The organism is Saccharothrix deserti (genome assembly GCF_009769385.1).
In the GTDB taxonomy this organism is placed as follows: Bacteria; Actinomycetota; Actinomycetes; order Mycobacteriales; family Pseudonocardiaceae; genus Actinosynnema; species Actinosynnema deserti.
This window is the reverse complement of the sequence record NZ_ML775961.1, coordinates 1-113443: the sequence shown is the minus strand read 5'-3', so window position 1 is coordinate 113443 and position 113443 is coordinate 1. Positions and strand designations below refer to the sequence as shown.

Here is a 113443-nt window from a genome sequence, read left to right as displayed (position 1 = left end):
CCAGCCGGTGGCGTTGTGCCTGGACCGCGGCGCGCCGATGGTCGTCGGCATCCTCGCCGCGTGGCGCGCGGGCGCGGGCTACCTGCCGCTGGACCCGTCGTGGCCCGCCGCACGGCTCACCGCCATGGCCACCGGCTCCGACGTGCCGGTGCTCGTCACCGACGGCGCGTCGCGCGCGGTCACCGGACCGTTGACCGGCCCGTGGACAGAGGTCGACCTGGACACCGCCGACCTCGACGCCCGACCGGACACGCCGCCACCGGCGGTGAAGCAGCACCCCGACATGCTGGCCTACGTCATCCACACCTCGGGGTCCACCGGCAAACCCAAGGGCGTGCGGTGCACCCAGGGCGGTCTCGCCGCGTTGCTGCGCGCGATGGGCGAGATGACGGAGCTGACGCCCGAGGACCGGCTCGCCTCCATCACCACACCGGCGTTCGACGTGTCCACGGTGGAGATGCTCGCCCCTCTCATCAGCGGCGCGACGCTCGTGGTGATCCCGGCGGACGACGTGGCGGACGGCGCGCTGCTGCGGGCACGCATCGCCGAGACGAGAGCGACGGTCGTGCAGGGCGGTCCGGCGAGCTGGCGGATGGTCGTCGCGGCGGGTGGTGTCCCGTCGGGTGTGCGGCTGCGGATCAGCGGCGGCGAGGCGATGACCCGCGACCTGGCCGACGACCTCCAGACCGACGGCGCGACGCTGATCGACGGCTACGGCCCCACCGAGACCACGGTGTACTCGGCGGCCGGTGTCGTGTCGCGCGCGCCGGACCCGGTGCGGCTCGGACCGGCGCTCAAGGGCACCTCGCTGTACGTGCTGGACCCGCTCATGCGCCCGGTGCCGCCGGGGGTGATCGGTGAGTTGCACATCGGCGGCGCGGGCGTGGCCCGCGGCTACCACGGGCTGCCCGGCATGACCGCGGACCGGTTCCGCCCCGACCCGTTCGGCGGCACGCCCGGCGGTCGGCTCTACGCGTCCGGCGACCTGGTCCGCCGGCACGCCGACGGGAAGCTGGAGTTCCTGGGCCGTGCCGACCGGCAGCTCAAGGTGCGCGGCTACCGGATCGAGCCGGGCGAGATCGAAGCCGTGCTCCGCGCTCACCCGGACGTGGCGCACGCCGTCGTGATCGCCTGGTCCGCGCACGCCGCCGACGTGCGTCTGGTCGCGTACGCGGTGCCCGCCGACCCGGGCGTCCACGAGGAGGAGTTGCGCCGGCGGGTGCGCCCGCACCTGGCCGCCGGCCTGCCCGACTACATGCTCCCGGCGGCGGTCGTCGTGCTGCCCGAACTGCCGCGCACCGGCACCGGCAAGATCGACCGGGACGCGTTGCCCGATCCGGTGTGGACGACAGACGACGTCGAGCGGGTCGAGCCGCGTGACGACGACGAACGGCGGCTGGCGCAGATCTGGCGCGAGGTGCTGAGCATGCCCGCGGACGCGCCGCTGGGCGTGCACGAAAACTTCTTCGCCCTGGGCGGCCACTCGTTGACCGCGACCCAGATGCTGGCAAGGGTCCGCGTCGCGCTGGACGTGGACCTGCCGTTGGCGACGCTGTTCGCCGCGCCCACCATCGCCGAGCTGTGCGCGAACCTGGGCGGTGGCACGGGTGCGGACCGCGGGCCGGTGCCGCTGCTGGACCAGTTGGACGAGCTGTCCGACGCGGAGATCGACCGCCTGCTCGGCGCCTTGGTCGACGAGGACGAGGCATGAACCGCGGAACGCTGGTCGTGGGCGCGGGCCTCGCCGGGTCGTTGACGGCCGTCTACCTGGCCCGGCGCGGGTTCCGCGTGCGGGTGCTGGAACGGCGTGGCGATCCGCGGGCACCGGGCGTGAAGGAAGAAGGCCGTTCGATCAACCTGGGTCTCTCGCAACGCGGCATCGTCGCGTTGCGGGAGGTCGGCTTGCTGGAGCGGTTGGCGCCGCTGACCGTGCCGATGCGCGGCCGGGCCGTGCACCTGCCGGACGGCACGCTGCGCTTCCAGCCCTACGGCCTGGCGGAAGACCAGATCCTGCACTCCGTGCTGCGGCACGACCTGAACGTGGCGCTGGTGGACGAGGCCGAACGGCTCGGCGTCGGGTTCTCCTGGGGACAGCGGGTCACCGCCGTGGACCGCACCAAACCCGCGGTCACCACAGACGACCAGACCGTGCACACCGCCGACCTCGTCGTCGGTGCGGACGGCGCGTTCTCCGCCGTGCGCACGCACCTGGGGCGCGGTCTGCGAATGGACCTGCACCAGGAGTTCCTGGAGTGGGGTTACAAGGAGCTGCTGATCCCGGTCGGCGACGACGGGAAGCCGCGCACCGAACTGCGGGCGCTGCACGTGTGGCCCGGTGACGAGGGCCTGATCGTGGCGCACCCCAACGCGGACGGCTCGCTCACCGCGACCGTGTTCCTGCCGTTCGAGGGCGGGCACGGGTTCGCCGGGCTCACCGAGCCACAGCGGGTGCGGGAGTTCTTCGCCCGCCGGTTCCCCGACACGCTCACCCTGATCCCGGACGTCGTCGAGCAGTTCCTGGCGCACCCGCCGGCAAGCCTGGTCACCGTGCGCACCGCCCCGTGGCACGCCACCACGGAGGACGGACGCGGTGTGGTGCTGATCGGGGACGCCGCGCACGCCGTGTACCCGTTCTTCGGACAGGGCATGAACGCCGCGTTCGAGGACTGCTCGGTGCTCGACCGGTGCCTGGCCGCGCACCCGCACGACCTGCCGATGGCGTTGGCCGAGTTCGAGAACTCCCGCCGCCCGCACACGAACGTGCTCGCGGAGCTGTCCAAGCGCAACTTCGTGGAACTGCGGGACAAGCTGCGCTCACCGCTGTTCACCGTCCGCAAGAAGGTGGACCTGGCGCTGAACCGCCTGTTCCCGAACGCGTGGGTGCCGCTCTACACCCTGATCGCGCACACCACGGTCCCCTACGGCGAGGCGTTGGCGCGGGCCCGGCGCCAGGACCGCCTGCTCGGTGGCGTCACGGCCGCGTTGACCGGCGCGGCACTGGCGGGGTTGACCCACCGATCCCGAGCAAGAGGCAGTTGACTTCCTCACCGCCCTAAGTAAGGACGGTGAGCCCCACGCGCCATACGGCGCGTAGCGCTTACGCGCTGCACCTCGCGGTGCGGGCTTCCTGTTTCGTCGCCGATCGCGGAAGGGAGGGCCCTTGCCGTCTGACATCAGCTCCGCAGGCATCACCCGAGTCGCCTCGGGCTACGGCTCGACCAGCCGCAAGGATGTTCCTGGCCGCGTTGAGGTCCCGATCGTGTCGGGTGCGGCAGTCCGGGCACGTCCAGTGCCGGACGGAGAGCTTCAATTCGGTCAACACGTGTCCGCACGCGGAGCACGTCTTGCTGGACGGGTACCAGCGGTCGATCACCACGAGCGTGCGTCGGGCGTGGGCGGCCTTGTACTCGAGTTGGCGGCGGAATTCGCCCCAACCGGCGTCGGAGATCGCGCGGGCGAGCCGACGGTTGCGAACCATGCTCTTGACCGCCAGGTCCTCGATGGCGATCAGATCCGCCGAGCGGACCAGGTTCGTGGTGGTGCGGTGCAGGAAGTCCTGCCGGGCGTTGCGGACCTTGCGGTGGGCACGGGCGACCTTGGTCTTGGCCTTGCGCCGGTTGTTCGACCCGCGCTGGCAGCGGGCCAGCCGGCGCTGGTGGCGAGCCAGGTTCCGGGCCTTGCGTTCCAGATGGCGTGGGTTGGCGACCCGGTCACCGTCGCTGGTCACGAGGAAGTCCTTCAGACCGAGATCCACGCCGGCCTCGTGCCCTGTGGCGGCAGGCGGTTCCGGGTCGTCGGTGTCCACGGCGAACGTTGCGTACCAGCGGCCGTCCGGCTCCCGGGACACCACGACCATCGTGGGGTCCAGGGTCGCGAGGTTCACTTGGTCGAAGGACCACACGAGCTCCAGCGGCATGCTGGTTCTGGCGAGGATCAGCTTTCCGTCGCGCATCCGGAACGCCGAACGTGTGTAGTGGGCGGACTGACGGCCGCTGCGGGACTTGAAGCGCGGGTAGCGGGTGCGCCCGGCGAAGAAGTTCTGGAACGCCGTGTGCTGATGGCGCAGCGTCTGCTGCAACGGCACCGACGACACCTCGGACAGGAACGCCAAGTCCTCGGTGCGCTTCCACCCCGTCAGCGCGGCGTCGGTCTCTCTGTACGTAGTCCGCTTGCCCTCGGACTGGTAGCGGTGACGGCGTTCGGCGAGGGCTTTGTTCCGCACCAAGCGAACACACCCGAACGTGCGGTTGAACACCGCAGCCTGTTCAGCGTCCGGATAGGCCCGGACCCGGTACGCCGTTCGCACGAAGATCAGTCTACCGGAGGGGGCTCGATGGATAAGGCGGCCGCTTGTCGGCCTACGCGCCATGCACCTGGATCGCACGGGCTCCGCCGGGATGCTCCCGATCGAACCCGGATTCATCCCCAGCCCGAACACCGGAACAGTCTCCGGAGGTCGGGACTGTGCTGATCCATCCGACCCGCCAAGCCCATCCCCTGGTCGAGCCGGCGGACTTCGCCGCGCCTCGGCTTCCCGACGCGGTCTCGGCACACGAACTGCCGCTGCGCACCGTGTTCGAGTGGGCTGGCGAGTACCTGTGCGGTCCGCACCCGGACCTGGGACGGCGCGGTGCGGTGTGCCCGTTCACCGACACGTCCCTGCAACGCGGCCTGTTCTACATGTCCGTGCACTCGGGCGAGCCGCAGGAGCCCGACGAGCTGGCGGCGCTGCTGCTGCACTACCGCGACTGGTTCACCGAACTCGAGCCGACGAAAGGGCCGGGCGCGCAGTTCAAGACCATCCTGATCCTGTTCCCGGACCTCACCGAGTTCGGTGTGGTCGACCGGGTGCAGGAGCTGCTGAAGCCGCAGTACACCCGGGACGGGTTGATGCTGGGCGAGTTCCACCCCGGCCCGCCGCGGAAGGCGGGCCTGTGGAACCCCGGTTTCCGGCCGCTGCACAGCCCGGTGCCGCTGCTCGCGATCCGGCACATGGTGCCGACCGACTTCCCGTTCCTGCGGGACGACGACACCACCGTGGCCGCCTACCTCGAACGGTTCGGCGACCGCGTGCCCACGCACCTGCGGGAGCACGTGCGCGCCGCCGCCGACCGACTCACCAGATCGGGGAGCACACCATGACCGATCTCCCGGCTTCCGACCGGACGACGGCGTCCGCGCGGAAGCGGGAACTGCTGGCGCAGCGGCTGCGCGCCCGTGCCGCCGCGCCCACCGCGTACCCGCTGTCGTTCGGGCAGCAACGGCTGTGGTTCCTGGACAAGTTCTCGCCCGGCAGCGCCGTCTACAACGTGCCCGTCGCGCTCCGGCTGCACGGCCCGCTGGACCCGGTCGCGTTGCAGCGCGCGCTGAACGTGCTGGTGAACCGGCACGCGTCGCTGCGCACCACGTTCCCCGACTCGGGCGGCGAACCGGTGCAGCTCGTCGCGCCCACCGGCACCGTCACCCTGACCGCACACGAACTCCCCGATGGCGACCGGAACGCGCAGGCGCAGCGGTTCGCCGACGAGCGCGGGGGCATCGGGTTCGACCTGCACCGGGGACCGCTGTTCGCGGCGAGCCTGGGCCGGTTCGCCGACGACGACCACGTGCTGGTGCTCAACATGCACCACATCACCGCCGACGCGTGGTCGCTGTCCGTGCTGCTGGGCGAGCTGGGCCAGGCGTACGACGCGGCGCTGGAGGGCCGTGACCCGGACCTGCCCGCGCTGCGGTTGCAGTACCCGGACTTCGCGGTGTGGCAGCGGGGCCGGATGGCCGACGACGTCGCCGCCGGGCACCTGGAGTACTGGGCACGGCACCTCGCGGGCGCGCCGGAGCTGCTGACCCTGCCGACCGACCGGCCACGGCCGCCGGTGGTCACCTACCGGGGTGCGCTGCGGTACGGCCACGTCCCGATCGGCCCGTTGGAGGAGTTGGCCCGAGCGCACGGCGTCACGCTGTTCATGGTGCTGCTGGCCGGTTTCGCGGCCAGGCTCGGCCGGTTGGCCGGTCAGGACGACGTGGTGGTCGGCGCGCCGGTCGCGGGACGTTCGCACGCGGACCTGGAGGGTCTGATCGGGTTCTTCGTCAACACGCTCGCGCTGCGCGCCGACGTGGGCGGCGACCCGACGTTCACCGAACTGCTGGGTCGTATCCGGCAGGTCGCCGCGGACGGCCTCGCGCACGCCGACCTGCCGTTCGAGCGGCTGGTGGAGCACCTGAGCCCGCAGCGCAGCATCGGGCACGCGCCGATCTACCAGGCGCAGCTGATCTTCACCAACACCCCGCCGATGGTGGTCGAGATGGCCGGGCTCGAAGTGGAGTCGCTGGTGCCCGACCCGAAGGTGGCGAAGTTCGACCTCACGCTGGCCGCCGACCAGCAGGGCGACACGCTGGCGCTGGGCGTGGAGTACAACTCCGACCTGTTCGACTCCTCGACCGTCGCCGAGTTCACCGACCGGCTGATCGCGCTGCTCACCGCCGCCGCCGAGCACCCCGAACGGCGGATCAGCGAGTTGGACGGGCTGACCGGTGTGCGGCGGTGGGAGGTGTTGGAGGGCTACAACGCGACCGACCTGGAACTGCCGCCCGCGCGCACCGCGTTGGACCTGATCACCGGGCACGGCACGGCGGTGTCCGGTGTGGATTCCCGGCTGGGCTGCGCGGAGTTGGACGCGCGGGCCGAGCAGGTCGCCGCGCTGCTGCGGGCGCACGGCGTGGGGCTGGGTTCGGCGGTGGCGTTGTGCCTGTCACGCACGCCGGACCTGGTGGCCGCGGTGTTGGGCGTGTGGAAGGCGGGCGCGGCGTACGTGCCGCTGGATCCGGGCTGGCCGGGTGACCGGCTGGCGTTGATGCTGGCCGACTCGGGGGCGGTGGTGCTGGTCAGCGACCGGGAGCTGCCGTTCGGCGGGACGGTGTTGAGGCTTGCCGACGCGGACCGGTTCGAGCCGGTGCCCGTGCCGTGTCCGGCGTCCGGTGAGGACCTGGCGTACGTGATCTACACGTCCGGCTCGACGGGTACGCCCAAGGGTGTGGAGGTGCCGCACCGGGCGGTGGTGAACCTGCTGGTGTCGTTCCAGCGGCTGTTCGACCTCACGGCGGAGGACCGGCTGGCGGCGGTGACCACGCTGTCGTTCGACATCTCGGTGCTGGAGTTGCTGCTGCCGTTGGTCGTCGGCGCGGAAGTGCTGGTCGTGCCCGCGGACATCGCGGCCGACGGTGCGGCGTTGCGGCGACTGCTGGTCGAACGCGAGGTGACCGCGCTGCAGGCCACTCCGGCGACGTGGCGGCTGCTGCACGCGGCCGGTGGTGTGCCCGCCGGGGTGGTGACGCGGATCTGCGGCGGTGAAGCGCTGCCACGCGACCTGGCTGACGACCTGCTGACCGACAACGCGCTGCTGTGGAACGCGTACGGGCCGACCGAGACCACGGTGTGGTCGTCCGCCGGTCTGGTCGAGCCCTCCCCCGCGCCGGTGGTGCTCGGGCCGCCGATCGGCAACACCCGGCTGTACGTGCTCGGTCCGGGGCTGGAGCCGGTGCCGCCGGGTGTGGTCGGCGAGTTGCACATCGGCGGCGCGGGCGTGGCGCGCGGCTACCACGGCCAACCGGCGTTGACCGCGAGCCGGTTCGTGCCCGACCCGTTCTCCCGGGAGCCCGGCCGACTTTATGCGACCGGTGACCTGGTGCGGCACCGGTCGGACGGCACGCTGGAGTTCCTGGGTCGCGCCGATCACCAGGTGAAGGTGCGCGGGTTCCGGATCGAGCTCGGCGAGATCGAGGCCGCGTTGCTGGCGTCCGGCGAGGTGCGTGAGGCGGTCGTGCTGGCGTCCGACGAACGCCTGGTCGCGTACCTGGTGCCGGGTCCGGAGGTGGTGCGGGACGGGTTGTGGGCGCGGTTGCGGGCCGGGTTGGCCGAACGGCTGCCGGACTACATGCTGCCCGCCGCGGCGGTGGTGCTGGACGCGTTCCCGCTGACGCCCAACGGCAAGACGGACCGCAAGGCGCTGCCCGCGCCGGTGTGGGCGGTCGAGGGTGAACGGGTGCCGCCGCGTGACGCGGTGGAGGAGGTGCTGGCGGGCATCTGGGGCGAGGTGTTGGGCGTGCCCGAGGTGGGTGTGCGCGACGACTTCTTCGCTCTGGGCGGTCATTCGCTGCTCGCGGCGAAGGTGCTGGCCAGGGTGCAGGCCGCGTTCTCGGTGACGGTGCCGATCGGCCGGATGTTCGCCGCGCCGACCGTCGCCGGGATCGCCGCCGCGCTGGTCTCCCTGGACGACCCGGAACGGGTGGCCGCGATCGCCGAACTGCGCGTGCAACTGGCCGGCATGTCGGCCGAGGAGGTCGAGTCGATGCTCGGGGAGGCTCGATGAGCGCGCAGAGCAATCCGACACAGAGCAATCCGACACAGGCCGGGTTGCGCCGGTTCGCGGTGGTGTGGGCCGGTCAGCTGGTGTCGGTGATCGGTTCCGCGTTGACCGCGTTCGTGCTCGGCGTGTGGGTGTACCTGGGCACGGGGTCGGTGACGACGTTCGTGCTGATCCAGTTCTGCGCGGTGGTGCCGGGCATCCTGCTCGCGCCGTACGCGGGCGTGGTGGCCGACCGGTACGACCGCAAGCGGATCATGCTGGTCGCGGACTCCGGCGCGGGTGTGGTGACGGCGCTGCTGCTGGTCGCGGTGTCGACGGACGCGTTGGTGGTGTGGCAGGTCTACGTGGCCACCGCGTTGACCGCGACGCTGAACTCGTTCCACATCATCGCCTACACGGCCCTGGTGCCGGCGTTGGTGCCCAAGGAGCACCTGGGTCGGATCAACGGGTTGATGCAGATCACCCAGGGCGTGCAGATCGCCGCGCCGCTGGTGGCGGGTGCGTTGCTGGGTCTGGTGGGGCTGCGGGGCGTGCTGCTGATCGACCTGGTGTCGATGGTGTTCGCGGTCGGGGCGTTGCTGCTGGCACGGTTGCCTGACGACGCCGTGCGGCCCGCGGGGGCTTCGGACGAGACACGTGAAGGCATCGGCGCGGGGTTGGCGTGGTTGCGCGGCGCGCCGGGGTTGTTCGCGTTGTGCGCGGTGTTCGGTGTGTGGAACTTCCTGTTCGCCATCGCGGGCGGGTTGGTGCAGCCGCTGATCCTGTCGTTCTCCGGTCCCGCGACGCTCGGTGTGCTGATGGCGGCGGGCGGCAGCGGGTTGTTCGTCGGCGGCCTGGTGATGGGTGTGTGGGGCGGGCCGAAACGCCGGGTGCACGGCATCTACCTGGGCGTGGTCCTGGGCGGGGTGTTCCTGGTGCTGCACTCGGCGGCGCCGTCGCCGTGGTTGATCGGCATCGCCGCGCCCGCGTTCCTGTTCACCCTGCCGTTGATCAACACGTGTTGCGTGACGTTGTTGCAGACCAAGGTCGACCCGGCGGTGCTCGGTCGGGTGCTGGCCGTGGTGCGGATGCTGAGCACCGCCGCGATGCCCGTCGCGTTCCTGATGATCGGCCCGCTGACCGACGGCGTGGCCGAGCCGCTGATGGCCGACGACGGTCCGCTGGCAGGCAGTGTCGGCGCGCTGATCGGCACCGGCGAGGGGCGTGGCATCGCCCTGATCTTCCTGGTCGTCGGCGTGCTGATGCTGGCGCTGGCGGCCTACGCCTGGTCGCGGCCCCGGCTGCGCGCCGTGGACGACCTGCCCGACGCGGTGGCCGAGGCGCCATCGCCGGAAAGACTCAATTCTGATTAGGAGGGCAGCGATGACAGAACTGTCCGACCACCGCGAACGCCTGCTGGCGAAGCTGCTCGCCGAACGCGGACTGGCCACCGCGCCCCGACAGGCGGTGCCGCGGCGGCCCGAGGGCGCGGTCGTGCCGCTGTCGGGCAACCAGCGCGGCCTGTGGCTGACCGGGCGGCTCGGCCTGGACGCGGGCGCGTACGTCATGTTCGCCGCGCTGCGGGTGGCGGGCGAGGTCGACGAGGACCGGTTGCGTGCCGCCGTGCGGACCGTGATGGGGCGGCACGAGGCGTTGCGCACCCGGATCGTGGACACCGACGGGGTGCCCGAGCAGCAGGTCCTGGGCGATGTGCCGGCCGACGTGACCGTGCACGAGGTGTCCGGCGAGGACGAGCTGAACGCGTTCCTCGTGTCCGAAGTGGACACGCCGTTCGACCTGGCCGTGGCGCCGTTGCTGCGGGTCCGGGTGGTGCGGGTCGGGCCGGCCGACACGGCGCTGGTGTTCAGCGCGCACCACATCGTGTGCGACGACCTGTCGCTGGGTGTGGTGGCGGGCGAGGTCGGCGAGGTCTACGCGGGTGTGAGGCCGCAACCGGTCGGCGCGCAGTTCCCGGACTACGTGCACTGGCAGGCCGACCGGCTCGCCGACGGCGAACGGCAGCGGCAGCTGGACCACTGGCACGACCGGCTGTCCGGGGCGCCGGACGTGCTGGACCTGGCCCTGGACCGGCCGCGGACCCCGAACCGCACCACCGCCGGCGGCAGTCACCGGTTCACCGTGCCCGCCGCGTTGGCCGGGAAGCTGGCCGAGGTGACCCGCGCGCACGGCTGCACCACGTTCGCCGGTCTGCTGGCCGCGTTCGGTGTGCTGCTGGCCCGCCGGTCGGGCGTGGACGACCTGGTGATCGGCTCGCCGACCACGCACCGGCCGTTCCCCGAGTTGGAGCGCTCGGTCGGCATGTTCGTCACCACGACCGCGCTGCGGCTGGACCTGTCCGGCGACCCGACCGTGGCCGACCTGCTCGGCCGGGCCCGGTCGACCGCGATCGACGCGCTGGACCACGCCGAGGTGAGCTTCGACGAGGTCGCCGCACGGGTCGCGCCGCGCCGCGATCTCGCGCACCACCCGTTGTTCCAGGTGATGCTGGTGCTCAACCGGGGCGGTGGGTCCGGCCGGTGGGCCGGGATGGACGCGGCGCAACTGCCGGTGGACAAGGCGACCAGCCGGTTCGACCTGACCCTGCACGTGCGGGAGACCGACGGCGACTGGCCCGCGAACCTCGACTTCAGCACGGACTTGTTCGACCCGGACACCGTGGCGCGGCTGGCCGACCACCTGCTGGCCGTGCTCACCGCCCTGGTGGTCGACCCGACGGCTCGATTGTCCGAAGTGGACACGACGACGGAGGCCGACCGCCTGGCCGCCGCACGGCTGAACGGCGAACCGCAGGACGGCCTGGACGCGGAGCTGTCGATCCGCCGCCCCGGCGTGCTCGCGAGGATCGCCGAGCAGGTCGCCGCGCACCCCGACACGACCGCCGTGCTGGACCTGGCCGACGGGACGGAGCTGACGTTCGCGCAGCTCGACCGGCGGGCGAACCGGGTGGCGCACCTGCTGGCCGGGTGGGGTGTCGGGCGGGAGACGCCGGTGGGCCTGGCGTTGACGGCCGGGCCGGACGCGCTGGTGGCGCTGCTGGCCGTGCTCAAGGCGGGTGGCGCGTACGTGCCGCTCGACCCCGGGCACCCGCCCGCGCGGCTGGCCGGGCTGCTGGCCGACTGCGGTGCGCCCGTGGTGATCACCGCGCCGGCCAACCGGGACCGGTTCGGTGAGTTCCACGGCGCGCTGCTCGACACGACGGACGACGCGTTCACCGGCGAGGCCGACACGCCGCCGCCGGTGATCGTCCCGGCCGACGGGTTGGCGTACATCGTCTACACCTCCGGCTCGACCGGTGTGCCCAAGGGCGTGCAGGTGCAGCACGACACGCTCACCAACCTGACCAGCGCGTTCATCGACCTGCACGGGTTCGGGCCGGGGCAGCGGATCCTGATGATCCCGCCGTTGAGCTTCGACGCGTCGGTGGGTGACGTGTTCCCGGCGTGGTGCGCGGGTGCGGCGGTCGTCGTGCACCCGGAACCGGCGGCGGTCGGCGGCGTGGAGCTGCTCAAGCTGTGCGCCGACCACGCCATCACCGCGGTCGACTCCCCCGCCGCGCTGTTCAAGCGGTGGGTGGCGGACCTGGGCGGCCTCGCCGTCGACCCCGGCCCGCTGTCGGTGATGATGATCGGCGGCGAGGCGGTGCCGACGTCCACGGTCGCGGAGTGGGCCGCGTTGACCGGCGGGAAGGTCGCGCTGGTCAACCACTACGGCCCGACCGAGACCACGGTCTGCGCCACCGCCTACCGCACGGTCGACGCCACCGAGGTCGACCCGCGCGCCGCCACGTTGCCGATCGGCCGTCCGCTGCCCGGTGTGCGGGCGTACGTGCTGGACGCCAACCTGCGCACGGCGCCCGTCGGCGTGCCCGGCCAACTGCACATCGGCGGCGTCGCGCCCGCGCGCGGCTACCGGGGCGACCCGGCGCGCACCGCGTCGGCGTACCTGCCGGACCCGACCGTCACGGGTGGGCGGATGTACGCCACCGGTGACCTGGTGCGGCTGCTGCCCGACGGCACGCTGGAGTTCCTGGGCCGGGTGGACGACCAGGTCAAGCTGCGCGGCCACCGGATCGAGCCGGGCGAGGTGCGGGCGGCGCTGCTGGCGCACCCGGCGATCGCCGAGGCGGCTGTGGCGGTGCGCGGCGACACCCTCGTCGCCTACGTCGTGCCGCGCGCCGAGGCGACCGCGCCCGAGTTGGACGAGCTGCGGGTGTTCTGCGCCGGACGGCTGCCGGACGCGATGCTGCCCGGCGCGGTCGTGGTGCTGGACGAACTGCCGCTCACCCGGCACGGCAAGGTCGACGTCGCGGCGTTGCCCGAGCCGGACCCGACGGCCCGGTCGACGCCGTACGAGCCGCCGCGCACACCGGTGGAGCGGACGTTGGCCGAGATCTGGTCGGAGGTGCTGGACGCGCCGCTGGTCGGCCGCCGGGACAGCTTCTTCGGGTTGGGCGGGCACTCGCTGATCGCCGCCACCGTGCTGGCCAAGGTGCGTGCCCTGCTGGGCGTGACCGTGCCGCTGCGCGCCCTGTTCGCCACCGCCGACCTCGCCGAACTGGCCGAGGTGGTGGAGCAGGCCGCCGCGTCGGACCACACGTTCGCCAAGCGCTACAAGTCCGGTCTGCCGTCCGTACCGGAGATGCGGCTGGACGCGATCCCGCCGGACGACATCATTCCCCGGCACCCGTTGCGGACCGGCCCGGCCGAACGCGTGCTGCTGACCGGCGCGACCGGGTTCCTCGGCGCGCACCTGCTCGGCGAACTGCTGGCCCGCACCAACGCCGAGGTGCACTGCCTGGTCCGGGCGGAGACACCGGCGGTGGCCGGCGCGCGCATCCGCGCCAACCTGCGGCGCGCGCACCTGGACGTGCCGGAGGAGCAGCTGGCCCGGGTGGTGCCGGTGATCGGCGACATGTCCCAGCCCCGGCTCGGGTTGTCGGAGATCGACTTCGCCGCGTTGGCCGAGAGCATGGACGCGATCTACCACAACGGCGCGGTGATGAACTTCGTGCTCACCTACCAGTGGATGATGCCGCCGCACGTGGGCAGCACGATCGACGTGCTGCGGTTGGCGACCCGGTACGCGACCAAGCCGTTGCACCTGATGTCGACGCTCGGCGTGTTCCTCGGCGTGAACTACGACAAGCAGCGGATCACCGAGGCCGACCGGCCGGAGGACCCGACCGGCCTGGACACCGGCTACCACACCACCAAGTGGGTGGCCGACATGATGGGCGTGCTCGCGCGGGACCGGGGCGTGCCGGTGTCCATCCACCGGATCGCCGCGATCGTGGGCGACGTGCGCACCGGCACCGCGAAGACCGAGTCGTACCTGAGCAGGCAGATCGCGACCTGTGCGCACGCCGGGGCGGTGCCGCGCACACCGGACGTGATCGACATGCTGCCGGTGGACCGGCTGGCCGGTGCGATCGCGGGCATCTCGGTGCGGCCGGAGCTGCGCGGTGCGAACTCCCTCGGCAGGGACTTCCACTACTACCGGGCCGACGGGTTCAGCTACGCCGACCTGGGCGACGTGCTCACCGCCAAGGGCTACCCGACCCGCCTGTCGGAGTACTCGGACTGGCGGTCGTTGATGCTGGAGAGCCCGGACAGCGCGTTCGGTCCGCTGGCGTTCGGCCTGACCACCACGCATCGGGCGCACCCGGTGTTCGACTGCTCGGCCACGTGGGCCGCCGCTTCGGAGTGCGGGGTTTCGTTCCCGCCCGCCGACGCGGAGATGATCGCCCGCCACGTGGACTTCCTCGCCGCCGCGGGCGTGCTGCCGGAAAGGGTCTGACCATGCCACTGCACCTGGGACCGGACGACGGGCCGCCGTCGATGCACGACCTGCTCGCCACCGCCGGCTACCGGGCCGTCGCGGCGGGCCTGCGGCTGGGGGTGTTCGACGCGCTGGCCGACGGTCCGCTTTCGGTCGGTGATCTGGCCGCGGCGTTGGGCGCCGACCCGCGCGGGACCGGGCTGTTGGCCGAGGCACTGGTGTCGTTCGGCTACCTGACCGGTGGGCCGGGCGGTTATGCCAACACCGAGGAGACCACGAAGTGGTTGGCCGGTGACGGGTACTCCACTGTGGACAAGTTCTGGTCGGTGGTGCTGTTCGAGTCGTGGGAGGGCTTGGAGGAGTCGGTGCGCACCGGCAAGCCCGCGATCGACTTCTACGCGTGGCTGGCCGAACGGCCGGACGTGCTGCGCCGGTTCCAGGGCATGCTGTCCGGGCACGCCGACGCGATCGCGCCGGAGGTGGCGTCGGTCGTGCCCGTCGGTGCCCGGCTCCTCGACGTCGGCGGCGGACACGCCAAGCACGCGATCCGCCTGTGCACGGCGCACCCGTCGCTGCACGCCACCGTCGTCGACCTGCCCGACGCGCTGGCCGTCGGCGCGGCGGCCGTGACGGACGCGGGCCTGTGCCGGCGGATCAGCCTGCTCCCCGGCGACTACGACACGCTCGACCTGGGCGAGGACTACGACACGGTGCTGCTGTTCAACGTCGTCCACGGCCGCCCGGCCGCGGCCAACGAGGTGCTGCTGAAGCGCGTGGCGTCGGCTCTCCGACCAGGGGGTGCGGTGGTCCTCCTGGAACACGACGAGCATCCCGCCGACCGGGCGTCCGACGCCTTCGCCCGGGTCTTCAGCCTCAACCTGTTCCACGGCCAAGGCGGGCAGGTGTACGGGGCGGCTGAGATCGGCGGGTGGCTGGCGTCGGCGGGTTTCGGCGAGCCGGTCACGCACCCGCTGACCACGTCACCGGGCCAGTCGCTGGTGGTGGCGCGTAAAGCGTAGGTCCCTCAGCTGTCGCGCAGGCGGTCGCGGAAGGCGTCGATGTCGGACTTCACGTCCGGCCCGGCGGCCAGGATCCGCTCGACGAGAGCCAGCTCTGTCGGGTGCGCCCGCCAGTACGACGCCGGCACCCTGAGCACGGACACCAGCACGTCGCCGGCGTAGAAGTCGCCTTCGAGCATCGGTTCCCGTTCCAGCAGTGCCAGCGTGCGCGGGATCAGCACCGGCAGGCCCACCTGCTGGCCGACCAGCAACCGGAGGTCTTCGGGGGTCAGCGCCCGCAGTGGCTTCCGGCGAAGCGCGTGGACGGTCGCGATCAACCTCGTCGCGTCCTTCGGCGCGGGCCCCCACCGGTCGTTCTCGACCTGCTCAAGGGAAAGTTCGTCGTCGACCTGCTTCGGCGGCCTGCGCGGGGTCACCTTGATCACGATAGCCGTGGTCAAGGTGACCCCGGAGACGACCACCTGCAACCCGGCGGCGGTCGACGCGATCAGACACGCACCCGTCGCAGGTGTAGATGCCGGGTCCGCTGATGATCTTGCGCACGTCGGCGGCGGCCTTGCCGCAGAACGAACAGCCGGGCGGGTAGGTCATCGGCACTCCGGAGTTGTCCGGCATTCCCTGACACGGTAGCGCGTGATCACCAAATGCCATCGAACCGGTGTCGGATCTCCCGATTCGCCCGGTTCTGGGGGAGGATGCGCTCCTCCGATCCCCGGTTCGACGAAGAAACGCAGGTGATCGCGGTGGACTCCGCGCTGACGAGCGTCGGCCTCCCGGTCGCGCTGGCCGTGGTCATGTTCGGGCTCGGGCTGTCGTTGACGGTCGCCGACTTCGCCCGGATCGCCCGCGAGCCGCGTGCGGTGGCGGTCGCGTTGGCCACCCAACTGGTCCTGTTGCCGCTGGTGTGCTTCGGGCTTGTGGTGGCGTTGGACCTGGACCCGGTGCTGGCGGTCGGCATGATGCTGCTCGCCGCGTCACCCGGTGGCACCACGGCGAACCTGTTCAGCCACCTGTTCCGCGGTGACGTCGCGCTGAACATCACCCTGACCGCGGTGAACTCGGTGCTCGCCGTGGCCACGCTGCCGCTGGTGGTCAACTTCGCGCTGAACCACTTCGAGCCGGCGGCCGAGGGCGCGGTGGGGCTGGAGTTCGGCAAGGTCGCGCAGGTGTTCGCGATCGTGCTGGTGCCGGTGGTGCTGGGCATGCTGGTGCGCCGCTGGTCGGCCGATTTCGCCGACCGCGCGGACAAGCCGGTGCGGATCTTCTCGGCGGTGGTGCTGGTGGCCGTGATCGCGGGCGCGATCATCGCCGAACGGGAGAACATCGGCGGCTACCTCGCCGACATCGGCCTGGTGACGGTGCTGTTCTGCGCGTGCAGCCTGACCGCCGGCTACCTGCTGCCCCGGCTGGCGAAGGTCGGGAAGCGGCAGGCGGTGGCGTCGGCGTTCGAGGTCGGCATCCACAACAGCACGCTGGCGATCACGGTCGCGGTGACCGTGCTGGGCAGCGAGCAGTTGGCCGTGCCCGCCGCCGTGTACGGGGTGGTGATGTTCCCGCTCGCCGCCGCGGCCGGGTACCTGCTGACCCGGGCGAACGTCGAACGCGACACCGTGGCGGGCTGAACGCGCCACGCGCGTTCCCCTGAAAGGCCCATCGCCTGGACCGATTTTTCGGGGTAATCACTAGTCCGCTCGGATGAGACCGCGCGGCAGCCCGGCACTCCCCCGTCGATGCGGCGCGTTTCGGCAACCTGCATGTAACCCTTCCGTGCTCACACGAAAGTGTCACGAAGGGAACAAAACGGACCATGCGATTACTCCGCCGCCGACAACTTCCGCCCCGTTCGAGACGCGTGACCGCCGTGGCCGCCGCTGCCCTCGTGGTCGCGGCCTCCACGGCGGCGCTCCCGCCGACCGCCACCGCCGCCGTGCCGACCGGATTCACCGACACCCTCGCCATCGGCGGCCTCACCAGCCCCACCGCCGTCTCGTTCGCGCCGGACGGACGCGTGTTCATCGCCGAGAAGAGCGGCCTGATCAAGGTCTTCGACTCGCTCGCCGACACCACCGCCACCGTGTTCGCCGACCTCCGCCCGCGGACGCAGGACTTCTGGGACCGCGGACTGCTCGGCCTGGCCGTGGACCCGCGGTTCCCGGCCCGCCCGTTCGTCTACGCCGTATACACCCACGACGCCGTGCCCGGCGGCGCCGCGCCGCGTTGGGGCGACACCTGCCCGACCCCGCCCGGCCCGACCGACCAGGGCTGTGTGGTCACCGGCCGGGTCTCCAAGCTGACCATGGGACCGGGCGGCACGGCCACCGCCGAGCAGCCGTTGATCACCGACTGGTGCCAGCAGTACCCGAGCCACTCCATCGGCACCGTCGCGTTCGGCCCGGACGGCGCGCTGTACGTCGGCGGCGGTGACGGCGCGAGCTTCGGGTTCACCGACTACGGCCAGGTCGGCAACCCGTGCGCGGACCCGCCCTCCCCCGCCGGCACGAACCTCACCCCGCCCACCGCACGCGGCGGCGCGCTGCGGTCCCAGTCGATCCGCCGACCGGCGGGCGAGCCGGTCTCCCTCGACGGCACGATCGTGCGCGTCGACCCGGACACCGGCGCGGGCCTGCCGGGCAACCCGTTCGCGGGCAGCGCCGACGCCAACGCCCGGCGGGTCGTCGCCTACGGCATGCGCAACCAGTTCCGGTTCGCGTTCCGGCCGGGCACCGAGGAGTTGTGGGCCGGTGACGTCGGCTGGGGCACCTGGGAAGAGGTCAACCGGATCGTCGACGTCAACGACGCGACCGCGGAGAACTTCGGCTGGCCCTGCTTCGAGGGCGCGGCCCGGCAGGGCGGCTACGACGACGCGGGCCTGAACCTGTGCGAATCGCTGTACTCCGGCGGCGGCGGCCAGACCCCGCCGTACTACGCGTACAACCACTCGGCGAAGGTCGTGGCGACCGACCCGTGCCCGACCGGCGGGTCGTCCATCTCCGGTATCGCGTTCGAGTCGGACAGCAACTACCCGGCCGCCTACGACGGCGCGCTGTTCTTCGCCGACAGCTCACGGGGCTGCATCTGGGCGATGCAGACCACCGCGGGCCAACCCGACCCGGCCAAGCTGGTGCCGTTCGTGACCGGCGTGAACGTCCCGGTGCAGGTGACCACCGGCCCCGGCGGCGACCTGTTCTACATCGCTTTGGGCGCGGGCCAGCTGCGCCGGGTGAGCTACCCCGACGGCGCCAACCGCGTGCCGACCGCCGTCGCCACGGCCACCCCGTCGTCCGGCCCCGTGCCGTTGACGGTCCAGTTCAGCGGCACGGGCTCGACCGACCCGGACGTGGGCGACACGCTGACCTACGCGTGGGACCTCGACGGCGACGGCGCGTACGACGACTCGACCTCCCCCACCCCGGCCCGCACCTACACCGAGGAGGCGCTGGTCGCGGCCGGCCTGCTGGTGACCGACCAGTCGGGCGCGTCCGGCGCCACCGCGGTCACCGTCACGGTCGGCACACCGGTCCTGCGGGACCCGGTGCCGGTGATCGACGACCCGACCGCCGCGCTGCGCTGGGCCGTGGGTGACCGGGTGCCGTTCGCCGGGCACGCCACCGACCCGCAGGACGGCGCGATGCCCGCGTCCGCGTTGAGCTGGCGGCTGAGCATCCAGCACTGCGCGACCGGCGGCTCGTGCCACGAACACGTGGTGCAGGACTTCCCGGGCGCGGCGTCGGGCTCGTTCGTCGCGCCCGACCACGAGTACCCGTCGTACCTGGAGCTGACGTTGACCGCCACGGACTCGTCCGGGCGCGCCGCGAGCAGGAAGGTGCGGCTCGACCCGCGCACGGTGGACCTGGGCTTCACGTCCAGCCCGAGCGGGTTGCGGCTCAGCGTCGGCGGCACGGCGTCGACCACGCCGTTCAGCCGCACGGTGATCGTCGGGTCGACCAACTCGATCAGCGCTCCCAGCGCGCAGACCGGTCCGCTCGGCCTGCGGTACTGGTACCGGAGTTGGTCGGACGGCGGCGCGCAGACGCACAACGTCGTCGCGCCGGCGAGCCCGACGACGTACCGGGCGACCTACTCGTGGTGCGCGTACTGCTGATCCACCCGACCCGATCCACCCGACGCGATCCACGCCTGCCGGCCGCGGGCGGTGTCCTGCGGCCGGTCAGCCGGCGCACACCGGGCACCGGTGCGGTCCGACAGGTCTGCCCCGGCCTCCCCACCCCGCGGCGGTGGCGGCCCGCCACAGCCGTGCCCACTCGGGGCTCGCCTCCGGGTAGGTGCGACCGCAGTGGTCGCAGATCAGAACGAGGGTCGACGTGTCGCGGTCACCGGGAATGGCGGTCACTATCGGCTTTCTCGGCAGAGGGCTTCGGACGGGCGCCGGCCGCGTCCCCACCGCCGACACCTGGTCGTGCACCTCCGGGATTCTGGTGCCGGCACACCCCGTGATGATCCATTTCGACCCTCGCGAACCTTGCGATCACCTTGCGATCACGGACCCGGTGCCGGGCGGGGCGACGGCCGGTTGCGAGGATCTCCGGTGTCATGGACTTCTCTGTTCTGCTGGTCGAGGACGACGAACACATCAGGCAGGCACTCGGCCTGGCCCTCGGCGACGAGGGTTTCGGGGTCACCGACGCCGTGTCCGGTGAGGACGCGCTCGAGCTGCTGTCCGCCGACGAGTTCGACGTGGTGCTGCTGGACCTGATGCTGCCCGGCGTCGACGGCCTGGAGGTCTGCCGCACCCTGAGAGCGCGCGGCGACCTGCCCATCATCATCGTGACCGCGCGCACCGACGCCGCCGACGTCATCGCCGGGCTGGAGGCGGGCGCGGACGACTACGTGACCAAACCGTTGGTGGCCAGCGTGTTGGCCGCACGCATCCGGGCGCTGCTGAGACGAACCGGCACCGGCCGCAACGACGAGGTCCTGCGCTGCGGCGACCTCGACATCCGCCCGGACGTCGGCACCGTGCACCGCGACGGCGTCCAGGTCCACCTGACCAGCACCGAGTTCCGGCTCCTGCTCGAACTCGCCGCCGCGGCGGGCAGGATCGTCACCCGCGAACAACTCCTGCAACGCGTCTGGGGCTACGACTACTTCGGCGACACCCGCCTGCTCGACGTCCACATCCGCCGCCTGCGCCGCAAGGTCGAGCGCAACCCCGACGACCCGACGCTGATCGTCACCGTCCGCGGCTCCGGCTACCGATTGGACCGGTGATGGCGCGGCTGTCCCTGCGCTGGCGGGTGGCCGTGGCGCTGGGGGTGGGTTCGCTGCTGGTGACGAGCGCGTTGGCGCTGGTGGTGTGGAACCCGACGACCGGGTACATGCAGCGGCAGCGCGAGCAGAGCGCGGTGCGGCAGGCCGAGGTCAACGCGCGTTTGGTGGACGAGTCGCTGCACACCGGCTCCCACGGGCTGCGCGAACTGCTGACCGGGCTCACCACGGGCCCCGACTCGACCATCGTGCTGCTGCGGCCGGGAGAGGTGCTGACCAGCGGCCGTCGGGTCGACGTGGACGCGCTGCCGCCCGCGGTGCTGGACGTGGGCGGCGCGCCGTCCCAGCAGCGGCTGGTGGTGGACGGTGTGCCGGTGCTGGCGGTGACGTTGCCGATCGCCTCGGCCCAGGACGCGTACGTGGAGCTGGCGCCGTTGGTGCAGTTGGAGCGGACGTTCGGGTTCCTCGGCGCGGCACTGGTGACGGGTGTGCTGTGCAGCGGGTTGCTGGGCGTGGTGCTCGGGTCGTGGGCGGGCCGGCGGGCGTTGCGGCCGTTGAGCGAGCTGACCACGGCGGCGTCCCGGATCGCGGGCGGTGACCTGCGGGCGAGGCTGCCGAGCAGACCGATCCCGATCTGGCGCACCTGGCGACGACGTTCAACGCGATCGCGGCGGCGCTGCAACGGCGCGTGCTGAAGGACGCGCGGTTCGCCGGTGACGTGAGCCACGAGCTGCGGTCGCCGTTGACGACGATGGTCAACGCCGCCGAGGTGCTCAACCGCAGGCGGGCGGAGGTGCCGGGCACGGCGGGCAAGGCGTTGGAGCTGCTGACGTCGGAGGTGGACCGGTTCGCGCGGATGGTGGTGGACCTGCTGGAGATCTCCCGCGACCAGCAGGTGGACGACGCGCCGCCGGAGCCGATCGACCTGGTCGCGTTGGTGCGCAACGTGGTCTCGGCCAGGCCCGGTCCGTCGGTGCCGGTGGAGGCGGCGGCGTCACCGCAGGTGCTGGGCGACCGGCGTCGGCTGGACCGGGTGGTGAGCAACCTGCTGGACAACGCCGAACGCCACGCGGGCGGCGCGGCGCGGGTGGCGGTGCTCGCCCGGACGGGGTCGGCAGGGGAAGGGTTGGCGCGGCTGGAGGTGGACGACGCCGGACCGGGCGTGCCGGCGGACCTGCGCGACCGGATCTTCGACCGGTTCGACCGGGGCGCGCGGGCGGGCAGTCGTGGCGCGGACACCGGCAGCGGTCTGGGTCTGGCGTTGGTGGCGCAGCACGTGCAGCGGCACCGCGGCGCGGCGTGGGTGGAGGAACGGCCGGGCGGTGGGGCGCGGTTCGTGGTGGAGATCCCGGAGGCGGCGCCGTGACGCCCGGCCGCTCGTCGGGTCAGGCGACGGTCGCGGGGAACCTGTCCCACACGCGGTGGGTGCCGAGGAGTTCCAGGACCTGCTCGAACACGTCCGCCGGGGTGTCGCCGACGACGACGCCGAGGTCGTCGGCCGCGCACCCGGCCTCCAGCAGCGCGGTCGGGCCCCGTCCCCAGGCGCCGATCACCTTGGCGTGCCGGTAGCACTCCTCGACCATCAGCACCACGCGCGGGTCGACGGCGGTGCCGGGGGCTCCGGCCTTGGCGTCACGGCTCGGCAGCGCGTCCGGGCCGGGTGGTGGTGCGGCGGCCAGCAGCAGGGCGTCGAACTCGACCGAGCGGGCGGTGAGGAACGTCCGCTGCGCCGTCAGCCCGTCCTCCAACTGCCCACCCCGTGCGGCGATGAGCAACGGCGTGATTCCGGCCGCGTTGATCGTCTTGCGCAGCTCGTGCAGCCCGTCCAGGGTGTCCGGGTCGTCGGCGTCCACGACGATGCCGACGATCCGGCCGTCCGCCGGCCACACCTGCCCGATCTGCGACAGCGCCGGGCTCGGCGCGACCTCCTCGGCCGGTTCGCCGGCTTCCGGCGCGGGCAGGCCGAGCCCGGCGGCGACCTGCGCGCACAGCCCGGCGTCGACGTTGGCCAGCACCCTCAGTTCGCGTTCCTTGATCGCCTGCTCGTAGCACTTGCCCAGCTCGAACGTGAACGCCCGCACCAGGTGTTCCCGCTCCACCGGGCTCAGGCTGCGGTAGAACATGCGGGGCTGGCTGTAGTGGTCGGCGAACGACGCGGGCGATTCGCGCCGCTTGACCGACTCGGCCACCTGTTGCGGCACCTCCACGTACGCGCCGACGTCGGCGCCGGCCATGAACGGGCAGCCGCCGTCCAGCGTGTTCGGCTTGTACGGCGCCACACCGCTCTGCACGGCGTGCTGGTGGAACCCGTCGCGCAGCATGTCGTTGACCGGCGCGTGCGGCCGGTTGATCGGGATCTGGGAGAAGTTCGGGCCGCCCAGCCGGGTGATCTGGGTGTCGAGGTACGAGAACAGGCGCGCGTGCAGCAGCGGGTCGTCGGTGACGTCGATGCCCGGCGGCAGGTGCCCGACGTGGAACGCCACCTGCTCGGTCTCGGCGAAGTAGTTGGTGGGATTGCGGTTGAGCGTGAGCATCCCGATCGGCTGCACCGGGGCCAGCTCCTCGGGCACGATCTTGGTCGGGTCGAGCAGGTCGATGCCCTCGAAGGTCTGCTCCGGGGTGTCCGGGAAGACCTGGATGCCCAGCTCCCACTGCGGGAACGCGCCGGACTCGATCGCGTCGGCCAGGTCGCGGCGGTGGAAGTCCGGGTCGATGCCGTTGATGAGCTGGGCCTCCTCCCACAGCAGGGAGTGCACGCCCAGCTTCGGCTTCCAGTGGAACTTGGCCGGCGTCGTCGCGCCCTCGGCGTCGACCAGGCGGAACGTGTGGACGCCGAACCCCTCCATCATCCGGTAGGAGCGCGGCACGCCCCGGTCGGACAGGTGCCACATGACGTGGTGGGTGGCCTCGGTGTGCAGGGACACGAAGTCCCAGAACGTGTCGTGCGCGCTCTGCGCCTGCGGGATCTCCCGGTCCGGGTGCGGTTTGGCGGCGTGGATGATGTCCGGGAACTTGATGCCGTCCTGGATGAAGAACACCGGGATGTTGTTGCCCACCAGGTCGAACGTGCCCTCGGCGGTGTAGAACTTCGTGGCGAAGCCGCGGGTGTCGCGCACGGTGTCGGCGGACCCGCGTGAGCCCACGACGGTGGAGAACCGGGTGAACACCGGGGTGGTCACGCCTTCCGCGAGGAAACCGGCCTTGCACACGTTCGCGGCCGTGCCGTAGCCGACGAACACGCCGTGTGCCGCCGCGCCCCGTGCGTGCACCACCCGTTCCGGGATGCGTTCGTGGTCGAAGTGCGTGATCTTCTCGCGCAGGTGGTGGTCCTGGAGCAGCGTCGGGCCGCGTTCGCCCGCCTTGAGCGAGTGGTCGGTGTCGTACAGGCGCGCGCCTTGCGCCGTGGTGAGGTATTCGGCCTGCTGCGCACGGGTGTCGGCGGCCGCACCGGTTTCCGCGCCGGTGGCGGTCCGCGTCGCCGGGGACGCCTGGTCGGGCTTGCACGGCAACGGGCCCTGCGGCTCGTTCGGCGGGTCCACCGTCGGCGGTGCGCTGCCCGGCGTGCCGGGAACGGGCGGCGTGACCAGGTCGGCGACCTTCTCGACAGCCTTCTCCAGGGCGTCCTTGACGACTTTCGCGGGCTTGATCGGGTCCACGTGCTCCTCCTCGTCGGCAGTCCTCACGCCGACTACCCGTGTCGGAGCGACCTACACGGTGCTTCCGGCCGGTTTTCGGAGCGCGATCCCTCAGAGCGCGATGAGGCCGGCGTTGGTGGGTTGGAATCCGCAGCTGTCGAAGTAGAACGGCTTGAGGTGGTCGTCGAAGTCGACGTGCAGCCACTCGCACCCGGCGGCCCGCGCGCCGTCCACGGCGGTGGCGACGAGTTCGCGCCCGACGCCCTGCCGCCGCACCGCTTTGGTGACGAGGGTGTCGAGGATGAACGCGTGGATCCCGCCGTCCCAGGCCACGTTGACGAACCCGACCAGGTCGCCGTCGCGGCGTGCGGTCACCCAGCCGAGGCTGTGCCGGGTTACCTGGCCCCACCAGTCGTCGTCCAACGGCCGGTGGTCGAAGCCTTCCGCGTGCAGCGCGTCGACCTCCCCGTTCTCGAACCGCCCGCGCCACTCGTAGCTGATCACGGTCGGCAGCCTACGGAGGCGGGCAGCGCGGACGCCGCCACATTTCACCCAGTTCACCGAGGGCGGGTGATCGGTCGACGGCTCGGCCCGATCACCCGCCGACCGGCCGTTGCCGCGGTCGCATCGGACCGTGGTCTGATCGTCCATTTCGGACCGGGGACCGATCCGCGACGGCGGCCGCGGGTGGAGAGTTCTCGCCATGACAAGCGACTACACGTTCCCCGGCCGCTGGATCGGCGCGACCGCGATGGCCCTCGGCCCGGCCCTGCTGCTCGTCGCGACGCTGTTGCGGTGGCCGTTCCACTACTTCTTCCCTCAGCAGTTGGCGGCCGTCGCCGAGCACCCGGCGCTGATGACGGCCGCGCACACCGCGTTCGTCGCCGGGAACGTGCTGCTCGCGCCGGCGGTGGTCGCGTTGGCGCACCGGATCGGGCGGACCCGGCCGGTCCTGGCCACGTGGGGCGCGGCGCTGGTGCTGGTGGGTCTGTTCGAACGCACGTTCCACGCCGGGATCGACCAGGCCGCGCACGGTCTGGTGCGGAGGGGCGGTGCGGAGTCGGCGACCGACCTGGTCGGGCAGTCGTACCAGGACGTGCACCTGTTCAGCTTCCTGTCGTTCACCATCCTGTTCGGCTGGCTCGTGCTGGCGTTCGCGGCCTACCGCAGCGGCGTGTTCGGCCCGATCCGCGCGGTCGCCCTGGCCGCGATGTGCCTGCTGCCGTTGGGTGTGCTGAAGGGCACCGAGATCACGTCGGTGATCGCGGCCGTGGGCCTGTGCGTGGCGTTCGTGCCGGGCGGGGTGCGGCTGGCGGCGGAGGGGCCGAGACCGAGCCGCCGGTCGGTGCTGCTGACGCTGGTCGCCGCTCCCACGCTGGGCGCGCTGGCCTATGTCAGCACGCTGGGTTAGCGCACATCACTACAGGTCACCGATCACGAAGGCGGGGTTACGACGGCAGGGTTACGACGGCAGGGCGAAATGCCGGATACCCCTCGATGTGCGCACGGCGAGCGCTTCCTCCAGGGTCGGGCACGGCTGGAGTTCGTGGTCCAGTCCGCTGACCTCGAACGGTCGCAACACGTGCCGGTGCCGGGCCACCACGCGCAACGACACGCCCGCCGCCTTGGCCGCGAGGTGGCCCCGGTGCAGTTCGTTCAGACCGGCGGCGGCGAAGAACTCGACCTGGCTGAGGTCCACCACGACCGGCGCCGGTGGGGTGGCGAGCGCCAGCCCGATCGCGATCTCCTGTTTCAGCTCGCGGACGTTCGACGCGTCGACTTCGCCGGCGACGCGCACCACGACGGCGTAGCCGTGCACCTGCCGCTCTACCCGGAACGGGTGGAGCGGGGTCTCGAAGCGCTCTGCTTTCACGTGCCGCAGCCTCCTCGGAGGTCGAAGAAGGCAGTGGCTGCTGGCTCAACCCGCTGCGTGTACGACGGTACCTGTCCGAGCGGGAATCCGCAGTTCATGGCCGTGCCGGTTGCCGACCGGCACGGCTGGCACTTCTATGGGGTGGGGTGGGAATCACATCTGCCCCGGTGGTCTCGCCGGTTAAAAAGCAGCCGGCGGGACCATCGTCATACCACCGGTCCCCGTGCCCGGTCCTGCGCCTGTCGGCGCTCCCGTCAGGGTGCCGAGGCGGCCGGCCGGGAGAACAACGCCACCGGCCACCACGCCGGCCGCACGGGCACGCGCCGGACGTCGAGGAATCCCGAGAACAGCTCACGTTCGACCCGTGCGAAGCGGAAGTCCTGCACCACCAGGACGCCGCCGGGCCGCAGCACGCGCCCCAGCTCGGCGACGGCGCGACGTCGGTCCGGCCACTCGTGCATGCTCGACGTCGAGACGACCAGGTCGACGCCGCCCAGGACCAGGTCCGCGCGGCGGGGCCGCGACCTCGTGCAGCAGCCGTCCGGGGCCGGTGCCGACGTCCAGCACCACGGCGTCCGCCGGCGCGAGGGCGGCGACCCGGCCGACCGGTTCGGGCTGGCCGCGCACGTGCTGCGGCACTGGCAGGACGCGCGGGGCTGCTCGCACCGCGACGTCAGGCGAACGGCCGGCGCCGCTATGGGCGGGCGGGCCAGGCGCGGAACGCGACGATCCTGGATCCTGGACGTAGGACACACGTGGTCATGGGGTGAGAGGCAGGGATTCGAAGTGGGGTTTCAGGGACGGGTAGTAGTCGTCGAAGTCGGGCAGCGGGGCGCCGGTGCGGGAGGCGGTCAGCATGTCGAGGTAGTACTCCCAGCCGGGGCCGACTTCGCCGATGCCCTCCTCGGTCGCGAGGTGGTGCACCAGGCGCAGCTCGGTCAGACCGTCCACTTCGGACAGCAGTAATTCCATCCGCCACGTGCCCGCCTCGTCCACCATGGACAGCGCCAGTCGCCGGGGCGGGTCGCACGCGTCGATGCGGACCTCCACCCACGGCTCCTGCTCCTCGAACACCATCCGCACCTTCACCGTGCGCCCCGGTCCGCCCTCGCCCTCCCACGGGCCGAACCACCGGGCGGTGCGCTCGGGTTCGGTCAGGCTCGCCCACACGTCGTCGGCGAGCGCGCGGAACGTCCGGGTGAGCACCAGGTCGCTGCCGGTGTCGGTGCGGAACAGCCGACCGGTCGGGATGGGGGTCATGCGGTGTTCTCCTTCGGTTCGTCGGCGCGGCGTTCCCGCCGGGTGCGGTAGACCTCGGTCTCCAGGGCGTCGAGGCGGTGTTCCCAGCCGGAGGGCCGACCGGAGTCCGCGACCCGGTCGCGGTCCGAGGCCTGGTCGAAGTCGGCTAGCCACCGCGCCAGGGGCGCCAGCCGGGAGGCGTCGAGCACGTAGAAGCGCTGCCTGCCCACGACCTCGTCGCGCACCAGCCCGCTCTCCCGCAGCACCCGCAGGTGCCTGCTCACGGCGGGCCGGCTGATCGCGAACCGCTCGGCGATCTGCCCGGCCGACAGCCGCGCGTCGTCGCGCAGCATCTCCAGGATCTCCCGCCGCACGGGGTCGGCGATCGCGCCCGCCACCTCGTCCACACCCGGAAGCGTAACCACTGGGTTACACGTCAGGCAAGGCTCTCCAGGAACCCGGTCAACGCCCGCCGGTACGGTTCGACCGTGTTGAGGTCGGCGTACTCGTCCGGCCCGTGCTGGCCGTCCCCGCCGACGCCGAAGATCACCGCGTCGATGCCGCGCTGGAAGTAGAACCGCGAGTCGGCCGCGCCGTGCTTGCGCAGCAGGTCGCCCGAGTAGCCCTGGGCACGGGCGGCGCGCTGCAACGCCAGCAGGTCGGCGCCGTCCGGATCGGCCCGGTGCGGCGGCTCGACGTGGTCGACCGCGGCCGTGACACCGGGCGGGCACAGGGCGGTGAAGTGGGCGGCGATCTCCTCCCGCGTGCGGCCGGTGAAGTCGGTGTCCTCGGGCGGGAACCGGACGTCCAGCCACGCGGTCGCGTCCGCGGGCACCTGGTTGAGCGCCTGGTTCCCGGACGAGAGGCGGGCGACGTTCACCGTGGTCCGCCACTCCTCCTCGGCGGCCACCGGGTACTCGGCGAGCACCGCGTCCACCGCCCGCATCACCTTGAGCAACGCGTTGTCGCCCAGCCACTGGTACGCGCTGTGCGCGGCCCGGCCGACCGCGTGCAGCCGCACGTTGACCAGCCCTTTCGATTCGGCCACGACGCGCAGCGCGCTGTGCTCGCCGATCACCACGAACGACCCGGTCACGCCCTGCTCCAACTGGTGCAGGGTGCCGTCGCGCCCGCCGACCTCCTCGTCGGTGACGAGTTGGAGCCCGATCGGGTAGGGCAACCGGGCGGCCGTGTCGCGGAACACCGAGGCCAGCACGAGCGCGGACAGCTTCATGTCCTGTGCGCCGCGGGCGATGAGCCGGTCGCCGTCACGGCGTGGCCGGAACTGCTCGTCCGTGCCCGGCACGACGTCCAGGTGGGCGTTGAAGATCACCCGGAAGTGCGGACGAGCCCCTCCGAGGTAGACCAGCGCGCTGGGTTTCCCGCCCGCCTCGAACCGCTCCACGGTGAAGCCGGGTCCGACGACGTCGAGCACGAAGTCCAACGCCCGGCGTAACTCGTCGGGCCGGTCGGCGGTCGAACGGATGCCGAGCAGCCGCTCGGTCGGGGGCAGCAGGTCCATCCCGCCATCGTGCCCGGTCCGCGCCGGTTCCGGGTCGGGTCAGGGCATGTCGGGTATCGCGTGTCCGGCACCGTCCACAGGGGACGGACAACGGGGTCGGGCACGCAGTTCGGCGATGCCCACCACCAGGGCGGTGGCCACGGCCACGGTCGCGCTGCCGACGGCGACCGACACCGCCACCGGGAAGTTCCGCTCGGACGCCGTCAGCACCGTGTAGAACACGCCGGTCAACGCGGCCGTGCCGATCGCCGCGCCGACGCGCTGCCCGGTCTGCAACGCGCCACCCGCCGCACCCGCCATCGACACCGGCACGTGCCGCAACGTCAGCGTGGTGTTCGGCGAGATCACCCACCCGCCGCCGATGCCCGCCACCAGCAACGCCGGCGCGACCGCCCACCCCGCCACGTGCGGCGGGGCCAGCCGCAGCACGACGGCGGTCACCGCGAGACCGGCGACGACCATGCTCAACCCGGTGACGGTCAGCTTGCGGCCCCACGCCTCGACCAGCCGTCCGCCGACCACCGCGGACGCCGCCGACCCGACCGCGAACGGCGTCACGGCCAGTCCCGACTCCAGCGGCGTGTAGCCGAGCCCGGTCTGGAAGTACAGCGCGAACACCAGCCAGATGCCGCTGAAGCCGATGAAGTACAGCATCCCGAGCAACGCGCCGGTGCCGTAGCCGGGCGTGCCGGTGAACAGGGCGATGTTCAGCATCGGGCTCCCGCCGCGCGCGGCGAACTGCCGTTCCCACCGCACGAACAGCACCAGCAGCGCGGTGCCGAGCCCGAACAGCCACCACAGCTCCGCCAACCCGCCCGCCTCGGCCAGCACCAGCGGCAGCATCACCGCCAGCACACCCGTGCCGAGCAGTGCCGCGCCGACGAGGTCGAGGTGTCCACGGGGGCCACCGCGGCCGCGGGGCAGCAAACGGGCCGCCAGCACCAGCGCGACCAGGCCGATGGGCACGTTGACGTAAAAAATCCACCGCCAGCCCTCGTCCTCGCCGGCCACGGCCAGGATCACGCCGCCGACCACCGGTCCGACGGCGGTGGAGATGCCGACCGTGGAACCGAAGAACCCGAACGCCCGGCCACGTTCCGCACCGCGGAAGAGCTGTTGGATCAACGCCGAGTTCTGCGGTGCCAGCGCGCCCGCCGAGATGCCCTGGGCGAGCCGCGCGATGATCAGCACCCCGGTCGTCGGCGCCAGCCCGGCCAGGGCGCTGAACAGCACGAACCCACCCAAAGCGGACAGGAACATGGTCCGTCGCCCGATCGCGTCACCGAGCCGTCCGGCGGGTACGAGGGCGAGGCCGAACGCCAGCGCGTAACCCGACACGACCCACTGCACACCGGCGGGTGTGGTGCCGAGTCCGTGCTGGATGGACGGCAGGGCGACGGACACGATGCTGACGTCGAGCAGGCTCATGAACCCGGCGACCAGCGTGACCGTGAGCGCCTTCCACCGGCGTGGATCCGGCTCGTACACGTCGACCATCACCCCTTCCTACCCCGCCGCGCGTGCCGCGGCACGACAGCGGCACGTGTGGCCGGTGTGGTTTTGGATACCCCTCGGCCATGGACGTGGAGCCGAACCGAGTACCGGACGAGGACCTGCGCCGGTTCGTCCTGGACCGGCTGGCCGAGGACGAGGAGCGGCTGGCGCGGGAGCAGCTGCCGTTGCTGGACGAGGCCGAACGCCGGGGACGGCTGGCCATCCTGCGGTCCGACGACGGCCGTGAGCTGGTGCTCGTGCCTGGTCCGGCGGAGGCTCAGGACGAGCGCGTGCCGGTGCCGTTCGAGGAGAAGGCGCGGTGGCTGCGGGCCGAGGTCGAGGGCACGTCGGACCGGTCGGTGCTGGAACTGGTCGCCGCCGCCTACGACACGCACCACGGCTGGCAGGAGGAGTGGCGGGGGTGACCGCGTCCCGCCGCCCGGACGACGACCTGCCGCCTCCCGCGCCGCCGCGCAGCGCGTTGACCCTGCGGTTGTGGCTGGCCGGGTTCGGCGTCGTCTTCAACGGCGTGGCCGCGGTGCTGTGCGTGCGGGCGGGGCTGACGTGGCTGGCGGTGCTGTTGGCCGTGATCGTGGTGGGTCTGATCGTCGACTTCGGCTGGGTGGTGCACCGCAAACGGCGCGGCGACCCGGGCTGAGCCGGCCGGCGGGAGCCAGGTCCGGTCGGCGGCTCGGCGGGTTCAGCGGGTGAAGGCCGGTCGGGACGCGCGCGGTGCGGGCACGTCGTGGTGGCGGCTGATGTTGCGCTCCAGCAGGTCCTGGGACTCGGCGACGCCGATCGAGTCGTCGGGCAGCACGCCGTCACGGTCCTTCAGCTCCACCAGGGCGTGGTCCATGGCCGCGTGGGCGGCGAACAGGCACGGCGTGCTGTAGATCGCCACGTCGACACCCAGCTCGGCCAGCGCGCCGAGCGACAGCTTCGGCGACCGGCCGCCCGCGATCTGGTTGAAGACCAGCGGCTTGCCGCGCACCACCCGCCGGACCCGGCGGATCACCTCCACCGAGGGCACACCGTCGACCAGCACGGCGTCGGCGTCCGTCGCGGCGAACGCGGCGGCCCGGCGCACCATCTCGTCCTCGTCGGTGGCGTCGGTCCGCGCCACGACCACCAGCTCGTCCCTGGTCCGCAGCACGAGGTCCAGCTTCTCCAGGTACTGGTCCAGCGGCAGCACCCGCTTGCCCGCGAGGTGCCCGCAGCGCCGTGGCCGCTGCTGGTCCTCCAGGACCACGCCGGACCCGCCGACCTGCTCCAGGCCGCGCACGACCTGGCACGCCACCTCGGGGTCCACGTACCCGTCGTCGATGTCCACCAGCAGGTGCTGCCGGGGGAACGCGAGCCGCAGCCGCTGCACGAACCCGACCACGTCCGGCCAGGCGATGAACCCGATGTCCGGCAGCCCGTAGTGGGAGGCGGAGAAACCGAAGCCGGAGACGAACAGCCCGTCGTAGTGCCGGGCCGCGATCGACGCCGACAGCATGTCGAAGACACCGATCAGCGGTGTCGTCCCCGGTGCCGCGACGGCCTCGCGCAGTGCCTTGCCGTAAGCCATGCGACGAACGTAGGCGGCGTCACCGAACCGGGTCGAGGTATCGGAAGGATGAGATCCACTCCCCGCGCCGCCACCAGAGCCGTCACCCCATCGACCTGCGCGCGGTCAGGCGCGGGATGGACGAGCTCGCCGCCGTCGCCGAAGGCCGTTGACCGCCGGGTCAGGACAGGGCCGCGATCACGTCGTCTGCCGTGACCGGCACCGAGAACATGGGGAAGTCGAAGCGCAACGCGTTGTCGTGCTCCTCCTGCGAGGCGGCGGCGGCGCAGTCGGTCAGCGTGATGACCTTGTACCCGTTCTCGTAGCCGGTGCGCATGGTCGACTCCACGCAGCAGTTGGTCAGGAACCCGCCGAGCACGATGGTGGTGATGCCCTTGCTGCGGAGGATGAAGTCGAGGTTCGTGCTGGCGAACGTGTCCAGCCCGCGCTTGCCCTCGATGACGATGTCCCCGTCGCGCGGGGCGAGGTCGTCGACGATCGCCGCACCCCAGCTGCCCTTGACGAACGCCTTGCCGTCCACGACGCCCTTGAGGATGCCGTACGGGTGCGCGGAGATCTCGTTGTAGCCCTCGACGAACGAGATGGGCGCGTGCATGACCGTCACCCCGGCCGCCCGTGCCGCATCGACCAGTGCGACGGTTTTCGGCAGCATGCCGGTGCTGTCCATCACCCCGCTGACGGCGCCGTGCAGCACGCCGCCCTCGCTGGTGAAGTCGTTCTGGTACTCGATCAGCACCAGGGCGGTCGTCTTCGGGTCCAACGTCAGCTCGGTCATCGGTGACTCCCACTGTCGGCGGCGGTTGCGGCGGCGGTCGCGGGACCGATTCAACGGCCCCGCGACCGCGCCCGCAATGCGGCGTCCGGGTCACTCCCCGGTGGTGAACACCCCCAGTGCCGCCTCACGCACGTCCGGATCGTCGTGCCGCCGCAGCCCGCGCAGCAGGTCGCGCCACGCCGCCGGCCACCCGGCGTCACGACCGGCCGGGATGGTGATCGCCAACGCCAGTTCCCCCGCGCCCTCGGCGGCCAACGCGGAGGCGACGTCGAGCAGGCGTGGCCGGGACAGCCGCTGCAGCACCTCCGTGAGCGCGCCCGTCAGCTCGTCGGCGGCCTGCCGCGCCAACGTCGGCCGCACCGCCAGGCGTGCCACCTCGCGCAGCGCGTCCAGCTCCGCGCCCTCCTCCTCCCACGGGACGGCGACGACCGCCAGGCTCACCGACCACGACCGGTAGCCGGCCGTGACGAGGTCCGGGATCAACGCCCGCGCCGCCGCACGGGACTCGGTCGAACTCCGGGTCCCGGACAGCCGGCGCACGATCGCCGCGATCCGCTGCCGTGCGGGCAGGTCGCGGTCCTCCGCCGCGTCGAACTCGCCGTCCACGGCGAGCAGCGCGGTGACCGCGGCACGCAGCGGCGTGATGTCCGACGTCGTGGCGGACAGCCGTTCCAACGCCGTCAGCGCGTGCTGCCAGGTCGCGGTGTCGGCGAGGTCGACCACCCGGCCGACGAGCAGGTCCGCGGTGCCGTCCGCCCAGCGGATCCAGCCGGGCAGCGCGGTCAGCCCGAGCCTGGCGGTGTCGGGGTCCGCCGAGTCCGCGACCACCCGCACCAGTTCGGCGTAACGGGCGCGGTGCCGGCGGGGCACCACGTCCGGCCCCTGGTCGAGCACGGCGGCCGCCACCGCCTGTTCGTCGGCTACGGCCCGCGCCAGCAGCTCCCACGCGGCCTCGTCGTCCGGGAACCAGCGGGTCGCGGACACCAGCGCGCGCCGCACGTCCCGGTGGGCGTTCTCCCACGCCCGCGCCAACACCGCGGTCGCGCCCGGCGTGCGGTGTTGCGCGATCAGCCGCACGGCCTCCTTGCGCGCGGTGACCTTCGGCCCGTCCAGCACGGGCGCGAGCAGGGCGCCGAGCCGTTCGGGCGCGGTGAAGCGGGCGCACCGGCCCAGCGCGTAGACGGCGATCCGCGCGCGGTCGGTGTCGACGTGCGCGAGGAGGTCCGGCAGCACGTCGGCGGGCTCGTCGGTCCACGCCAGCGCGGCCAGCGCCGCCTCCACCACCTGCACCTCGCCGTCGGTGAGGAACCCGCGCAGCACGTCGGCCGTTCCGGGCACCCATCCGAGGGCGCGCACGGCGTGGGTACGTCTGACGGCAGTCGCCGCGCGGGACGAGGCGAGCGCCGTCAACGCGGCGGCGAACGCGGTGACCTGGCGTGGCAGCCACCGGTCGAAGCACTGCCGGAACGGCGGCAGGAACCACTCGCCGCGCTTGAGGAACCGGCCGTGCAGGGGCCGGCCGATCACCTGGTCCAGCAGGTCGGTCCGGCGCCGCGAGACAGCCCCCTGCACCGCCGGGAACGTGATGGTGGACGGGTCGTCGCCCAACACGCGCGCCACCCGCTCGTCACGCTGGCCGCGCGGTTCCAGCCACAGCTGCACCGCCTGCCGCACCACACCGTCGTTCTTGGCCGACCGCGCCCGGTCCAGCAGGTCCTGCACCGGCGCCATGTCCCACGCCCGCCGACCGAGGCCGGAGGCGAGCCCGAGCAGCACCTCGTACCGGCCGCGCTCGGCGTCGGCGGTGATCCTCGGCCGCAACGCCTCGAACACCAGGTGCTCCGCGCCGCGCGGCAGCGACCGGTCCAGGCCGGACAGGTCGATCCACCGCACGTGCAGGCCCAGCCGCGCCAACCCGGCCAACCCGGCGTCGACCAACCGCGGCCGACGGGACACCGCGCCCTCGCGGATCAACGCACCCGCCAGCGCGCGCACCGCGTTCTGGGTCTGCCACGAGCAGTCGCGGGCCAGGGTCGCGTCGACCATCAGCTTGGTGAGCGCGTCGGCCTCGTCCGGTCGGAACAGCCAGGCCGGTATCGCGCCGAGCGCGGTGATCGCGGTGGCGCGCACCGGGTCCTGCTCGTTGGCGAGCCTGGTCAGGCCCGCGACCACACCGCCGACCACTTCGGGGTCGCGGGTCGCGGCGGCGGCCGACAGGTACAGCGGGTAGGCCTCGGCGCGCTCGTCCGCGGTGGCGCGGCGGGTCGCGGCGAGCAGGGTGTCGCGCGCGTCGGCCCAGTCCAGGCGGGCGGTGACGGCCAGCCGGCGGGCCGGGTCGTCCGCGACCTGGCGCAGGGCCAGCAGCCGGCGTGCGACGGCGGCCCGTGCGGCGGAGGGCAGTTCGTCCACGGCGGCCAAGGGGGCGTCCGGGCGGTCGCCGACCGCGCCGGTGAACACCGCCGTCCGCCGTGAGGGGGCGATCGCGTGCAGGAACCGCGCCAGGCGCGGGCCGTCGAGTTGGCGGGCGAGCGCGATCAGGTGCTCGTCACCGGTCACGGCGAGGGCGCGCCACAGGGACCGCCGGTCTGGCAGCGGGCCGGTGCGGTGCGGGTCGGCCAGCACGTGCGCCACCCGTTCGGGATCGTGCCGGGCCAGGCTGCCGATCACGCGGCCGAGTTGGCGCGGCAGCGGGACGTGCGGCAGGACGCGGGCCAGCAGGTCGAGCACCCGGTCCGGCTCGGTCGGTGCGGCGCCGACCACGGCCTTGCCGACGCGCCGCCACACGATCGGCCACCACACCGGCGCTGTGGCGGACAGTTCGGCGTCGATGAAGTCGAGCACCACCGTCGGGTGGCGGCGGCCCAGCGCGGTCCAGTTGGTCACGGCGTGCTCCAGGTCGGGCAACGCCTCGGCGACCACCGCCGGCGAACACACCGGGAGCAGCCCGGCGGCCTCGTGGTCGCCGAACAGGTCGCGCACCAACGGGAGCAACCGCTCGGCCAACGCGCTGCGCTGCCGACGGCGCACGGCGTTGTAGAGGGTCTGGCGCAGGGCGGCCGGCAGGTGCGGCAAGCGGGCCAGGAACACCTCGGCGGGCAGGTCCAGCCGGATCGCCGCGGTGATCGCCCGGCGGACCACCGGGGTCTGGTCCACGGACAGGCACTGCTCGACGTACGCGCGGTGGCCCGCCACGTACGCGATCTGCAACGCCACCCGCCGTTCGAACTCGCCCCGGCCGTCGAGGTCGCGCAGCAGGACGTCCAGGTCGGCGGAGGCGGCCAGTTCGCGCGCGGTGCGGGCGAGGAGGCGCTGTCGGTCGCCGTAGGGCAGCCGGTCCATGGCCTTGAGCAGACGTCTCGCGGTGGTCACGCCGGGATTCTGTCCAACCGGTGGGACACGTGCCACCGGATTCGGAAAAGGCGCCGGAAATAGTTTGACGGTGACCGCGGGCAGTGGGCATCATGGGAACACACCGAGCCGAGGAGCGGACATGACGAACACGCGTCGATGCTGTTCGCGCAGCCAGGGCTCCCCGCCGTGACCTGTTGAAAGGTCCGGTCCAGGGAGCCGCCCGTCGGGGAACCGACCAGGGCGGCTTTCTCTTTTCGTGCACGGCAGAAAAGGCGATTGACACACCGTGCGGGCAATTTCACGACCGCCCGACGGGAATTGCCCGCAGCACCACGCCCCCATAGCTCAGCAGGACAGAGCGCGCCGCTACGAACGGCGAGGTCCCAGGTTCGAGTCCTGGTGAGGGCACCGCTGGAACCAGCACCACCGCGGCTCGGCGGGACGAGCCGGCCGGGCCGCGGTCGGGGTTCCAGACCAGCAACGCCCCCTCGGGGGCGCCCGACCCACGTCACGACGGTCGTGAGGCGGCCTGCAAAGCCGTCGATTCCGGGTTCGACTCCCGGGTGGGTCTCCAAGTCGGCGAGAATGCCGCGCGGCGAATTCCCGGTCACCCGGAATGGGCCTTCGAGCGATCTTCGGCGACACATATGTGAACCGGTTCGAGGAATATCTCGCGGCCACATATGTGAACATCGAAGCCGCTCCGCCACGGCCCGTTGACACACCGGAAACATGCGCTACGGTGCGAACAGAAGGCGCTTTCCCGATAACCCCTGCACTCACCCCTCATACGGGAGAGGAAATACCCATGTCCACACCTGTCGGGAACAGGCGCGCCCTGCTGGAGGTCGTCGCGGTCGCCGCCACGCTCGCCACGACCCTGGTCGTCTCACCCGGCGCCGCACCGGCGCTGGCCGCGACCACCGCGGACGGGTTCGCCTCGGTCGACGCACTCGGTCAGAACGGCACCACCGGTGGTGCCGGCGGCGCCGTGGTCACCGCCGCCACCACCGCCCAGTTCCTGGACTACATAGCCCGCCCGGAACCGCTGGTCCTGCAGGTCCGGGGCACGATCACGCTGCCGACCGGCACCACCGACGGCATGCACAACGTGGCCTCGGACAAGACCATCGTCGGCCTGGGCACCGACGCCCGACTGGTCGGCGGCGGCCTCAACATCGGCGTGCCGGTGAACGACAAGGTCACCACTCCCCCGGCCGACGCCGTGCACAACGTGATCATCCGGAACCTGGCGCTGTCCGGCGCCACGGACGACCTGATCAACGTGCAGATGTTCAGCCACCACATCTGGATCGACCACAACGACTTCTCCAACGGCGACGACGGCGCAGTCGACATCAAACGCGGCTCCGATTTCGTCACCGTCTCCTGGAACAGGTTCCACGACCACGACAAGACGCTGCTGCTCGGCCACGACGACGACAACGGCGCGCAGGACATCGGCCGGTTGCGGGTCACCTACCACCACAACTACTTCGACGCCTCCGACCAGCGCAACCCGCGGGTCCGGTTCGCGGAGACGGTGCACGTCTACAACAACTACTACCGCGACAACAGCTACGGCGTCGCCTCGACGATGAACTCGGGCGTGGTGCTGGAGGGCAACTACTTCTTCAGCGTGAACAACCCCGGCCGGGTCGACTTCAGCGGCGCCCTGGGCCGGATGGTCGCCCGCGACAACATCCTCGTCGACTGCAACCACGAGATCGAAGTCCGCGGCTCGGTGGTCGAGCCGCGCACGTACTACCCGTACTCCCTCGACCGGGCCGCCGACGTCCCCGCGATCGTGCCCGCCGGTGCGGGCACCGGTCGCATCTAGAGGAGAAACCCACCATGAGCGACATCAGCAGGCGCACCCTCTTCGCGGGCGCCGCCGCGACCGCACTGACCGCCGTCACCGCACGTGCCGCTGCCGCGAGCCCGGCCAGGACCGAACCGGTGTGGGCCGCGCCGTTCGCGACCGCCGACGGCTTCGCCGGCACCAACACCCTGGGCCAGAACGGCACCACCGGCGGTGTGGCCGGCCCCGTGGTCACCGTGCGGGACACCGAGACGTTCCTGGACTACTGCGACCGCAACGAGCCCTACGTCATCCAGGTCGACGGGATCATGACGTTCAGCAGCAAGCAGGGCCTGCGCTCCAACAAGACCGTGATCGGCCTGCCCGGCGCGGAGATCCGCGGCGGCGGACTGGACATGTACCGCAGGCAGAACGTGATCATCCGCAACCTGAAGTTCAGCGGCGCGGACGACGACGCGATCAGCATCCAGCAGTCGTCGCACCACATCTGGATCGACCACTGCGACTTCAGCGGCGGCGCGGACGGGCTGATCGACATCGTCCGGGGCGCGGACTTCATCACCGTCTCGTGGAACAACTTCCACGACCACAGCAAGACCGCGCTGCTGGGCCACTCCGACTCCAACGCGAGCCAGGACACCGGCAAGCTGCGCACCACGTTCCACCACAACTACTTCAACGGCACCGAGCAGCGGCACCCGCGGGTCCGCTTCGGCGAGCCGATCCACGTCTACAACAACTACTTCCGCAACAACCGCCTCTACGCGGTCGCGTCGACGATGAGCGCGGGTGTGCTGGTCGAGTCGAACTACTTCGAGAACGTCCCGCACCCGATCTACTCCGGTTACGACGCGAGCGGGCCGGGCCGGGTGGTGCAGCGCAACAACGTCTTCGTCAACTCGGGCACCCCGCAGACCCTCGGGACGGTCGTGGAGCCCCGCACGTACTACGCCTACACCCCCGACAACCCCTCGACGCTGCCGAGCACGGTTCCCGCCGGTGTCGGCGTCGGCCGGATCTGAGCGGGGGGGACACGAATGAGCGCCATCAACCGTCGTCGCCTGCTCGCCGGCACGGCACTCGCCGCGGTCGCCGCCGCCGTGCCGCGTCACGCATCGGCGAGCGTCGACGCGCTGAACGTCGCCGACGGCTTCGCCGGGGTGAACGCCCTGGGCCAGAACGGCACCACCGGCGGCGCCGGCGGCCAGGCCGTCACCGTCACGACCGCCGCCGCCCTCGCCGACTACGTGGGCCGCAAGGAGCCGTACGTCATCTCGGTGTCCGGTCGCATCTCGGTCGGCAGCATGGTGACCGTGGTCGCGAACAAGACCATCATCGGGGTCGGCTCCACCGCCGAGATCACCGGCGGCGGCCTGCAACTGGGCTCGACCACCCGCCCCGGCAACAACGTGATCATCCGCAACCTGCGGTTCACCAACGCCTCGGACGACTCGATCAGCGTCACCAACTCGGCCCACCACGTGTGGATCGACCACTGCGACCTGTCGCGCGGCTACGACGGCCTGCTCGACATCAAGCGCAACTCCGACTACGTCACGGTGTCCTGGAACCACTTCCACGACCACAGCAAGTCGGCCCTGCTCGGCCACTCGGACACCTACACCACCGACAAGGGCAAGCTGCGCGTCACCTACCACCACAACTTCTTCGACGGCACCGACCAGCGCCACCCGCGCGTCCGGTTCGCCGAGCCCGTGCACATCTACAACAACTACTACCGGGGCAACGCGCTCTACGGCGTCGCGTCCACCATGGACGCCGGTGTCCTGGTCGAGGGCAACTACTTCGAGAACGTCGCGCACCCGATCTACTCCGGCTACGACAAGAGCGGACCGGGCCGCGTGGTCGAGCGCAACAACGTCTACGTCAACTCCGGCACCCCGGAGACCCTCGGGACCGTCGTGGAACCGCGCACGTACTACGGCTACACCCTGGACGACCCCGCCTCCGTGCCGAGGATCGTCACCGCGGGCGCGGGCGTCGGCCGCGTTCAGGGGGTGACGTCGTGAGGAGGACGGCCGCGGTCGCGTTCGCCGCGACACTGCTCGGGAGCCTGGCCGTGTCGGTCACCGCACCCGTCACGGCGGCACCCGGAACCACCGCATCCGGAACCGCTGCATCCGGAACCGCTGCACCCGGAACCGCTGCGGAAAGCTCGCCGATCGGCTTCGCCGCCGTCAACGCCCTGGGCCAGAACGGCACCACCGGCGGCGCGGGCGGCCCCGAGGTCACCGTGTCCAACGCCGCCGACTTCATCGCCGCGATCAAAGCCGACGGACCGCGCGTGGTGCGCGTGCAGGGGATGATCACCCTGCCCGCCGGCATGTACGACGTCAGCTCGGACAAGACGGTCGTCGGCGTCGGCGCGGCGTCGGGCATCACCGGCGGCGGTCTGAACATCGGCCTGCCGGTGAGCGAGGTGACAACTCCCCCGGCCAACGCCGTGCACAACGTGATCATCCGCAACCTGGTGTTCCGCAACGCCAACGACGACTCGATCAACGTGCAGATGTTCAGCCACCACGTCTGGATCGACCACAACGACCTGTCACGCGGCTACGACGGCCTGATCGACATCAAACGCGGCTCCAGCTACGTGACGGTGTCGTGGAACCACGTCCACGACCACGCCAAGAACATGCTGCTCGGGCACTCCGACAGCAACGGCGCGCAGGACACCGGCCACCTGAAGGTGACCTACCACCACAACTTCTACAACAAGACGTCCCAGCGCAACCCGCGCACCCGGTTCGGCAACCCGGTGCACATCTTCAACAACTACTTCCTGAACAACAGCGACACCGGCCCGGCCTGCCAGGCCCAGTCCGGCTGCTGGATCGAGGGCAACTACTTCGACAACGTCGAGGAGCCCATGACCAACAGCTACTCCGGACCGAAGGGCAACATCGTCGAGCGCGACAACGTGTACGTCAACAGCGGCAAGCCGGTCGTCGGCGGCACCGTCACCGACCCGCGCACCTACTACCAGTACACCCTCGACACCCCGGCCAACGTGAAGACGCTGGTCACCCAAGGCGCCGGCACCGGCAAGATCTGACGGCCCCGGAACAGCGTGGTCCCGGCTCCCGAAGATCCGGGAGCCGGGACCACGTGTCACAGGCCTACTGGAAGATCACGTCGCTGCAGAAGTAGAACGACTGGTCCAGGTGGCTGGCCTGCCAGATCACGTAGACCACGTGACGGCCGGTGCGGCTGCCCGCGTTCACCGCGACCTGGTAGTGCTCCGCCGGCGCGTAACGGCCGGTGGTCGCGACCAGGTCCAGGTGGTTCCAGCCCAACGGCGTGGTCGTCGCGTCGTAGCCCTGCTTCGACACGTACACCCGGAGGTAGTCCGCGCCGTGCCGGGCCTGGTCCCAGACGTCGAGGGTGAACTGCCGTGCCTTGGTCGCGGCCTTCCACTGGCCGGGGTTGTCCAGCGCCGCGTACCGCGTGCCGCCGGTCCGCCCGCCGCTGCACAGCTGGCCGTTGGGGATCACACCTTGGTGGTTGCCCGCGACACCCTCGCGGTACAGGCCGTTCCAGTTCCACATCGCCGTGGTGTCGGCCTGCCAGGCCTGCCAGCACATGGGGTCCTGCTGGGCCATCGCCGGGTTCTGGAAATCGTTGCCCCACCGCTGCCAGCAGCCGTAGTTGCGCGAGGGCGGGTCGACGGTGGACCCGTGCGCGTCCGCGACGCCGGTCAGCACGCTCGCCATGAGCCCGCCGACGACGGCAAGCGTCGCGACGACCTTGGCGAGCAGGCTCTTGTTCGCAGGGATCGATATGAGCGCCACTCTCTCCTCCTCGTTGAGGATGACCATGTTGAAGATGACCATGGGTGGGTTGGGAGCGCTCCCAAATCGCACTGTAACCATCCGTGTACGGAATTGTGAAGTCTCGACGGACAACGACTTCCCGTTCGACACGCGTTCGACCGCAGTTCGACGAAATTCGCCGCCGACCCTCACCGCAGCGGAAAGCCGCCTTGACGATCGCACGGCGGCGTCTTAAGGTCGCGAAAATTGCTAGATCATTATCGAAACTTTCGAGCGTCGCCGTCGTAGTCGTCCCAGAAAGCGAAGATCCCCATGAAGCCGATCCGCCTCGTCACCGCCGCGCTCGCCGCGATGGCGCTGTCCTCGCCATTGGCACTGGCGGCCGCCGCCTCCCCCGCCCCCACGGGTGACCTGACGCCCGGCCACGCCAAGAAGGACACCCTCCGCTGGGTCGCGCCCAAGGGCTTCTACATCGGCACCGCCGCAGCCGGCGGCGGACACCACGAAGAGCAGCCCTACCCCGACCCGTTCACCAAGGACCTCGAGTACCGCGGAGTGCTGGCCGCGGAGTTCGGCTCGGTGTCCGCCGAGAACCAGATGAAGTGGGAGTACATCCACCCCGAGCAGGGCCGCTACAACTTCGGCATGGCCGACGCCATCGTGAAGTTCGCCCAGCACAACCGCCAAGCCGTCCGCGGGCACACCCTGCTGTGGCACAGCCAGAACCCGGAGTGGCTGGAACAGGGCGACTTCACCGCCGACGAACTCCGCGCGATCCTGCGCGACCACATCACCACCGTCGTGGGCCGCTACAAGGGCCGGATCCAACAGTGGGACGTCGCCAACGAGATCTTCGACGACTCCGGCAACCTGCGCACCACCGACAACATCTGGATCCGCGAACTCGGCCCCGGCATCATCGCCGACGCCTTCCGCTGGGCACACCAGGCCGACCCCAGGGCGAAGCTGTTCTTCAACGACTACAACGTGGAGAGCGTCAACGCCAAGAGCAACGCCTACTACACCCTGATCAAGGACCTGCGCGCGCAGGGCGTGCCGGTGCACGGGTTCTCCGCCCAGGCGCACCTCAGCACCCGGTACGGCTTCCCCGGCGACCTGGAGACGAACCTGAAGCGGTTCGCCGACCTCGGCCTCGGCACCGCCATCACCGAACTCGACGTGCGGATGGACCTGCCGGCCGACGGCGTGCCGACCGCCGAGATGCTCGCCAAGCAGGCCGACTACTACCGCCAGACCCTCACCGCCTGCCTGAACGTCAAGGGCTGCAACTCCTTCACGATCTGGGGCTTCACCGACAAGTACTCCTGGGTGCCGGTGTTCTTCACCGGACAGGGCGCCGCGACCGTGATGTGGGAGGACTTCACCCGCAAGCCCGCCTACCACGCCCTCCAGTGCACGCTCGCCAAGGCTTCCGCAGACCGCGGCCAGCACCACCCGCACCTCCCCGCCTGCGCGAAGTAACCCCACCGCAAGCCATCGGTCCCCGCCCGAACCACCGGGCGGGGACCGATCACCATTCGGGATCATGGGCCGATGGCGACCATCGTGGCTCTCCACGCCCACCCCGACCACGCCCACCCCGACGACGAAGTGCTGCTGACCGGCGGCACCCTCGCCCGCGCCGCCGCCGACTTCCACCACCGGTGTTCGGTTTGCTCCTCGGTCGCGAGTGGTTCATCGACGGCTCGTCCGGTGACGAAGTTTAGTCAACACTGAAGCAATAGTGAGCTCAAATTTCACCCGAACGCGATCACCGCGCAGCAGACCGCCAACGTCAGGCACAGCGGCGAGTAGTAGCGCAGGTCCAGCCGGGCGAACTCGGTCGACCTCCGCGACGACACGACCAACCCGCCCGCCCCACGCAGCAGGAGCACCGCCGCCACGCCCGCCGTCCCCACGACCGGCAACCACGACGGGCCGGGCACGCCGACCAGGTCCGCCCGCCCCACCACCAGGTAAGCGGCCAGTGCGAGGAGAACCGCCACCGCGAGCGTCATGCCGGGCGACGGCAGCTTATCGGGCGGCACATCGACCACTCGCCGAGAGGCGACCGCCGCGCCGACCCCCAACCCGGTCACACCGGCGTTGGAGCCCGTGTTTCAGTCGATGCCCGGATGGTCGACGAGTTCGAGGCTGCGTTGCCAGAGTTCGCGACGCGCCCCGGCGTCGTATGCCTGGGCGTGGGCCTTGGTCTCGCGAGTTCGGTCGAAGAACCGACCGGTGGTTCCGGCGAGGGCATCGTCGGCGACGAGGCGGCATGTCGCGGCAACGCCTTCGTCGAGGCTGTCGATGTGGTGGCCGACCTCGTCCAGGACGATCTTGGTGGGCATGAAGGTCGCCGGGTGCAGGCTGTTGACCGTGACTTCGGTGGCGGGCAGGCGGCCGGCGAGTTCGAAGCCGGACATGATCTGGGCCAGTTTGCTCTGACCGTAGGCACGGGTGCCGCTGTAGCCGTGCTCGATCATCAGGTCGGTGAAGTCGAGCGGGTGCTGACCGAGGGACGCGACGTTGACGATCCGGGCCGGTGCCGACTTCCGCAACAGCGCGAGCAGTTCCAGCGTGAGCAGGAATCCGGCCAGGTAGTTCACCGCGAACCGCAGCTCGTAGCCGTCGGCACTCGTCTGCCGGGTGCGTCGGTCGGGGTGGCCGGTGCCGATGCCGGCGTTGCTGACGAAGACGTCGAGCCGGTCGGTCATGCCGCGCACGTCCGCCGCGAGCCGGCGGACCTGCGCCAGGTCGCTCAGGTCCGCGAGGACGGTGTGCGGGCGGCGTCCGCCCTGAGTCTGCTGGATGGCGTTCGCGGTGTCCTCGAGCTTGTCGGGGTCGCGCCCGTGCAGGATCAGGGTGGCGCCGTCCGCCGCGAGTCGGTGTGCGAGAGCGCGGCCGAGGCCGTCGGTGGCTCCGGTGACGAAGACGGTCCGTTGTCGGTTCATGCGCGTGCCTTCCGGGTCGGGGCCGGAAAATCCGTCAGCGGGTCAGTGGGGCGAAGACTGCGTGACGGGAGCCGACTACGCGGTCAGAGCGCCCATCGTGCGGTCGATCAGCACGCTGTAGGGCGTCTTGCCATCGCAGGCTTTCCAGGCGTCCGTGGCGACTTCCGCGCAGGCGAGCGCGGAGGCGACGAGCGCGCGGGCACGGGTGTCCTCGGCGTCGGCCGGGTCGGCGCCGAGCCGGCGGGAGACCTCCGGCACGAGCAGGTCCCGCCAGGCCTGCTGCTTCTCCCAGTGGCGGGCCTTGAGGGACGGGGTGTCGCTCAGCATCCGCACGAACGCCAGGGACCTGTCGGGATCGTCGGCATTGACCTGGGCGAGCACGTCAAAGGCACGGAGCAGAGAATCCCAGGGCCGTTCGTCCGCGGGGCGTGCGGCGAACGCCGCGGCGATCTCGCGGCCGAGGTCTTCGAGATTGCCGAGGACGACGTCCTCCTTCGTGCCGAAGTACCGGAAGAAGGTGGCCCGCGACAGCCCCGCCTCGGCGGCGATCTGGTCGACGGTCGTCTTGTCGAAGCCCTGTTCGGCGAAGAGGCGGAACGCCACGGCGCTGACCTCGGCCCGCATCGCCTGTCTTGTCCGGTCGCGCAGGGTCGACGGCGTCGTGCCGGGTCCGTGGGGTCTCGGTGCGTCAGCCATGCCCAGGAGTCTACCGCTGGGCTCATATTGAGACTTGGTCGCAGCATGATGTAGCGTCGCTCTCGTAGACCTCGTAACACCAACGGGAGCACCGCATGAGCAAGATCTGGTTCGTCACCGGTTCGTCCCGCGGCTTCGGCCGTCACTTCGTCGAGGCGGCGCTGTCCCGCGGCGACAAGGTCGCGGCGACCGCCCGCAACACCGATTCCCTGGCCGATCTGGTCGCCGCCCACGGCGACGCGGTCCTGCCGCTGGCCCTGGACGTGACGGACAAGGCCGCCGTGACCGCGTCCGTCAAGCAGGCCCATGAGCACTTCGGGCGGCTGGACGTCGTCGTCAACAACGCGGGCTACGGCCTGTTCGGCGCCGTCGAGGAGCTCAGCGAGTCCGACGTCCGCGCCCAGTTCGAGACCAACCTGTTCGGCGCCCTCTGGGTGACCCAGGCGGTCCTGCCGTACCTGCGCGCCCAGGGCAGCGGCCACATCGTCCAGATCTCCACCATCGGCGGGGTCACCGCGTTCCCCAACCTGGGCGGCTACAACGCCTCGAAGTGGGCGCTGGAAGGTCTGTCCGAGGCCTTGGCGCAAGAGGTCGCGGCGTTCGGCATCAAGGTCACCCTCGTCGAGCCCGGCGGTTACGCCACCGACTGGGCGGGCGCCTCCGCGGCCCAGGCCCAGCCGCTGGCCGCCTACGACGGTGTGCGCGAGGCCGTGGCCGCCGCGTTCGCCAACGTCACGATGGGCGACCCCGCCGCCGCGGGCCCGGCGCTGCTGAAGATCGTCGACGCCGAGAACCCGCCGCTGCGGGTCTTCTTCGGCACCTTCCCCCTCCAGATCATCCACGACGTCTACGCCGGGCGGCTCAAGACCTGGGAGGAGTGGGCCGAGGTGTCCGCCGAGGCCGAGGGCGTCCCCGCCTGAGCCACCCCCGGAGCACGGTCAGGCCGACTCGCCCGCGTCCCGTTCCCGCAGGTACCGGGTGTGGTCGGCCTGCTGGTTCACGTCCGCCGCGTACACGCGTTCGGCCAGGCGGTGCGCCTCGGCCTCCAGCAGCCCCAGCTGCGTCACCAGCTCGTCCCCCGGACTCGGCTCACCGCCCGCACGCTGCTTCGCCGCGAACCACCACGGCAGGTTCAGGTACGTCTGCACGGACAGCGGCAGGTCGGTGCGCGCCAGGCGGACCACGGTGTGCCGCAGGTCCGGGTTCGCGGCCAGGGCGGCGGGTCGGGCGAGGAGGTCGCCGAGCACCGCCGCGATCCGGCCCACGGCCGCCACGGCGGGTTCGGGCACGCGGGACGCCTGCGCGCCCACCTCGCGCACCAGGCCGTCGAGGTCCGCGCGGAGCTGTCCGGCCTCGGTGACCGCGTCCACCGGCACCAGCCGGATCTTCTCCGGCGGCGCGAGCAGCGCGCCCACCGCGTACAGCCCGGCCACCACCACCGGCCAGATCCCGCCGACCACTCCGGTCAGGTACAGCAGCACGCCGACGAGACCGCCGACGCAGCCGACGAGGTTCTTGGTCGAGCCCAGGTAACGGATCATTGGTAGCCGCGGATCTCCTGGAACACCTCGCCCAGCTGCGCGTTGCGCGCGTCGAACACCTTGCCGCCGGTCATGGTGGCCACCTGGCCCAGTTCCGCGCTGCTGCCCTCGCCGAACAGCACGGTGAACACCGGGATCTGGCGCAACGACGCGGGCACCGAGCCGAACGACGCCTGGAACTCCTCCAGGCCAGAGCCGTTCGCGTTCTCGCCGTCGGTCATCAGCACGATGGACGTGAACCGGTCCGGGTCGGCCGCGACCAACGGCTCCATCACCTCGTAGGCGCGGGACAGGCTGTCGTAGATGGCCGTGCCGCCGCCTTCCCGCAGCCCTTCCGCGTACGCCTTGATCTCCGCCAACCCGGCCTGCGGATCACCCTCGGGCAGGGTGAACGTGCGAGGTGTGCCGGGAGTCGTGTTGAACGGCAGCATGGTCACCTCTTCCCGGCTGCGGAACTGGCGGAAGCGGCCGGTGAGCGAGCCGTCCGCACCGGTCAGGCCGGCCAGCGCGGACCGCAGCGACGCGATCCGGTCACCCGCCATCGAACCGGACGTGTCGAGCACGTACAACGTCCGCGACGGCCGCCGGATCTCGTTGAAGTAGGCCGAGAGCAGGGCGTCGACCGAGTCCCGCGCGGCCGGGAACGGCAGCTCGACCAGGTCCCGCACGGTGAACCGGGAGTCCAGCTCGACACCGGGCACGACCGGCCGCCGGTGCGTGGTCTCCATGATCTTGCGCTGCACGTCCGGCGTGCGCAGGTGGTCGGTGAGCCGTTGGTGGGCGTCACGCGCGTCGTTACCGGCGTCGGTGAGCAGGGTCAACGGGTAGTCCGCGGTGACCACGCCGTCGCTGGGGTAGACCACGGTGAGCGGTTCGGGCAGGTTCCCGGCCGCGTTCATGGACAGCAACACCGACTCGTAGTTGATCAGCCCGTCGACCTGCGCGCCGGGGTCCTGGCCGGATGCCCGGCGCTGGTAGGCCTCCGACAGCCAGCCCGACGACCCGGCGGACAACGCCTGTGCACTGAAGAAGCTCTTGAGCTGCGGCGTCACCGCGGCGATCTGGCCCGCGTCCACGGCGTTGCCCGCACCGGCCAACGCGGACGCGACACCCACCAGCGCGGAGAAGCCGGAGTTGGACGACGACGGGTCGGTCATGCCGTAGCTGAACGCCTTGCGCCCGGCCTGGTCGGCGATCTCGCCCCAGCCGACCCGCTTGTCCGCCCACCCCAACCGCTTCGCCGACGCCCCGGACAGGCCGAGCACCACCGGCGAACTCATGATCTTGACCTGGTTGCCGAGTCGTTTCGCGGCGTCCGGGATGCCCGCCGGGTAGCGGTTGGAGGAGAACCAGACGGCGTCGTACTTGCCGTCCACCTCGCCGTTCGCCAGCGCCTCCGCGCCCTCCAGGGTGCCGGTGAAGGTGAACTTCACCTCGATCCCGGTGGCTTTGGCGGCCTCGTCCAGCACCGGCTGCATGTCGGTCAACTCGCTGCCCGCGAGCACCCGCAGCACGCCTGGTTCCGCCGGGCCGACCGGCGCGGCCGGGTCCGGGTACGGGTCGTCGGTGCACCCGGCCAGCAGCGCGGCGAGCACGAGCCCCGTCCCCACGAGCGCAGTCCTCATCTGTCCCCCTCGACCGCCGCCGCGTCGTGCGAGCGGCGCAAGTGCTCTTCGGCGCGGCGGATCTCGTCCGACAGCGACTCGACGGTCACCGCCATCGTGCGCACCGCGTCCGCCCGGTAGCCGTCGACCGCGTCGATCGCCGCGTAGATCCGGTCGAACGACGCGCGGATCGTCTCCACCGCGACCGCCGGGTCGCTGCTCGCCCGGCGGATCTCGGCGCTCTGCAGGTCCAGCAACTCGGTGTTGGCCCGGATGAGGCCGTCCGTGGTGGCCTGCAACGCGGCGACCTCGTCCAGTACTTCGCGTTGGCTCGCCAGGGCGCCGCTGACCAGCAGCGCGGTGCGCAACGCGGCCACGGTCGTGGACACCGCGCGTTCCACGCCCCGGATCAGCTCGTCGTTGTTGCGGCGCACCAGGTCCAGCGCCAGGTAGCCCTGCGCGCTGACCGCGAGCTGGGTCAGCAGGTCCTGGTGGCGTTGCCGGATCGGGTGCTGCACGTCGGCGCGCAATGCGCGTGCTCTTGCCGGGTCGGTCAGGTCGAACACGTCGGCCTGCCGGTCGATCGCCGCGTCCACCGCCTCGGCGAACGCGGCGGCCTCGGACAGCTTGCCCATGGCCCGCCACAGCCGCTCCCGCTCGCCCTTGATGGCGGCGTTGTCGCGGCGCAGCTGGTCCTGCCGGTTGCGCAGGTCCACGACCAGCGCGTTCACCGGCTCACCCGCGGCGCGGTAGCGGTCGAGGGCCTTCTTCGCGGCGTTGGCGGCGGGGAAGACCTTCAGCAGCTTGCGGCCGGTGATCGGCAGCTTGCTCGGGTCCAGTTCGGCGACCGTGCGGCGCAGCCCGGACAGCGAGGTGGTGACCTGCACCTGCGGCGAGTTGTCGCGCAACGCGCGGGCCGAGCGGTCCAGCATCGCGCCCGCCACGCCCGCCGCGGCACGCATGTCCGCCTCGCCCACCGCGAGCACGTCGTCCAGCACGGTGGTGAACTCCGGTGACCGGACGTCCAGCGCCTGCAGGCGTTCGGCGAACCGCTCGGCCCGGCGGTCGATGTCCTCGCGCACGTCGTCGCCGAGCGCGACCAGCCCGGCCGCGCGTTCGACCGGGATCGGGGCCACCGGTTCCGGCGGGGTGAGGGTGAAGTCGTCCATCACTTCGCGACCGCGTCGAGCAGGCGTTCCAGCGTCTCGAACGACGGCGGCTCGACCGCGTCCACCAGGTCGGTGGGCGCCTTGTCCCCGACCACCTCGGCGAACACGCGCGGGTCGCTGGTGCGGAAGCCGAACGTGGCGGCGAGCTTGGCCAGCTCGGGGTCGGTGCTCAGCAGCCGTCCCACCTGGTCGCCCTTGTCGGACAACGGGACCAGCGTGTGCTTGGAGTAGACCGTCGGCGCGAGGTAGAGCAGGCGCATGTCCTGGCGGATCGAGCCGTCGGCGCGCAGCACGCGGTCGAGGTACTGGGACTCGTAGATCAGCGCCAGCGGCGTCTTGCCCATGCCGGCCGCGAGGTAGTCCTCGAACGGGCCCTCGGTGCTGTTCTGCGTGTAGCCCTGGTCGCGGAAGAGCCTGGCGACGTCGGGCAGGACGGTCGCCTCCTGTTCCGGCGTGCCGACCACGGTGTTGCCGTTGGCCACGAACGACACGATCGACAGGTACATCGCGGCGGAGTTCGACTCGCCCGGGTTGGTCGTGGTGATGAGGACGTTCTTCCGCGCCGGGTAGGCGGTGTTGCCGGGCAGCTGGTCCCAGCGGGTGCCCGCCTTGGTCAGCTCCAGGTACTTGGCCACGTCGAGCACCTGGTAGTCGCCCGCGCCCTTGGTCACCACGCCGGCCGCTTGCAGCAGCTGCACGATCGGCTCGAACGTGGCCACGGCCATCGGCGACTGGAACGGCGTGTAGGCGGCGGTCGTCTTGCGGTCGCGCTGGATCCGCTGCGCGGCGGGCGAGGACGCCGGGAACGCGAACTCGTACTTGCCGAGGTCGAGGGAGGTGGCGATCTGCCGGGAGCCGGCCGTGTCCACCTCGACCTTCAGGCCGTGCCTGGCGAACGCGTCGACCACGCGCTGATCGCTGAAGAAGGCCAGCTTCTCGGACCCGGTGACGCCGCGCACGGTGGTCAACTCACCTTGCGCGCCGCCCTGTGCGTCGTCCGAAGGGCTCCACACGACCACCGCGACGACGGCGGCCAACAACACCACGGCCAAGCCGATGGACAACCGGCGCTTCACTGGACCCGCTCACCCCCGTGTTCACCCTGATCATCTCGCCCGCTCGACTCGTTTGACGCGCGAAGCGGCGATCAGCGGGCGAAGGATTGGTGAACGGAAGGTGTCGATCTCGCATACACCGCGGCGATCAGCGTAACCGCGCACGCGACGTGAGCGGCCGTGCGCGGTGAGGTGATCTCGGCGAGCGCCGGGCCGGTCAGCGCGCCGACGAACGTCGCCACCGCTTCCCCGGTGAACAGCACCGCGCTGACCCGCCCCAGCACTTCGGTGGGCGTCACGCGTTGGACGGCCGTCTGCGTGACCGTCAGGACCGCGGAACCGGACAGGCCGATGAGCACGGCGGTCGGCAGGGCGTAGGTCAGCTCTCCGGAGCTGAAGAGCAGCACGGAACCCGCGGAGGTGGCGACGAGCGCGCCGGCCAGGAGGGGGCCGGTGGGCAGTCGGTCGACCAGGGAGCGGCTCAGGGGCGCGCCGAGCAGGAATCCGACACCCAGTCCGGACAGCACGAGCCCGACCGCCGCGCTGCCGCCGAGGGTGGTGATGCCGAACGGGACCAGCAGTGCGCTGAGCGAGGCGTTCGCGGTCAGGAAGACGGTGCTGACGACGAGGAGCGATGAAGCTGTTCGTTCCGACCGGAGGAACGCGAGCCCTTCGGCCAGTTCCCTGCCCACGCCGCCCGTCTTGTTGCCGCGTGGGCGCTTGGACATCAACGCGATCAGGCCGGCCGAGACCAGGTAGCTGACGACGTCCGCCAGCACCAGCGCGTGGAAGCCCACCAGGATCATCAGGGCGCCGCCCAGTGGTGCGCCGACGAGCCGGGCCACGCCGTCGCTGAGGGAGTTCAGGGCGTTCGCGCCGCTCAACGCCGTGCCGGTGCCGACGACGACCGGTGTGTGCGCTTGGGCGGCCGGTCGGAACACCACCGTGCCGGTGCTCTCGATCACCAGCGCGACGTAGACGAGCCAGAGGTCGCCGGGATCCCGTGCGAGCAGCAGCAAGGCGACGGCGGCTGCGCGCAGCACGTCGGCCGCCAGCATCACCCGCCGCCGGTCCCACCGGTCGACCAGCACTCCCGCGACCGGCCCGAGCAGCACCGGCGGCAGGAACTCCGCCGCCAGCGCCACACCCGTCGCCATCAGCGAGCCGGTGAGCCGGAAGACGTGCGCGGGCACGGCCACCACGAGCAGCCAGGTGCCGAACACGCTGACCGTCCGTGCCGCCCAGAGCAGCCGGAAATCCCCCACGCGCAACGCCGTCAGCACACGACCCACCCCCGGTGTGACTATCTCTACAAGATAGTCACACCGGCTAGTGTTCTGACAAGATTGGTCGTGTGGGACACGAACTGGGTCAACGGCTCCGAGCCCTGCGTGCCGCGAGCGGACGCACGGTGGCCGCCGTCGCCGCCGACGCGGGCCTCTCGGTGCCGTACGTGGCCAACCTGGAGAACGGCCGGGGCAACCCGACCACCGACGCGCTCACCCGGCTCGCCGAGGCGCTGGGCACCCGCCTGACCATCGGCTTCACCGACACCGACACGGCGCCCACCGAACTACCCGCCGCGCTGGTCCGCCTGGGCCGCACGTCGAGGTTCCGCCGCGACGTGCGCGTGCTGGCGGAGGCCACCGGTCAGGACACGACCGAGCTGGCCGGCCGACTGCTGGACGTCCTGGCCCGCCTGTCCGGCCTCACCGACCGCGACCTCACCGAACCCGACTGGCTGCGGCTGCTCGACGCCCTGCTGCTCATCAGCCTGCACCCGAACACCGGCAAGGCCGGGCCGTAGGCGTGCCGGGCCGTAGACGTTCAGTAGGCCATGAAGAGGATCTCGTCACGGGAGTAGTCGTGCCCCGGGTGGTTCTCCTTCAGGTGCTGCTGGGTCTTCACCACCAGGTCGTCCTCGTCCTGGCCGGTGATCTGCGCTCCACAGGGGCAGGTGATGTTGCGCTTCATCGCATCCTCCGCTGGTGATCTACACGTCGACTCTACTGACGACGGCGTGGATGTCGACCGGTTCCCCGCAGGTGCCGTCAGCCCGCCGCGCGCAACACTGCCGCCACCAGCCGGTGGTTCTCCGGCGCACCACCGCCACCGCCCGCGACGAACCGGCGTCGGGTGTAGCTGTAGGCGATCCCGCTGCGTGGATCGGCGAACGCCTGCGCGCCGACCGCACCGCTGTGCCCGAACGCGTCCGCGCCCAGCACCGGGTACCGCACGCCCTGCGCCTCGAAGCCGAGCAGGAAGTGGTCCCGCTCCCCCGTCACCAGATCGACGCCGGCGCAGTGGCGTCGGGTGAACTCCGCGAGCACGTCCGGCTTGAGCAACGGCCCCCGCCCGTCCACGGAGCTGATCACCGCCGCGTACATCCCGGCCAACCCGCGCGTTGCCGACACCGGCCGCCGACGCCTGCCCCAAAGCACGCACCTCCCGCCTGTTGGCGAACTCGACCAGGTCCAACGGCGTGTTGAACGCGAGAGCCGTGAGTCCCTTCGGCACCTCCGACGGCGGGGAGACCATCGGCTGCACCGGCGCGTAACGGGGCTCCAGCTCCTCCGGCAGCCCGAGGTAGAAGTCCAGGCCGTACGGCGACCGCACGCGCTCCTCGTACACCTCCTGCAACGTCCGCCCGGTCACCCGACGCACCACCTCACCCGTCAGCGCGCCGATCACGAAGGCGTGGTAGCCGTACCCGTCCGTCCACAACGGACGTTCACCGGCCAACCGCTCGGCGAGCAGCCGGTCGTCCGCCGACTCCGCCGCGCCGAACCCGCCCGGCACGCCGACGAGCCCGGCACGGTGCGCGAGCAGGTCCCGCAACGTCAGCCGTTCCTTGCCACCGGCCGCGAACTCGGGCCAGTACGACGCCACCGCGCGGTCCAGGTCCAGCACGCCGTCCTGCACCAGCAGCGCGACCACGAGGTACGCCGCGCCCTTGCCGGACGAGTACAGCGCGAGCAACGCGTCCTCTTCCAGCCCCGCCCACAGGTCGACCACCCGACGTCCGTGGTGGTGCACGGCGAGCTGGGCGCCGAGACCCGGCTCGGCGGCGACCACCGCCGCGAACTCGTCGCGCACAGCCTCGAAACCGGGCGCGACCGCACCTTCGACGGCCATCACGCGGCCGCGACCGCGCGGGCGAACCGGACCACACGCTCGGCCTGCACACGGGCCGCGGCGCGCACGGTGTCGTCCACGGGCGCGGTGCCTCCCGCGTCGTGGTGCGAGGTGCCGTACGGGTTGCCGTCGGCGAACTTGTCCGGGTGCGTGTAGCCGGGTGCCACCACGATGCCGCCGAAGTGGTGGAACGTGTTCGTCAGCGCCGGCAACGTCGACTCGTGACCGCCGTGCAGCGTGCCGGTCGAGGTGAAGCCGCTGTAGACCTTGTCCGCCAGCAGCCCCTGCTGCCACACGCCGCCGAGCGTGTCGAGGAACTGCTTGAGCTGCGAGGCGACGTTGCCGAACCGGGTCGGCGTGCCGGCGGGCGAAGCTCGTCGTGCCGACCGAGCGCGGGCGCGCCCAGATGGACCGGTCCGACGCGATCGTGGCCGCCATCGAGCAGCGCCTCGCCGAACGCGTCGGCGAGGACGCGTTCGGCGAGTTCAAGCGGCTGTTCCGCCAGGTCGCCGAGGACCAGCGGTCCTGGAGGGCCTGAGCTACCGCCGGCGCAGGACGCGCGGGTCGGCGTCGAGGTCGTCGCCCAGGCGCAGGGTGATGAACTCGTTGTTGTCCGGTTTGCCCGGTGTGCGGCCCGACGAGGACGGGAAGTTGTTGTCGTTGAGCACGCCGATGGTGCGGTCGTCCAGGATCACCACGTCCTCGATCGTGGTGAACGGGAAGGTGAAGGTCTCGCCGAAGCCGCCGACCTTGCGGGGGTTGGCGATGTCGAGCAGGTCGGCCACGAGGGTCTTGTCCAGCTTGCCGTCGTGGTCGCGGTCCCGCTTGTCGGCCAGGTAGACGCGCTTGACGCGGGCGTCCACGCCCTGCGCGCCGTCCCGTTCGATCACCAGCAGCCGGTTGCGGTCCACGGTGATCGCGTCGCCGATCGCGTGCTCCGGCTTGTCCAGCTGGTAGGTCCAGTGGGCGCCGGTGTACCGGCCGCGCTCCAGGTCGAACTCGTTGAGCCGCAGGGTGCCGGGCTGGTCACCGGCGACCGTGCCCTCCAGCAGGGCGTCCAGCGTGCGGCCGTCGACGGACAGCGCCAGGCCCTCGTACCCCTTGCTGCCGCCGAGGTTCGGCGTGCCCGCCGGGTTCTCCGGGGCGAAGACGCCGGGCAGCGGCACGGGCGGGGCGAGCAGTCGACCCGCGCGGTCGAAGTGCAGCAGGTACGGGCCGAACTCGTCGCCCATCCAGTAGCTGCCGTCGTTGGCGCGCACGATCGACTCCACGTCGAAGTCCGCGCCGGTCAGCACCCGGTCGGGTCGGGTCAGCGGGAACGGCACGTGCCCGTTCGGGTCGGTCAGCGTGACGCCGCCGACCACGTCCACCGCGCCGGTGGTGAAGTCCGGGCCGATCCGGTGCACGCGCAGGGTGAAGTCGGCGCTGTTGGCCTTGGTGCCGAAGCCGTTGTCGGACAACACGTCGAACGTGCCGTCGGCGTTGCGCAGCACACCGCTGAAACCCTGCACCGGCTGGTCGGCGAACGGCGGCACGATCCCGTTGACCGGGGCCGTGCCGAGCGCCGCGCCGGACGGCTCGCTGGCCGGCACGAACGTCGCGGCGGGCAGCGCGGCGAACCCGGTCAGCGTGGCGCGCCCGAAGTCGTGGCGGCCGGTGGGCTCGGCCGACCCCGGCACCGCCACCGATGCCAGGACGAGCGCGGACAGTCCGATGACCAGCGGTCTCCTCATAGCGTTCCGTTCTGCCGTGGCGCGCCCTCTCGGGGCACGCGGTGCGCGGAACGCTAGGAGCGGCCGGTGAACATCCGGTGTCTTGCGAGGTCACGTCCGGTGGACCGCAGTGATCCGTGCAGATCGGTTCGCACACGCCTCGACTCGGCCGGTCGGGCGTCAGGACAGGCGGCTGCTCTCGCGCGACACGGGCGAACCGGGACCGGCCGTCAGGTCGCCGACGGCCCGCTTGTCCAGCAACGTCAGGAACGCGTCCACCAGAGCGGGGTCGAACCGGGCGCCGCGTCCGGACCGCAGTTCGCGCACCGCCTGCTCGTGCGTCAACGCCCGCCGGTGCGGGCGGTCGGCGCGCATCGCCGCCCACGCGTCGCACACGGACAGGATCCGCGCCTCGATCCGGATGTTCTCCCTGGTGAGGCCGGCCGGGTAGCCGGCGCCGTCCCAGCGCTCGTGGTGCTGGCGGATCACTTCCGCCACCTCGCCGTGGTCGGGCAGCACGCGGACCATCCGAGCGCCGCTGTCCGGGTGCTCCTGCAGGAGGTGCCACTGCTGGTCGGTGAGCGGACCGGATTCGGTGAGCAGGTCGTCCGGCAGCACGATCATGCCGACGTCCAGCAGCCGTCCCGCGCGGTGCGCGGTGCGGATCTCGCCCGGGTCGCGCTTCAGGTGCTCGGCGACGGTCCGCGCCCACTCGGCGATGGCCAGGCTGCGCCCGGGACTCGCCACGCGCAGGTCGACCAGGTCCGCGACCTGGTTCAGGTAGTCCACCGCGACGTCCTCCCGGTGTTCGGTGAGCGATGTGCCACCGGCGACCGCGCGGTCACGGCCAAGGTCCTTGGCCAGGTACAGCGCGCGGTCAGCCGCCGACACCAACGCGGACGCGGTGCCGTAGTGCGGCGCGAACGCGGCGGTGCCGGCCGAGAGCGTAACCGTCATCGAACGCCGACCACTCACGGCGATCGGATGGTGTGCGACACCGTGCCTCAGCCGTTCGGCCAACCGGTGCAGGTTTTCGGCGTCCACACCGGTCGCGATCAGCGCGAACTCCTCCCCGCCGTACCGCGCGAGCACGCGGTCCGGCCCGGCGACGGCGCGCAGCCGGTTCGCCACCTCGACCAGCACCCGGTCGCCCGCCGGGTGCCCGAACCTGTCGTTGATCGACTTGAAGCGGTCGACGTCGAGGATCACCACGCCCAACGGCCTGCCGGCGCGCCGGGCCCGCGCCACCTCGTCCGCCAACCGCGCCTCGAAGTACCGGCGGCTGCGCAGCCCGGTGAGGCTGTCGGTGATGGCGAGGCTGCGCTGGTCCACGATCAGGCCCGCGAGCCGGGTCGCGGTCAACGCGAACAGCACCGCGCACCCCGCCGCGATCACCGGCACGTCCCGGCGCACGCCGTGCGCGTGCTGCACCACCAGCATCACCGGTCCGATCAGCGCACCCGCCGACAGGAACCCCAGCCGTGGCCAGCTCAGCCGCAGCGCGGGCACGTCGACCGCCTGCGCGATCCGCCCCATCGACGGGTGCAGGGCGCACGCGCCCAGCGCCAGGTTGCCGGTCAGCCAGACCGCGTCCAGGAAGTTGCCCGCCGCGTAGCTGACGCTGAGGCGTTGCAGCACGTACACCGTGTCGGCGGCGAGGGTCGCGGCCAGCCAGAAGGTGAGCAGCATGAACGACACGTCACGCCGGCCGCCGCCGAACAGCAGCCGCAGCGAGACCAGCAGCAGCACCAGGTCCATCGACGGGTACGCCAGCGACGTCATCTCGACCAGCATCGGCGTGCCCAGGCGCGTCTGCGGGCCGATCACGAACACCCACGACAGCAGGCCCGCGACCACGGTGAGCGAGGCCGCGTCGAGCAGGCTCGGCAGGTCGCGGGCCGCGCGGCGTTGCCGGATCAGCATGAGCAGCCCGACCACGACGAGCGGGTAGTGGCCGAGGTAGAAGACGTCCGCGAGCGACGGGTAGTTCGTCTCGTTCAGCACGTAGTGCGAGGCGTAGAACGTGGTGTCGGCCAGGGCGGCGATCAGTTGGCCCACCCCGAGCACGGTCCACGGCGCGCGGGGGTCGGGCTTGTTGCGGCGGACACCCCACCACACGGCGAGGGCCGCGGACGTGCTCACCGCGCAGTAGACGACCACGCGCAGCGGGACCGTGCCGACGAAGATCGGCAGGGCGTAGTAGACGACGATCGACAACAAGCCGAAAACCAGGTAACCGATCCACAGGTGGTGCTGCTTTTCGATCGGGATTCCGCGGTTTTCGACCGACGTGACTCCGGCGACGCGCAATCCCCGCTCTCCCTACTGCGACCCACGACGACGACACTGGCGACAACACTGGTGTTCGGCAAGGCGGAGCCATGAGACCGGCACCGGGGAGTCCGCGTCAATCCCTGTTGCCGAGTCTTCATCCGCGAAACCGTGCCGCACGCGCATCCGCACGCGCTCGGACGCGTCGATAGGGTGCATATTTGTCATGCCTGTCGACGATGACGGGACGGCCCGGATGAGGGGTGGCGATGGCGGAGAACGCGGCAGGCCTGCTGGAGCGGGTCCGGGACGAGCTGAGGGGCGACGGGGGTGCGAACCGGCTGGTGCCGTCGATCGCCCGCGGCGAGGCGCCACCGGCCACGTTGAAGGTGTTGGCGGCCGAGGAGCACCGCATCGTCCGGAGCGATTGGCGAGCGTTCCTCACGTTGGCCGCCCAGTCGACCGAACCGGCGCAGCGCGAGTTCTTCGCGGCGGTCGCGGGAGGCGAAGGACTGGCGTTGGGCAAGTTGTCCGATTTCGCCGCCGCGTGCGGTCTGACCCCGGATGACGTGGCCGCGCACCGGCCGTTGCCGGGGTGCCAGGCATATCCGTCGTACGTGGCCAGGCTGGCGTTGGACGGAAATCCGCATGACGCGCTCCTCGCGATTCTGGCGAACTTCGCGGAATGGGGCGGCTATTGCGCGGCGATCGCCGCCGCGCTGCGTGAGCACTACGATTTCGACGACGCCGGCTGTGCGTTCTTCGACTTCTTCGCCGAGCCCGCGCCGGAGTTGGACGCCCTCGGGCTGCGTGCGCTTGACCAGGTACTCGCGACCGGCTGGGAGCCGTCCGGGGCGCTGCCCGCCGCGCTCCTCCTGCACTCCTACGAACTGATGTTCTGGAACACACTCGCCGACCTCCCCTAACCCGAGAGTCGAACCTCCAGGTCTCGTGAGTCGAACCTTCGGGTCGCGAGAGTCGAACCTCCAGGACCACTGAGTTCTACGTTCAGGTACCCCTGATCGTTCACCTCACGCATCCTGAGCGTTGAACTCGGGGTACGTGAGCGTTCGACACACCGGACCTGGAGGTTCGACTCTCGCGCTAGTGGGGGACGGAGGGGTGGGCGTTCCAGTTCTCGGGCAGGTCGGGGCGGCCGAACAGGTAGCCCTGGGCGTAGGCGCAGCCGGCGTTGCGCAGCCAGTCGGCCTGGGCCTGCGTCTCGATGCCCTCGGCCACGGCGTGCGCGCCCAGCACCTCCGCCAGGTCGATGATGCAGCGCACGACGCCCGCCGTGCGGCCGGTCTCGGAGAGGGCGCCGGTGAACGACTTGTCGATCTTCACCACGTCGAACGGGTACCGCTGCAGGTAGCTCAACGACGAGTACCCGGTGCCGAAATCGTCCAACGCGACCCGCACCCCGGTCTCCCGCACCTCCATCAGCCCGCGCATCGCCGCGCCGTCGGCCCACACCGACTCGGTCACCTCGATCGTCAACCGCTCCGGCGGCAGCCCGGTCGTCTTCAACACCCGGTCCAACGACGGCAGGAACGCGGGCGCGGACAGCTGCCGCGTCGACACGTTCACCGTCACCCCGAGCGCACGCCCCTGCTCACGCCACCGCATGGCCTGTTCGCACGCACCGGCCAGCACCTTGTTGCCCAGCGGCACGATCAGCCCGGTCTCCTCGGCCAGCCCGATGAACTCACCGGGTCCGAGCAGCCCGTGCCCCGGACGCTGCCACCGCACCAACGCCTCCGCGCCCGCCACCTCCGACGTCGCGAGGTCCACGATCGGCTGGTAGTGCAGCACCAGCTGCCCGTCGGACACGGCCGTGCGCAGGTCGGCCTTGTCCCGCTGCCGGGCCAGCACCTGCTCCCCCATCTCCGGCCGGAACAGCCGGATGCGCCCGCCGCCCTCCCGCTTCGCCACGTACATCGCGGTGTCCGCGTCACGCAGCAGGTCCGCCGTACCGGCACCGGGTGACGACACCGCGATGCCGATGCTGGCCCGGATCACCGTCTCGTGCCCCAGCCCGGTCAACGGCCGCGCCAGCTCGGACAGGATGCGGGTGGCCAGCCGCGCCGCTTCGCGCACGTCGTGACCGGGCGCGAGGACGGCGAACTCGTCGCCGCCGAGCCGCGCGGCGGTGGCCACGGGTCCGACGGCCCGGCTGATCCGCTCGGCCGCCGACACCAGGTACCAGTCGCCTGCCTCGTGCCCCTCGGCGTCGTTGACCTCCTTGAACCCGTCGAGGTCCATCACCAGCAGGCCGACCGCCTCACCGGCCGGCAGCGCCTGGTCCACCAGGTGCAGGAAGTGGGTGCGCCCGGCGAGCCCGGTCAGCTCGTCCCGCTCGGCGCGGGTGCGCAACGCGTCCTCCCACTCCCGGCGTTTGCTCACGTCCAGCGCGGTGACGACGGTGTGCTGTTCGGAGACGTGCTCGACCGGCACGGCGTGCACCGCCAGCACGCCGGTCGAGCCGTCCGCGCGGGTGACGCCGACCTCCACCGCGTCGTCGGCGGAACGGCAGCCGTGGTCGCAGCGCGAGATGTCCGGGCCGTGCGGGCACGGCACCCGCCCCGGCTCGCCCGCCGGCCACGCCAACAGCTCCCGCGCCCGGTCGTTGTGCAGTCGGGGCGCGCCGTCGGCGTCGAGCAGCACGAGGCCGATCGGGCTGGCCCGCACCACCGCCTCGACGGTGCGGTGCGCGTCCTCCACGAGCCGCGCCGAGCGCACGGTCTCGTGCAACGCCATCGCGCCGACCACGAGCCCCACCAACGGCATCAGGACGGACGCGACGAGCGGACCGGTCACCGCGACGGGCTCGACCGTGATCCACACTCCGAACCCGAGCAGGTACCCCAGCAGCGCGGGCACCGACTTGAGCGGGAACCGTTCGGAGTCGCCGCGCAACGCGCGCCGCACGGTCACCGCGAACAGGAAGCTGATGACGGGCTGCGGGGACGGCAGCACGAACACCGCGCCGTGGGCGATCACGCCTTCCACCAACGCGACCAGCCAGGTGTCCCGCTTCGGGCGCAGCCACCACGACGCCAGCACGACCGGCACCAGGAGGGCAGGCAGGAAGCGGGCGTGCCCGGTGCCGACGAAGAGCAGCTGCAACGCGAACGCGACACCGCTGAGCCAGGCGAAGGCCTCGGTCAACCGTCTGATCCGGCACAGCCCGGCGTGACCGGGCGCCGACAGCGCGTCGTCCACCACGGCGCGGGTTGGACGAGCCACGCCCGGTTACCCCCAAGTCAAGTGGCGGTCGACTGAACATCCCTCGCGGAAGATCGAACTATCCATACCGACGTTCACAGTCGGCAACCGCCATTCGGGTGAGTCCACTGTGGACCGCGCTACTCGGGGGCAGAGGGGTCAGGAGCTCGGCGTCGGCTCGTGCGGCGGTTCGGCGTCGGGCAGCGGATCGGGCGTGGTCTTGGCGAGGTCGGCCGCGATCACCTTGGCTTCGTCGATCCTGCGCTGCGACTCGGCCAGCCGCTCGTCCTCCTCGGGCGTCTCCACCCGGTACGCGTCGACATCGCGTTCGTCGTCGGCCATGCGACCAGGGTTTCCGCACACTCCACCGCCAAACTTGGACACCGGCTCCGCGGCGGGTTACCGTCGATAAGAGCCCGCTGGTTCGTAAAGCCGCCGAGGAGATCCGATGTCGAGCACGACGACCGCGCCACCCCGCCCGTCCGCGCGGCGGCGGGTCAGCTTCACGGCGGTGCTGCTGACGGTGACCGCACTGCTGTTCTGGGTGCCGTGGACGGGGTTGCTCGCGCCGGGCGCGGACTGGCCGTGGCCGGTGCAGGTCGTCGGCACGGCGTTCTTCGTGGTGACGTCGGTGGCGTTCCCGCTGCTGCTGGTCCGCGCGCACGGCCGCCGGCACTCCGACCGGGCCGCCCGGATCGCGCACCTGATGCTGGGCGTGGCGTGGGTGTTCTTCGCCTGGACGCTCATCACGCACGTGCTGCGGCTCGTGCTGGCGGTCGCGGGCGTGGACAACCCGTTCCGGGCCCGGTTCGTCGCGGTGGTGCTGCTGGTCGTCGGCCTGGCCCTGGTCGGGTACGGCATCCGCGAGGCGCGCCGGGTGCCCCGGATCAGGCGGACCGACGTGGTGCTCCCCCGGCTGGACGAGGCGTTCGACGGCCTCACCGTCGCGGTGCTCGCGGACACCCACTACGGCGCGATCGACCGCACCCGGTGGAACGAGGGCACGGTGGCGGCGGTCAACGAGCTGAACGCCGACGTCGTCGTCCACGTCGGCGACATCGCGGACGGCACGGTGGCGCAGCGCCGGGGCCAGGCCGCCGCGCTGGGCGACGTGCGGGCGCGGCACCGGTTCTACGTGTCCGGCAACCACGAGTACCTCAGCAACGCGCAGGCGTGGCTGGAGCACATGACCGAGTTGGGCTGGACGAGCCTGCACAACCAGCACCGGGTGCTGGAACGCGGTGACGCTCGGCTGGTGTTCGCGGGCGTGGACGACATCACCGCCGCGCACTCCGGCGAACCGGGCCACCGCGCGGACCTCGACGCCGCGCTGGCCGGCACCCGCGCCGACGACCCGGTGGTGCTGCTGGCCCACCAGCCGAGCGAGATCGGCAAGGCGGTGGCCGCCGGCGTCGACCTCCAGCTGTCCGGCCACACGCACGGCGGCCAGATCTGGCCGTTCCACCTGCTGGTGCGGCTCCAGCAGCCGGTGCTGTCCGGGCTGAGCCGCCACGGCGAGCGCACCCGGCTCTACACGAGCCGTGGCGCCGGTTTCTGGGGTCCGCCGCTGCGGGTCTTCGCGCCGAGCGAGATCTCCCTCCTCACGCTGCGGGCGGCCGGCTGAGTGGTCCGTTTCGGGAGTTCTCGGAAGTTCGTCGTGGGTTGATCACGCGGCAGTGGGGAGCTTGGCGGTGGTCGCCTGCTGTTCGTGCCGGCTGCCGCGCCGGCGGAGGGTGTTGCGGCGGCGTTGCTGCAGGCGTCGGCCGGCCGCGCCGGTGACCCGGTCGAGGTAGATGGCGAGGATGACGACGGCGAGGCCGCCTTCGAAGCCGGTGCCGATGTCGAGTTGGGTCACGCCGCGGACGACGACCCCGCCGAGCCCGGCCGCGCCCACCATGCCCGCGACGACGACCATGGAGAGAGCGAGACGGCGGAGGACTCCGGACGTGGCGGCGGCACTACGGCGTGCGGTTCGACTACCCGCCCCCAGAACCAGCGGATATCTTCAAGCAGAGCTGGAACGGCTAGGGCTCGGCACTTCATGACGGCCCCCACGGGTAGCCCGCCATGACCGACACGACGAACAAGCCGTTGTTCTACACGGTGTCCGAGGCGGCGAAGGTCTTACGGGTGGACGCCAACACGATCTACAGGGCGATCCGTGAGGACGCGTCCCCCGCGGTGAAGATCCGCACCCGGTACATCGTCCCAGCCAAGGCGATCGAGGCCTTGGCCTCCGGCGCGACGGAGACGGGCGGGGTGCTCGACGTGGCCGCGATGGTGCAGCAGCGGCGCATGGAGCGAGAGCCGGCGCAGCGGTGGCGGTGAAGCCGCTCCTGGGTTCAGCGACACCGCCCGCCCGGCTATCCGGTCAGCACGTCCCACCGGCCCTCCCACCGCACCACGTGGGAGTCCTTTACCGCGTGGTGACGTGTGTCGGGGTTCCGAGGCCGCGCCTTCACGACCGCCATGTACTCGGCGTACCGCTTCTCCACGTTGTCGCGGAACCAGTCGCCCGGCACCGGGTAGTACGCCGGCTCCTCGCCCTCCAGGTCCACGAAGACCACGGCGTTGGTGTCCGGGGACAGCGGCTTGTACGCGTCGGTGATCTGCCAGTCGCCGGACCGGCGACCGAACACCTGCACCAGCAGGCCGCCGACCTTCAGCCGGTAGCGGCGCGGTTCCTTCCGCAACTCGATCGTCAAGCCCGTCTTCACCATCGCCTCGGCGGCGGTGCGGTACACGGCGTAGGCGTGGACCTGGTCGTTGGTCAGTTCGGCGAGGCTCACGCGCGGTTCCCCCTGCGGTCGGTGGCGACGGTCCGCCGATGATCGTCCGGCGGCCGGTGGCGGTCAACGCAACGTGCGGAGTTGGCTCGACGAACCGGGGCACCGGCCCGCCCCGTCGCGGGGTCGGGCCGCTGCCGTGTCGTCAGCCTCGCGAGGTCGCCGCGCGGCACGCGGCGCACCAGTCGAACCACACGCCGATCGAGCGGAAGCCGTCCATCACCACGACCTCGTGGCCAGCCTCTAGGTCGTGCACGACCTCCTCGTTGGCCTGCACGGCGTGTACGCCCCCGAAGATCGTGCGGCCGTCTGCCGGTGCTTCTCGCGGCCCCCGCGCACAAGTCCGGAACGTCGCCTGCGCGGTGGTGGGGGTGGATGTCGTCGGTCATCACTTGCTCCGACTGGTCGGAATCGGGGCCGGGTTCGGCCTTCACTGCTTCCGCAGCTCCCAGGTCGCAAGCAACAGGACCGCCGCGCGCGGCCTACGCAGGCGTGGACACTTGGTCGTCACCGAGCACGCGGTACAACAGCATGTGAACACCCGGAAAGGGTTGATCCCAGCGGGGATCGGCTCCTCCCCACGGTTAAAGCCGGGGGTATCCGCCGATTGGAGTTTCGATGACCGCGTGGTCAGGCGAGCATCAGTCCGGCGCCGACGGCGATCACCACGGCCACGACCACCACTGTCGCGCCGGGCACCATCCTGTGGGACAGCGGGGTGCGTCCGTCCCGCACCGCGTGCAGAACCCTGGTGTAGCGCCGCGGCCCGAGTACCAGGACGGTGCAACCGGCGATCGCCATGAGCAGCAGGCCGAGCCATGGCGGCAATGAACGCCCGTGCGTCATCAGGGCGCCGACCACCATGGTCCCGAGCCCCGTGCGCTGCCACGCGAGGAAGGTGCGCTCGGCCTGCGCACCCTCGTCCATCAGCCGCTCGTGCACTACTTTCCGACCTCGACGAGGATCACCAGCAGCCCGACTCCCGCGACGACGACCCCCAGACCGATGACCACGAGCCGGGGCATCTGCCCGGCCGGCAGCGAGCGGTTCTCCCGCAACGCGCGCTCGGCGCGATCCCATCGCACGTACGCGCCGATCGTCACCGTCATGGCGAGCAGCAGAAGTACCCCCGTGACCGCGATCCTGACCGGTCTGGGCCCGAAGTCGGGTACGAGACCGGACAACGCGACCGCCCCGGCCAGCAGCGCCAGCCCCGTGCGCAGCCAGGCGAGGAACGTCCGTTCGTTGGCGAGGGTGAACCGGTAGTCCGGGTCGCTCCCGACAGCTCGGATCGGGGGCCTGCGCCGTACCATCCGCACCTCCTGGCCGTTCGTGTGGCCGAGACGTTCCCCAGGAGCCGGCGGCGGCTAGTACGAACGGCGGCCGGGCGGCGGGGGCTCGTAGTCGTAGTCCTCGTCGTCGGGCACGTCGAACGGCAGTGGCCGGTTCGTCCACGAGTCGATGAGCACCACGATCCCGGCGCACACGATGACGACGATGCCGACCCAGGCCAGTCCACCCCAGACCATGACGCCCGCGATCAACACCAACGGCAGGACCATGAACAAGCAGAACGGGTCCACTTTCCCGAAATGCCGCCGTCCTCCGGAACTCGCCATCTACGCCCTCCCAGGTCAAGCGCCTCCCTGGGTGAACTTACGCGACGCGTTCCGCCGACCGATCAGCCGGTCGTCACCGACCGCGCTGTTCTCGGCCCGGGTACTGGCCGCGGGCGCCTTCGAAGGCCGTGCCGAGCACGGCCAGCAGGACCATGCCCGCGCCGAGCCCGAGGTGCAGGAGGTTGTCGGCGGGGTTGAACGGGGCGAAGTTCGCCGTGCCGCCGTCGTGGTCCATCGAGTGCACGACCGACCCGTAGACCCACAGCAGCACGTAGAGGAATCCGCCGGCGCCCAGGAACAGGCGGGAGGCGCCGCGCGTCCAGGCCGCCGCGATCCCGGCCACGCCGAACGCGAGGTGCAGCACGTTGTGCAGCACGGACACCTGGTACAGCCCGAACAGCATGGCCTCGGAGTGCGGTCCGGCGAACCCGATCCGATCGAGGCCCTCGGTCGCGCCCGGCACGAACCCCAGCACTCCGACCAGCAGGAACACCACCCCGACGAGCAGTGCGAGTGCCTGGACGGGACGACGGCGGGTGCCGACGCGTTCCGCTGAGGTCGTCATGGCTCTCCTCCGATCGGCCGCTGGAATCCCGCGTACCCGCGGTTCGCGGGGTCAAACGGATGGCATGCGAACTCACCCGGACGGGCCATCACCGCAGATGCGGACCTATACTGCCGCCTATGCCGAATCTGCGGATCAGCGAAGCCGCTGCCCTGTTGGGGGTGAGCGACGACACGGTGCGCCGGTGGATCGAGCAGGGTCGCCTGGCCGAGGTGCAGCTCGACAGCGGGCGCAAGGGTGTGGACGGCCGGGAGCTGGCGAAGTTCGCCCAACGCCTGACGGAGGCGCCCGAGCCCGGCGTGACGGTGGCCGCGTCGGCGCGCAACCGGATGCGCGGGATCGTCACCAGGGTCCTCAAGGACGGGGTGATGGCGCAGGTCGAGATGCAGGCCGGGCCGTTCCGGGTGGTGTCGCTGATGAGCCGTGAGTCGGCCGACGAGTTGGGCCTGGAGGTCGGCAGCGTGGCGGTCGCCTCGATCAAGTCCACGCACGTCGTCGTCGAGATCCCGGAGGCCTGATGCGCGCGCTCGTCCTGGTGGCGCTGCTCGCCGTGACAGGTTGCGGTGCCGACTCCGGTGGTGCCGACTCCGGTGGTGCGGAAGCCGGTGGGGCGGTGGCCGGGAAGGTCACCGTGTTCGCGGCGGCGTCGTTGACGGAGACGTTCACCCGGCTCGGCGAGGACTTCGAGGCCGCGCACCCCGGTGTGGAGGTCGTCTTCAACTTCGGCGGCAGCTCCGCGTTGGCCCAGCAGATCGCCCAGGGCGCGCCGGCGGACGTGTTCGCCTCCGCCGCGCCCGCCAACATGACGCAGGTCGGCGACGCGGGTGGGATCTCCGGCGAGGCCGTCACGTTCGCGCGCAACCGGCTGGAGATCGCGGTGCCCCGGGGCAACCCGGCGGGGATCACCGGGTTGGCGGACTTCGGCGACGCGGACGCCAAGATCGCGTTGTGCGCGGAGCAGGTGCCGTGCGGTGCGGCGGCGAAGCGGGCGTTCGAGGCGGCCGGGGTCACGGCGCGGCCGGACACGTTGGAGCAGGACGTGAAGGCCGTGCTGACCAAGGTGCGGCTCGGTGAGGTGGACGCCGCGTTGGTGTACCGGACGGACGTGCGGGCGGCGGGCGGCGAAGTGGTCGGCATCGAGTTCCCCGAGGCCGAGCGGACGGTCAACGACTACCCGATCGCGCCGTTGGCCAAGGCGCGCAACGCGGCCGGCGCGCGGGCGTTCATCGACCACGTCCGGTCCGACCGGGGCCGTGCCGTGCTCGCCGAGGCGGGGTTCGACGCGCCGTGACGTCGACCCGCCGTCGGGCCCGGGGCCGGCTGCCGGTGGTGCTGGTGCTGCCGGCCGTCGTCGGGCTCGCGTTCCTGCTGGTGCCGTTGGTGGGGCTGCTGGTCCGCGCGCCCTGGGACACGTTGCCGGAGCAGCTGTTCAGCTCGTCGGTCGGTGAGGCGCTGCGGCTGTCGCTGGTGTGCGCGAGCCTGGCGACGGTGGTGTGCCTGGTGCTCGGGGTGCCGCTGGCGTGGCTGCTGGCGCGCGGTGACGTGCCGGGGCGCGGGGTGCTGCGGGCGTTGGTGACGGTGCCACTGGTGCTGCCGCCGGTGGTGGGCGGGGTGGCGTTGCTGTTCGTGTTGGGCAGGCGCGGGCTGGTCGGGCAGTACCTCGACGCGTGGTTCGGCATCTCGTTGCCGTTCACCACCGCCGGGGTGGTGCTGGCGGAGGCGTTCGTGGCGATGCCGTTCCTGGTGATCTCGGTGGAGGGCGCGTTGCGGGCCGCCGACCCGCGTTACGAGGAGGCCGCCGCGACTCTCGGCGCGTCGCGGTGGTTGGCGTTCCGGCGGGTCACGTTGCCGTCGATCCTGCCGGGGGTGGTGGCGGGCACGGTGCTGTGCTGGGCGCGGGCGTTGGGCGAGTTCGGCGCGACCATCACGTTCGCGGGCAACTTCCCCGGTGAGACGACCACCATGCCGCTGGCCGTGTACCTGGCGCTGGAGACCGATCCGGACGCGGCGATCGTGCTGAGTGTCGTGCTGCTGCTGGTGTCCGTCGGTGTGCTGGCCGCGCTGCGCGACCGGTGGATCAGTGGTCCGTCGTGACGTTGCAGGCCGATCTGCGGGTCGCCCGTGGCGGGTTCCGCCTGGGTGCGGAGTTGGCGGTCCAGCCGGGTGAGGTGGTCGCCCTGCTCGGCCCGAACGGCGCGGGCAAGACCACGGCGCTGCGCGCGTTGGCCGGGCTGTTGCCGTTGACCGGTGGGCACATCCGACTCGGCGGGCGGACGTGGGACGCGCCGCCGGACGTGCTCGTGCCCGCCGAACGGCGTCCGATCGGTGTGGTGTTCCAGGACTACCTGCTGTTCGCGCACCTGTCGGCGTTGGAGAACGTCGCGTTCGGGTTGCGTGCGCGCGGTGCCGGACGTGCGACGGCGCGCGCCGAAGCGGCCCGGTGGCTCGACCGGGTCGGGTTGGCGGCGCACGCCAAGGCCAAGCCGCGCACGTTGTCCGGCGGACAGGCGCAACGGGTCGCCCTGGCACGCGCGCTCGCGACCAGCCCGGAACTGTTGCTGCTGGACGAACCCCTGGCCGCTCTGGACGCCGCCACCCGGTTGCACGTGCGCGCGGAACTCGGGCACCACCTGCGTGACTACCCCGGCCACACGCTGCTCGTCACGCACGACCCGTTGGACGCGATGGTGCTGGCCGACCGACTGGTCGTGCTGGAGCACGGCGAGGTCGTGCAGGAGGGCACGCCGACCGAGGTGGCACGTCGTCCGCGCACCTCCTACGTCGCCGATCTGGTCGGCCTCAACCTCTACCGCGGCACGGCGCACGGCACGACGGTCTCGCTGGACGACGGTGGCACGTTGACGATCGCCACCCCGGCTTCCGGGCCGGTGCACGTCGTGTTCCCGCCCACCGCGGTGAGCCTGCACCCCGAGCACCCGACCGGCAGCCCGCGCAACGCGTGGCGCGTCACCGTGGCCGGGATCGAGCGGCACGCGCACACCACGCGGGTGCGGCTGGACGGCGTGCCGCCCGTGCTGGCCGACATCACCACCGCGACCGTCGCCGACCTGCGGTTGCAGCCCGGTGACGAGCTGTGGGCCGCGGTCAAGGCCACCGAGACCCACGTCTACCCCTCCTAAACACCCGACTGTGACTGTCTAACCACTCCGCCCAGACCTCTGACGTGCGTGGCTTGACAGCGCCACCCAGCGGGTGTTCACTTCGCCAAGTACTGAGTGACTGACCACTCACATACTGGAGGAAGAGATGAGCGAGCCGTCCACCGAGCAGGTCCTGGAGGTCGTGCTGCCGGGTGCGGTCGAGCCCGACGGTCTGGAACTGCGCCGCCGAGAGCGTCCCGTCCCCGGTCCGGGGCAGGCGTTGGTGCGGGTCGAGGCGTCCGGGGTGTCGTTCGCCGAGCAGCAGATGCGCCGGGCCAAGTACTACGACCAGCCCGCGTTCCCGTTCGTGCCCGGCTACGACCTGGTCGGCACGGTCGCCGAGGTCGGTCCCGACGTGGACCGGGCGCTGGTGGGCAGGCGGTTCGCGGCGCTGACCAAGATCGGCGGCTGGGCGAGCCACGTGCTGGTGGAGGCGGCCGACCTGGTGCCGGTGCCCGAGGGCGTGGACCCCGCCGAGGCCGAGACGGTCGTGGTCAACGGCATCACGGCGTGGCAGATGCTGCACGGCATCGCGAAGGTCACCGCCGGCCAGACCGTGCTGGTGCACGGCGCGAACGGCGGCGTCGGCTCGACCCTGGTGCAGCTCGCCCGCCTGGCCGGGGCACGCGTCATCGGTACCGCCTCGCCCCGGCACCACGACGCGGTCCGCGCCCTGGGCGCCACCCCGATCGACTACCGCGACGCCGACCTGCCCGCCAAGGTGCGCGAGCTGGCCCCGGACGGCGTGGACGCGGTGTTCGACCACGTCGGCGGGCCCGGCATCGTCGACTCCTACCGGTTGCTCACGCCGCGCGGCGCGCTCGTCGCGTACGGCACCGCGTCCACACGGGACCAGGCGGGCTCGTCACGGCTGCCGGTGCTGAAGCTGCTCGCCCGCCTGCTGTGGTGGGACGCGCTGCCCGACGGCCGCACGGCCCGGTTCTTCGACATCTGGGCGGGCAAGCGCGACGCGGCGAAGTTCCGCGCCCGCCTGACCCACGACCTGGGCGCGGTGTTCGCGCTGCTGGCCGAGGGCAGCCTGCGTCCCCAGGTCGCCGCCCGCGTGCCGCTGGAGCAGGTCGCCGATGCCGTGCGGCTGGCCGAGTCCGGCACGGTCACCGGCAAAGTCGTGCTCGTCCCCTGATCTCCTCGTCCGCCGAGGGAAACCGACGATCGGTGCGGTCAGAGCTGGTCCGGGGCCTCGATGCCGAGCAGCGCCAGGCCGAGGACCAGCACGCGGGACGTGAGCTGCGCCAGCACCAGCCGGGACATGCGGGTGCGCTCGTCGGGGGCCTTCGCGATCGGGCAGTTCTCCCAGAACGCGGAAAACGCGACCGCCGTCTCGTACAGGTGGGTGCAGAGCTTGTGCGGCGCGTACTCCTCGGTCGCGGTGGTCAGGGCGGCGGGCAGTTGGAGGATCTTCACGGCCAGCGCGCGTTCGGCGGCCTCGGCCAGCGCCACCGGCGTGCCGGGCTCGGCCTCCCGCCCGACCCGGGCGACCACCGACAGCGCACGCGCGTTGGCGTACTGGAGGTAGACGGAGGTGTTGCCCTCCATGGCCAGCATCCGGTCCCAGGCGAAGACGTAGTCCTTCTCCCGGTCGTTGGACAGGTCCGCGTACTTGACCGCGCCGATGCCGACCGCGCGGGACACCGCCTCCTGCCGCGCGGAGTCCAGTTTGGACCGTTCGGCCATCACGGCGGTGGACCGGTCCACCGCCTCGCGCAGCAGGTCGACCAGCTTGACCGACCCGCCCGCGCGGGTGCGCAGGACCTTGCCGTCCTCGCCGAGGATCGAGCCGAACCCGATGTGCACGGCCCGGTGCTCGTCGCCGAGCCAGCCGGCCGCGTGGGCGGTGGCGAACACCATCCGGAAGTGCTGCGCCTGCGGCGTGCCGACCACGTACAGCAGGTCGGTGGCGCCGCGCTCGCGGGTCCAGTAGCGGACGGTGGCGAGGTCGGTGCTGGCGTAGCCGTACCCGCCGTCGCTCTTGCGCACGATCAGCGGCAGCGGTTCGCCCTCGCGGTTGGTGAAGCCGGGTGGGAACACGCACACCGCGCCGTCGCTGACCGATGTGAGGCCCTTGGCCTCCAGTTCCTGCACGACGTCGGCGAGGAACGGGTTGTAGAAGCTCTCGCCGTAGTAGTCGTCGGCGGTCAGCTTCACGCCCAGCAGCTCGTACACGGCGGCGAAGTGCCGTTCGGACTCCTCCACCAGTCCCCGCCACAGCGCCAGGGTGGTCTCGTCGCCGCTCTGCAACGCCACCACGCGGCGGCGGGCCCGGTCGGCGAACTCGGGGTCGGCGTCGAACTTCTTGCGCGCCTGCTGGTAGAAGCCGTTGAGGTCGCTGATCGTGTGGTCGGCCGCGGTCCACCCCTGGTCGACCATGTGCTCGATGAGCATGCCGAAGGGCGTGCCCCAGTCGCCGAGGTGGTTGTGCCGGATCACCTCGTGGCCCGCGAACTCCAGCAGCCGCACCACCGCGTCACCGATGATCGAGGACCGCAGGTGGCCGACGTGCATCTCCTTGGCCACGTTGGGGCTGCCGTAGTCGATGGCGTACCGCTTGGGCCGGGTCCGGTCGGCTGGGGCGGTCGGCACGCCCAGCCGCTCGTCGCCGAGCAGTCGGGCGGTCTGCTCCTGCAGCCACTCCCGGCGCAGGGTGAAGTTGACGAATCCCGGCCCGGCGACCTCGGGCGGTTCGACCACGTCGGCGGCGTCGAGGTGGTCGACGATCGCCGTGGCGACGTCGCGGGGCGGGCGGCCGAGCCTCTTGGCCAGGCTCATGGCCACGTTGCACTGGTAGTCCGCACCTCGGCCGGGCGCGGAGGGTCGGATCAGCGCCTCGACCGGTGTGATCTCCACGTCGAGCGCCGCTTTCAGCGCGTTGGCCACCCGCAGGCCGAGCTCCAGCCCGACATCCCCACCCAGCACCGATCACCCTCCGTTTGCGTCTCGCGATGATCGGGTGATTGTGCGGCAGAACACCGGTTACCGCGAAACGAGATTCCCGCGAGCCGCGCTGGTGCGCGACTCGCGGGGAGGCGGGTCGGGTGAGGTCACACGCTGAGGGTGGGGCGGGCCGGCAGGCCCAGCGGGCGTTCGGCGAACGCCTGCTCGGTGGCGACCGGGTAGCAGAGGTTGTCGCTCGCGTCGCCGAGCGTCGTGTCGACCCAGTCCTGGACCGACTGGACGGTGTCGGCCTCCCAGAGGCAGACGACGTGGGCCAAGTCCTGGCTGGGGTAGAACTGGAGGACCTTGATCGTCTCGGGGGCGCCCTCGCCGGAGATGAGGCGCTTTCCGCGCTCGAACGCGGTCTGGGGGTTGATGATCCGGTGGTGGACCACGACGTACATGGCACGTACCTCGTTCTTCCGTGTTGTCGTTCTTCCGTGTTGTCGTTCTTCCGTGTTGTCGTTCTTCCGTGTTGTCGTTCTTCCGTGTTGTCGTTCTTCCGTGTTGTCGTTCTTCCGTGTTGTCGTTCTTCCGTGTTGTCGTTCTTCCGGGGTACTTCCGGGTTGTCGGTGTCCACGACGCTAGGCGGCGTGCGCGTGGCCCCGCGTCCCCGAGGTTCACCAACTCCGAGCGGGTGCGGTGTGGTTGGTATTGACCACGGCGTCAGACGAGGTCGTGCTCGTAGGCGAAGGCGCTCGCGGCGGTCCGCGACGAGACGCCGAGCTTGGCGAAGATGTTCTGCAGGTGCCGCGCGACGGTGTGCTCGCTGAGGACCAGTTCGGCGGCGATCTGCCGGTTGCTCCGCCCGGTCGCGACCAGCCGCAGGACCTCCTGCTCGCGCGGGCTGAGGCCGTGCGAGCGGTCGGAGTCCTCCGACAGCTCCAGCACGTCGGGCTGCGCGCCGAGTTCGGCGAAGACCTCCCGTGCGGCCCGGAGTTCGAGGGCGGCGGAGTCCTCGTCGCCCAGCAGGCGACAGGCCCGTCCGAGCAGGGCACGGCTGCGGGCCGCCTCGTAGGGCGCCTCCAGTTCCCGCCACGCCGCGCAGGCGTGACGTGCCGCGGTGAGGGAGGCCCGTGCGTCGCCCTCGGCGAGCGACACGGCTGCCCGCGCGTGACACGCCATCGCCTCGACGGCCTCGCTGCCCTGCTGCGCGGCGATCTCCTCGAGTTCGCGGCAGGCGACGGCGGCGGCTTCGACGTCGCCTGCCGCCAGCATGATCCGGACGTACGCCGGCAGCAGTTCCACCCGTGCCGGTCCACGAGTCGACTCGGCCACCGCGCGGCGGATGGTGGCGGCCGCCGAGTCCAGCCTGCCCTGTGCCAGGCGGGTGAGGGCGAGGCCGGGTTGCGGCTCCCGGCCGAGGTCGCTCGCCCTGCGGTAGGCGGCCTCGGCGAGGTCGAACCGGCCTTGCAGGCGGCGCACCTCGCCGTCGCGGTAGGCGGCCTCGCCGCACGCCAGCCGGTTCAGCACGCCCAGGGTGAACCGCTCGCGGACACGGCGCAGCTCGTCGAGCGCGTCCGCCCAGGCGCCGCCGAGGGTCATGATCTCGGCCCGGTGCACCAGGCAGAGGCCGTTGTGGGCCACCATCCCGGGCTGGCGCTCGCACCACCGCGTCAGGGCCGCGGTCCACTCCCGGACGCGGCGCAGCTGGTAGGCGTCGCGGCAGAACGAGATCGTGTTGCAGTACACGATCCCGGCGACGACCGACGACAGCTCACCGGACGTGACGGCCACCATGGTCTCGTCGACCAGCCGCAGGCCGTCCTCGGCGTGGCCCGTCCGGATCAGGGCGTGTCCCTGTTCCATCATGCCCATGGCGACCAGGTCTGGGTCGCCGAACCGCTCTCCGATGGCGGTGATCTCGGCGGCGGTGGCGAGGGCGCTCGTGGCGTCACCCCTGACGAGGTGGCCGAGCAACTCGCCCAGCAGCACGTATCCGCGTTCGGCGACATCGTTCCGCTCGCGGTCGAGCAACCGTTCCGCCCGCGCGAACCACCCGGAGGCCGGCGAGGCCTGCCCGCGGAACAGCCAGTCGTGGCCGATCCAGAAGGCGCAGCGGACGGCGGGCATGGGCGCGCCGTCGTCCAGATGGGCGCGGTAGGCGCGTTCCAGGGCGTTCACGTAGTCGTCGTCACGGCCGAGCATGTACGCCGCCCGTGCGAGCAGTTCGAGGTCGCCCGCCCGCAACGGGGTCACGAGGTCCGCCGCGGCCAGCACGTCGTAGGCCTCCGGCCAGTCCGCCTGCGCGAACAGCCGACGGCCACGTTCGAGATCAAGGACCACGTCCACGTCCCACTCCCGTCCGACCAGATCCCCAGTGTCCGCTCGGGGTGGGGAACGCGCCTTCCCGACGGGGGTCTGTCGGCTGTCCACGCGTCCCGACCGCACCGGTGGGGGGATCGTGGACGAACTGCTGGTCGAAGGGATGCCGTGCGGTCGGGTTCCGGCAACGTCCGCGGCGGCACCGGCGGCATCGGGGACGGCCGGTCCGTTCCCCGGTCAGGCCGGTTCAGGGCCGTGACCGGGGAGCGGGTGGGTGGCTCACACGCCGCGTCGGGTCCACTGCTGGTTGGTGCCGCTGTTGCAGGTGTACTGCTTGATCACCGCGCCGTCGGCGCTGGACCCGCTGGTCACGTCCAGGCACTTCCCGCTGTGCCGGGCGACCAGTCGGTGGTGGCCGCCGGTGGCCTGGGCCTGCCACTGCTGGTTCTGACCGCCGTTGCAGGTGTACTGGGCCACGGCGGCGCCGTCCGCCGTGGACGAGTCGACCACGTCCAGGCACTTGCCGCTGTGCCGGGCGATCAGCCGGTGGTAGCCGCCGCCCGCGTCCTCCAGCTGCCACTGCTGGTTCTGGCCGCCGTTGCACGGGTACTGCTTGAGCGCGGTCCCGTCGGTGCGCGACGAGCTGGGGATGTCGGCGCACTTGCCGCTGTGCCGCGCCACGAACGTCTCGTACGGCGTGCCGCTGCCGACCGGGTCGACCACGCCGGTGGCGGTGTCGATGCTCACCTGCGGCGACCAGCTCATCGACATGCTGGTGTCCGAACCGAACCGCAGCGGCAGCCACACGTACCGGGACTCGTTCACCCGGCCGCCCCACGCGCCCGCCCACCGGTCGCCCAGGTACAGGTACGACGTGGTCTGCGTGCCCTGCACCGGCACGACGTGCGCGGTCTGCGTGCCGTAGCTGGTGCCGTCGCCGATGTTGCTCAGCGCGCTCCACGACCCGGCGACGCTGCTCGCGGTGGCGTACTTCTGCTGGTTCGGGTTCCACCCGGTGGCGCCGGAGGTGAGCAGGAAGTACACGCCGTTGCGCTTGAACATCGCGGGCGCCTCGCGCCACGAGCCGGGCCACAGCGTGTGCACCAGGCTGCTCACGCCCAGGTAGTCCGAGGTCAGCCGGTAGACGTGCAGGTCGGCGTTCTCGCGGGCCGCCGAGATCATGTACCCGGTGCCGTCGTCGTCGCGGAACAGCGTGATGTCGCGCGACATGTGGCCCAACGGCCGGAAGCTGCCCCGGTAGGTGTAGTTGCCGTCGACCGTGGCCGATGTCGCCACGGCCGCCCGCGCCTCGCCGTAGTCGGTGCCGTTCTCCTTGTGCATCCACATGACGAACTGCCCGGTGGAGCTGTTGTAGACCACCTTGGGCCGCTCGATGTTGGCGGAACCCAGTTCGGCGGCGGACGACTGGGTCAGCACGTTGTTGCGGAACTCCCACGTGCGCAGGTCGGTCGACCGGTACACCGACACCGCGCGGAACGTGTTGTCGGTGTTGCGGTTCTCGCCGAACCAGTAGTAGTACGAGCCGACCTTGAGCATGCCGCCGCCGTGGGCGTGCACGACGGCGCCCGTGGTGTCGGTGAACTGGATGCCGTTGGTCACGGTCACCGGCGCGGCCTGGGCGGCGGGCGCGGCGGCGACGACGAGGCCGAGCAAGAGTGCGGGCACGATTCCGAGCGCGAAGCGTCGACGCGACATGTGCGACGCTCTCCTTCCACGGTGAAAGAGATCGCCTCGGCGGAAGGCTCGCTGCCGACCGTACTTACTTGACCGGTTCCGCGAAAGGCCGCGCACCGGTGTGGCCGCACCGGTGTGGCCACAGCCGGAGCACCAACGCCTGCCACGGCCCGAGGTCGGCGCGACCGGTCGAGACGCGCACGTCCTCGGTGTTCGCGAGGATCACGTCGGCGGCCGACCACTCGGGGTCCAGTTCGGCGGTCTGCGGGGTGCCGCCGAGGTTCGCCACGACGAGCAGGCGGGTGTCGTCCAGGGTGCGTTCGTAGGCGTAGATGTGCGGGTGGTCGGCCAACAGCATGCGGAAGTCGCCCAGGGCCACCACCGGCAGTCGGTGGCGCAGTTCGATGAGCCGCCGGTAGTGGTTGAAGACCGACCGGGGGTCGTCGTACTGGGCCTGCGCGTTGAGCCAGGTGTGGTTGGGGTTGACCGCGATCCACGGCTCGCCGGTCGTGAACCCGGCGTTGGGGCTCGCGTCCCACTGCACGGGTGTGCGGGCGTTGTCGCGGCCCATGGCGCGCAGGCCGCGCAGCACCGCCTCCGGTTCACCGCCCGCCGCGACGGTCTCCCGGTAGTGGTTGAGGGATTCGAGGTCGCGCATCTCGTCCACGCCGCCGAACGGCGCGTTCGTCATGCCCAGCTCTTCGCCCTGGTAGACGTACGGTGTGCCGCGGTGCAGGTGCAGCACGGTCGCCAGCGCGGTCGCGGACTCGCGCCAGTGCTCGCCGTCGTCGCCGAAGCGGGACACGGCCCTGGGCTGGTCGTGGTTGTTCCAGTAGAGGCTGTTCCAGCCGACCTCGCCCAGCTCGGTCTGCCACCGCCCGAGCGACGCCTTGAGGTCGCGCAGGTCCAGCGGCCTGGGGTCGAACTTGCCGCCCGGCCCCTGGTCGAGCCAGACGTGCTCGAACTGGAACACCATGTCCAGCTCGCGCCGCGCCGGGTCGGTGAACAGCCGCGCCTGCTCCCACGTCACGCCGGGCATCTCCCCCACGGTCAGGAATTCGCCCGGCCGGCCCCCGAACACCTCGCGGTTCATCTCGCGCAGGAAGTCGTGCACGCCGGGGCGGGTGGCGAAGTGCGGGAACCCGTCGCCCAGTCCTCCGGCGCCGGTGGTCGCGCCGTCGGGCAGGTCGGGGTCCTTGGAGATGAGGTTGATGACGTCCATCCGGAACCCGTCCACGCCCCGGTCCAGCCACCAGCGCATCATCGCGTAGACCGCCTGCCGGACGTCGGGGTTCTCCCAGTTCAGGTCCGGTTGTTTGCGGTCGAACAGGTGCAGGTAGTACTCCCCCGTCGCCTCGTCCAGCGTCCACGCCGGACCGGAGAAGAACGAACCCCAGTTGGTCGGCTCGGCGCCGGGTTGCCCCGCCTCGAAACCCTCGCGCGGCGGACGCCACCAGTACCAGTCCCGCTTCGGGTTGTCCTTGGACGAACGGGATTCCACGAACCACGGGTGCTCGTCGGACGAGTGGTTGACCACCAGGTCCATCACCAGCTTCATGCCGCGCGCGTGCACGGCGGCCAGCAGCCGGTCGAAGTCCTCCAGCGTGCCGAACACCGGGTCGATGGCCTGGTAGTCGGAGATGTCGTAGCCGTTGTCGGCGTGCGGCGAGGCGTACACCGGCGACAGCCAGATCACGTCCACGCCGAGCCGTTCCAGGTGGTCCAGCCGCGCGGTCAGCCCGGCCAGGTCGCCCACGCCGTCACCGTCGGAGTCGGCGAAGCTGCGCGGGTACACCTGGTAGACGACGGCCGAGGTCCACCACGGGGCCGTGCCGGCGCGGGTCTGGTCGGTCGTGGTCGCGCGGGTCTGGTCGGGAGTCATCTGCCATCCTCACCCGGTTCGTCGGACGTCGCCCCAAGTTCACCACTCCGCGCGCGGGGGTGCACGGACTGTGTCCACGTGGTGGCTTCGGGGTCTCGCTGTCCCCCGACAGGGGTGTACCCGCGTGGGGCGGCGGATCACCGGAAGATCGTGTCGCGGCCGGTTCCGGCTGGCCGTGCCCGCCCGGACACCCTGGGCTAACATCCCGTCGCAGCCGGTTGAAACACCAGCCGCTCAGGTCGTTGGGCAAGCGCGAGACCTGTCCGGTGTTGTGGACGTCGTCTCGCCCGTGACGCGGGGAGGCGTTCGGACGTGGTCGAGTGGTCCGCGCGGCGGTTGTTCCCGGGTGACGACCCGACGAGCGACGCGCACCGCGCGCACGACTGGTCGGCCACCCCGCTCGGCCCGGTGGCGTCCTGGTCGGTCGAGTTGCGTGCCGCGATCCGCACCGTCATGCCGTCGCGGGTGCCGATGCTGCTGTGGTGGGGTCCGCGGCTGGTGCAGATCTTCAACCACGCCTACACCCCGGTGCTGGGCGACAAGTACCCGCGCGCGATCGGCCAGCCCGGCGCGGAGTGCTGGGCCGAGGTGTGGGACGAGTTGGGGCCGCTGGCCCGCCAGGCGCTGGACGAGGGCGTGCCGACGTACTCGGAGAACCAGCTGTTGTTCCTGCACCGGCACGGCTACCGGGAGGAGACGTACTGGACGTTCTCCTACAGCCCGGTGCACGCCGAGGACGGCACGGTGGCGGGCATCTTCGTGGCCACGACCGACGTGACGGCGCGGGTGTTGGGCGAACGCAGGCTGGAGACGTTGCGGCAGCTGGGCACGCTGTCGATCGCCGAGGCCGACACGGCCGCGGACGCCTGCCGTGCGGCGGTGAAGGTGCTGGCGGGCAGTTCGGCCGACCTGCCCCGGGTCGCGGCCTACCTGCGCACGGGTGGCGGGGAGCCGACCCTGGTGGCGTCCACGGGCACGGGCGCGGGGATCCCGGCGGACGTGGTGGGCCGGGTGGCCGGGACCGGGCAGGCGGAGATGATCGGGCGGGACGAGACGCTGGTGGTGCCGTTGACCGCGGGCGCACGCGGCACGCACGGCGCGCTGGTGGTGGGTCTGAGCCCGTTCCGCAGGTTCGACCAGTCCTACGCGTCGTTCGTGGACCTGGTGACGGCGGGTGTGGCGACGGCGGTGGACGACACGGTCGCCTACGAGGCCGAACGCACCCGCGCCGAGGCGCTGGCGGAGTTGGACGCCGCCAAGACCCGGTTCTTCCAGAACATCGGCCACGAGTTCCGCACCCCGTTGACGCTGCTGCTGGCGCCGTTGAGCACGCTGCTGGAGGACCACGCCGCCGCGCTGCCCGCGGGTCAGCGGGAGGCGGTGTCCGCAGCGCACCGGGCGGCGCTGCGGCTGCGCCGCCTGGTCGACACGCTGCTGGACGTGTCCAGGGCCGAGGCCGACCACCTGCACATCCGGCTGGAGCCGACGGACGTGGCGGCGCTGACCGCGGACTGCGCGGCGATGTTCCGGGCCACGGCCGAGGAGTTGGGCCTGGAGCTGGTGGTCGAGACGTCGGGCGGCACGGTGTGGCTGGACCAGGAGATGTGGGCGCGGATCGTGCTCAACCTGCTGTCCAACGCGATCAAGTACACCACCGAGGGCACGATCGCGGTCACCGTGTGGACCACCGGGGACAGCTGCGTGCTCACCGTCGCCGACACCGGTGTGGGCATCCCGGAAGCCGAGCAGGGCCGCGTGTTCCAGCGGTTCCACCAGGTCGACGGCGTCACCGGGCGCAGCCGCGAGGGCGCGGGCATCGGCCTGTCGCTGGTGGCGGACCTGGCGGCGGCGTTGGGCGGCACGGTGGCGGTGCGCAGCACACCGGGTCGGGGCAGCACGTTCACCGTGACGGTCCCCCGGGCGGACGCGGCCGACGCGGTCCGCCGGGTGCCGCTGGACGACCTCGGTGCGAGCTTCATCGGCGAGACCCGGCAGTGGACGCCGCCGGCCGCCGCCGAACCGGTGGCGGGCACCGGGGAACGGCGCATCCTGCTGGTCGAGGACAACGCCGACATGCGCGACTACCTGGCCCGCCTGCTCACCGCGCAGCACTGGCGGGTGGACGCGGTCGGCGACACCGAGACGGCGTTGAAGCACGCCCGCACGTCCCGGCCGGACCTGGTGCTGAGCGATGTGATGCTGCCCGGCCGCGACGGCGTCGCGCTGCTCGGCGACCTGCGGTCCGACCCGGTGCTGGCCCGCGTGCCGGTCGTGCTGCTGACCGCCAGGGCGGGCACCGAGTCGGCGGTGGAGGGGCTGCGCAACGGCGCGGACGACTACGTGGTCAAACCGTTCCACCCGGCCGAGCTGATCGCCCGGACCAGGGTCCACCTGGAACTGTCGAGCTTCCGCGAAGCCCTGCTGGCCGAAGGGGAGCGCGAGGCGAGCACCCTGCGCGAGGCGTTGGCCAGCCGCACGACCACCAGCCAGGCGGTCGGCATCCTGATGGCCCTGCACCGCTGCGACGCCGACACCGCGTTCAGGAAGATCACCGCGTGGTCCCAGCACCGCAACGTGAAGGTGCGCGACATCGCGGCCGAACTGGTCGCCCGCTTCGTCGACGGCCTGTCCGGCAGCTGACCCGTCAGGGACGTGCGCCTGCCACGGTCGTGCCGGTGCCGGTGCCGGTGTCGATGTCGGCTTCGGTGTCGGCTTCGGTGTCGGCTTCGGTGGGCACGCGCAGCAGGATGAACTCGGTCCGCTTGCGCAGCCGGAAACCGAGGGACTCGTACAGCCCGATCGCGGACGTGTTCGACGCGGCGGCGTGCATGATCGGCGTCTCGCCGCGCGCCCGGATCCCGGCCGCCACGGCGCGCACCAGGCGGGTGGCCAGGCCCTGTCCCCGGTGGGCCGGGTCGGTGCACACCGCGCTGATCTCCGTCCACCCCGGCGGGTGGAGGCGTTCGCCTGCCATCGCGACCAGGGCGCCGTCGCGGCGGATGCCGAGGTAGGTGCCCAACTCCACGGTCCGCTGCCGGAACGGCCCCGGCTGGGTGCGCTCCACCAGGTCCAGCATCTCCGGCACGTCCGCCGGTCCCAGCCGGACGGCCTCGGGGTCCTCGGCTACCCGCAGCCCGTCGTCCACGAGCTGCACGCCGGCGATGTGGTCGACCAGTTCCCACCCGGCGGGCGGCGTGAGCGACGCGTTCATCGGCACGAGCGCGCCGGGTCCGGCCAACGCGGCGATGTCCGCCCACGCCCGCTCGTCCGGTCGGTCGGGCAGCGCCAGGAACGGCGCCACGTCGAGCCGGTAGCGCACCGCCTGCCCGTGGCGTTCGGCGAACCGGGCGTGCGGGCCGGTCAGCGAGGCCCAGGCCGGGTTGTCCAACGGCGAAGCCATGTGAGATCCCCCAGGTGGTTCGTGATCGACCGAATCATGTGTTCCGCGGCGACCGCCTGTCCACGCGTTTCCGTGGCCTCTCACATGCTGAACCGGACGTGATCGCCCAGAGCGGATCAGCCCTCGGCTGAACCGGGCTGATTGCGGTGCCCCACCCGGGCGGGCTCGCTAACGTCCGCCACCATGGCGCCCGGACTCGGAGCGGACTTCACCAAGCTGTGGTTCGCGTCGGCGGTGTCCAACATCGGTGACGGCTTGACGCTGGCCGCCGGACCGCTGCTGCTGGCCTCGCTCACCGACGACCCGGCTCTGGTGGCCGGCGCGGTGTTCGCCCAGCAGCTGCCGTGGCTGTTGTTCTCGCTGCTCAGCGGCGTGATCGTGGACCGGCTGGACCGCCGGAAGCTGGCCGTCGGGGCGAACCTGGCCCGAGGCGTGATCGTCACGGCACTCGTCACGCTCGCGGTGTTCGGCGTGCACGCGGTGGTGTGGAACGTGATCACGCACTCCGTCCGGCAGCGCGAGGTGCCCGACGAGCTGCGCGGCCGGGTCGGCAGCGCCTTCTTCCTGCTCAGCACCGGCGGGTCCGCGCTGGGCGCGCTGGTCGGCGGCGTGCTGGCCCGCCAGTTCGGCATCACCGCGCCGTTCTGGTCGGGGCTCGTGGTGGTGGCGGGCGTGGCGGTGGCGGCGGCGGCCGGGCTGCACCGCCCGGCCGCCACCACGTGATCACGCCATCCGGCCGTGGTCCAGGTGCAGGCGCGTGCCGCTGAACCCGGTCCGCGTGCGCCGGTCGTGCGTCACCACGACCAGCGCGCCCGGGTAGTCGGCCAACGCCCGGTCCAGGTCCTCGACCAGGCCCGGTGACAGGTGGTTGGTCGGCTCGTCGAGCAGCAGCAGGTCCACCGGCCTGGTCACCAGCCGGGCCAGTTCGGTGCGCCGCCGCTGCCCGTAGGACAGCTCCCCGATCCGCGTCCGCAGGTCGCGGCGGTCGAACAGGCCCAGAGACAGCAGCCGGTCCGCGTGCTCGTCGGGGTGACCGGGCAGACCCTCGGCGAACGCCTGGAGCACGGTCATCTCCGGCCGCCACGCCACCTCCTCCTGGCGCAGGTGACCGACCCGCCCCGGCACGTCGACCGTCCCGGAGTCCGGCCGCAGCTCACCGCTGAGCACCCGCAGCAGCGTGGTCTTGCCCGCGCCGTTGGGCCCGGTCACCAGCAACCGTTCACCGAGCCGCACGGCCAGGTGCGGCAACCGGAGCCGGTCGCCGACCCGCACGTCCGACAGCTCGGCCGCCCACTCCCCCACGACGCCGCCACCGCCGAGCCGCCCGGAGAACCGCAACGGCTCCGGCGGCGGCGCGACCGGGTTCTCGGTCAGCCGCGCCAGGCGTTCCTTGGCGTTGCGGATCCGGCTCATCGCGCCGTGGGCACGTCCCCTGGCCCGGAACGGTCCGCCACCGAACGCCGCTTTGTCCATCTTCCGGGGGATCTCGCCCAACCGCTGCGCGGCCGAGGACAGCAACCGCTCCTGGCGGCCCAGCTCGGCCCGCCACTCCTCGTGCTCGCGCAGCCGACGCGCCCGGTCCGCGGCCTTGGCCGCCAGGTAGCCGTCGTAACCGTCGCCGAACCGTCCGATGCGGCCACTCTGGACTTCGACGATGGTCGAGGTCACCCGCTCCAGGAACACCCGGTCGTGGGTGATCGCGACGACGGTCCCCCGGTGCCGCACCAGGTGCTGCTCCAGCCAGGCCACGGCCTGGTCGTCCAGGTCGTTGGTCGGCTCGTCCAGCAACAGCAGTTCGGGTGACGACGCGAGCGTGGCGGCCAGCGCGAGCCGGGACAGCTCGCCGCCGGACAACGTGCCCAGCGCCCGCCGCCGGTCCAGACCGGGCAGCCCCAACCCGTGCAGGGCTATGTCCACCCTCGTGTCGGCTTCATAACCTCCCCTTGCCTCGTACTGCTCGACCAGCGACGCGTACCGCTCGAGATCGGCGTGCGGCGGCAGGTCGGACGTCCGGGCCAGGTCGGCCTCGGCCCGGCGCATCCTGGTCTCCAGGTCGCGCAGGTCGGCCAGCGCGAGGTCGACCGCGTCGGCGACGGTGGCGTGCGGCGGCAGGTCCAGCGTCTGGGCCAGGTAGCCGATACCGGCGGGCGCGACCACGGTGACCTCGCCGTTGTCGGCCGCCACCCGGCCCGCGATCACGGCGAGGAGGGTGGACTTGCCGGAACCGTTGTCGCCGATCACGCCGACCTTCTCGCCGGGCTTGACGGTCAACGAGACCGCGTCGAGCACGACGTGGCCGTTGTAGGTCTTGGTGACGTTGTGCAGGGCTAATTGCGCGGTGCGCAAGGCGAACTCCTGTTCTCGGCGGGCAACGCCGAGTCATCGGTGCGATGGGTGTGGAGAAGTCGCGTTCGCGGAGCCGGGCTCTACGCGATCGCGGGACCGATGATCACAGGAAGTACAACATCGCCGTCCATCATAGCCGACTGATCCACTTCTGCGACACGTGACCGGCGACACACTCCGTCATGCGGTTTGAGTCGTCTAGACTCAAACTATGTTCACCAGGGACGAAGCCCTCGATCGGGTCGAACGGGCCGGCTCGGCGGCCGACCTGTTCGGCCCGTTCGACCCGACCAGGCGAAAGGAGGCACAGCGGCTGTACCGGGGGCTGGCCGCCGTCCTGCACCCCGACCGGGCGGGCACGGCCGACACCAGGGCACACGCCGCGTCGGCGGAACTGACCCGCCTCCACCACGAGTGGCAGAACGGGACGTCGGTCGAACTGCGCACCGCTCGGGCCGCCTACCGCATCACCGACCGGCACGCGGTCGGCAGCGTCGCCAACGTCTACCGCACCGACGGCCCGCACGTGGTCAAGGTGGTGCGCACCCCCACCCTCAACCCCCTGCTGCACGCCGAGTGGGACGCGCTGCGCCGACTCACCCGGTTCACCGACCAACACCGCTGGCTGCGCCCCTACTACCCGCGCCTGACCGACACCTCCGGCGACGTCCGCCGCGGCGAGCGCGCGTTCACCGTCCTCGAACCACTGGTCGACGGATTCGTGACGCTGGCCGACGTGCGCCGGGCGTTCCCACGCGGCCTGGACGGCCGCGACTACGCCTGGATGCACCGCAGACTGCTGCGAGCGATCGCCGGCGCACACCGGATCGGCCTCGTACACGGCGCGATCACCGCGGACAACGTGCTGGTCCACCCGAAGCAGCACGGAATCGTGCTGGCCGGCTGGACGTTCGCGGTCACCGCCGGCGAACGGCTCCTCGCCACCGGCAAAACCATCGCCTACCCACCGGAAGTCCACGACGGACGACCGGTCACCACCGCCACCGACGTCCACATGGCACACACGCTGATGCTGGAACTCCTGGCGGACGACGAAACCGGACAGCGCACGTTCGCCCGCGGGTGCACACAGGACGACCCGGACCGACGACCGGACGCCGTCGACCTGCTCACCGAGTACGACGAACTGCTCGAAGAGCTCTACGGCGAACGGACCTTCCGCCCGTTCGCGCTACCGACGACAGGAGCCTGACATGGGACACGGCAAGTGGGACGACGACGCCTACACCGCAGCCAAGACCTTCCGCGCCGCCAAGGGCGTGGACGACTTCGGCTACACCTCCACGATGAGGTCACGCCCGTCGTCCGAGTGGAAAGCCGACCCGTCGCTCGACCCGAAGGGCGTGGCGGCGCGCGAGTGCCGCGACTCCGCCGACCACGCCGACTCGACACCGATCGCAGTGCTGTTCGACGTCACCGGATCGATGGGCCGGGTACCGCAGATCATGCAACGCAAACTGGGCAAACTGCACGGCCTCTTGCAGCGCAAGGGATACCTCACCGACCCGCAGCTGATGTTCGGCGGCATCGGCGACGCGGACAGCGACCGCGTCCCGCTGCAGGTCGGGCAGTTCGAGTCCGACAACCGCATGGACGAACAACTGCGCACCATCTTCCTGGAGGGCAACGGCGGCGGGCAGAAGAGCGAGTCGTACGAACTGGCCGCCTACTTCGTCGCCCGACACGTGGTGACCGACGCGTGGCAGAAACGCGGGCGCAAGGGCTACCTGTTCCTGATCGGCGACGAGCTGAACAAGCCCCGACTGGAGGCACGGCACATCCGCCGGATCATCGGCGACGACGTCAACGAGGACATCGACCCCGCGTCGGTGTACCGGGAGCTGAGCCGCAAGTGGCACGTCTACTTCGTGCTGCCCCGGCAGTCGTCCTACTACGACGACCCGCAGATCGCCGACCACTGGCGCGACATCCTCGGCCAGAACTTCCTCAAGCTGGACGACCCCGGCGCGGTGTGCGAACTGATCGCGGCCACGATCGGGATGGAGGAACGGGTCGTCGACCTCGACCAGGCCGTGGTCGACCTGGCCGAGATCGGGTCGGCGGCGGAGAGCGAGGCGGTCGGCAAAGCGCTGGTCCACGCGGGCGGGCCGGCCCACGTGGCCGGGAAGGCCCACGCGGAAGGGAAGGCCCTCGCCGCCTCACCCACTCCCCCGCAGCTCGACGGCCCCGACGACGTCACGCTGAACTGAGAGGGGTCGGCGTGGACGGGCACATCATCGTCGTGGGCCTGGGATTCGGCGACGAGGGCAAAGGTGCGGTGGTCGACGCGCTGTGCCACGACGGCCCGGTCACGTCGGTGATCCGGTTCAACGGCGGCGCGCAGGCCGCCCACAACGTCGTCGTCGACGACCGGCACCACACGTTCAGCCAGTTCGGGTCCGGCACGCTCGCGGGCGTGCCGACCCACCTCTCCCGACACGTGCTGGTCGAACCGATCGCACTGGCCCGCGAGTCCCGCGAACTGGAAACCCTCGGCGTCGCCGACCCACTGCGGCTGGTGTCCATCGACGCCGACGCCCTGCTCACCACCCCGATCCACGTGTCCGCCAACCGTGCCCGCGAGGACGCTCGCGGGCACGGCCGGCACGGGTCGTGCGGCAAGGGCATCGGCGAAACCGCCTGGTACGCCCTGCTCGCCGGCCGTAACGCGCTCCCGGGCGACACAGTGGAGAACCAACGCGTCCTCGGCGTCCCCGGCGACGCGCCGACGGTCGGCGACTGCGCCCGCCCCACCGTGCTGCGCGCCAAACTCGACGCTCTGGCCCGCTTCTACGAACCCCTGATCGGCGACGGCACCTCGGTGGACGACCTCGTGTCGCTGTACCGGGACTTCGCGGACGCGGTCCACGTCACGACCGGCGACGAGGTAGGCCGCCTGGCCGAACGCGGACGTCTCGTGTTCGAAGGCGCCCAAGGCGTGCTGCTGGACCAGCGCCACGGCTTCCACCCGCACACCACGTGGTCCACCGTCACCCCGGACAACGCCCGAACCCTGCTGGGACACCGCCACGCCACCGTGATCGGCGTGACCAGGACCTACCAGACCCGCCACGGCGCCGGACCGCTCCCCACCGAGGACCACGCGGTGCTCGCACGGTTCCCCGAACGCCACAACGGCACCGGCCACTACCAGGGCGCCTGGCGAGCAGGCCACCTCGACGCCGTGCTGCTGCGCTACGCGGTGGCGGCCTGCGACGGCGTGGACGCCCTGGCGGTGACACACCTGGACGCGCACGACCTCAAGGTGGCCACCACCTACGACGCTCCCCTGCCGACGACGAACCTCACCGAGTTCCTGAACCACCGCACACCGGTCCTCACCGACCTGCCGGACCCGATCGCGTGGCTGGAAGACCAACTGGGCGTCCCGGTCCTCGTCACCGGCGCCGGCCCCGACCGGGCGGACTACGCGGTGCGGACACCGGTCCACCCCTGAAATGCGGGACAATTGGACCATGATCGAGTCGACCCTGGTGTCGGTGGACGTGCTGGCCCTGCGCTTCGACCCGACCACGCGCGCCGTGCTCCTGGGCATCGCACCCCGCGCCCACGAACCGTTCGCGGGCGAACTCGCCCTGCCCGGCGTCCTGCTCGGCAAAGGCGAACGCCTCCGTGACGCCGCACACCGGGCCGTCACCGACAAACTCGGCATCCCCGAAACCGCGATCTCCGCCTCCGGCCAACTCACCACGTTCGACGAACCGTCCCGAGACCCGCGCGGCCCGACCCTCTCCATCGCCCTCTGGGCCACCATCGACCCCACCCACCTGACCGGCGGCGGCCCCACCTGGACCCCACTGGCCGACGTGCCCCCGCTGGCCTTCGACCACAACCGCATCGTCGACGACTGCCGCCCCATCCTGGCCGGCCACCTCTGGCGGGACACCACGTTCACCGCCGGGCTCCTGGGCCGCGAGTTCACCACCGCCCAAGCCCTCGACGTCACCGAATCCCTGACCGGCGAACGCCCCTACCCCGCCAACCTCGGCCGCACCATGGAACGCCTCCCCGGCCTCGAACGCACCGCCCACCACGCCGCCGCCCTGCCCCAGGGCGGCCGACCACCGTCCGTCTGGCGCTGGGTGACGTAACGCCGTCTCACCCCATCGACACCGGCACCTCCCGTCACTTCCCACCAGGGCGGTCTGTCACGGATACGACCGTTCGGGCGATAAGGATGTAACCCGAATGGCGGTGGTGCGGTATGAAGTCAGGCCCAGCCTTGCTCCTGGCGGTAATCGTGGCGACGGGGTGCAGCAGTCAGACCGCACCCCCACAGCAGCCACCCGAACCGGCGTCGACCACCACCGCCACCCAACCGGTCGACGCCGCCACCACCGAGCTCGCCGACAAGGCGACGATCACCCAGGCCGACATCGGCGACAGGTGGACCGTGCACACCGAGGCCAAGGCAGCCGAGGGGTTCGGCGACGGGAGTTGCGCCGAGGGAACGGTCGCCGACGCACTGCCGCTGGACGCCCGCCGCACCGGCGCCGTCTTCCAGGCCGAGAACGCCACCTGGTACGTCGGCTCCAACGCCGCCGTCTTCCCCGACGAGGCCACCGCGACCGAGTGGGTCGAGACGCGCAAGTCGGCGCCCTACGTCGAATGCCTCCGGGCCGAGTTCGAGCAGGGCCAGAAGGAGGCCGACCCCCGCTTCACGGTCGCCCTCGCGTCCACCACGACCGAAGGCGTCGGCACCCAGGGCTTCGAGGCGTACGCCCTGTACCAGGTCATGGCCGACGTGGGCTCCGGGCCGCAGAACGCCAACGGCACGATCGCCCGCCACACCTACCGGGTCGGGCGCACGGTCATCTCGCTCGCGATCGACATCGCGACCAACCCCAACGACCCGCCCGACCTCCAGCAGGTGGTTTCCACCGACGTCCACCGCGCTCTTTCGGCGGTTTACGCCCGGTTGAGTTGATTTCAGTCAACACTGAAGTAATAGAGCACGCCGAACCACCAGAGCCGTCGGGTCGCCGTCCCGATCGGGTACTCCAGGGTTGTCCACCGACCAAGGAGGCCGAGATGCAGCCGTTCCCCTTCCCGTTCGTCCCGTGGGTGTGGCGCAACGTGGCGGAACTGCTCGACAAGCACGACACCGACTCCCCCGAGGCCGCCGAGGCGACCGAGTCCGCCGAGCGCCGCCACCGACCGGACATCGGCCTGCTCGGGTACGAGGTGGAGGCGATCGACGGCCCGATCGGCGAGATCGACCAGTCCAACGCGCGGGTGCCCGCCGACTGCCTGCTCGTCGACGCAGGCACGTGGCTGTCCCCCCTCAAGGTCGTGCTGCCGGTGGGGGCCGTCGCGAAGGTGGACCACGACGCGAAGAAGGTCTACGTCGACCGCACCAAGGAACAGGTGCAGCACGCCCCCGAGTACGACCCGGACGGCTTCGACGCGAGCGATTACCGACAACGCCTCGGCAACTACTACACCGAGAGTTACCGCAATTCGCCGCCGGCCTAGCTTGACCGACCGCGTCCCGCCGCACGGCGAACCTCGCGCTCAGACCGACGGATCATTCTGAGCGCGAGGTTCACGCCGTATCCGCCACCTTCGGCCTAATTGCGACCGGTCGCTTCCCCCGCCAGGAATCGCACCAACTCCTGACCGGCCATCAACCCGTCGCACCTGGCCGGCGGCACGAGCCACCGCACCTCGTATCCCTCGACCACAGCGGGTGGCAGCGGCAGCGTGGCGTTCGGCGGAAAGACCAACTCGTCGTCCAACCCGTCCGACGACGACAGCACGAACACCGCGTGCTCGATCATCAGACCGACCAACGGAACGGGCATCATCACCACAGGCGTAGGCGACGCCCGAAACCGCTCCGACTCGACCACCCGCCGCGCCCGCTCCGGCTCCACCGCGACCGCAACGATCGTCCCGAGGACAGCCAACGCCGAACGCGTCACGCCCTCCCCCAGCACCGGCCACATGCGCCGCACCTCGTCCGGGTCCAGCACCGCCCTGTCCACGGAACACAGCGCGAGCGAATCACCGTCGAAGTTCGTCACCGGATCCACGTAGGTGTCACCGACCCACAGCGCACCCGGCAGCACCGGCCACCCCCGCGCCACGCACTCCAGCGCAGTCTCCAGACCGTTACTCCCCATCCCGGCCCCCGACCCAGAACACCCGGGGAACCGCACGTCCACCGGCCCGGAAGAAGATCAGCGCGTTCTCCGCCGACTGGACGCTCATGTGCATCCCACCATGAACCGAGACCACCTCAGCGCCCTTCTCGGTGGTCATCCCCCACGCGACGATCTTCAGGTCTTCGGGGTCGAACGTCTCCTGCACCACCGCGAACAGACGCGGTGCCTGATCGTCCACGAACTCCTGAACCTCGGTGACGATCTTCGGGTCCTCGAACAACGAAACGGGCTTCTCCCCACCCTCACCCCGGTCGCCGTCACTCACCAGCGTCATCGTCATGACATCCATCCCTCTGTTCCTCGCGGATCTGACACACCTCGTCACGCGCCCACACCGCTGCCCGAGCGCTCTCCCGGCTTTGCCGGACGTACCGCCGGCCGATGACGACGAGGTAGAGCAGAGGGATCACGAGCCACACCAGGAACAGCACGACCCCGCCGAAATCACTCGCAAGCTCACTCCACACCACGACCATCACCACCCCGGACGAATTTCCGACTTCGGCTCTCCTGAGTTCGACGCCCCATCGAGCCGACCGTGCTGTACTGACCTTGGCCGGAGGGGCGGTGACAGCGGTATGGCGCACGCGTGTCATCGCCTGACTTCTACTGCCTTCTTGGGCAGGGCACTCCCACCGAGAACGGCTCGTTCGTATCGTTGGGTGTGTAGGACGCGAGGGGAGCGAACATGGGCGAGGCCGACCTACCCAGGACCTATCTGGCCCAACTTGTGGCACAGAGCTTCATGACAGTGGACAAGTTCCGAGCCAAGTTCGAGGAAGTAACCGGCTTGCCTCTCAACGAGCGCCAGGCATTCCGATGGCTGGCCGGAGAAGTCAAGACGCTTCCCTACCCGGCCGCGCAGCAAGGTCTCGAGTCGATGTTCGGTCGCACGGCAGCCGAATTGTTCGCCCCTCCACCACTCGCCAGTGAACTGGAGGCCGTCCAGACGACGATGACGTTCGACAGTCCAAGGTCCACCCACCCTGCGAACGGGACTCCTCAAACGGAAGGCCGGCTCATCTCCATGTCAGCGGATCGAGCGCGAAATTTTCTGGCCAGCACCGAAGGTTCGAACGTCGGACCTCAGACTCTCGAGCAGTTGTACGAAGACGTCAAGGCAGTGGCATCCACCTACACGCAGGCGCCACTCAGTTCCATCCTCGGTGATCTCGTCGCCGTTCAGGAGCGGGCCTTTTCGTTGCTGGAAGGCCGACAAAAGCCGAACGAAAGTCGACAGCTCTATTTTCTCGCCGGCGTCACCTCCGGCTTGATGGCCAAAGCCAGCCACGATCATGGTGCTTCGCACGACGCCATGACACACGCGCGCACGGCGTTCGTATGCGCCGAGAATGCCGACCACCACGGATTGCGAGCTTTCGTCGGCGGTCTCCAGTCGCTCATCTCCTATTGGGCCGGGCGACCGATGGATGCCATTCGATACGCCAGCCGAACAGGCGAGTCCGACCAACGGAACTCCAACACGTCCGCAATTTGGCTGGCCATCTCCGAAGCGCGCGCTTGGGCGACATTGGGGAACACCGAGAAATCCCGCCAAGCGATCACTGCGGCCACCGAGCTTCGTGATCATGCGCATCCGGACGAACTCGATGAGTTTGGCGGTATTTGCACGTTCTCGGTTCCGCGCCAACTCTACTACGCAGCGGACACGTTGGCCTGGAACAGCGACAAGGATGCGGCGGCGGGCGAGCGGGCCGCAGTCGAGGCCATCGAGGCGTACGAGACTGCTCCAGCACACGAACGCGCGTTCAGCGACGAGGCGGGAGCAAGAACGGATCTCGCTATTGCGCGGATTTCGTTGGGCGACGTCGAAGGCGCGGAAGACGCCTTGACGCCCGTGTTCCAACTGCCCCCGGCATTGCGCATCCACGGCATCGTCACCTCCGCCAAACGGGTGCACCGAGTCCTGACCAGGTCCATTCGGGATGGTCACGCAAGGGCCGGCCTGCAGGAGCAGCTTGAGCTTTATTCTCGTCAGCCACTGGCGGCACTGCCCCGATGACCGCACACAGGGATGATGACCCGACCATGGCCGAACCAATGAGGATCGAAGGTCGTGCGGTCGTGTTGCGCGATTTCACGATCGACGATCTCGACGAGACGATGACCATCGTCGGGGACGAGAGGGTGACCCGGTGGCTTTCGTTCGATGTGATGACACGCGCTCGACAGGAAGACGCCCTGCTGGGAGTGCTGGCGAGAGCGCAAATGGTGCCGCGCAGTGAGTACTACTTGGCTGTGACCGAACGGGATTCCAATGTGTTCGCCGGGTTCGCGCGACTCGGGTTGAACGGTGTTCGCGCGGCCAAGCTGGGGTATGCCATCCGGTACGATTTGCACGGACGCGGCTTGGCTACCGATGCCGCGCGGAGTCTCGTGGGTTTCGGTTTCACGGCTCTGAAGTTGCACCGCATCAGTTCGGCGATCGGCCCGGACAACCTGGCTTCCATTCGCGTGGCGGAAAAGTTGGGCATGGTGCACGAAGGACGCATTCGCGATCACGTGTTCACCAATGGGGCATGGCGGGACAGCAAGTTGTACGCGATTCTCGAACACGAGTGGCCGAGGGGCGTTGATGTCCCGAGTCGTTAATTCAGATGCAGTGACGTGATCTCAGCGACTTTCATGCGAGCCGTCCGTGTTCGAAATGGGTGAGCGTGAGGGCGGCTTTGACGATGTCGCCGATCCTGCGGGCTGGTGGTGAAGTGCCGCAGTGCGCGCCAGCGGCCGGTCAGCATCGCGAATCCGCGTTCACCGAGACAGCGCGGGCGGCGCAGCAGGGCGTTGCGGGTGCAAGTGTCGACGTCGAGTACCTGACCGCCGGCGGGCCGCTTGACCGGTGTGAACACGCCGATGCCCGCGCCGTCGTAGCCGCCTCCAAGCATGCTCGTCCTGTCAGCACGTGGTGTGTCCGCTCCCGTTACGCGGCGTCGCCTTATCGATGAGGTAGGCGGTGCCGTTGGGCACTAGCGTGTACAGCAGATCCCAGCGGTTGCAGGTGTCCCCGCTGGGGCCGTACTGCGATGGCTGATAGCTGGTGAAGGTCACCCACGCCTGCACGGTGTGGTCGGACGCCTCCTGCATGTCGTAGATGACCACATCGGTGTCGTAAGTCTGCTCGATTCCCCGCACCCAGGTTGCCTTGTCGCCGATGCGCGCCTTCTGGTTGGCGGTGTGCAGCGCCCATGCCGCATCGGTGTCGCCTTGGTTGATGCTGGTGAAGTAGGTGCCGAACACGGTCGCGGCCGCCTGCGCGGTTGGGTGTGTCTGGGCCGCGGGCGCGAGGCTCACCACCTCACTCGGCGAAGCCGACAACGTGGTCGTCATGAATTCCTCGGAGGTCGTCGTGTCGGATGGAAAGCTGGTTCGGGTGGGATAATCCGACGTGATGCCCGGATCCGCCCCCACGCCGAGCGGGGCGGTCGGCTTGCCGGCGAACAGGCCCGGCACGATGACGATTCCGGCCAAGAGCAGGACGACCAGGGCTCCGGCTCCGGCGAGCGCGAGTTTGCGGTCCTTGCGGGTGTAGGACGCGCCGTCGAAGCCCTGCTCCGCAGGCAGGTTCTCCGGCGGGATATCGGCATACCCGTCCACGACCAGAGTCGACGCCAGCCGGTCCCACAGCGTCTGCCGCGTGTCACTGAAGACCATGCACGTCGCGACGATCCAGCCCACTCCGAACGTCAAAAAGCTGATCACTGGAACCACGAGCCCACGCCCCGCGGCCTCCCGCAGGAACATCCGGCCCCACGACGCCGCACGCCGGTTCGCGGTCCAGATCACCGTCATCCGCATCAGCTGCTTCGCCGGTGTGGTTCCCCGCGCCCACGCGATGAGAGCCCACACAATCCACCCGATGCCGAGCGTCACGAGGAACAGCAGCCCTTCCAGCAGGTACGCCAGCAGCCGCTTGCCAGGGCCGGAAAGCCGCACACCAGTGGGCAGACCGAGCACCTGACCGCACATCAGGCAGGTTGGGTTGGCGCCGGTGCGGCTTCCGCAGGAGGGGCACATGTCGCCCGTGTGCCGAAGTTCCGGATCGGTCCTGGCTCCTGCCGGTGGTGGACCAGTCGAGGGGGTCGCCGTGGGCAGGTCTGACGGCACGTCGTCAGTGGGTGCGTGGTGCGCACCTTCCACGGGTGGTGCCTGCTGACCACAGAAGGAGCAGAACCGTGCCGGAGCGATGAGCGCAGTGCCACAACTGGCGCAGAACATGACAGCACCTCCCTGGATGGGTGCTTGTAACAGTGGCGCCCGCCGCGTCCGGACGACGCCTCCCTGGAGAAAGTGGCCGTCCGTACGAACCGGTCGAGGCCTGTCGATCGGTGAAGCGGACGGTCTTGCGGCCAGAGCGACGGCGTGGCGCGACGAGATCCGCAGTGATCGAGTTGTCGGCACTCTGGCACCTCGCTCGTGCGAGCGCACTGCCGAACTTCCATCGTTCGCCTGCGCAGGTACCCGGACTAGGGCCATACGACCCTAGTCCACGATGAACGGCAGCCGCGATAACGCGATACCAATCAGGTAAACGACTATGTCGCCCAGCAAAAAATCAGCGAGAGCCGGTTGACGGACGCGATCCGGTTGCAGCTTTGACGCAACACAGTTGACACTGTCGCAAACCTGGTTGAGGCCGAGCTGACCCTTGGTCGCACCGTCCCGCCACTTCTTCCCGACCAAGTATTTCAAGTTGGGATCCTGGAGTTGACGTCCACACCCGACTCGACTAAAAGCACTCCATTGATGTGATCTCACCAACGGCGATTCCGGTGTCGAATGCCTGATGGTGTTCACGGGAACGCTCATACAGGCGCTCCGACGGGCTGATGAACCTGGGAGATGAAGGCGGGGAGCCCCTGGCAGGACTGGATTTACGAAGATCAAGTCCGAACCAGAAGGCACCCCGTGATCACGTAGCGCGCCACACTCGACGTGCCCCGCGAACTTGCCCGATACCTTCGCCGGCTGCTCTACACGGAACGCCGCGACCGCGGCACTCGGAAGGGGACCAGGGCGCCGACCTGCTACGGACAAGCGGTGCTGGGCCTGCGCTGGTTCCGCCAGAACACCGACATCGCCGCGCCGGCGCGCGATCACGGCATCTCCCGCGCCACCGGCTACCGCTACCTCGACGAGGTCATCATTCAGCAGCGACGCACTGGCTCGTCACGTCGCATCAGGCGACCCACGTGCGGATCCGTTGGAGCGCAACCGCAGCAGTGGCAGGAGCAGTGGCAGGGTGGTGCCGTCGGCGAGTTCGCCGGCGACGTAGGTGAACGCGCCGTGGTGACGCACCTGCCGGCCTTGCCGAAAAGCTTTTCGTACGCCATGGTGGGCCAGGTCACAGGTTTCCGGGTAGGACGTACGTTCTTGATACACCGCCACCGCGTCCACGTCGGAGGGACCGCCGCCTTTTCGCCGTGCCCGGATTCCTTTCCATTCCGCGAAAGGAAGGTGTTCCCACGGTGCGTTTGTTCAGCAGAGCGGGGCGGACGGCGGCGGCGCTCGCCCTGGTCGCCGCGGCCTTGGTGTCGCAGTCCCCGGCGGCAGCCGCGGCGAAGTCCGTGTACATCCCGGCCAGGTGGACCCAGACCGGCGAGGTCCCGTGGTCCCAGGACCGGACGAGGGAGTCGGCGAACTTCATCCTGTTGTGGGGCGAGAAATCCGGCACGAACCCGGTTTCGGCGCCGTCCCCGTACAACTTCGACCCCAACAACATCCTCAACCAGCTGGAGAACCTCTACAGCTTCTACGTGAACACCATGCAGTTCACGCCGGAGACGGGGCTGCTCGCCCAGCACAAGATCATCGTCATCGTCACCAGGACGTGGAACCGGACGGCCCTCGACGCCTGGGCGACGGGTGGGTCGGTCGACGGCCGGGTGGGCATCATCAACATCGCGCCTGCGGCGGCCCAGCCCGGCTCGTGGGGACTGGCCCACGAACTGGGCCACGTCTTCCAGAACTACACGTTCATGGGTCGATCGGGCTACGGGTTCACCGCGCCGTACGCGGGCACGTTCTGGGAGACCGGCGCCGAGTTCATGGCGATGCAGGCGCTGCCGACGACGGCCGCGGGCGACCTCACCCGGTGGCTGCGGTCGGAGAACCTGTACTGGAGCTCCAGCCGGCACCACTACGGCAACTGGATGCTCATGCAGTACATCAAGGACCGCGACGGCCTGGCGATGTTCAACCGCATGTGGAACGAGGCCAGGAACAACGAGCACCCGCTGGAGGTGTACCGGCGCCTCGCCGGCATCACCCAGGCCGAGCTGAACCGCCGCATCGGCGAGTACGCCACGCGCAACGTCACCTGGGACTTCGGCAACCGGTCCACCCTGATGCCCTTCATCAACAACGTCTACGGCGGCGGGTTCCTGCACGCCTACAACGGCGGCAACGTCGAGGCGGTCGACGCGGGCGCCGGGCACTTCCGGATGAACACCCGCGCCGCGCCGTCGGACTACGGCTTCAACAAGATCAAGATGGTCGCGGCGAGCGACGGCGCGCTGGTGAAGGTGCGCGTGAAGGGGCACGCCGAGACCGGCGCGACCGGCTGGGCGTTCGGCCTGGTGGCCGTGCGCAACGGGACGCCGCGCTACTCGCCGCTGACGGTCGGGACCGACGGGCAGATCACCTTCCAGCTCCAGTCCGGCGAGCGCGAGGTGTGGCTGGTGGTGACGGGCACACCGTCGGCCGTGCCGCACTACGCGTTCCTCGACGGCTACGACAAGGCGCGTCGCTTCCCCTACGAGTTCCGGGTTTCCGGCGCGACCCCGTCCGGGTTCGAGCCGGGGCACGTCAAGCCCGCCCCGACCGGCGGCGGGCGCTGGCACTCCAACGGCGGCGGCTGGGTTGCCGGCTCGGCCAACGTCGCGAGCACCGCGTACGTCGGTCCGAAGGCCGCCGTGTACGGCCGGGCCACCGTCACCGGCAACGCCCGCATCGAGGGCCTCGGCTGGGTCAACGGCGGCGTGGTCGGCGGCAACGCCGTGGTGAAGGACAACGCCCTGATCCAGGACGGTGCGAACCTGTCCGGCAGCATCGTCGTGGGCGGCGACGCCGAGTTCGCCATCGCCTGCGGGTCGGGCACCTACCTGGCGTTCAACCCGTCACGCGGGTGCGACGGCCGGGGCGGTGAGGCGGACGTCAACCCGTCGCACGGCACGTTCCCGACCGCGGACCTGGCGCTGAGCTGACGCGTGGGGGTGTGCCCCGCCGGGGCACACCCCTCCCGGTCACGCGCCACGCCGACGCCGGCGGTCAGCCGACCTGGATGGAGCGCTTGGCCATGCCGAGCCAGTAGCCGTCGATCACGCTGCGCTGGCCGGTGAGTTCGTCCTCGCCCGCGCCCAGGGCGATGAACAGCGGCGCGAAGTGCTCGGTGCGCGGGTGGGCGAGCCGGCCGACCGGGGACTTGTGCTCGAAGTCGATCAGCGCGTCCACGTCCGCCGACGCCAGGGCCTCGCGGCCCCAGTGGTCGAACTCGGCGGTGAAGCTCGGCACGCTCCCGTCCACGCGGATCGCCCGCAGGTTGTGGGTGAAGAAGCCGCTGCCCACGATCAGCACGCCCTCGTCGCGCAGCGGCGCGAGCCTGCGGCCGATCTCCATCAGCCGCCGCGGGTCCAGGGTCGGCATGGAGATCTGCAGCACCGGGATGTCGGCGTCCGGGTACATCTCCACCAGCGGCACGTACGCGCCGTGGTCGAGACCGCGCTCCGGGACGTCCTGCACCGGGGTGGCGGCGTTGCGCAGCAGGCCGCGCACCTTCGCGGCCAGTTCGGGCGCGCCCGGCGCGGCGTAGGTGACCTCGTAGTACCTCTGCTCGAACCCGTAGAAGTCGTAGACCAGCGGCACGGTGGTGGTCGCGCCGATCGCCAGCGGCGCGTCCTCCCAGTGCGCCGAGATGACCAGGATCGCGGTGGGACGCGGCAGGTCGGCGGCCCACGCGGAGAGCTGGCCCGGCCAGATGGGGTCGTCGGCCAACGGCGGCGCGCCGTGGCTGAGGTACAGGGTCGGCATGCGGGTCATCACGTGCTCCGGGAGGTCAGTTCGCGATCGGCAGGTCGAGGGTGTGCGCGGTGTGCGCGACCTTGGCCGCGAGGTACCGCAGGTTGTGCTCGGAGGCGTGCACGCCGGTGCGGTTGACGGAGCGCAGGTCCACGCCCAGGGCAGTCAGTTGGGTGGCCTTGTCCGGGTTGTTGGTCAGCAGGTCGACGCTCCGGGCACCGAGAGCCGCGAGCATCTGCGCGGCGGCGGTGTAGTCGCGCTCGTCGTCGGCGTGCCCGAGTGCCCGGTTGGCGGCGTAGGTGTCGAGCCCGAGGTCCTGCAGCGCGTAGGCGTCGAGCTTGGCGTACAGGCCGATGCCGCGGCCCTCCTGGCGCAGGTACAGCAGGTACCCGCCGGTGGTCGCGATCCGCTCGACCGCCTCTCGCAGCTGCGGACCGCAGTCGCAGCGGGCCGACCCGAACACGTCGCCGGTCAGGCACTCCGAGTGGGCGCGGACCAGGGGCACGTCCGCGTTCCGGTAGTCGCCGAGGCCCAGGGCCAGGTGCTCCTTGCCGTCCACCAGGCCGGTGAACGTGTGGACGTCGGCTTCGACGGTGTAGCCGTCGCCGAAGGTCAACGGCACCCGGACGGTCGTGCGAATCGCCGCCGGCAGTGCGGTCGTGGTCATCGGTTCACCTCTTCGTGACGCCTCAGTTGACGCTTCAACCGAGCGATGACGACGCTACGCCGTCAATGTTGAAGGTTCAACTTCTAAGTGGCGTGCACCACTCGACACGTGTCGCTCACCACGTGCCCGCGTCCGGGTCGATGCGCTGGAGCACCCTCGAGCTGATCTCGCGCAACTGCCGCAGCTCGGACTCGGAGAGGGCGTCCACGACCAGCCTGCGCACCTCCTCGACGTGCCCCGGCGCGGTCGCCACGACCTTCTCCCAGCCCGCCTCGGTGAGGATCGCGTTGGTGAACCGGCCGTTCTCCGGGCACGGCGCGCGGCGCACCCAGCCCCGCTGCTCCAGCCGCTTGACCACGTGCGAGAGGCGCGACAGCGAGGCGCTCACGACCGACGCCAGCTCGCTCATCCGCAGCGTGCGGTCGCGGATCATCGACAGCCGGGCGAGCACCAGGTACTCGAAGTGCGTGATGTCCGCGTCGCGCTGGAGCTGGGCGTCGAGGGCGGCGGGCAACTTGATCAACATGGCGGCGAACGGCAGCCACGACTCCTGCTCGTCCTGCGACAACCACCGCGGTTCCATCACACCAGCTTACTTGACGCTTCAAGTGGCGCGCGGCTGTCGCACGGACTGTCGCGTGGGCCGCAACTCGACGGAACGGATCGAACGCCGCGACGCCACGCGGTAACGTCTGGCTGTGAACATCAAGGCGTCATTGGCCGGGCGGCGGTTTCACGTACACCAGCGGATCACCCTGATGGTGAACCGGTACGAGATCTTCGCCGACGACGGCAGGGGGGAACCCGGTCCGCTGGTCGCCTTCGTCGAGCAGAAGCGGATGGCCTTCAAGGAACAGGTCACCCTCTACCGCGACCAGAACAAGGGACTCGTGCTCGCGGGGTTCAAGGCCCGGAAGGTGATCGACCTCGCCGGCGCCTACGACGTGACCGCCCACGACGGTCGCCCCATCGGTGTGTTCGGCAAGGTGTTCGGCAAGTCCCTCCTCCGGTCCACCTGGCGACTCGACCAGCCGGACCACCCGCCGATCACGGTCAGCGAGCGCAGCATGGCCATGGCGTTGTTCCGCCGCATCTGGGACTTCCTCCCGTGGATCGGCGACCTGCCGTTCCCGTGGAAGTACCACTTCGACTTCACCATCGACTCGACGGTCGTGGCGTGGTTCGAGAAGAAGACCCGCTTCCGGGACCACTACGTGGTGGTCATCGAGGACGACACGCTGGACCGCCGACTGGTCCTCGCCCAAGCGGTCGCGTTGGACGCCCTGCAGTCCCGGTAACGACTACGGTGGTCGGGGATGGAGAGGTGAGCCCTATGACGAAACAGGGCAAGCGTGAAATCCGTGGCTGGAAATTCATGATGGACGATGCGGCCGAGCGGCTGAAGGCGAAAACGGGCGCGACGGTGGCGGAATGGAACAAGCGAGTGGGTGAAGAGGCCCCGCCCGGTGAGCCCGCGTTGCGGAAGTGGCTGACCGAGCGGGGCGTCGGCGGGTATTCGCAGGACCTCCTGGTGTACGAACGCCACGGCTACCCGGAATTCCTGCTCGCCGATCCGGCCGAGCTCATCGACGCCCAGTACGCGGATCGGGAAGACCTGCGCCCCATTCGCGACGCCGTCCTCGACGCGGCGTACTCGCTCGGCGACGTCGTGGTGCAGGCCCGCAAGACCTACATCTCGCTCGTCTCGCCGAAACGCACTTTCGCCATCGTGAAAGCGACGACGAAGAAGCGGGTGGACGTCGGGCTGAACCTGCCGGGGCGCGAACCGGGCGGTCGGCTGTTGTCGGCGAAGAGCCTCGACAAGGGCACCGTGCGGATCGCGCTGGAGTCGCCGGACGACGTGGACGACGAATTCAAGCGGCTGCTCCAGGAGTGCTACGAGGCGAACACCTGACCGGTCCGGTCACGGGGAGATCAGCGGCACGAAGGCGCCACGCACGTCGTCGTCGGACGGGGTGACGTGCACCTCCCCCGGCGGCCCGAGGTCGGTGGGGCCGTAACTGGTGTAGTGGAGGACCTCGGGGCAGCTCGCGCCGCCGATCTCCACCTTGGTGTCGGCCACGGGCTTCCCGGTCCGCAGCTCGTAGACCTTCACCGGGATCGCGATCTTGCGGAACGTCACGTCCCTGGGGAACTCGGGGAAGATCTTGCTCTCGTACGGACAGGTCTGGACGGGGGTGCCCATCTCCTCCTTGCCCACGCAGACCACCAGCACGGCGTCGGCGGCGTCGGCGGCCCGCCACTCGGCGGGGAACTTGTTCGTGTAGTAGTCGTTGCCGTAGATCAGCGCGCGGTTGATTCCCTTGCCGTACGGGGCGGCACCGCTGTACTGCGCCGGATTGGCGCAGTAGGCAGGTTGCGTGCTGCTCGGCCCTCGCAGGAGGTTGCGGACGTTCGCCAACTCGATCGCCAGCGTCGCCTGCCTGGCCCCTTCCTGGGCCTTGGCGGCGAGTTCGTGTCCGGGGTACTGGTCGAGCAGCTGCTGATAACGCGTCCGCGCCGCCTCCCAGTCCTTGGCGGCCATGAGGGCGTCACCGCAGCCGACGAGCGCGGCGGGCGCGGTTCGCGGGACCACGTCGGCGGAGCGGTCCAGCGCGTTGTCGCTCGCCTCGCGCTGACGGAGCCAGTCCGTGACCGTGACGGTGTGGCAGGGGTTCTCGGCGGGCAGGCCGGCGAGGAACCCGTCCAGGACCACGTCGACCATCTTCTCGTGGCCGGGCAGCTCCGCGAGGACCGGGGCGAGACGGTTGAAACCCTCCGCCAGCGCATCGGTGTCACCGGTCAGCGAAGTGGTGAGCCTCTCCCGCGCCACCGACAGTCGTCGGCACGCCTCGGCGGTCTTGTCGCCGCGGGTGGTCAGCGGGGCGTCGACCACGCGGTGACCGAGCCCCACCTCGCCCAGGGCGGCCGACGCCTGCGCGCAGTCGCCGCTGCCGCGGGCTTCGGTGACGTTCCGCTCGATCCTGGCGGCGTCGAACCGCAGGAACCCCACGGTCAGCAGCACCGGGACCGTGACGACGAGCGCGACCAGCCGCTGCCGGCGCACCGCGACCCGCTGAGCGCGCCGACTCGCCAGGAACCACCCGTGCGCGATGAGTGCCACCCACCAGACGAGTAAGACGACCTCGAACCACACCGACCGGACGACCGAGGCGAGGAGGACGACGAGCACGACGGTGATCAGTCCGGTGAGGACGGCGAGCAGGCGCCGTCGCAGCATCAGGTAACCGATGCCGAGCAGGGAGGCGTTGCCGAGGGCGACGGCCAGCGGGTCGTGGGACCGGGTCACGTGGACGGGTTCCGCCACGTCCTGGGTCAGGTAGTCCATCATGGGTCCCTTCGTCGCGGGACGGGCGGAAGCCGTCACCCGATGTCGTCGCCCGACGACGTGACAGGTCCGCGAAGATCCGCGACACCGGAAAGGCCGCCGGCCGAACGTGAACAGCAGGCCGACCCGTCCGGCGGAACCCCAGCGGTCAACCGGGCTAGGCAGCCAGCTCCATGATGCGGGCCGCCACCTCGGCCGGGGCCTCGAGTGGCAGCATGTGGCCGGCGTCCTCCACCACGACCGACTCGCCGCCGACCGCCGCGGCCAGTGCCTTGGCGTTGGACTCGGGCACCAGCCGGTCCTCGTCGCCCACGATCGCGATCACCGGCCGTTCGCCCGCGACGGTGAGCGCGGCCTCGCGGTCGTAGCGGTCCACCGCCGGGCGGAACAACGCGACCGTGTCGGGCCAGTGCGCCCACACCATGTCCGCGGTCAGGTCCACGTCCTCCTCGCGCGGCTCGTCGCCGAACAGCCACCACCGCAACCCGGCCGTCTTCGCGGGCTCGATCTTCTCCCGCACCGCCCGCACCAGCGGCCCGAACGCGCGCTCCAACTCGCGGACGAGCTTGCCCAACGCCTTGGGCCAGGCCAACGACGTCTCCGCCAGCCCGGTCACGGCGGTCGAGACGAACACCACGCCCGCGACCCGCTGCCGGTACAGCCGGGGGCGGCGTTCGGCCATCGCCATCGCCGCCATGCCGCCCATCGAGTGACCCGCGATCACGACCCGCCCCTCGGGCACCAACCGTTCGATCAGCTCGCCGAGGTCGTCGCCCAACTGCTCGATGGACGCGGTCTCCTTGTCCGCCGGCGAGGACGCGCCGTGGCCGCGGTGATCGTAGGCGATCACCCGCACCGACTCCGGCAGCGCCGCCACCACCCGGTGCCAGCTGCGGTGGTCCAGCGCGTAGCCGTGGGCGAGCACCGCGGTCAACTCGGCGTCGGGCGGTCCGCTGCGTGTCACGTTCAGCTCCGTGCCGTCCTCCAGCCGCAACCGTTCGGTCGCCATGGCCGCTGCCCCTTCCGTCGTCGGACGTCTACTTGACCAACGAGTAACAAGGGTGGACGTCACGCGACTACGACCAGCCGGGTTGGTCGAGCAGCCGCAGCCGCCGGTCGAGGAGGGTGGCGAAGTCGTGCGGGTGCCCGACGACGAGTTCGACGTCCCGCCCGGCGGCACGCACCACCACCACCGGTCCTCCCGGCGCGCCACGCGTCTCGGCCACCCACACGCCGGTGATCTCGCGCAGCGGCAGCTCACCGCCGAACGTGTCCGGGTTGGACGGTCCGGTGGTCGCGTGCCAGCGCAGCAGTTCACCGTCGAAGCTCGCGTGGGCGCGCAGCAGGCGTCCGGTGGCGTTGCGCACCTGACGCGAAGCACTCCGCACGCCGAGCGTCGTGCCGGCGATCGCGCCGCCGACCACGTCCAGCAGCACGGCCTTCGCCTTGACCACCAACCACACCGCGACCGCCGTGGCGACGACGGTGGGCAGGACGAGCAGCAGGTTCAGGGTGAGGAAACCGACGCCGACCGCCTGCACCGCCCCGCTGTACACGACGAGCCCGACCCACCACCCCGTCCGGTGCAGGTAGACCCGGCGGAGCAGGAACCACACCGGCACACCGACACCGATCACCAACAGGACCCAGCCGAGCACGACCACGCCCGACCACCCGGCCAGGAGGGCGACGACCAGGCTCACCGACGGCGGCACGAGGAAGCCGAGCAGCAGCAACGGCCGCACCCGCGACCAACGGCGCTCGAAGTCCGCCCGCACCGTCGCGTGCACGCCGAACGGCAACCGCACCCCGCACCACCTCCCGACATCAGCGTAGCGTCACCCTTTCGAGGATTTCAGGCACAGACGGTAACGATCACTGGTAGTGTCGGCCGGTGACAAGCCAGCAACGACCCAGCCTGCGCACGTTGGCCGAGGAACTGGAGCGCACGGCGGCGCGCTACGACGAACTCCAGACGCACCTGGACCGGACCACCGGCACCGCCTCCTCCCCCGACGGCGCGGTGCACGTGACCGTGGACGCCGGTGGCGCGCCGACCTCGTTCGCGTTGACCGAGCGCTTCCGCGCCCTCGACGCGCGGGCGATGGAAGCGGTGCTGCTGACCACCCTGCGGCAGGCCCAGATCCGGCTGCGCGACCAGGTCACCGAACTCACCAAGGCCACCGTCGGCGATGACGCGGCGGCCCAGGACATGCTCGCCCGCTACCACGAGCGCTTCCCCGACCCGCCGCCCGGTCGTAGGCGCTGAGGGGGACAACCGGAAGGCCGTGGAACACGCCACCCACGCGCTGCACCGCGCTGCTCGGCGACTACGACCAGGCCCGCGAACACTGCCAAGCCGCGCTTCCCCGCAACGCAGGCACAACGCCCCGGAGGCGAGGCGACGGGTGTCCTGTCCACGTCCACCCGAGTTGGCGGTGCCCAGACCTAGGTGTCGTACTCGCCGCTGTCCCAGGGCTCGCTGAACGCCATGTAGTTGCCCGGGTGTAGCTCCACCCACCAAGGATCGTCCTCACCGTCGCCCGGCCGGGCGACGAGACCGAAGGTGGTGCCGAACTGCTCGACGGCGAAGGGTGCAACCTCGATCCGAGTGAACGTGACCTCGCCGAGCTCCCGCAATCTGGCCTCGTACCGGTCCCGGCGGCGACTGTCCTGGTTCATCGTGCCCCGCGGCCCGAATTCATCGATCCTGGCTTCCAGGAACCGACCGGACGGGTCGAACAGGAACAGGGCAACGAACTCGTTGCCCTCCTGTCCGTCCATAGCCGGTTCAAACGGCGTGGTGAGGAAGAACTGCCTACCGTCAGCCGTGCGGCCGACGTGTTCAGCGTGGTAGTCGTCGTGGTCGATCGCGATGAGACCGGGTGCGCCCATGGCAGCACAGATTAGCCGGCAGACGGCGTTGTCATGACCGCTTCGCGGGCTTGGGTCGTTCGACGATGGCGGCGCGATGTCATCGTCCACGTTCGGATCGACCGCGACACCTGGCTCAAGCGTCAGGCCCCGAGCGCGCAACGGCCGTGCGCAACGCTTCGCGGAGGAGCGCAACAGCAGCGGGGATCTCCGTGTCGCTGATGTTGCCGTACCCGAGGACGAGCGCGCGTTCTGCCGACCGCTTCGCGCGGTAGTCGTCGAGGTCCGCCAGGCGCAGGCCGGCGGCTGCCGCGGCCCGGACCGCCCCGCGGGTGTCGGTGCCGTCCGGTAGGTGCAGGAGGATGTGCAGCCCTGCGGCGGTGCCGGCGACCCGGCCCTCCGGCACCCGGCCGGCGAGCGTCCGGACCAGCAGGTCGCGGCGGGAGCGGAACCGGCGCCGCGCCGCGCGCAGGTGGGCGTCGTACCACCCGCGGTCGATGAAGGTGGCCAGCGCCAGTTGGTCCAGCACCGGTGGCGCGGCGGCGACGAGGTTCGCCGCCCGGAGCGCCGCGGTCGTCACGGCGGGCGCGACCAGCCAGCCCAGACCGAGGGCGGGCGACAGCGTCTTGCTGACCGAGCCTAGGAGGAAGACCCGGCTCGGATCCATCCCCTGCATGACGGCGACCGGGTGGTGGTCGTAGCGGAACTCGGCGTCGTAGTCGTCCTCGATGACGAAGCCGTCCACCTCGCGGGCCCAGCGCACCAGACGTGCCCGGCGTGCCGGGGACAGCACCGTGCCGGTCGGGAACTGGTGTGCCGCACCGACGACGACGGCCCGTGCCGGCGTACGCGCGAGGTCTTCGACGCGGAGGCCGTCGTGGTCGACGGGCACCGGGTGCACGCGCAGGCCGGCGCTCGTCGCGGCGTCCCGCAGCCGCCCCCAACCCGGGTTCTCCACGGCCACGTCGGCGATCCTCTCGGCGCGCAGCGCTCGGCACGTGCGCACCAGGCCGTCGGTGACGCCCGCGCACACGAACACGGACGCGGCCTGCGCGTCCGCGCCGCGCGAGCGCCGCAGGTACTGCGCGACGGTGGTGCGCAGCACCGCGTGCCCGGCGGGGTCGGGCACGTCGAGGTCGTAGTGGACGGCCGAGCCGATGACCGCCCGGACGGCGTCGGCCCAGCGGCGGCGCGGGAACGCACGCAGGTCGGGCAGGCCGGGCGCGAGGTCGTACCGGATCGGTGGCCGCGCCGGTGTGCGCCGCGTGCGAGGCCGTGGCGGCGAGGTGTCCGGTGACCACGAGACGCGCGTGGCCGAACCCACCCGGGCGGAGAGGTAACCCTCCGCGATGAGCTGCCCGTACGCCTCCGTGACGACCCAACGGGAGCAGCCGAGTTCCTCGGCGAGCGCTCGGCTCGGTGGCACGGCGGCGCCCTCCGCCAGCCGGCCGTCCCGGATCGCGGTGCGCAGCGCGTGGGCCAGGCGATCGTGCAGGCGGTGCCGTCCGGGCTCGGGAGGGCCGACGTCCAGCAGCGTCGCCCACGCGAGATTGGTCTGGGAAACCGGCACAAGATTGGAGCGTACTGCCGATCCGAATCCGCCTAGCGTGACGGACATGATTGACAACCTGGTTCTCGGCGCGATGCTGTTCGGCACGGTTCAGGACGAGCGCCGATCGTTCGAGCTCCTGGACCGCTTCGTGGACGCCGGAGGCGTCTGGATCGACACCGCCAACTGCTACGCGTTCTGGGAGGACCCGAGCGGCTTCGGCGGGCAGAGCGAGGTGTTGCTCGGGCGTTGGCTGGCGAGCCGCCCCGGTGTCCGCGACCGCGTCAAGATCAGCACCAAGGTGGGCTGCGAGCCGACCGTGGCCGGGCAATTCCCGGAGACGGCCGAAGGCCTCTCGGCCGGGGTCGTCAAGAGCGGGATCGAGGGCAGTCTCCGACGACTCGGTACGGACCACGTCGAGCTGTACTGGGCGCACAAGCCGGATCCGGTCACACCGCTGGAAGAGACGGTCGCCGCGTTCGACGAGCTGGTGTCCGCAGGTGCGGTCGGCCGCCTCGGCTGCTCCAACTACCCCGTCTGGCAGGTCGAGCGGGCACGGCAGATCGCGCGGGCCAACGGCAGCACCGGCTTCACCGCGGTGCAGCAGCACCACACGTACCTGCAACCGCGCCCCGCGACCCAACCGACCGTCGTGCACCGGTTCGGTGCGGTCACCGACGAGGTGCTCCACTACCTGGAGCACCACCCGGACATGGCGCTGTGGGCGTACACGCCGCTGCTGAGCGGCCGCTACACCCGTGCGGACAAGCCGCTGCCTGCCGAGTACGACCACCCCGGCACCGCCCGCCGCCTCGCGGTGCTCGACGAGATCGCCGCCGAGACCGGCACGAACCGCAACCGGGTGGTGTTGGCGTGGCTGACCGGAGGGAACCCGGCCGCCATCCCGATCATCGGCGTCAGCAAGGTCGAGCAACTGGACGAGGCGATCGCGGGGGTGTCACTGGAGCTGACCGCCGAGCAGCGCCAACGCCTGGATTCCGCGATGTGACCTATCAGGACACGCTCATCGGCGTCCGCGCAACGGACACCACTTGCCTTGTGCGGGCGGACCTCGCGGGGTTCGGAATTGGTTTGCGGGCGGCAACGGGCAGATCGATATGGTGGCGCGATGCGCGTGCTGTTCACCTTCGCCGGCGGGCTGGGCCACTTCCAGCCGGTGGTCCCGCTCGCCTCGGCCGTGGCCGCCGCCGGCCACACCGTCGCGTTCGCGGCCGGCCCGGCTCGGCTGGAGGCGATCGAGGCGGCCGGGTTCACGGCGTTCGCGGTGGAGCAGGAAGGCGGCGATGATGCCCCGGAACGCCTGCCGCTGCTGGTGCCCGACCGGGACCGGGACGACAGCGAGGTGCGCGACGGCTTCGTCCGGATCGGGGCCCGCAGGCGCGTGCCGCTCTACCTGGACCTGTTCGGCCGGTGGCGCCCGGACGTGGTCGTGTGCGAGGAACTCGACTTCGGCAGCGTGCTCGCCGCCGAGAAACTCGGGCTTCCCTACGCGAACGCGCAGGTCATCGCGTCGGGTTCGTTCGTGCGTCCGGCGGTGATCGGGCAGCCGCTGGCCGAGTTGCGCGCCGAACACGGTCTGCCGCCCGATCCCGACCTGGTCATGCTGCACCGGCACCTGATGATCTCGCCGTTCCCGCCGAGTTTCCGCGATCCGGCCTTTCCGTTGCCGGACACCGCTTTCGCGATCCGCCCGCCGGTCGGCCCGGCGGCGCGGTCCGACACGCCCACGGTGTACTTCACCCTGGGCACGGTGTTCAACACCGAATCCGGCGACCTGTTCTCCCGGGTGCTGGCCGGGCTGCGCGACCTGCCGGTGAACGTGGTGGCCACGGTCGGCAAGCACATCGACCCGGCCGAATTCGGCGAGCAGCGGGCAGGAGTGCGCATCGCCCGCTACGTCCCGCAAGCCGAAGTGCTGCCACGCTGCGATCTGGTGATCTCGCACGGCGGCTCGGGCAGCGTCATCGGCGCGCTGGCGCACGGCCTGCCCACGGTGCTGCTGCCCATGGGCGCCGACCAGCCGCACAACGCCGACCAGTGCACGCGACTCGGTGTGGGGAAGGCACTGGACCCGGTCACCGTCACCCCGCAGGGCGTTCGGGACGCGGTGACCGAGGTGTTGGCCGATTCGAGTTACCGGCGGGCGGCCGAACGGGTGCGGGCGGAGATCCTCGAATTGCCGGAACCCGCACAAGCGGTGCCGCTGATCGAACGGCTGGTCGCAGAACCGCAGTTCGCCGGCGCGTAGTACCCGCGCATGAGACCGGGTTCGCAGGAGGTGCGTCCTGCGAACCCGGTCATCGAGCGTCAGCCGGTGATCACCCGCCCGAAGGCATTCCCGAGCGTGCCTCCTGGACGGTCAACGGACGCAGGGACAGCGTGTACTCGTAGGTGGTGTCCGGTCGGACCTGGCTGCGTTGCCGCACCGGGTTCGGGGTGTCGCCGACACCCGTGACGGCGTGGCTCGCGTGCAGCGTGACCCAGCCCTTGTTGCGCTGGAGCTGGAACGGGTACGCGGCCCGGTCGAGGTCGTCGTACGGCGTCACGCTGACGTCCTTGGCACCGGCCACCAGCAGGCCACCGGTGCGGCCGTCGGTGAGCAGCGCCCACCGGCTGTCGGTGTGGTTGCCGTAGTCCTGCGGGCGGTGGTAGTCGACGTACTGCTCGTCCACAGTGGACGAGTGGACGCCGATCGGCGTGCCGTCCTTGCGGTCGACGTAGCTCTCCGCCTCACGGCCGTACCAGGCGAACCGGTCGTAGCTGTCCGGCAGCCCCAGCGAGACGCCGATCCGCGGCAGGTACGGCAACGTCCGCATGGAGCCCTGCGGGGTGACCTTGTGCCCGAGCCGCAGCACACCGCCGCGTTCGACCGTGTAGGTCATCGTCTGGTCGAACCACGCGCCCGTGACGTCCGGCGCGGCCACCCGGCTGTCCACCACGACGCGCACGCCGGAGTCGGCCGGTTCGACGCGGACGTCGGTGACGGTGGTGGCGAGCCGGTCCAACCCGACCTTGCGCCAGTCCTCGCCCTCGGCCCGCCCCCACTTGAACGTCTCGTTGCTGATCGGCGCGCGCCACGCGTCGAGCTCGGGCCCGCTGCTCAGCAGTTCCCGGTCGCGGACCTTGATCGACGACAGCGAGCCGGACTTCTTGTCCACCGTGTAGCTGACGCCCTCTGCCGTCGCGGTGACGGCGGCATCGGTGTCGGCCGTGACGGAGGCGCTGCCACCCTTCGGAGCCTGGTCGAGGCCCGGCACCTTGGTTCCGCCCAGCGAGAACTGGTCGTGCGCCAGCACGTGCCCGGCGGGCAGCATCGGCTGACCCCACGCGGTGACCGCCTCGACGGTCAGGAACCGCTCGCGGTCGGCCGGGTTCGCGGGCACCTGCACCGGGATCGTGCCGGTCGAGTTCGCCGCCACCCGCAACGGCTGCTCCCCGCGCGTCACGACGCGCGAGCCCTCGGTGATCTTCCACTTCAGCTTGAGCCCGTCGGTGCCGCTGAACTGCCGCTCGTTGAGCACCGACAGCACGCCGTCGGCGTAGCCGAACCGCAGCGGCTGGTGCGCCCACGCCATCTGGGCGGTCTCGGGCTGGGCGTCGCGGTCGGGGCTGACCAGACCGTCCAGGCCGGACAGGCTGGAGCCGTAGGACAGGTGCGTGCCGCGCTCCTCGACGCGGTCGAAGTCCAGCGCCAGCACCGCGCCGCCCACCGGTTCGGCCGCGTTCAGCTCGGCCGGCGTGAGGGTGCGGTCGTAGATCCGGACGTCGTCCACCGCACCGTGCGCCATCCGCCCGACCTTCGCCGGGTCGTTCCACGACGTCTCGAAGTCACGCCCGATGTTCACCTCGGCCGACGACGAGTCGATCGCACCGGTGAACGGCTTGCTCGCGACCTCGCGGCCGTCGATGTAGAGCCGCAGCGCGGTGCCGTCGTAGGTACCGCTGACCCGGTGCCAGTTGCCGTAGAAATCGCTGGGCACGGTGGCCTGAACCGCTTGCCAGGTGCCGCTGTGGATGAAGAACTCCAACTGCGTCTCGGTCTTCATCTTCATCGCGTACTGGTGGTCGCCCTTGCCGACGATGCGGAAGTCACCACTCCACTTCGCCGGCTTGACCCACGCGTCCAGCGTCAACGCCTTGCCGGTGATGTCGAGCTTCCGGTCGCGGTAGACCTCGACGAAGTCGTCCAGGCCGGACATGAACAGCGCCTTGCCGCGGTGGCCGTCGACCAGCTCCGGCGCGCCCGACAGGTGCGCGGAGATGTTGTTGCCCGACGAGTCGGGCAGGATTCGCACCTTCTGCCGGATGCTCGCCTCGGCCCAGTCCCAGATGAAACCGCCCTGGGTGGCCGGGTTCGCCCGGGTGGTCTCCCAGAACTCGCGGAAGTTGCCGAGGCTGTTGCCCATCGCGTGCGCGTACTCGCCGAAGATCAACGGCTTCGTGGTGTTCTTCGCCTGCTGCTCGAACTTCTCCGGCGACGGGTACCGCGGGCCCCACACGTCGGCGAACGGCGCGTCACCGTCGGGGTTGTTGGACTGGTGGTACTTCGGGCGGGTCGGCTCGTTCGCGACCAGCCAGTCCGCCATCGCGTAGTGGTGGGCGCCGAGGCCCGCCTCGTTGCCGGTGTCCCACATGAACACGCTCGGGTGGTTCTTGTCCCGCTCGACCATGCCGACGAGGCGGTCCATGAACGCGGGCTTCCACTCCGGCTGGTTCGCCTGGCACCAGTTGTTGCAGTTCTCGTGGTTGTGGGTCTCGATGTCGACCTCGTCGGCGATCCACAGGCCGTGCTTGTCCGCCAGCTCGTAGAAGTACGGGTCGGACGGGTAGTGCGAGGTGCGCACCGCGTTGACGTTGAGCTGCTCCATCAGCGCCACGTCGCGTTCCTGCGCCGCCCGCGGGACGTGCCTGCCGTGGTCGGCGTCGGTCTCCGCCCGGTTGACGCCCTTGAACAGGGTGCGCTTGCCGTTGATCAGCAGCTGCTTGTCGCGGATCTCGATCTCGCGGAAACCGGTGGTCTCGCTGGTGATGTGGGTGGTGCGGCCGTCGGGACCGGTGAGGGTGAACACGACGGTGTGCAGGTTCGGGGTCTCGTCGGTCCACTTCGCCGGGTTGCGCACCGGCATCGTCAACTGGACCTGGCCACCGGCGTCGGTCACCTCGACGTTCTGGCTGACCGTCCCGATCTGCCTGCCCCGACCGTCGCGCAGGCTCGCGGTGACGCGGTGCGCGCCGGTCGTGCCGCCGGCCTTGTGGCCCACCTCGACGGCGGCGGAGAGGGTCGCGTCGGTGTAGGTGGCGTCCAGGTCGGTCCGCAGCGTCACGTCGCTGACGTAGGTGGCGGGTGTCGAGTGCAGGCGGACCGAGCGGAAGATGCCCGAGTACCGCCACTGGTCGACGTCCTCCAGGTACGCGCCCGCGCTCCAGCGGTGCACCTGCACGGCGACGCGGTTCTTGCCGGGGCGCAGGGCGGAGGAGATGTCGAACTCCGCCGGGGTGTAGCCGCCCTGGTCGTAGCCGATGTACTTGCCGTTGACCCAGACGAAGTAGCCGGAGGTGACGCCTTCGAAGCGGAGGAACGTGGTGCGGCGAGTCCAGTCGGCGGGCAGGTCGAAGTCACGCGTGTAGGCGCCGGTCGGGTTGATGTCGCGCGGCACGCGTGGCGGGTCGTCCGGCTGGATCTCGGTGGCGATGTTGCGGAAGATCGGGTGGTCGAGGCCGTCGGTCTGCCACGTGTGCGGCACCGAGACCTCACGCCACCCCGACGTGTCGTAGCCGTCGGCGTGGAAGTCCGCCGGGACCTCCTCCGGCCGCTTGGCCATCGCGATCCGCCACTTGCCGTCCAGCGACTGCGTGTACGGCGAGCGCTCGTCGCGGCGGACCGCCGAGTCGACGTCGGCGTACGGGCGGAGGTAGGCGTGCGCCTGCTCCTGGCCCTCCGCGACCTTGCCCGGATCTTCGAGGTAGGAGTAGAGATCGCCTGGTGGTGCGGCGGCCGCGGCCGGCCCCGCACTGACACCGACGACCGAAGCACCTAGAACGAACAACACCGTTGCCACAGTGCGCAGGCGCGCCATGCTGAACCTCCATGTTCAACCAGAACCACACAAGATTGATCAGAAGTCAGCGGCCCGTCAAGGTGCATTTGGGTTTCCGGACCGGTCACAGATCGTCGCCAAGCGGACGACGAGCAGGCAGAGCAGGCCCGAATGGACATGGCGAAGCGCCCGTCGACCGGAAGCGTCGAGCGGGCGCGCGATGTTTGATTTTGTTGGACTTTGGAAAGCGCTTTCCGTCAACTTACGAGCCCGATCGCCGCACTGTCAATTCCGACGATCGGAGCTCGGCGACAGGGTCGCCCGGGTGCGGGTGGTTCACGAACCGCCGGCGGCCGACCGCGACCGGCGCTCCGGCGGTGGCGGGTCCACCAGCACGTTGATCACCGTCTTGAGGCGTTGCGCCGGGCCGCGCGGCGGCGGTGCGGCGACGCGTTGCCGCAGCACGGACAGGCCGTCGCCGGCCAACTCGGCGAACCCCGCGGCTCGGCCGCTCATCGCCAGCACCAGCGGCTCGGCGGAGCCGCGCACCACTGGTCCGGTGCCGTGCGACCAACCCGTGTCGACTGCCTCCAGCCGCAGGTTCGCCAGCCGCCCGCCCATCGCGTAGCCGGGTGACGGCTTGGCGGCGAGGTGCTGGAACGCGACCCACAGCCGGTCCTCCGGCATGGCCCGCTCGATCACGAGCGGCACGCGCACGTCGTAGTCGTGCAGCAGGATGTCGGCCAGCACCGGGTCGTAGCCGGACCGCGGGATGCTGACCTTCGACTTCGCCCACCGCCGCATCCGGTCGGTGATGTCCGAAGTGGACATCCGGGCGGCGCGTGCGGTCAGCTCCCGGTTCAACCGGTCGAAGTCGGCCGCCATGGCGCCGATGCCCCAGTACAGCTTCAGCCGGCCGAACCTGAGGTAGGTGATCAGGTGGGCGCCGACGTCGTGCACGGTCCACCCCTCGGGCAGGCTGGGCGTGGCCAGTTGCCGCGCGTCCAAGCCGTCGAGGAGGTCCGCCATCCGCAGCCGTTCGTCGACGATCATGTCGTGGACCTTCATCCGCCCACGCTACTGACCTTTTCAGTTCAGGGTGACGTCATGGTGGCGTAGTGATCAATCCGGTTTGTGCGATGAACCCGTCGAGCAGGTCGGGGCGGTACTGCATCCGTTTGAGGCGGTTGCGGACCACCGCCGCC

General features: G+C 70.9%; 105 protein-coding genes, 2 tRNA genes and 2 pseudogenes (1 of these 109 cut by a window edge). 51 read left to right on the top strand and 58 right to left on the bottom strand.

The features are described from left to right. Positions 1 to 1711: the 3' portion of a non-ribosomal peptide synthetase gene (locus FM051_RS05350; protein WP_202918692.1), read on the top strand. Its footprint begins 1472 nt before the window's first position; only the last 1711 of its 3183 coding nucleotides appear in the window; its start codon lies off the left edge, out of view; the stop codon is at positions 1709 to 1711. After that, on the top strand, positions 1708 to 3039 hold the full coding sequence (locus FM051_RS05345) for an FAD-dependent oxidoreductase (RefSeq protein ID WP_158841267.1): 1332 nt from the start codon (positions 1708 to 1710) through the stop codon (positions 3037 to 3039). Before FM051_RS05350 ends, FM051_RS05345 begins: the two co-directional genes overlap by 4 nt. A 58-nt stretch (positions 3040 to 3097) precedes the next feature. Here FM051_RS05345 and FM051_RS05340 read toward each other — a convergent pair whose 3' ends face one another. Beyond that, positions 3098 to 4306 (bottom strand): RNA-guided endonuclease InsQ/TnpB family protein, encoded by a 1209-nt coding sequence (locus FM051_RS05340; protein WP_158841265.1) that lies wholly within the window; start codon positions 4304 to 4306, stop codon positions 3098 to 3100. Between the two features lie 158 nt (positions 4307 to 4464). On the opposite strand from FM051_RS05340, the gene FM051_RS05335 reads away from it, so the two are divergent. From FM051_RS05335 to FM051_RS05315, 5 genes are read left to right on the top strand one after another with little or no spacing between them, the layout of a single operon-like run. Beyond that, entirely contained in the window at positions 4465 to 5142 is a 678-nt protein-coding gene (locus tag FM051_RS05335) for a DUF6875 domain-containing protein (protein WP_158841263.1), read from the top strand. Beyond that, positions 5139 to 8366: a non-ribosomal peptide synthetase gene (locus FM051_RS05330; protein ID WP_158841261.1), complete on the top strand. Its 3228-nt coding sequence runs from the start codon at positions 5139 to 5141 to the stop codon at positions 8364 to 8366. Before FM051_RS05335 ends, FM051_RS05330 begins: the two co-directional genes overlap by 4 nt. After that, the gene (locus FM051_RS05325; RefSeq protein ID WP_158841259.1) at positions 8363 to 9715 is read left to right on the top strand and encodes an MFS transporter; all 1353 of its coding nucleotides are present in this window, start codon (positions 8363 to 8365) and stop codon (positions 9713 to 9715) included. Before FM051_RS05330 ends, FM051_RS05325 begins: the two co-directional genes overlap by 4 nt. A 10-nt stretch (positions 9716 to 9725) precedes the next feature. Beyond that, a complete protein-coding gene (locus FM051_RS05320; protein ID WP_158841257.1) occupies positions 9726 to 14159 on the top strand; it encodes a non-ribosomal peptide synthetase family protein in 4434 nt (1477 codons plus the stop codon). A 2-nt stretch (positions 14160 to 14161) separates the two neighbouring features. Continuing rightward, positions 14162 to 15160 carry a class I SAM-dependent methyltransferase gene (locus FM051_RS05315; RefSeq protein WP_158841255.1) on the top strand — a complete coding sequence of 333 codons (999 nt, stop codon included), beginning with the start codon at positions 14162 to 14164 and terminating at the stop codon, positions 15158 to 15160. A gap of 5 nt (positions 15161 to 15165) precedes the next feature. On the opposite strand, the gene FM051_RS05310 is transcribed toward FM051_RS05315, so the two are convergent. After that, entirely contained in the window at positions 15166 to 15576 is a 411-nt protein-coding gene (locus tag FM051_RS05310) for a contact-dependent growth inhibition system immunity protein (RefSeq protein ID WP_158841253.1), read from the bottom strand. Beyond that, on the bottom strand, positions 15527 to 15751 hold the full coding sequence (locus tag FM051_RS05305; RefSeq protein ID WP_158841836.1) for a ClpX C4-type zinc finger protein: 225 nt from the start codon (positions 15749 to 15751) through the stop codon (positions 15527 to 15529). The genes FM051_RS05310 and FM051_RS05305 overlap by 50 nt, the downstream gene beginning before the upstream one ends. Before the next feature lie 104 nt (positions 15752 to 15855). Between FM051_RS05305 and FM051_RS05300 the strand changes: the two genes are divergently transcribed. The 5 genes from FM051_RS05300 to FM051_RS53640 all read left to right on the top strand — a co-directional run bounded on the left by FM051_RS05300 (position 15856) and on the right by FM051_RS53640 (position 21752). Continuing rightward, a complete protein-coding gene (locus FM051_RS05300) occupies positions 15856 to 16782 on the top strand; it encodes a bile acid:sodium symporter family protein (protein WP_238412149.1) in 927 nt (308 codons plus the stop codon). A 230-nt stretch (positions 16783 to 17012) separates the two neighbouring features. After that, positions 17013 to 19262 (top strand): PQQ-dependent sugar dehydrogenase, encoded by a 2250-nt coding sequence (locus FM051_RS05295; protein ID WP_238412146.1) that lies wholly within the window; start codon positions 17013 to 17015, stop codon positions 19260 to 19262. A gap of 449 nt (positions 19263 to 19711) precedes the next feature. Further along, complete coding sequence (locus tag FM051_RS05290) at positions 19712 to 20389, top strand: response regulator transcription factor (protein WP_158841249.1); 678 nt, start codon at positions 19712 to 19714, stop codon at positions 20387 to 20389. After that, entirely contained in the window at positions 20389 to 21081 is a 693-nt protein-coding gene (locus tag FM051_RS53645) for a HAMP domain-containing protein (protein WP_338019454.1), read from the top strand. The genes FM051_RS05290 and FM051_RS53645 overlap by 1 nt, the downstream gene beginning before the upstream one ends. After that, entirely contained in the window at positions 21075 to 21752 is a 678-nt protein-coding gene (locus FM051_RS53640; protein ID WP_338019453.1) for a sensor histidine kinase, read from the top strand. The genes FM051_RS53645 and FM051_RS53640 overlap by 7 nt, the downstream gene beginning before the upstream one ends. A gap of 19 nt (positions 21753 to 21771) precedes the next feature. Here the strand turns inward: FM051_RS53640 and FM051_RS05280 are convergent, their stop codons facing one another. Both FM051_RS05280 and FM051_RS05275 read right to left on the bottom strand, forming a co-directional pair. Next, positions 21772 to 24069 carry a catalase gene (locus tag FM051_RS05280; RefSeq protein WP_274383480.1) on the bottom strand — a complete coding sequence of 766 codons (2298 nt, stop codon included), beginning with the start codon at positions 24067 to 24069 and terminating at the stop codon, positions 21772 to 21774. 63 nt (positions 24070 to 24132) lie between these two features. After that, the gene (locus FM051_RS05275) at positions 24133 to 24525 is read right to left on the bottom strand and encodes a GNAT family N-acetyltransferase (protein WP_202918690.1); all 393 of its coding nucleotides are present in this window, start codon (positions 24523 to 24525) and stop codon (positions 24133 to 24135) included. A 199-nt stretch (positions 24526 to 24724) separates the two neighbouring features. Between FM051_RS05275 and FM051_RS05270 the strand changes: the two genes are divergently transcribed. Further along, positions 24725 to 25432, top strand: coding sequence for a hypothetical protein (locus FM051_RS05270; protein WP_158841245.1), 708 nt, complete (start codon positions 24725 to 24727; stop codon positions 25430 to 25432). Between the two features lie 51 nt (positions 25433 to 25483). On the opposite strand, the gene FM051_RS05265 is transcribed toward FM051_RS05270, so the two are convergent. The 6 genes from FM051_RS05265 to FM051_RS05240 all read right to left on the bottom strand — a co-directional run bounded on the left by FM051_RS05265 (position 25484) and on the right by FM051_RS05240 (position 30152). Then, positions 25484 to 25894, bottom strand: coding sequence for an STAS domain-containing protein (locus FM051_RS05265; RefSeq protein WP_158841243.1), 411 nt, complete (start codon positions 25892 to 25894; stop codon positions 25484 to 25486). A 254-nt stretch (positions 25895 to 26148) separates the two neighbouring features. Continuing rightward, entirely contained in the window at positions 26149 to 26649 is a 501-nt protein-coding gene (locus FM051_RS53020; protein WP_274383478.1) for a class I SAM-dependent methyltransferase, read from the bottom strand. Between the two features lie 4 nt (positions 26650 to 26653). Further along, positions 26654 to 27154: an SRPBCC family protein gene (locus FM051_RS05255; protein WP_158841239.1), complete on the bottom strand. Its 501-nt coding sequence runs from the start codon at positions 27152 to 27154 to the stop codon at positions 26654 to 26656. Then, complete coding sequence (locus FM051_RS05250; protein ID WP_158841237.1) at positions 27151 to 27540, bottom strand: metalloregulator ArsR/SmtB family transcription factor; 390 nt, start codon at positions 27538 to 27540, stop codon at positions 27151 to 27153. The genes FM051_RS05255 and FM051_RS05250 overlap by 4 nt, the downstream gene beginning before the upstream one ends. 29 nt (positions 27541 to 27569) lie before the next feature. After that, complete coding sequence (locus FM051_RS05245; protein ID WP_158841235.1) at positions 27570 to 28655, bottom strand: M20 family metallopeptidase; 1086 nt, start codon at positions 28653 to 28655, stop codon at positions 27570 to 27572. 39 nt (positions 28656 to 28694) lie between these two features. Further along, a complete protein-coding gene (locus FM051_RS05240) occupies positions 28695 to 30152 on the bottom strand; it encodes an MFS transporter (RefSeq protein WP_158841233.1) in 1458 nt (485 codons plus the stop codon). A gap of 80 nt (positions 30153 to 30232) precedes the next feature. Between FM051_RS05240 and FM051_RS05235 the strand changes: the two genes are divergently transcribed. Beyond that, entirely contained in the window at positions 30233 to 30574 is a 342-nt protein-coding gene (locus FM051_RS05235; protein WP_158841231.1) for a hypothetical protein, read from the top strand. Beyond that, positions 30571 to 30807 (top strand): DUF6343 family protein, encoded by a 237-nt coding sequence (locus FM051_RS05230; RefSeq protein ID WP_158841229.1) that lies wholly within the window; start codon positions 30571 to 30573, stop codon positions 30805 to 30807. Before FM051_RS05235 ends, FM051_RS05230 begins: the two co-directional genes overlap by 4 nt. Positions 30808 to 30849: 42 nt before the next feature. On the opposite strand, the gene FM051_RS05225 is transcribed toward FM051_RS05230, so the two are convergent. The 3 genes from FM051_RS05225 to FM051_RS05215 form a co-directional block, all read right to left on the bottom strand. After that, positions 30850 to 31719, bottom strand: coding sequence for an isocitrate lyase/PEP mutase family protein (locus FM051_RS05225; protein WP_158841227.1), 870 nt, complete (start codon positions 31717 to 31719; stop codon positions 30850 to 30852). Between the two features lie 160 nt (positions 31720 to 31879). After that, positions 31880 to 32494, bottom strand: coding sequence for a cysteine hydrolase family protein (locus tag FM051_RS05220; protein ID WP_158841225.1), 615 nt, complete (start codon positions 32492 to 32494; stop codon positions 31880 to 31882). A gap of 90 nt (positions 32495 to 32584) precedes the next feature. Further along, entirely contained in the window at positions 32585 to 35863 is a 3279-nt protein-coding gene (locus FM051_RS05215; protein WP_158841223.1) for a hypothetical protein, read from the bottom strand. A 316-nt stretch (positions 35864 to 36179) separates the two neighbouring features. Here FM051_RS05215 and FM051_RS05210 point away from each other — a divergent pair. From FM051_RS05210 to FM051_RS05185, 6 genes are all read left to right on the top strand, one after another. Then, positions 36180 to 36253, top strand: a tRNA-Arg gene (locus FM051_RS05210). 92 nt (positions 36254 to 36345) lie between these two features. After that, a tRNA-Cys gene (locus FM051_RS05205) sits at positions 36346 to 36419 on the top strand. Positions 36420 to 36653: 234 nt separating this feature from the next. Beyond that, positions 36654 to 37685, top strand: coding sequence for a pectate lyase family protein (locus FM051_RS05200; protein WP_158841221.1), 1032 nt, complete (start codon positions 36654 to 36656; stop codon positions 37683 to 37685). Between the two features lie 14 nt (positions 37686 to 37699). Beyond that, positions 37700 to 38689, top strand: coding sequence for a pectate lyase family protein (locus FM051_RS05195; protein ID WP_158841218.1), 990 nt, complete (start codon positions 37700 to 37702; stop codon positions 38687 to 38689). A gap of 15 nt (positions 38690 to 38704) precedes the next feature. Next, the gene (locus FM051_RS05190; RefSeq protein ID WP_158841216.1) at positions 38705 to 39697 is read left to right on the top strand and encodes a pectate lyase family protein; all 993 of its coding nucleotides are present in this window, start codon (positions 38705 to 38707) and stop codon (positions 39695 to 39697) included. Then, positions 39694 to 40746 (top strand): pectate lyase family protein, encoded by a 1053-nt coding sequence (locus tag FM051_RS05185; RefSeq protein WP_158841214.1) that lies wholly within the window; start codon positions 39694 to 39696, stop codon positions 40744 to 40746. Before FM051_RS05190 ends, FM051_RS05185 begins: the two co-directional genes overlap by 4 nt. 64 nt (positions 40747 to 40810) lie before the next feature. Here FM051_RS05185 and FM051_RS05180 read toward each other — a convergent pair whose 3' ends face one another. After that, on the bottom strand, positions 40811 to 41524 hold the full coding sequence (locus tag FM051_RS05180; protein ID WP_238412145.1) for a lytic polysaccharide monooxygenase auxiliary activity family 9 protein: 714 nt from the start codon (positions 41522 to 41524) through the stop codon (positions 40811 to 40813). A gap of 252 nt (positions 41525 to 41776) precedes the next feature. Between FM051_RS05180 and FM051_RS05175 the strand changes: the two genes are divergently transcribed. Both FM051_RS05175 and FM051_RS05170 read left to right on the top strand, forming a co-directional pair. Then, complete coding sequence (locus FM051_RS05175) at positions 41777 to 42946, top strand: endo-1,4-beta-xylanase (RefSeq protein ID WP_158841212.1); 1170 nt, start codon at positions 41777 to 41779, stop codon at positions 42944 to 42946. A 72-nt stretch (positions 42947 to 43018) separates the two neighbouring features. Beyond that, positions 43019 to 43201: a PIG-L family deacetylase gene (locus tag FM051_RS05170; protein WP_158841210.1), complete on the top strand. Its 183-nt coding sequence runs from the start codon at positions 43019 to 43021 to the stop codon at positions 43199 to 43201. A 20-nt stretch (positions 43202 to 43221) separates the two neighbouring features. On the opposite strand, the gene FM051_RS05165 is transcribed toward FM051_RS05170, so the two are convergent. From FM051_RS05165 to FM051_RS05155, 3 genes are all read right to left on the bottom strand, one after another. After that, positions 43222 to 43563 carry a DUF3995 domain-containing protein gene (locus FM051_RS05165; protein WP_274383475.1) on the bottom strand — a complete coding sequence of 114 codons (342 nt, stop codon included), beginning with the start codon at positions 43561 to 43563 and terminating at the stop codon, positions 43222 to 43224. Positions 43564 to 43584: 21 nt separating this feature from the next. Continuing rightward, on the bottom strand, positions 43585 to 44418 hold the full coding sequence (locus FM051_RS05160; protein ID WP_158841206.1) for an SDR family NAD(P)-dependent oxidoreductase: 834 nt from the start codon (positions 44416 to 44418) through the stop codon (positions 43585 to 43587). 75 nt (positions 44419 to 44493) lie between these two features. Then, positions 44494 to 45114: a TetR family transcriptional regulator gene (locus FM051_RS05155; RefSeq protein WP_158841204.1), complete on the bottom strand. Its 621-nt coding sequence runs from the start codon at positions 45112 to 45114 to the stop codon at positions 44494 to 44496. Between the two features lie 95 nt (positions 45115 to 45209). On the opposite strand from FM051_RS05155, the gene FM051_RS05150 reads away from it, so the two are divergent. Next, complete coding sequence (locus FM051_RS05150; protein ID WP_158841202.1) at positions 45210 to 46034, top strand: SDR family oxidoreductase; 825 nt, start codon at positions 45210 to 45212, stop codon at positions 46032 to 46034. A gap of 18 nt (positions 46035 to 46052) precedes the next feature. Here the strand turns inward: FM051_RS05150 and FM051_RS05145 are convergent, their stop codons facing one another. The 5 genes from FM051_RS05145 to FM051_RS05125 all read right to left on the bottom strand — a co-directional run bounded on the left by FM051_RS05145 (position 46053) and on the right by FM051_RS05125 (position 51775). After that, positions 46053 to 46655, bottom strand: a complete 603-nt coding sequence (locus FM051_RS05145) for a hypothetical protein (RefSeq protein WP_158841200.1) — start codon at positions 46653 to 46655, stop codon at positions 46053 to 46055. Beyond that, positions 46652 to 48280: a substrate-binding domain-containing protein gene (locus FM051_RS05140; protein WP_158841198.1), complete on the bottom strand. Its 1629-nt coding sequence runs from the start codon at positions 48278 to 48280 to the stop codon at positions 46652 to 46654. Before FM051_RS05140 ends, FM051_RS05145 begins: the two co-directional genes overlap by 4 nt. After that, entirely contained in the window at positions 48277 to 49428 is a 1152-nt protein-coding gene (locus FM051_RS05135; RefSeq protein WP_158841196.1) for a toxic anion resistance protein, read from the bottom strand. The genes FM051_RS05140 and FM051_RS05135 overlap by 4 nt, the downstream gene beginning before the upstream one ends. After that, entirely contained in the window at positions 49428 to 50504 is a 1077-nt protein-coding gene (locus tag FM051_RS05130; protein WP_158841194.1) for a hypothetical protein, read from the bottom strand. Before FM051_RS05130 ends, FM051_RS05135 begins: the two co-directional genes overlap by 1 nt. Positions 50505 to 50575: 71 nt before the next feature. Continuing rightward, entirely contained in the window at positions 50576 to 51775 is a 1200-nt protein-coding gene (locus tag FM051_RS05125) for an MFS transporter (RefSeq protein WP_158841192.1), read from the bottom strand. 62 nt (positions 51776 to 51837) lie between these two features. Between FM051_RS05125 and FM051_RS05120 the strand changes: the two genes are divergently transcribed. Next, positions 51838 to 52290 (top strand): helix-turn-helix domain-containing protein, encoded by a 453-nt coding sequence (locus FM051_RS05120; RefSeq protein WP_158841190.1) that lies wholly within the window; start codon positions 51838 to 51840, stop codon positions 52288 to 52290. 20 nt (positions 52291 to 52310) lie between these two features. On the opposite strand, the gene FM051_RS05110 is transcribed toward FM051_RS05120, so the two are convergent. Next, on the bottom strand, positions 52311 to 53618 hold the full coding sequence (locus tag FM051_RS05110) for a serine hydrolase (protein ID WP_238412143.1): 1308 nt from the start codon (positions 53616 to 53618) through the stop codon (positions 52311 to 52313). Continuing rightward, positions 53618 to 53968, bottom strand: a pseudogene (locus tag FM051_RS05105) (NADPH-dependent FMN reductase family protein); the annotation flags it as partial. The pseudogene FM051_RS05105 and the gene FM051_RS05110, both read right to left, overlap by 1 nt. A gap of 29 nt (positions 53969 to 53997) precedes the next feature. On the opposite strand from FM051_RS05105, the gene FM051_RS50395 reads away from it, so the two are divergent. After that, positions 53998 to 54156 (top strand): hypothetical protein, encoded by a 159-nt coding sequence (locus FM051_RS50395; RefSeq protein ID WP_202918687.1) that lies wholly within the window; start codon positions 53998 to 54000, stop codon positions 54154 to 54156. A gap of 1 nt (position 54157) precedes the next feature. Here the strand turns inward: FM051_RS50395 and FM051_RS05095 are convergent, their stop codons facing one another. Together FM051_RS05095 and FM051_RS05090 are read right to left on the bottom strand one after the other, a co-directional pair. Continuing rightward, the gene (locus FM051_RS05095) at positions 54158 to 55351 is read right to left on the bottom strand and encodes an esterase-like activity of phytase family protein (RefSeq protein ID WP_158841186.1); all 1194 of its coding nucleotides are present in this window, start codon (positions 55349 to 55351) and stop codon (positions 54158 to 54160) included. 159 nt (positions 55352 to 55510) lie between these two features. Further along, positions 55511 to 57640, bottom strand: a complete 2130-nt coding sequence (locus FM051_RS05090; protein WP_238412141.1) for a diguanylate cyclase — start codon at positions 57638 to 57640, stop codon at positions 55511 to 55513. A 230-nt stretch (positions 57641 to 57870) separates the two neighbouring features. On the opposite strand from FM051_RS05090, the gene FM051_RS05085 reads away from it, so the two are divergent. Next, the gene (locus tag FM051_RS05085; protein WP_158841184.1) at positions 57871 to 58527 is read left to right on the top strand and encodes a thiaminase II/PqqC family protein; all 657 of its coding nucleotides are present in this window, start codon (positions 57871 to 57873) and stop codon (positions 58525 to 58527) included. A 178-nt stretch (positions 58528 to 58705) separates the two neighbouring features. On the opposite strand, the gene FM051_RS05080 is transcribed toward FM051_RS05085, so the two are convergent. Further along, positions 58706 to 60847, bottom strand: a complete 2142-nt coding sequence (locus FM051_RS05080; protein WP_158841182.1) for a putative bifunctional diguanylate cyclase/phosphodiesterase — start codon at positions 60845 to 60847, stop codon at positions 58706 to 58708. Between the two features lie 138 nt (positions 60848 to 60985). Continuing rightward, the gene (locus tag FM051_RS05075; protein WP_158841180.1) at positions 60986 to 61168 is read right to left on the bottom strand and encodes a hypothetical protein; all 183 of its coding nucleotides are present in this window, start codon (positions 61166 to 61168) and stop codon (positions 60986 to 60988) included. A gap of 106 nt (positions 61169 to 61274) precedes the next feature. Here FM051_RS05075 and FM051_RS05070 point away from each other — a divergent pair, with 106 nt between their 5' ends. Beyond that, positions 61275 to 62450 carry a metallophosphoesterase gene (locus FM051_RS05070; protein ID WP_158841178.1) on the top strand — a complete coding sequence of 392 codons (1176 nt, stop codon included), beginning with the start codon at positions 61275 to 61277 and terminating at the stop codon, positions 62448 to 62450. 42 nt (positions 62451 to 62492) lie between these two features. On the opposite strand, the gene FM051_RS50390 is transcribed toward FM051_RS05070, so the two are convergent. Continuing rightward, entirely contained in the window at positions 62493 to 62741 is a 249-nt protein-coding gene (locus FM051_RS50390) for a hypothetical protein (protein WP_202918686.1), read from the bottom strand. Between the two features lie 152 nt (positions 62742 to 62893). Between FM051_RS50390 and FM051_RS05060 the strand changes: the two genes are divergently transcribed. Continuing rightward, positions 62894 to 63154 carry a helix-turn-helix domain-containing protein gene (locus FM051_RS05060; RefSeq protein WP_158841176.1) on the top strand — a complete coding sequence of 87 codons (261 nt, stop codon included), beginning with the start codon at positions 62894 to 62896 and terminating at the stop codon, positions 63152 to 63154. 35 nt (positions 63155 to 63189) lie between these two features. Here the strand turns inward: FM051_RS05060 and FM051_RS05055 are convergent, their stop codons facing one another. The 5 genes from FM051_RS05055 to FM051_RS05035 all read right to left on the bottom strand — a co-directional run bounded on the left by FM051_RS05055 (position 63190) and on the right by FM051_RS05035 (position 65796). Further along, positions 63190 to 63615, bottom strand: a complete 426-nt coding sequence (locus FM051_RS05055) for a hypothetical protein (protein ID WP_158841174.1) — start codon at positions 63613 to 63615, stop codon at positions 63190 to 63192. A 627-nt stretch (positions 63616 to 64242) separates the two neighbouring features. Continuing rightward, a complete protein-coding gene (locus tag FM051_RS05050) occupies positions 64243 to 64554 on the bottom strand; it encodes a DUF202 domain-containing protein (RefSeq protein WP_202918685.1) in 312 nt (103 codons plus the stop codon). Further along, positions 64554 to 64925: a YidH family protein gene (locus FM051_RS05045; RefSeq protein WP_158841172.1), complete on the bottom strand. Its 372-nt coding sequence runs from the start codon at positions 64923 to 64925 to the stop codon at positions 64554 to 64556. Before FM051_RS05045 ends, FM051_RS05050 begins: the two co-directional genes overlap by 1 nt. A 54-nt stretch (positions 64926 to 64979) precedes the next feature. Beyond that, positions 64980 to 65231, bottom strand: coding sequence for a hypothetical protein (locus FM051_RS05040; protein WP_158841170.1), 252 nt, complete (start codon positions 65229 to 65231; stop codon positions 64980 to 64982). Between the two features lie 73 nt (positions 65232 to 65304). Next, positions 65305 to 65796, bottom strand: a complete 492-nt coding sequence (locus FM051_RS05035) for a DUF4383 domain-containing protein (RefSeq protein ID WP_158841168.1) — start codon at positions 65794 to 65796, stop codon at positions 65305 to 65307. Between the two features lie 119 nt (positions 65797 to 65915). On the opposite strand from FM051_RS05035, the gene FM051_RS05030 reads away from it, so the two are divergent. The 5 genes from FM051_RS05030 to FM051_RS05010 all read left to right on the top strand — a co-directional run bounded on the left by FM051_RS05030 (position 65916) and on the right by FM051_RS05010 (position 70101). Beyond that, a complete protein-coding gene (locus FM051_RS05030) occupies positions 65916 to 66314 on the top strand; it encodes a TOBE domain-containing protein (protein WP_158841166.1) in 399 nt (132 codons plus the stop codon). Further along, positions 66314 to 67087, top strand: a complete 774-nt coding sequence (gene modA / locus FM051_RS05025; RefSeq protein ID WP_158841164.1) for a molybdate ABC transporter substrate-binding protein — start codon at positions 66314 to 66316, stop codon at positions 67085 to 67087. Before FM051_RS05030 ends, modA begins: the two co-directional genes overlap by 1 nt. Then, on the top strand, positions 67084 to 67890 hold the full coding sequence (gene modB, locus FM051_RS05020; RefSeq protein WP_158841162.1) for a molybdate ABC transporter permease subunit: 807 nt from the start codon (positions 67084 to 67086) through the stop codon (positions 67888 to 67890). Before modA ends, modB begins: the two co-directional genes overlap by 4 nt. Then, positions 67869 to 68936: an ABC transporter ATP-binding protein gene (locus tag FM051_RS05015; RefSeq protein ID WP_420803571.1), complete on the top strand. Its 1068-nt coding sequence runs from the start codon at positions 67869 to 67871 to the stop codon at positions 68934 to 68936. The genes modB and FM051_RS05015 overlap by 22 nt, the downstream gene beginning before the upstream one ends. A gap of 127 nt (positions 68937 to 69063) precedes the next feature. Next, entirely contained in the window at positions 69064 to 70101 is a 1038-nt protein-coding gene (locus tag FM051_RS05010) for a medium chain dehydrogenase/reductase family protein (RefSeq protein ID WP_158841160.1), read from the top strand. Between the two features lie 38 nt (positions 70102 to 70139). Here the strand turns inward: FM051_RS05010 and argS are convergent, their stop codons facing one another. The 5 genes from argS to FM051_RS04985 all read right to left on the bottom strand — a co-directional run bounded on the left by argS (position 70140) and on the right by FM051_RS04985 (position 77751). Beyond that, positions 70140 to 71891: an arginine--tRNA ligase gene (gene argS / locus FM051_RS05005; RefSeq protein ID WP_158841158.1), complete on the bottom strand. Its 1752-nt coding sequence runs from the start codon at positions 71889 to 71891 to the stop codon at positions 70140 to 70142. 125 nt (positions 71892 to 72016) lie between these two features. Then, positions 72017 to 72313 carry a hypothetical protein gene (locus FM051_RS05000; protein ID WP_158841156.1) on the bottom strand — a complete coding sequence of 99 codons (297 nt, stop codon included), beginning with the start codon at positions 72311 to 72313 and terminating at the stop codon, positions 72017 to 72019. Positions 72314 to 72575: 262 nt separating this feature from the next. After that, positions 72576 to 74201 (bottom strand): LuxR family transcriptional regulator, encoded by a 1626-nt coding sequence (locus tag FM051_RS04995; protein WP_158841154.1) that lies wholly within the window; start codon positions 74199 to 74201, stop codon positions 72576 to 72578. A gap of 252 nt (positions 74202 to 74453) precedes the next feature. Further along, entirely contained in the window at positions 74454 to 75890 is a 1437-nt protein-coding gene (locus FM051_RS04990) for an RICIN domain-containing protein (protein ID WP_238412140.1), read from the bottom strand. Between the two features lie 64 nt (positions 75891 to 75954). After that, positions 75955 to 77751: an alpha-glucosidase gene (locus tag FM051_RS04985; RefSeq protein WP_158841152.1), complete on the bottom strand. Its 1797-nt coding sequence runs from the start codon at positions 77749 to 77751 to the stop codon at positions 75955 to 75957. A gap of 312 nt (positions 77752 to 78063) precedes the next feature. Between FM051_RS04985 and FM051_RS04980 the strand changes: the two genes are divergently transcribed. Continuing rightward, positions 78064 to 80391, top strand: a complete 2328-nt coding sequence (locus FM051_RS04980) for an ATP-binding protein (protein ID WP_158841150.1) — start codon at positions 78064 to 78066, stop codon at positions 80389 to 80391. A gap of 4 nt (positions 80392 to 80395) precedes the next feature. Here the strand turns inward: FM051_RS04980 and FM051_RS04975 are convergent, their stop codons facing one another. After that, on the bottom strand, positions 80396 to 81151 hold the full coding sequence (locus tag FM051_RS04975; RefSeq protein WP_158841148.1) for a GNAT family N-acetyltransferase: 756 nt from the start codon (positions 81149 to 81151) through the stop codon (positions 80396 to 80398). 183 nt (positions 81152 to 81334) lie between these two features. Between FM051_RS04975 and FM051_RS04970 the strand changes: the two genes are divergently transcribed. Next, on the top strand, positions 81335 to 81874 hold the full coding sequence (locus tag FM051_RS04970) for an MFS transporter (protein WP_158841146.1): 540 nt from the start codon (positions 81335 to 81337) through the stop codon (positions 81872 to 81874). Here the strand turns inward: FM051_RS04970 and FM051_RS04965 are convergent, their stop codons facing one another. Further along, positions 81875 to 83497, bottom strand: a complete 1623-nt coding sequence (locus tag FM051_RS04965; RefSeq protein WP_158841144.1) for a TlrC/CarA/OleB/SrmB family ABC-F type ribosomal protection protein — start codon at positions 83495 to 83497, stop codon at positions 81875 to 81877. It abuts the gene before it with no gap. Between the two features lie 211 nt (positions 83498 to 83708). Between FM051_RS04965 and FM051_RS04960 the strand changes: the two genes are divergently transcribed. From FM051_RS04960 to FM051_RS04935, 6 genes are all read left to right on the top strand, one after another. Further along, complete coding sequence (locus FM051_RS04960) at positions 83709 to 84710, top strand: protein kinase family protein (protein WP_158841142.1); 1002 nt, start codon at positions 83709 to 83711, stop codon at positions 84708 to 84710. Between the two features lies 1 nt (position 84711). Continuing rightward, a complete protein-coding gene (locus FM051_RS04955; RefSeq protein ID WP_158841140.1) occupies positions 84712 to 85728 on the top strand; it encodes a hypothetical protein in 1017 nt (338 codons plus the stop codon). An 11-nt stretch (positions 85729 to 85739) separates the two neighbouring features. Next, positions 85740 to 86975, top strand: a complete 1236-nt coding sequence (locus FM051_RS04950) for an adenylosuccinate synthetase (protein WP_238412139.1) — start codon at positions 85740 to 85742, stop codon at positions 86973 to 86975. A gap of 19 nt (positions 86976 to 86994) precedes the next feature. Continuing rightward, positions 86995 to 87630: an NUDIX hydrolase gene (locus FM051_RS04945; protein ID WP_158841138.1), complete on the top strand. Its 636-nt coding sequence runs from the start codon at positions 86995 to 86997 to the stop codon at positions 87628 to 87630. A gap of 113 nt (positions 87631 to 87743) precedes the next feature. Next, on the top strand, positions 87744 to 88466 hold the full coding sequence (locus FM051_RS04940; RefSeq protein WP_158841136.1) for a hypothetical protein: 723 nt from the start codon (positions 87744 to 87746) through the stop codon (positions 88464 to 88466). Between the two features lie 104 nt (positions 88467 to 88570). Continuing rightward, entirely contained in the window at positions 88571 to 89014 is a 444-nt protein-coding gene (locus tag FM051_RS04935) for a PRC-barrel domain containing protein (RefSeq protein ID WP_158841134.1), read from the top strand. Positions 89015 to 89109: 95 nt separating this feature from the next. On the opposite strand, the gene FM051_RS04930 is transcribed toward FM051_RS04935, so the two are convergent. Genes FM051_RS04930 through FM051_RS04920 form a run of 3 tightly spaced genes read right to left on the bottom strand, consistent with a single transcriptional unit; the run spans position 89110 to position 90302 of the window. Continuing rightward, positions 89110 to 89664, bottom strand: coding sequence for a hypothetical protein (locus tag FM051_RS04930; protein WP_158841132.1), 555 nt, complete (start codon positions 89662 to 89664; stop codon positions 89110 to 89112). Continuing rightward, positions 89654 to 89995, bottom strand: a complete 342-nt coding sequence (locus tag FM051_RS04925) for a hypothetical protein (protein ID WP_158841130.1) — start codon at positions 89993 to 89995, stop codon at positions 89654 to 89656. Before FM051_RS04925 ends, FM051_RS04930 begins: the two co-directional genes overlap by 11 nt. After that, positions 89964 to 90302 (bottom strand): hypothetical protein, encoded by a 339-nt coding sequence (locus FM051_RS04920; RefSeq protein ID WP_158841128.1) that lies wholly within the window; start codon positions 90300 to 90302, stop codon positions 89964 to 89966. The genes FM051_RS04925 and FM051_RS04920 overlap by 32 nt, the downstream gene beginning before the upstream one ends. Before the next feature lie 92 nt (positions 90303 to 90394). Between FM051_RS04920 and FM051_RS04915 the strand changes: the two genes are divergently transcribed. Both FM051_RS04915 and FM051_RS04910 read left to right on the top strand, forming a co-directional pair. Beyond that, positions 90395 to 91729 carry an NsdA family TPR-like regulatory protein gene (locus FM051_RS04915; RefSeq protein ID WP_202918684.1) on the top strand — a complete coding sequence of 445 codons (1335 nt, stop codon included), beginning with the start codon at positions 90395 to 90397 and terminating at the stop codon, positions 91727 to 91729. Continuing rightward, complete coding sequence (locus FM051_RS04910) at positions 91726 to 92319, top strand: GNAT family N-acetyltransferase (RefSeq protein ID WP_158841126.1); 594 nt, start codon at positions 91726 to 91728, stop codon at positions 92317 to 92319. The genes FM051_RS04915 and FM051_RS04910 overlap by 4 nt, the downstream gene beginning before the upstream one ends. A 303-nt stretch (positions 92320 to 92622) precedes the next feature. Here FM051_RS04910 and FM051_RS04905 read toward each other — a convergent pair whose 3' ends face one another. Next, positions 92623 to 93681 (bottom strand): RDD family protein, encoded by a 1059-nt coding sequence (locus FM051_RS04905; RefSeq protein WP_158841124.1) that lies wholly within the window; start codon positions 93679 to 93681, stop codon positions 92623 to 92625. A 525-nt stretch (positions 93682 to 94206) separates the two neighbouring features. Continuing rightward, on the bottom strand, positions 94207 to 94416 hold the full coding sequence (locus FM051_RS04900) for a hypothetical protein (protein ID WP_158841123.1): 210 nt from the start codon (positions 94414 to 94416) through the stop codon (positions 94207 to 94209). Between the two features lie 243 nt (positions 94417 to 94659). Between FM051_RS04900 and FM051_RS51510 the strand changes: the two are divergent. Then, a pseudogene (locus tag FM051_RS51510) lies at positions 94660 to 94869 on the top strand (IS5/IS1182 family transposase); the annotation flags it as partial. Between the two features lie 24 nt (positions 94870 to 94893). Here FM051_RS51510 and FM051_RS04895 read toward each other — a convergent pair. Then, entirely contained in the window at positions 94894 to 95121 is a 228-nt protein-coding gene (locus FM051_RS04895) for a hypothetical protein (protein ID WP_158841121.1), read from the bottom strand. A gap of 71 nt (positions 95122 to 95192) precedes the next feature. Here FM051_RS04895 and FM051_RS04890 point away from each other — a divergent pair, with 71 nt between their 5' ends. Beyond that, on the top strand, positions 95193 to 96929 hold the full coding sequence (locus FM051_RS04890; RefSeq protein ID WP_202918683.1) for a DUF6055 domain-containing protein: 1737 nt from the start codon (positions 95193 to 95195) through the stop codon (positions 96927 to 96929). A gap of 64 nt (positions 96930 to 96993) precedes the next feature. On the opposite strand, the gene FM051_RS04885 is transcribed toward FM051_RS04890, so the two are convergent. The 3 genes from FM051_RS04885 to FM051_RS04875 all read right to left on the bottom strand — a co-directional run bounded on the left by FM051_RS04885 (position 96994) and on the right by FM051_RS04875 (position 98990). Next, a complete protein-coding gene (locus FM051_RS04885) occupies positions 96994 to 97761 on the bottom strand; it encodes a dioxygenase family protein (protein ID WP_158841119.1) in 768 nt (255 codons plus the stop codon). A gap of 16 nt (positions 97762 to 97777) precedes the next feature. Further along, entirely contained in the window at positions 97778 to 98407 is a 630-nt protein-coding gene (locus FM051_RS04880; protein WP_158841117.1) for a GTP cyclohydrolase II, read from the bottom strand. A gap of 115 nt (positions 98408 to 98522) precedes the next feature. Next, complete coding sequence (locus FM051_RS04875) at positions 98523 to 98990, bottom strand: MarR family winged helix-turn-helix transcriptional regulator (protein ID WP_158841115.1); 468 nt, start codon at positions 98988 to 98990, stop codon at positions 98523 to 98525. 115 nt (positions 98991 to 99105) lie between these two features. Here FM051_RS04875 and FM051_RS04870 point away from each other — a divergent pair, with 115 nt between their 5' ends. Then, on the top strand, positions 99106 to 99705 hold the full coding sequence (locus FM051_RS04870) for an LURP-one-related family protein (RefSeq protein WP_238412138.1): 600 nt from the start codon (positions 99106 to 99108) through the stop codon (positions 99703 to 99705). Positions 99706 to 99740: 35 nt separating this feature from the next. Further along, positions 99741 to 100322 (top strand): DUF5655 domain-containing protein, encoded by a 582-nt coding sequence (locus FM051_RS04865; protein ID WP_158841113.1) that lies wholly within the window; start codon positions 99741 to 99743, stop codon positions 100320 to 100322. Positions 100323 to 100331: 9 nt separating this feature from the next. On the opposite strand, the gene FM051_RS04860 is transcribed toward FM051_RS04865, so the two are convergent. From FM051_RS04860 to FM051_RS04850, 3 genes are all read right to left on the bottom strand, one after another. Further along, entirely contained in the window at positions 100332 to 101759 is a 1428-nt protein-coding gene (locus FM051_RS04860) for a tetratricopeptide repeat protein (RefSeq protein WP_202918682.1), read from the bottom strand. A 154-nt stretch (positions 101760 to 101913) separates the two neighbouring features. Continuing rightward, the gene (locus tag FM051_RS04855; RefSeq protein ID WP_158841111.1) at positions 101914 to 102765 is read right to left on the bottom strand and encodes an alpha/beta fold hydrolase; all 852 of its coding nucleotides are present in this window, start codon (positions 102763 to 102765) and stop codon (positions 101914 to 101916) included. A gap of 67 nt (positions 102766 to 102832) precedes the next feature. Further along, a complete protein-coding gene (locus FM051_RS04850; protein ID WP_158841109.1) occupies positions 102833 to 103564 on the bottom strand; it encodes a hypothetical protein in 732 nt (243 codons plus the stop codon). A gap of 86 nt (positions 103565 to 103650) precedes the next feature. Here FM051_RS04850 and FM051_RS04845 point away from each other — a divergent pair, with 86 nt between their 5' ends. Then, the gene (locus FM051_RS04845; RefSeq protein ID WP_158841107.1) at positions 103651 to 104025 is read left to right on the top strand and encodes a YbaB/EbfC family nucleoid-associated protein; all 375 of its coding nucleotides are present in this window, start codon (positions 103651 to 103653) and stop codon (positions 104023 to 104025) included. 179 nt (positions 104026 to 104204) lie between these two features. Here FM051_RS04845 and FM051_RS04840 read toward each other — a convergent pair whose 3' ends face one another. Together FM051_RS04840 and pdxR are read right to left on the bottom strand one after the other, a co-directional pair. After that, on the bottom strand, positions 104205 to 104741 hold the full coding sequence (locus FM051_RS04840) for a hypothetical protein (RefSeq protein WP_238412137.1): 537 nt from the start codon (positions 104739 to 104741) through the stop codon (positions 104205 to 104207). Positions 104742 to 104766: 25 nt separating this feature from the next. After that, positions 104767 to 106200, bottom strand: a complete 1434-nt coding sequence (gene pdxR, locus FM051_RS04835; protein ID WP_238412135.1) for a MocR-like pyridoxine biosynthesis transcription factor PdxR — start codon at positions 106198 to 106200, stop codon at positions 104767 to 104769. 46 nt (positions 106201 to 106246) lie between these two features. Here pdxR and FM051_RS04830 point away from each other — a divergent pair, with 46 nt between their 5' ends. Beyond that, entirely contained in the window at positions 106247 to 107188 is a 942-nt protein-coding gene (locus FM051_RS04830) for an aldo/keto reductase (RefSeq protein ID WP_158841103.1), read from the top strand. Between the two features lie 120 nt (positions 107189 to 107308). Continuing rightward, positions 107309 to 108448, top strand: a complete 1140-nt coding sequence (locus FM051_RS04825; protein ID WP_158841101.1) for a glycosyltransferase — start codon at positions 107309 to 107311, stop codon at positions 108446 to 108448. A 70-nt stretch (positions 108449 to 108518) separates the two neighbouring features. Here the strand turns inward: FM051_RS04825 and FM051_RS04820 are convergent, their stop codons facing one another. Further along, positions 108519 to 112250 (bottom strand): glycoside hydrolase family 2 TIM barrel-domain containing protein, encoded by a 3732-nt coding sequence (locus tag FM051_RS04820; RefSeq protein WP_238412134.1) that lies wholly within the window; start codon positions 112248 to 112250, stop codon positions 108519 to 108521. A gap of 324 nt (positions 112251 to 112574) precedes the next feature. Further along, positions 112575 to 113306, bottom strand: coding sequence for a maleylpyruvate isomerase family mycothiol-dependent enzyme (locus FM051_RS04815; protein ID WP_158841097.1), 732 nt, complete (start codon positions 113304 to 113306; stop codon positions 112575 to 112577). Positions 113307 to 113443 lie beyond the last annotated feature (137 nt).

Excerpts from the sequence above, each read along its gene's own strand:
- FM051_RS05345 (WP_158841267.1), top strand. The coding sequence starts at position 1,708 with ATGAACCGCGGAACGCTGGTCGTGGGCGCGGGCCTCGCCGGGTCGTTG.
- FM051_RS05330 (WP_158841261.1), top strand. The coding sequence starts at position 5,139 with ATGACCGATCTCCCGGCTTCCGACCGGACGACGGCGTCCGCGCGGAAG.
- FM051_RS05325 (WP_158841259.1), top strand. The coding sequence starts at position 8,363 with ATGAGCGCGCAGAGCAATCCGACACAGAGCAATCCGACACAGGCCGGG.
- FM051_RS05320 (WP_158841257.1), top strand. The coding sequence starts at position 9,726 with ATGACAGAACTGTCCGACCACCGCGAACGCCTGCTGGCGAAGCTGCTC.
- FM051_RS05315 (WP_158841255.1), top strand. The coding sequence starts at position 14,162 with ATGCCACTGCACCTGGGACCGGACGACGGGCCGCCGTCGATGCACGAC.
- FM051_RS05305 (WP_158841836.1), bottom strand. The coding sequence starts at position 15,751 with ATGACCTACCCGCCCGGCTGTTCGTTCTGCGGCAAGGCCGCCGCCGAC.
- FM051_RS05300 (WP_238412149.1), top strand. The coding sequence starts at position 15,856 with ATGCGCTCCTCCGATCCCCGGTTCGACGAAGAAACGCAGGTGATCGCG.
- FM051_RS05290 (WP_158841249.1), top strand. The coding sequence starts at position 19,712 with ATGGACTTCTCTGTTCTGCTGGTCGAGGACGACGAACACATCAGGCAG.
- FM051_RS53645 (WP_338019454.1), top strand. The coding sequence starts at position 20,389 with ATGGCGCGGCTGTCCCTGCGCTGGCGGGTGGCCGTGGCGCTGGGGGTG.
- FM051_RS05270 (WP_158841245.1), top strand. The coding sequence starts at position 24,725 with ATGACAAGCGACTACACGTTCCCCGGCCGCTGGATCGGCGCGACCGCG.
- FM051_RS05255 (WP_158841239.1), bottom strand. The coding sequence starts at position 27,154 with ATGACCCCCATCCCGACCGGTCGGCTGTTCCGCACCGACACCGGCAGC.
- FM051_RS05245 (WP_158841235.1), bottom strand. The coding sequence starts at position 28,655 with ATGGACCTGCTGCCCCCGACCGAGCGGCTGCTCGGCATCCGTTCGACC.
- FM051_RS05240 (WP_158841233.1), bottom strand. The coding sequence starts at position 30,152 with ATGGTCGACGTGTACGAGCCGGATCCACGCCGGTGGAAGGCGCTCACG.
- FM051_RS05235 (WP_158841231.1), top strand. The coding sequence starts at position 30,233 with ATGGACGTGGAGCCGAACCGAGTACCGGACGAGGACCTGCGCCGGTTC.
- FM051_RS05225 (WP_158841227.1), bottom strand. The coding sequence starts at position 31,719 with ATGGCTTACGGCAAGGCACTGCGCGAGGCCGTCGCGGCACCGGGGACG.
- FM051_RS05220 (WP_158841225.1), bottom strand. The coding sequence starts at position 32,494 with ATGACCGAGCTGACGTTGGACCCGAAGACGACCGCCCTGGTGCTGATC.
- FM051_RS05200 (WP_158841221.1), top strand. The coding sequence starts at position 36,654 with ATGTCCACACCTGTCGGGAACAGGCGCGCCCTGCTGGAGGTCGTCGCG.
- FM051_RS05195 (WP_158841218.1), top strand. The coding sequence starts at position 37,700 with ATGAGCGACATCAGCAGGCGCACCCTCTTCGCGGGCGCCGCCGCGACC.
- FM051_RS05190 (WP_158841216.1), top strand. The coding sequence starts at position 38,705 with ATGAGCGCCATCAACCGTCGTCGCCTGCTCGCCGGCACGGCACTCGCC.
- FM051_RS05180 (WP_238412145.1), bottom strand. The coding sequence starts at position 41,524 with ATGGTCATCTTCAACATGGTCATCCTCAACGAGGAGGAGAGAGTGGCG.
- FM051_RS05175 (WP_158841212.1), top strand. The coding sequence starts at position 41,777 with ATGAAGCCGATCCGCCTCGTCACCGCCGCGCTCGCCGCGATGGCGCTG.
- FM051_RS05170 (WP_158841210.1), top strand. The coding sequence starts at position 43,019 with ATGGCGACCATCGTGGCTCTCCACGCCCACCCCGACCACGCCCACCCC.
- FM051_RS05160 (WP_158841206.1), bottom strand. The coding sequence starts at position 44,418 with ATGAACCGACAACGGACCGTCTTCGTCACCGGAGCCACCGACGGCCTC.
- FM051_RS05155 (WP_158841204.1), bottom strand. The coding sequence starts at position 45,114 with ATGGCTGACGCACCGAGACCCCACGGACCCGGCACGACGCCGTCGACC.
- FM051_RS05150 (WP_158841202.1), top strand. The coding sequence starts at position 45,210 with ATGAGCAAGATCTGGTTCGTCACCGGTTCGTCCCGCGGCTTCGGCCGT.
- FM051_RS05145 (WP_158841200.1), bottom strand. The coding sequence starts at position 46,655 with ATGATCCGTTACCTGGGCTCGACCAAGAACCTCGTCGGCTGCGTCGGC.
- FM051_RS05140 (WP_158841198.1), bottom strand. The coding sequence starts at position 48,280 with ATGAGGACTGCGCTCGTGGGGACGGGGCTCGTGCTCGCCGCGCTGCTG.
- FM051_RS05135 (WP_158841196.1), bottom strand. The coding sequence starts at position 49,428 with ATGGACGACTTCACCCTCACCCCGCCGGAACCGGTGGCCCCGATCCCG.
- FM051_RS05110 (WP_238412143.1), bottom strand. The coding sequence starts at position 53,618 with ATGGCCGTCGAAGGTGCGGTCGCGCCCGGTTTCGAGGCTGTGCGCGAC.
- FM051_RS05095 (WP_158841186.1), bottom strand. The coding sequence starts at position 55,351 with ATGAGGAGACCGCTGGTCATCGGACTGTCCGCGCTCGTCCTGGCATCG.
- FM051_RS05085 (WP_158841184.1), top strand. The coding sequence starts at position 57,871 with ATGGCGGAGAACGCGGCAGGCCTGCTGGAGCGGGTCCGGGACGAGCTG.
- FM051_RS05075 (WP_158841180.1), bottom strand. The coding sequence starts at position 61,168 with ATGGCCGACGACGAACGCGATGTCGACGCGTACCGGGTGGAGACGCCC.
- FM051_RS05070 (WP_158841178.1), top strand. The coding sequence starts at position 61,275 with ATGTCGAGCACGACGACCGCGCCACCCCGCCCGTCCGCGCGGCGGCGG.
- FM051_RS50390 (WP_202918686.1), bottom strand. The coding sequence starts at position 62,741 with ATGGTCGTCGTCGCGGGCATGGTGGGCGCGGCCGGGCTCGGCGGGGTC.
- FM051_RS05060 (WP_158841176.1), top strand. The coding sequence starts at position 62,894 with ATGACCGACACGACGAACAAGCCGTTGTTCTACACGGTGTCCGAGGCG.
- FM051_RS05045 (WP_158841172.1), bottom strand. The coding sequence starts at position 64,925 with ATGGTACGGCGCAGGCCCCCGATCCGAGCTGTCGGGAGCGACCCGGAC.
- FM051_RS05040 (WP_158841170.1), bottom strand. The coding sequence starts at position 65,231 with ATGGCGAGTTCCGGAGGACGGCGGCATTTCGGGAAAGTGGACCCGTTC.
- FM051_RS05035 (WP_158841168.1), bottom strand. The coding sequence starts at position 65,796 with ATGACGACCTCAGCGGAACGCGTCGGCACCCGCCGTCGTCCCGTCCAG.
- FM051_RS05030 (WP_158841166.1), top strand. The coding sequence starts at position 65,916 with ATGCCGAATCTGCGGATCAGCGAAGCCGCTGCCCTGTTGGGGGTGAGC.
- modA (WP_158841164.1), top strand. The coding sequence starts at position 66,314 with ATGCGCGCGCTCGTCCTGGTGGCGCTGCTCGCCGTGACAGGTTGCGGT.
- FM051_RS05010 (WP_158841160.1), top strand. The coding sequence starts at position 69,064 with ATGAGCGAGCCGTCCACCGAGCAGGTCCTGGAGGTCGTGCTGCCGGGT.
- FM051_RS05000 (WP_158841156.1), bottom strand. The coding sequence starts at position 72,313 with ATGTACGTCGTGGTCCACCACCGGATCATCAACCCCCAGACCGCGTTC.
- FM051_RS04990 (WP_238412140.1), bottom strand. The coding sequence starts at position 75,890 with ATGTCGCGTCGACGCTTCGCGCTCGGAATCGTGCCCGCACTCTTGCTC.
- FM051_RS04985 (WP_158841152.1), bottom strand. The coding sequence starts at position 77,751 with ATGACTCCCGACCAGACCCGCGCGACCACGACCGACCAGACCCGCGCC.
- FM051_RS04975 (WP_158841148.1), bottom strand. The coding sequence starts at position 81,151 with ATGGCTTCGCCGTTGGACAACCCGGCCTGGGCCTCGCTGACCGGCCCG.
- FM051_RS04970 (WP_158841146.1), top strand. The coding sequence starts at position 81,335 with ATGGCGCCCGGACTCGGAGCGGACTTCACCAAGCTGTGGTTCGCGTCG.
- FM051_RS04960 (WP_158841142.1), top strand. The coding sequence starts at position 83,709 with ATGTTCACCAGGGACGAAGCCCTCGATCGGGTCGAACGGGCCGGCTCG.
- FM051_RS04955 (WP_158841140.1), top strand. The coding sequence starts at position 84,712 with ATGGGACACGGCAAGTGGGACGACGACGCCTACACCGCAGCCAAGACC.
- FM051_RS04945 (WP_158841138.1), top strand. The coding sequence starts at position 86,995 with ATGATCGAGTCGACCCTGGTGTCGGTGGACGTGCTGGCCCTGCGCTTC.
- FM051_RS04940 (WP_158841136.1), top strand. The coding sequence starts at position 87,744 with ATGAAGTCAGGCCCAGCCTTGCTCCTGGCGGTAATCGTGGCGACGGGG.
- FM051_RS04935 (WP_158841134.1), top strand. The coding sequence starts at position 88,571 with ATGCAGCCGTTCCCCTTCCCGTTCGTCCCGTGGGTGTGGCGCAACGTG.
- FM051_RS04930 (WP_158841132.1), bottom strand. The coding sequence starts at position 89,664 with ATGGGGAGTAACGGTCTGGAGACTGCGCTGGAGTGCGTGGCGCGGGGG.
- FM051_RS04925 (WP_158841130.1), bottom strand. The coding sequence starts at position 89,995 with ATGGATGTCATGACGATGACGCTGGTGAGTGACGGCGACCGGGGTGAG.
- FM051_RS04920 (WP_158841128.1), bottom strand. The coding sequence starts at position 90,302 with ATGACACGCGTGCGCCATACCGCTGTCACCGCCCCTCCGGCCAAGGTC.
- FM051_RS04915 (WP_202918684.1), top strand. The coding sequence starts at position 90,395 with ATGGGCGAGGCCGACCTACCCAGGACCTATCTGGCCCAACTTGTGGCA.
- FM051_RS04910 (WP_158841126.1), top strand. The coding sequence starts at position 91,726 with ATGACCGCACACAGGGATGATGACCCGACCATGGCCGAACCAATGAGG.
- FM051_RS04885 (WP_158841119.1), bottom strand. The coding sequence starts at position 97,761 with ATGACCCGCATGCCGACCCTGTACCTCAGCCACGGCGCGCCGCCGTTG.
- FM051_RS04880 (WP_158841117.1), bottom strand. The coding sequence starts at position 98,407 with ATGACCACGACCGCACTGCCGGCGGCGATTCGCACGACCGTCCGGGTG.
- FM051_RS04875 (WP_158841115.1), bottom strand. The coding sequence starts at position 98,990 with ATGGAACCGCGGTGGTTGTCGCAGGACGAGCAGGAGTCGTGGCTGCCG.
- FM051_RS04865 (WP_158841113.1), top strand. The coding sequence starts at position 99,741 with ATGACGAAACAGGGCAAGCGTGAAATCCGTGGCTGGAAATTCATGATG.
- FM051_RS04860 (WP_202918682.1), bottom strand. The coding sequence starts at position 101,759 with ATGATGGACTACCTGACCCAGGACGTGGCGGAACCCGTCCACGTGACC.
- FM051_RS04855 (WP_158841111.1), bottom strand. The coding sequence starts at position 102,765 with ATGGCGACCGAACGGTTGCGGCTGGAGGACGGCACGGAGCTGAACGTG.
- FM051_RS04830 (WP_158841103.1), top strand. The coding sequence starts at position 106,247 with ATGATTGACAACCTGGTTCTCGGCGCGATGCTGTTCGGCACGGTTCAG.
- FM051_RS04825 (WP_158841101.1), top strand. The coding sequence starts at position 107,309 with ATGCGCGTGCTGTTCACCTTCGCCGGCGGGCTGGGCCACTTCCAGCCG.
- FM051_RS04815 (WP_158841097.1), bottom strand. The coding sequence starts at position 113,306 with ATGAAGGTCCACGACATGATCGTCGACGAACGGCTGCGGATGGCGGAC.